General features: G+C 44.3%; 114 protein-coding genes and 10 pseudogenes (2 of these 124 only partly in view). 67 read left to right on the plus strand and 57 right to left on the minus strand.

The window, feature by feature from the left end; all coding sequences use genetic code 11:
• The 6 genes in view from AC51G0_RS28275 to AC51G0_RS28300 are tightly spaced (at most 48 nt apart) and all read left to right on the plus strand, a layout consistent with a single transcriptional unit that may run on beyond the window.
• Window positions 1-174: the final stretch of a type II secretion system F family protein gene (locus AC51G0_RS28275; RefSeq protein ID WP_496302869.1), read on the plus strand. 705 nt of this gene lie to the left of the window's left edge; 174 of the gene's 879 nt are visible here — the last part of the coding sequence; the start codon falls outside the window, past its left edge; it ends in the stop codon at window positions 172-174.
• Window positions 167-910, plus strand: a complete 744-nt coding sequence (locus AC51G0_RS28280; RefSeq protein WP_496302870.1) for a tetratricopeptide repeat protein — start codon at window positions 167-169, stop codon at window positions 908-910. Before AC51G0_RS28275 ends, AC51G0_RS28280 begins: the two co-directional genes overlap by 8 nt.
• Window positions 900-1,358: a TadE/TadG family type IV pilus assembly protein gene (locus AC51G0_RS28285; protein WP_496302871.1), complete on the plus strand. Its 459-nt coding sequence runs from the start codon at window positions 900-902 to the stop codon at window positions 1,356-1,358. Before AC51G0_RS28280 ends, AC51G0_RS28285 begins: the two co-directional genes overlap by 11 nt.
• Window positions 1,351-1,893: a tight adherence pilus pseudopilin TadF gene (gene tadF, locus AC51G0_RS28290; protein ID WP_496302872.1), complete on the plus strand. Its 543-nt coding sequence runs from the start codon at window positions 1,351-1,353 to the stop codon at window positions 1,891-1,893. The genes AC51G0_RS28285 and tadF overlap by 8 nt, the downstream gene beginning before the upstream one ends.
• A 17-nt stretch (window positions 1,894-1,910) precedes the next feature.
• Complete coding sequence (locus AC51G0_RS28295) at window positions 1,911-3,185, plus strand: TadE family protein (protein WP_496302873.1); 1,275 nt, start codon at window positions 1,911-1,913, stop codon at window positions 3,183-3,185.
• Between the two features lie 48 nt (window positions 3,186-3,233).
• The gene (locus AC51G0_RS28300; RefSeq protein WP_496302874.1) at window positions 3,234-3,878 is read left to right on the plus strand and encodes an OmpA family protein; all 645 of its coding nucleotides are present in this window, start codon (window positions 3,234-3,236) and stop codon (window positions 3,876-3,878) included.
• 15 nt (window positions 3,879-3,893) lie between these two features.
• Here the strand turns inward: AC51G0_RS28300 and AC51G0_RS28305 are convergent, their stop codons facing one another.
• A complete protein-coding gene (locus tag AC51G0_RS28305) occupies window positions 3,894-4,412 on the minus strand; it encodes a DUF4136 domain-containing protein (RefSeq protein ID WP_496302875.1) in 519 nt (172 codons plus the stop codon).
• A gap of 147 nt (window positions 4,413-4,559) precedes the next feature.
• On the opposite strand from AC51G0_RS28305, the gene AC51G0_RS28310 reads away from it, so the two are divergent.
• Together AC51G0_RS28310 and arsB are read left to right on the plus strand one after the other, a co-directional pair.
• The gene (locus AC51G0_RS28310) at window positions 4,560-4,868 is read left to right on the plus strand and encodes an ArsR/SmtB family transcription factor (RefSeq protein ID WP_496302876.1); all 309 of its coding nucleotides are present in this window, start codon (window positions 4,560-4,562) and stop codon (window positions 4,866-4,868) included.
• A 130-nt stretch (window positions 4,869-4,998) separates the two neighbouring features.
• Window positions 4,999-6,030 carry an ACR3 family arsenite efflux transporter gene (gene arsB, locus AC51G0_RS28315; protein WP_496302877.1) on the plus strand — a complete coding sequence of 344 codons (1,032 nt, stop codon included), beginning with the start codon at window positions 4,999-5,001 and terminating at the stop codon, window positions 6,028-6,030.
• Window positions 6,031-6,111: 81 nt separating this feature from the next.
• On the opposite strand, the gene AC51G0_RS28320 is transcribed toward arsB, so the two are convergent.
• Together AC51G0_RS28320 and AC51G0_RS28325 are read right to left on the minus strand one after the other, a co-directional pair.
• Window positions 6,112-6,297 (minus strand): hypothetical protein, encoded by a 186-nt coding sequence (locus AC51G0_RS28320; protein WP_496302878.1) that lies wholly within the window; start codon window positions 6,295-6,297, stop codon window positions 6,112-6,114.
• A 101-nt stretch (window positions 6,298-6,398) separates the two neighbouring features.
• Window positions 6,399-7,376, minus strand: coding sequence for a zinc-dependent alcohol dehydrogenase family protein (locus AC51G0_RS28325; protein WP_496302879.1), 978 nt, complete (start codon window positions 7,374-7,376; stop codon window positions 6,399-6,401).
• Window positions 7,377-7,523: 147 nt separating this feature from the next.
• On the opposite strand from AC51G0_RS28325, the gene AC51G0_RS28330 reads away from it, so the two are divergent.
• Window positions 7,524-8,402 (plus strand): LysR family transcriptional regulator, encoded by an 879-nt coding sequence (locus AC51G0_RS28330; RefSeq protein WP_496302880.1) that lies wholly within the window; start codon window positions 7,524-7,526, stop codon window positions 8,400-8,402.
• Window positions 8,403-8,511: 109 nt separating this feature from the next.
• On the plus strand, window positions 8,512-9,015 hold the full coding sequence (locus AC51G0_RS28335; RefSeq protein ID WP_496302881.1) for a hypothetical protein: 504 nt from the start codon (window positions 8,512-8,514) through the stop codon (window positions 9,013-9,015).
• A 3-nt stretch (window positions 9,016-9,018) separates the two neighbouring features.
• On the opposite strand, the gene AC51G0_RS28340 is transcribed toward AC51G0_RS28335, so the two are convergent.
• A complete protein-coding gene (locus tag AC51G0_RS28340) occupies window positions 9,019-10,434 on the minus strand; it encodes a hypothetical protein (RefSeq protein WP_496302882.1) in 1,416 nt (471 codons plus the stop codon).
• 238 nt (window positions 10,435-10,672) lie between these two features.
• Between AC51G0_RS28340 and AC51G0_RS28345 the strand changes: the two genes are divergently transcribed.
• The 3 genes from AC51G0_RS28345 (at window position 10,673) to AC51G0_RS28355 (ending at window position 12,590) form a co-directional block, all read left to right on the plus strand.
• Window positions 10,673-11,479: a crotonase/enoyl-CoA hydratase family protein gene (locus AC51G0_RS28345; RefSeq protein ID WP_496302883.1), complete on the plus strand. Its 807-nt coding sequence runs from the start codon at window positions 10,673-10,675 to the stop codon at window positions 11,477-11,479.
• 132 nt (window positions 11,480-11,611) lie between these two features.
• A complete protein-coding gene (locus AC51G0_RS28350) occupies window positions 11,612-12,181 on the plus strand; it encodes a rhomboid family intramembrane serine protease (RefSeq protein WP_496302884.1) in 570 nt (189 codons plus the stop codon).
• A gap of 70 nt (window positions 12,182-12,251) precedes the next feature.
• Complete coding sequence (locus tag AC51G0_RS28355) at window positions 12,252-12,590, plus strand: DUF1840 domain-containing protein (RefSeq protein ID WP_496302885.1); 339 nt, start codon at window positions 12,252-12,254, stop codon at window positions 12,588-12,590.
• Between the two features lie 28 nt (window positions 12,591-12,618).
• Here AC51G0_RS28355 and AC51G0_RS28360 read toward each other — a convergent pair whose 3' ends face one another.
• The 4 genes from AC51G0_RS28360 to AC51G0_RS28375 all read right to left on the minus strand — a co-directional run bounded on the left by AC51G0_RS28360 (window position 12,619) and on the right by AC51G0_RS28375 (window position 18,138).
• A complete protein-coding gene (locus AC51G0_RS28360; RefSeq protein WP_496302886.1) occupies window positions 12,619-13,260 on the minus strand; it encodes a DJ-1/PfpI family protein in 642 nt (213 codons plus the stop codon).
• A gap of 233 nt (window positions 13,261-13,493) precedes the next feature.
• On the minus strand, window positions 13,494-15,029 hold the full coding sequence (locus AC51G0_RS28365) for a YfcC family protein (protein WP_496302887.1): 1,536 nt from the start codon (window positions 15,027-15,029) through the stop codon (window positions 13,494-13,496).
• Between the two features lie 348 nt (window positions 15,030-15,377).
• A complete protein-coding gene (locus AC51G0_RS28370) occupies window positions 15,378-17,288 on the minus strand; it encodes a bifunctional metallophosphatase/5'-nucleotidase (RefSeq protein ID WP_496304241.1) in 1,911 nt (636 codons plus the stop codon).
• A gap of 304 nt (window positions 17,289-17,592) precedes the next feature.
• Window positions 17,593-18,138, minus strand: coding sequence for a hypothetical protein (locus tag AC51G0_RS28375; RefSeq protein ID WP_496302888.1), 546 nt, complete (start codon window positions 18,136-18,138; stop codon window positions 17,593-17,595).
• A gap of 293 nt (window positions 18,139-18,431) precedes the next feature.
• Here AC51G0_RS28375 and AC51G0_RS28380 point away from each other — a divergent pair, with 293 nt between their 5' ends.
• From AC51G0_RS28380 to AC51G0_RS28390, 3 genes are read left to right on the plus strand one after another with little or no spacing between them, the layout of a single operon-like run.
• The gene (locus tag AC51G0_RS28380; RefSeq protein ID WP_496302889.1) at window positions 18,432-19,790 is read left to right on the plus strand and encodes a TackOD1 domain-containing metal-binding protein; all 1,359 of its coding nucleotides are present in this window, start codon (window positions 18,432-18,434) and stop codon (window positions 19,788-19,790) included.
• Window positions 19,783-21,156, plus strand: a complete 1,374-nt coding sequence (locus AC51G0_RS28385) for a glycosyltransferase family 2 protein (protein WP_496302890.1) — start codon at window positions 19,783-19,785, stop codon at window positions 21,154-21,156. Before AC51G0_RS28380 ends, AC51G0_RS28385 begins: the two co-directional genes overlap by 8 nt.
• Window positions 21,153-22,202: an HlyD family secretion protein gene (locus AC51G0_RS28390; RefSeq protein ID WP_496302891.1), complete on the plus strand. Its 1,050-nt coding sequence runs from the start codon at window positions 21,153-21,155 to the stop codon at window positions 22,200-22,202. Before AC51G0_RS28385 ends, AC51G0_RS28390 begins: the two co-directional genes overlap by 4 nt.
• Window positions 22,203-22,220: 18 nt before the next feature.
• Here the strand turns inward: AC51G0_RS28390 and AC51G0_RS28395 are convergent, their stop codons facing one another.
• Both AC51G0_RS28395 and AC51G0_RS28400 read right to left on the minus strand, forming a co-directional pair.
• The gene (locus AC51G0_RS28395) at window positions 22,221-22,649 is read right to left on the minus strand and encodes a MarR family winged helix-turn-helix transcriptional regulator (protein WP_496302892.1); all 429 of its coding nucleotides are present in this window, start codon (window positions 22,647-22,649) and stop codon (window positions 22,221-22,223) included.
• 92 nt (window positions 22,650-22,741) lie between these two features.
• Window positions 22,742-23,356, minus strand: coding sequence for a cytochrome b/b6 domain-containing protein (locus AC51G0_RS28400; RefSeq protein WP_496302893.1), 615 nt, complete (start codon window positions 23,354-23,356; stop codon window positions 22,742-22,744).
• Window positions 23,357-23,492: 136 nt separating this feature from the next.
• Between AC51G0_RS28400 and AC51G0_RS28405 the strand changes: the two genes are divergently transcribed.
• A complete protein-coding gene (locus tag AC51G0_RS28405; RefSeq protein ID WP_496302894.1) occupies window positions 23,493-23,972 on the plus strand; it encodes a c-type cytochrome in 480 nt (159 codons plus the stop codon).
• A 44-nt stretch (window positions 23,973-24,016) separates the two neighbouring features.
• A complete protein-coding gene (locus AC51G0_RS28410; RefSeq protein WP_496302895.1) occupies window positions 24,017-24,484 on the plus strand; it encodes a hypothetical protein in 468 nt (155 codons plus the stop codon).
• On the opposite strand, the gene AC51G0_RS28415 is transcribed toward AC51G0_RS28410, so the two are convergent.
• The 4 genes and pseudogenes from AC51G0_RS28415 to AC51G0_RS28430 all read right to left on the minus strand — a co-directional run bounded on the left by AC51G0_RS28415 (window position 24,468) and on the right by AC51G0_RS28430 (window position 27,714).
• On the minus strand, window positions 24,468-25,520 hold the full coding sequence (locus tag AC51G0_RS28415; RefSeq protein WP_496302896.1) for an endonuclease/exonuclease/phosphatase family protein: 1,053 nt from the start codon (window positions 25,518-25,520) through the stop codon (window positions 24,468-24,470). The genes AC51G0_RS28410 and AC51G0_RS28415 overlap by 17 nt on opposite strands.
• A 48-nt stretch (window positions 25,521-25,568) precedes the next feature.
• Window positions 25,569-25,655: pseudogene (locus AC51G0_RS28420) on the minus strand (tautomerase family protein); the annotation flags it as partial.
• Window positions 25,656-25,750: 95 nt separating this feature from the next.
• The gene (locus tag AC51G0_RS28425) at window positions 25,751-27,019 is read right to left on the minus strand and encodes an O-acetylhomoserine aminocarboxypropyltransferase/cysteine synthase family protein (RefSeq protein ID WP_496302897.1); all 1,269 of its coding nucleotides are present in this window, start codon (window positions 27,017-27,019) and stop codon (window positions 25,751-25,753) included.
• Window positions 27,020-27,144: 125 nt separating this feature from the next.
• A complete protein-coding gene (locus tag AC51G0_RS28430) occupies window positions 27,145-27,714 on the minus strand; it encodes a cytochrome b (protein WP_496302898.1) in 570 nt (189 codons plus the stop codon).
• Window positions 27,715-27,949: 235 nt separating this feature from the next.
• On the opposite strand from AC51G0_RS28430, the gene AC51G0_RS28435 reads away from it, so the two are divergent.
• The 3 genes from AC51G0_RS28435 (at window position 27,950) to AC51G0_RS28445 (ending at window position 29,819) form a co-directional block, all read left to right on the plus strand.
• Window positions 27,950-28,462, plus strand: coding sequence for a GNAT family N-acetyltransferase (locus AC51G0_RS28435; protein WP_496302899.1), 513 nt, complete (start codon window positions 27,950-27,952; stop codon window positions 28,460-28,462).
• Window positions 28,463-28,541: 79 nt separating this feature from the next.
• Window positions 28,542-29,003: an outer membrane lipoprotein gene (locus AC51G0_RS28440; RefSeq protein WP_496302900.1), complete on the plus strand. Its 462-nt coding sequence runs from the start codon at window positions 28,542-28,544 to the stop codon at window positions 29,001-29,003.
• 153 nt (window positions 29,004-29,156) lie between these two features.
• Complete coding sequence (locus AC51G0_RS28445; protein ID WP_496302901.1) at window positions 29,157-29,819, plus strand: alpha/beta hydrolase; 663 nt, start codon at window positions 29,157-29,159, stop codon at window positions 29,817-29,819.
• Between the two features lie 84 nt (window positions 29,820-29,903).
• Here AC51G0_RS28445 and AC51G0_RS28450 read toward each other — a convergent pair whose 3' ends face one another.
• Window positions 29,904-30,284 carry a PH domain-containing protein gene (locus tag AC51G0_RS28450; RefSeq protein ID WP_496302902.1) on the minus strand — a complete coding sequence of 127 codons (381 nt, stop codon included), beginning with the start codon at window positions 30,282-30,284 and terminating at the stop codon, window positions 29,904-29,906.
• Between the two features lie 43 nt (window positions 30,285-30,327).
• Window positions 30,328-30,957, minus strand: a complete 630-nt coding sequence (locus tag AC51G0_RS28455) for a 3'-5' exonuclease (RefSeq protein WP_496302903.1) — start codon at window positions 30,955-30,957, stop codon at window positions 30,328-30,330.
• A gap of 236 nt (window positions 30,958-31,193) precedes the next feature.
• On the opposite strand from AC51G0_RS28455, the gene AC51G0_RS28460 reads away from it, so the two are divergent.
• Window positions 31,194-34,415, plus strand: coding sequence for an ImpA family metalloprotease (locus AC51G0_RS28460; protein ID WP_496302904.1), 3,222 nt, complete (start codon window positions 31,194-31,196; stop codon window positions 34,413-34,415).
• Window positions 34,416-34,603: 188 nt separating this feature from the next.
• Here the strand turns inward: AC51G0_RS28460 and AC51G0_RS28465 are convergent, their stop codons facing one another.
• From AC51G0_RS28465 to AC51G0_RS28480, 4 genes are all read right to left on the minus strand, one after another.
• On the minus strand, window positions 34,604-35,641 hold the full coding sequence (locus tag AC51G0_RS28465; RefSeq protein ID WP_496302905.1) for an alkene reductase: 1,038 nt from the start codon (window positions 35,639-35,641) through the stop codon (window positions 34,604-34,606).
• An 83-nt stretch (window positions 35,642-35,724) separates the two neighbouring features.
• Complete coding sequence (locus AC51G0_RS28470) at window positions 35,725-36,258, minus strand: peroxiredoxin-like family protein (protein ID WP_496302906.1); 534 nt, start codon at window positions 36,256-36,258, stop codon at window positions 35,725-35,727.
• 154 nt (window positions 36,259-36,412) lie between these two features.
• Complete coding sequence (locus tag AC51G0_RS28475; RefSeq protein ID WP_496302907.1) at window positions 36,413-36,949, minus strand: nuclear transport factor 2 family protein; 537 nt, start codon at window positions 36,947-36,949, stop codon at window positions 36,413-36,415.
• Between the two features lie 81 nt (window positions 36,950-37,030).
• Window positions 37,031-37,357, minus strand: a complete 327-nt coding sequence (locus AC51G0_RS28480) for a putative quinol monooxygenase (RefSeq protein WP_496302908.1) — start codon at window positions 37,355-37,357, stop codon at window positions 37,031-37,033.
• A 370-nt stretch (window positions 37,358-37,727) separates the two neighbouring features.
• Between AC51G0_RS28480 and AC51G0_RS28485 the strand changes: the two genes are divergently transcribed.
• Window positions 37,728-38,558, plus strand: coding sequence for a nuclear transport factor 2 family protein (locus tag AC51G0_RS28485; protein ID WP_496302909.1), 831 nt, complete (start codon window positions 37,728-37,730; stop codon window positions 38,556-38,558).
• A 366-nt stretch (window positions 38,559-38,924) separates the two neighbouring features.
• Here AC51G0_RS28485 and AC51G0_RS28490 read toward each other — a convergent pair whose 3' ends face one another.
• A complete protein-coding gene (locus tag AC51G0_RS28490) occupies window positions 38,925-39,419 on the minus strand; it encodes a YcxB family protein (protein ID WP_496302910.1) in 495 nt (164 codons plus the stop codon).
• Between the two features lie 919 nt (window positions 39,420-40,338).
• Between AC51G0_RS28490 and pflB the strand changes: the two are divergent.
• A pseudogene (gene pflB / locus AC51G0_RS28495) lies at window positions 40,339-42,613 on the plus strand (formate C-acetyltransferase).
• A gap of 278 nt (window positions 42,614-42,891) precedes the next feature.
• Here the strand turns inward: pflB and AC51G0_RS28500 are convergent.
• A complete protein-coding gene (locus tag AC51G0_RS28500; RefSeq protein WP_496302911.1) occupies window positions 42,892-44,346 on the minus strand; it encodes a glutathione synthase in 1,455 nt (484 codons plus the stop codon).
• A gap of 26 nt (window positions 44,347-44,372) precedes the next feature.
• Window positions 44,373-45,155 (minus strand): class II glutamine amidotransferase, encoded by a 783-nt coding sequence (locus AC51G0_RS28505; protein WP_496302912.1) that lies wholly within the window; start codon window positions 45,153-45,155, stop codon window positions 44,373-44,375.
• Window positions 45,156-45,292: 137 nt separating this feature from the next.
• Here AC51G0_RS28505 and AC51G0_RS28510 point away from each other — a divergent pair, with 137 nt between their 5' ends.
• The 3 genes from AC51G0_RS28510 to AC51G0_RS28520 all read left to right on the plus strand — a co-directional run bounded on the left by AC51G0_RS28510 (window position 45,293) and on the right by AC51G0_RS28520 (window position 47,005).
• Window positions 45,293-46,366: a permease gene (locus AC51G0_RS28510; protein ID WP_496302913.1), complete on the plus strand. Its 1,074-nt coding sequence runs from the start codon at window positions 45,293-45,295 to the stop codon at window positions 46,364-46,366.
• Window positions 46,367-46,395: 29 nt separating this feature from the next.
• Window positions 46,396-46,548, plus strand: coding sequence for a hypothetical protein (locus AC51G0_RS28515; RefSeq protein ID WP_496302914.1), 153 nt, complete (start codon window positions 46,396-46,398; stop codon window positions 46,546-46,548).
• 163 nt (window positions 46,549-46,711) lie between these two features.
• The gene (locus AC51G0_RS28520; RefSeq protein WP_496302915.1) at window positions 46,712-47,005 is read left to right on the plus strand and encodes an ArsR/SmtB family transcription factor; all 294 of its coding nucleotides are present in this window, start codon (window positions 46,712-46,714) and stop codon (window positions 47,003-47,005) included.
• 232 nt (window positions 47,006-47,237) lie between these two features.
• Here the strand turns inward: AC51G0_RS28520 and AC51G0_RS28525 are convergent.
• Window positions 47,238-47,523, minus strand: a pseudogene (locus AC51G0_RS28525) (transposase domain-containing protein); the annotation flags it as partial.
• Between the two features lie 278 nt (window positions 47,524-47,801).
• On the opposite strand from AC51G0_RS28525, the gene AC51G0_RS28530 reads away from it, so the two are divergent.
• From AC51G0_RS28530 to AC51G0_RS28540, 3 genes and pseudogenes are all read left to right on the plus strand, one after another.
• On the plus strand, window positions 47,802-48,125 hold the full coding sequence (locus AC51G0_RS28530) for an EAL domain-containing protein (protein ID WP_496302916.1): 324 nt from the start codon (window positions 47,802-47,804) through the stop codon (window positions 48,123-48,125).
• 495 nt (window positions 48,126-48,620) lie between these two features.
• Window positions 48,621-50,534, plus strand: coding sequence for a methyl-accepting chemotaxis protein (locus AC51G0_RS28535; RefSeq protein ID WP_496302917.1), 1,914 nt, complete (start codon window positions 48,621-48,623; stop codon window positions 50,532-50,534).
• Between the two features lie 248 nt (window positions 50,535-50,782).
• A pseudogene (locus tag AC51G0_RS28540) lies at window positions 50,783-50,887 on the plus strand (IS110 family transposase); the annotation flags it as partial.
• Between the two features lie 662 nt (window positions 50,888-51,549).
• Here the strand turns inward: AC51G0_RS28540 and AC51G0_RS28545 are convergent.
• The 3 genes from AC51G0_RS28545 to hmpA are packed head-to-tail and all read right to left on the minus strand — an operon-like array spanning window position 51,550 to window position 54,305.
• Complete coding sequence (locus AC51G0_RS28545) at window positions 51,550-52,410, minus strand: SDR family oxidoreductase (protein WP_496302918.1); 861 nt, start codon at window positions 52,408-52,410, stop codon at window positions 51,550-51,552.
• 28 nt (window positions 52,411-52,438) lie between these two features.
• Window positions 52,439-53,071, minus strand: a complete 633-nt coding sequence (locus AC51G0_RS28550; protein WP_496302919.1) for an alternative oxidase — start codon at window positions 53,069-53,071, stop codon at window positions 52,439-52,441.
• A gap of 49 nt (window positions 53,072-53,120) precedes the next feature.
• Window positions 53,121-54,305 carry an NO-inducible flavohemoprotein gene (gene hmpA, locus AC51G0_RS28555; RefSeq protein WP_496302920.1) on the minus strand — a complete coding sequence of 395 codons (1,185 nt, stop codon included), beginning with the start codon at window positions 54,303-54,305 and terminating at the stop codon, window positions 53,121-53,123.
• Window positions 54,306-54,527: 222 nt separating this feature from the next.
• Here hmpA and AC51G0_RS28560 point away from each other — a divergent pair.
• Window positions 54,528-55,078 (plus strand): annotated as a pseudogene (locus AC51G0_RS28560) (IS6 family transposase); the annotation flags it as partial.
• A gap of 448 nt (window positions 55,079-55,526) precedes the next feature.
• Here AC51G0_RS28560 and tnpA (AC51G0_RS28565) read toward each other — a convergent pair.
• Window positions 55,527-55,961, minus strand: coding sequence for an IS200/IS605 family transposase (tnpA, locus tag AC51G0_RS28565; protein WP_496302921.1), 435 nt, complete (start codon window positions 55,959-55,961; stop codon window positions 55,527-55,529).
• Between the two features lie 171 nt (window positions 55,962-56,132).
• On the opposite strand from tnpA (AC51G0_RS28565), the pseudogene AC51G0_RS28570 reads away from it, so the two are divergent.
• The 5 genes and pseudogenes from AC51G0_RS28570 to AC51G0_RS28590 all read left to right on the plus strand — a co-directional run.
• A pseudogene (locus AC51G0_RS28570) lies at window positions 56,133-56,912 on the plus strand (transposase); the annotation flags it as partial.
• Window positions 56,913-56,958: 46 nt separating this feature from the next.
• Window positions 56,959-57,255, plus strand: a complete 297-nt coding sequence (tnpA, locus tag AC51G0_RS28575) for an IS66 family insertion sequence element accessory protein TnpA (RefSeq protein WP_496301046.1) — start codon at window positions 56,959-56,961, stop codon at window positions 57,253-57,255.
• Window positions 57,252-57,599 (plus strand): IS66 family insertion sequence element accessory protein TnpB, encoded by a 348-nt coding sequence (gene tnpB / locus AC51G0_RS28580; protein WP_128786309.1) that lies wholly within the window; start codon window positions 57,252-57,254, stop codon window positions 57,597-57,599. Before tnpA (AC51G0_RS28575) ends, tnpB (AC51G0_RS28580) begins: the two co-directional genes overlap by 4 nt.
• An 84-nt stretch (window positions 57,600-57,683) precedes the next feature.
• Window positions 57,684-59,183, plus strand: coding sequence for an IS66 family transposase (gene tnpC / locus AC51G0_RS28585; RefSeq protein WP_496301045.1), 1,500 nt, complete (start codon window positions 57,684-57,686; stop codon window positions 59,181-59,183).
• 23 nt (window positions 59,184-59,206) lie between these two features.
• A pseudogene (locus AC51G0_RS28590) lies at window positions 59,207-59,707 on the plus strand (ISL3 family transposase); the annotation flags it as partial.
• A gap of 221 nt (window positions 59,708-59,928) precedes the next feature.
• On the opposite strand, the gene AC51G0_RS28595 reads toward AC51G0_RS28590, so the two are convergent.
• From AC51G0_RS28595 to AC51G0_RS28605, 3 genes are all read right to left on the minus strand, one after another.
• Complete coding sequence (locus AC51G0_RS28595) at window positions 59,929-60,990, minus strand: hypothetical protein (protein ID WP_496302922.1); 1,062 nt, start codon at window positions 60,988-60,990, stop codon at window positions 59,929-59,931.
• A 123-nt stretch (window positions 60,991-61,113) separates the two neighbouring features.
• Window positions 61,114-61,833 carry a hypothetical protein gene (locus AC51G0_RS28600; RefSeq protein WP_496302923.1) on the minus strand — a complete coding sequence of 240 codons (720 nt, stop codon included), beginning with the start codon at window positions 61,831-61,833 and terminating at the stop codon, window positions 61,114-61,116.
• A 97-nt stretch (window positions 61,834-61,930) separates the two neighbouring features.
• Window positions 61,931-63,469, minus strand: a complete 1,539-nt coding sequence (locus AC51G0_RS28605; protein WP_496302924.1) for a hypothetical protein — start codon at window positions 63,467-63,469, stop codon at window positions 61,931-61,933.
• Window positions 63,470-64,229: 760 nt separating this feature from the next.
• Here AC51G0_RS28605 and AC51G0_RS28610 point away from each other — a divergent pair.
• The 4 genes and pseudogenes from AC51G0_RS28610 to AC51G0_RS28625 all read left to right on the plus strand — a co-directional run bounded on the left by AC51G0_RS28610 (window position 64,230) and on the right by AC51G0_RS28625 (window position 70,080).
• Window positions 64,230-64,412: a hypothetical protein gene (locus tag AC51G0_RS28610; protein WP_496302925.1), complete on the plus strand. Its 183-nt coding sequence runs from the start codon at window positions 64,230-64,232 to the stop codon at window positions 64,410-64,412.
• 873 nt (window positions 64,413-65,285) lie between these two features.
• On the plus strand, window positions 65,286-66,758 hold the full coding sequence (gene ltrA / locus AC51G0_RS28615; RefSeq protein WP_496302926.1) for a group II intron reverse transcriptase/maturase: 1,473 nt from the start codon (window positions 65,286-65,288) through the stop codon (window positions 66,756-66,758).
• 503 nt (window positions 66,759-67,261) lie between these two features.
• Window positions 67,262-68,734, plus strand: a complete 1,473-nt coding sequence (gene ltrA / locus AC51G0_RS28620) for a group II intron reverse transcriptase/maturase (protein WP_496302927.1) — start codon at window positions 67,262-67,264, stop codon at window positions 68,732-68,734.
• A gap of 185 nt (window positions 68,735-68,919) precedes the next feature.
• Window positions 68,920-70,080: pseudogene (locus AC51G0_RS28625) on the plus strand (IS3 family transposase).
• 277 nt (window positions 70,081-70,357) lie between these two features.
• Here AC51G0_RS28625 and AC51G0_RS28630 read toward each other — a convergent pair.
• From AC51G0_RS28630 to AC51G0_RS28660, 7 genes are all read right to left on the minus strand, one after another.
• A complete protein-coding gene (locus AC51G0_RS28630) occupies window positions 70,358-70,636 on the minus strand; it encodes a cytochrome b (protein ID WP_496302928.1) in 279 nt (92 codons plus the stop codon).
• 54 nt (window positions 70,637-70,690) lie between these two features.
• The gene (locus AC51G0_RS28635) at window positions 70,691-70,888 is read right to left on the minus strand and encodes a cytochrome b (RefSeq protein WP_496302929.1); all 198 of its coding nucleotides are present in this window, start codon (window positions 70,886-70,888) and stop codon (window positions 70,691-70,693) included.
• 447 nt (window positions 70,889-71,335) lie between these two features.
• Window positions 71,336-72,604, minus strand: coding sequence for a carbohydrate porin (locus tag AC51G0_RS28640; protein WP_496302930.1), 1,269 nt, complete (start codon window positions 72,602-72,604; stop codon window positions 71,336-71,338).
• Complete coding sequence (locus AC51G0_RS28645) at window positions 72,594-73,646, minus strand: FUSC family protein (RefSeq protein WP_496302931.1); 1,053 nt, start codon at window positions 73,644-73,646, stop codon at window positions 72,594-72,596. The genes AC51G0_RS28640 and AC51G0_RS28645 overlap by 11 nt, the downstream gene beginning before the upstream one ends.
• A 15-nt stretch (window positions 73,647-73,661) precedes the next feature.
• The gene (locus AC51G0_RS28650; protein WP_496302932.1) at window positions 73,662-74,474 is read right to left on the minus strand and encodes an aspartate/glutamate racemase family protein; all 813 of its coding nucleotides are present in this window, start codon (window positions 74,472-74,474) and stop codon (window positions 73,662-73,664) included.
• A 319-nt stretch (window positions 74,475-74,793) separates the two neighbouring features.
• Window positions 74,794-76,194 carry a metal-dependent hydrolase family protein gene (locus AC51G0_RS28655; protein ID WP_496302933.1) on the minus strand — a complete coding sequence of 467 codons (1,401 nt, stop codon included), beginning with the start codon at window positions 76,192-76,194 and terminating at the stop codon, window positions 74,794-74,796.
• Between the two features lie 29 nt (window positions 76,195-76,223).
• Window positions 76,224-77,477 (minus strand): carbohydrate porin, encoded by a 1,254-nt coding sequence (locus AC51G0_RS28660; RefSeq protein WP_496302934.1) that lies wholly within the window; start codon window positions 77,475-77,477, stop codon window positions 76,224-76,226.
• A 444-nt stretch (window positions 77,478-77,921) separates the two neighbouring features.
• Between AC51G0_RS28660 and AC51G0_RS28665 the strand changes: the two are divergent.
• Window positions 77,922-78,035 (plus strand): annotated as a pseudogene (locus tag AC51G0_RS28665) (transposase); the annotation flags it as partial.
• A gap of 234 nt (window positions 78,036-78,269) precedes the next feature.
• Window positions 78,270-79,169, plus strand: a complete 900-nt coding sequence (locus tag AC51G0_RS28670; protein WP_496302935.1) for a LysR family transcriptional regulator — start codon at window positions 78,270-78,272, stop codon at window positions 79,167-79,169.
• 30 nt (window positions 79,170-79,199) lie between these two features.
• Here the strand turns inward: AC51G0_RS28670 and AC51G0_RS28675 are convergent, their stop codons facing one another.
• Together AC51G0_RS28675 and AC51G0_RS28680 are read right to left on the minus strand one after the other, a co-directional pair.
• Window positions 79,200-79,622, minus strand: a complete 423-nt coding sequence (locus AC51G0_RS28675) for a DUF3859 domain-containing protein (protein ID WP_496302936.1) — start codon at window positions 79,620-79,622, stop codon at window positions 79,200-79,202.
• A 183-nt stretch (window positions 79,623-79,805) separates the two neighbouring features.
• Window positions 79,806-80,228 carry an Hsp20/alpha crystallin family protein gene (locus tag AC51G0_RS28680; protein WP_496302937.1) on the minus strand — a complete coding sequence of 141 codons (423 nt, stop codon included), beginning with the start codon at window positions 80,226-80,228 and terminating at the stop codon, window positions 79,806-79,808.
• 208 nt (window positions 80,229-80,436) lie between these two features.
• On the opposite strand from AC51G0_RS28680, the gene AC51G0_RS28685 reads away from it, so the two are divergent.
• Window positions 80,437-81,501 carry an ethylbenzene dehydrogenase-related protein gene (locus tag AC51G0_RS28685; protein WP_496302938.1) on the plus strand — a complete coding sequence of 355 codons (1,065 nt, stop codon included), beginning with the start codon at window positions 80,437-80,439 and terminating at the stop codon, window positions 81,499-81,501.
• A 67-nt stretch (window positions 81,502-81,568) separates the two neighbouring features.
• Here the strand turns inward: AC51G0_RS28685 and AC51G0_RS28690 are convergent, their stop codons facing one another.
• A complete protein-coding gene (locus AC51G0_RS28690) occupies window positions 81,569-82,012 on the minus strand; it encodes a YHS domain-containing (seleno)protein (protein WP_496304242.1) in 444 nt (147 codons plus the stop codon).
• Between the two features lie 144 nt (window positions 82,013-82,156).
• Between AC51G0_RS28690 and AC51G0_RS28695 the strand changes: the two genes are divergently transcribed.
• Complete coding sequence (locus tag AC51G0_RS28695; RefSeq protein ID WP_496302939.1) at window positions 82,157-82,996, plus strand: AraC family transcriptional regulator; 840 nt, start codon at window positions 82,157-82,159, stop codon at window positions 82,994-82,996.
• Window positions 82,997-83,061: 65 nt separating this feature from the next.
• On the opposite strand, the gene AC51G0_RS28700 is transcribed toward AC51G0_RS28695, so the two are convergent.
• Together AC51G0_RS28700 and AC51G0_RS28705 are read right to left on the minus strand one after the other, a co-directional pair.
• Window positions 83,062-83,217: a hypothetical protein gene (locus AC51G0_RS28700; RefSeq protein ID WP_496302940.1), complete on the minus strand. Its 156-nt coding sequence runs from the start codon at window positions 83,215-83,217 to the stop codon at window positions 83,062-83,064.
• Window positions 83,218-83,341: 124 nt separating this feature from the next.
• Complete coding sequence (locus AC51G0_RS28705; protein ID WP_496302941.1) at window positions 83,342-84,211, minus strand: LysR substrate-binding domain-containing protein; 870 nt, start codon at window positions 84,209-84,211, stop codon at window positions 83,342-83,344.
• A gap of 178 nt (window positions 84,212-84,389) precedes the next feature.
• Between AC51G0_RS28705 and hisC the strand changes: the two genes are divergently transcribed.
• Both hisC and AC51G0_RS28715 read left to right on the plus strand, forming a co-directional pair.
• A complete protein-coding gene (gene hisC, locus AC51G0_RS28710; protein WP_496302942.1) occupies window positions 84,390-85,493 on the plus strand; it encodes a histidinol-phosphate transaminase in 1,104 nt (367 codons plus the stop codon).
• A 250-nt stretch (window positions 85,494-85,743) separates the two neighbouring features.
• On the plus strand, window positions 85,744-86,520 hold the full coding sequence (locus AC51G0_RS28715) for an ABC transporter substrate-binding protein (protein WP_496302943.1): 777 nt from the start codon (window positions 85,744-85,746) through the stop codon (window positions 86,518-86,520).
• Window positions 86,521-86,574: 54 nt separating this feature from the next.
• Here AC51G0_RS28715 and yidZ read toward each other — a convergent pair whose 3' ends face one another.
• Window positions 86,575-87,534 (minus strand): HTH-type transcriptional regulator YidZ, encoded by a 960-nt coding sequence (gene yidZ / locus AC51G0_RS28720; RefSeq protein ID WP_496302944.1) that lies wholly within the window; start codon window positions 87,532-87,534, stop codon window positions 86,575-86,577.
• A 17-nt stretch (window positions 87,535-87,551) separates the two neighbouring features.
• On the minus strand, window positions 87,552-88,727 hold the full coding sequence (locus AC51G0_RS28725) for an MdtL family multidrug efflux MFS transporter (protein WP_496302945.1): 1,176 nt from the start codon (window positions 88,725-88,727) through the stop codon (window positions 87,552-87,554).
• 283 nt (window positions 88,728-89,010) lie between these two features.
• On the opposite strand from AC51G0_RS28725, the gene AC51G0_RS28730 reads away from it, so the two are divergent.
• The 3 genes from AC51G0_RS28730 (at window position 89,011) to AC51G0_RS28740 (ending at window position 91,091) form a co-directional block, all read left to right on the plus strand.
• Window positions 89,011-89,358 (plus strand): hypothetical protein, encoded by a 348-nt coding sequence (locus AC51G0_RS28730; RefSeq protein WP_496302946.1) that lies wholly within the window; start codon window positions 89,011-89,013, stop codon window positions 89,356-89,358.
• A gap of 143 nt (window positions 89,359-89,501) precedes the next feature.
• Window positions 89,502-90,272, plus strand: a complete 771-nt coding sequence (locus tag AC51G0_RS28735) for a Mut7-C RNAse domain-containing protein (RefSeq protein ID WP_496302947.1) — start codon at window positions 89,502-89,504, stop codon at window positions 90,270-90,272.
• Between the two features lie 117 nt (window positions 90,273-90,389).
• The gene (locus AC51G0_RS28740) at window positions 90,390-91,091 is read left to right on the plus strand and encodes a class I SAM-dependent DNA methyltransferase (protein WP_496302948.1); all 702 of its coding nucleotides are present in this window, start codon (window positions 90,390-90,392) and stop codon (window positions 91,089-91,091) included.
• A gap of 46 nt (window positions 91,092-91,137) precedes the next feature.
• On the opposite strand, the gene AC51G0_RS28745 is transcribed toward AC51G0_RS28740, so the two are convergent.
• Window positions 91,138-92,244 carry a M20/M25/M40 family metallo-hydrolase gene (locus tag AC51G0_RS28745; RefSeq protein WP_496302949.1) on the minus strand — a complete coding sequence of 369 codons (1,107 nt, stop codon included), beginning with the start codon at window positions 92,242-92,244 and terminating at the stop codon, window positions 91,138-91,140.
• A 306-nt stretch (window positions 92,245-92,550) separates the two neighbouring features.
• Here AC51G0_RS28745 and AC51G0_RS28750 point away from each other — a divergent pair, with 306 nt between their 5' ends.
• Window positions 92,551-93,315 (plus strand): VIT1/CCC1 transporter family protein, encoded by a 765-nt coding sequence (locus AC51G0_RS28750; RefSeq protein ID WP_496302950.1) that lies wholly within the window; start codon window positions 92,551-92,553, stop codon window positions 93,313-93,315.
• A 160-nt stretch (window positions 93,316-93,475) separates the two neighbouring features.
• A complete protein-coding gene (locus tag AC51G0_RS28755) occupies window positions 93,476-94,138 on the plus strand; it encodes a DNA-methyltransferase (RefSeq protein WP_496302951.1) in 663 nt (220 codons plus the stop codon).
• Between the two features lie 108 nt (window positions 94,139-94,246).
• Here AC51G0_RS28755 and AC51G0_RS28760 read toward each other — a convergent pair whose 3' ends face one another.
• Together AC51G0_RS28760 and AC51G0_RS28765 are read right to left on the minus strand one after the other, a co-directional pair.
• Window positions 94,247-94,531, minus strand: a complete 285-nt coding sequence (locus AC51G0_RS28760; RefSeq protein WP_496302952.1) for a hypothetical protein — start codon at window positions 94,529-94,531, stop codon at window positions 94,247-94,249.
• A 62-nt stretch (window positions 94,532-94,593) separates the two neighbouring features.
• Window positions 94,594-94,761, minus strand: coding sequence for a DUF1737 domain-containing protein (locus AC51G0_RS28765; protein WP_496302953.1), 168 nt, complete (start codon window positions 94,759-94,761; stop codon window positions 94,594-94,596).
• A 223-nt stretch (window positions 94,762-94,984) separates the two neighbouring features.
• Here AC51G0_RS28765 and AC51G0_RS28770 point away from each other — a divergent pair, with 223 nt between their 5' ends.
• Entirely contained in the window at window positions 94,985-95,233 is a 249-nt protein-coding gene (locus AC51G0_RS28770; RefSeq protein WP_496302954.1) for a GNAT family N-acetyltransferase, read from the plus strand.
• A gap of 16 nt (window positions 95,234-95,249) precedes the next feature.
• On the opposite strand, the gene AC51G0_RS28775 is transcribed toward AC51G0_RS28770, so the two are convergent.
• A complete protein-coding gene (locus AC51G0_RS28775; RefSeq protein WP_496302955.1) occupies window positions 95,250-95,486 on the minus strand; it encodes an RNA recognition motif domain-containing protein in 237 nt (78 codons plus the stop codon).
• Window positions 95,487-95,684: 198 nt separating this feature from the next.
• Between AC51G0_RS28775 and AC51G0_RS28780 the strand changes: the two genes are divergently transcribed.
• The 3 genes from AC51G0_RS28780 to AC51G0_RS28790 are packed head-to-tail and all read left to right on the plus strand — an operon-like array spanning window position 95,685 to window position 96,871.
• The gene (locus AC51G0_RS28780) at window positions 95,685-96,071 is read left to right on the plus strand and encodes a RidA family protein (protein ID WP_496302956.1); all 387 of its coding nucleotides are present in this window, start codon (window positions 95,685-95,687) and stop codon (window positions 96,069-96,071) included.
• A gap of 47 nt (window positions 96,072-96,118) precedes the next feature.
• Window positions 96,119-96,634: a GNAT family N-acetyltransferase gene (locus tag AC51G0_RS28785; RefSeq protein ID WP_496302957.1), complete on the plus strand. Its 516-nt coding sequence runs from the start codon at window positions 96,119-96,121 to the stop codon at window positions 96,632-96,634.
• A 21-nt stretch (window positions 96,635-96,655) separates the two neighbouring features.
• Entirely contained in the window at window positions 96,656-96,871 is a 216-nt protein-coding gene (locus tag AC51G0_RS28790) for a DUF7661 family protein (RefSeq protein ID WP_496302958.1), read from the plus strand.
• 49 nt (window positions 96,872-96,920) lie between these two features.
• Here AC51G0_RS28790 and AC51G0_RS28795 read toward each other — a convergent pair whose 3' ends face one another.
• Window positions 96,921-97,271: a hypothetical protein gene (locus AC51G0_RS28795; protein WP_496302959.1), complete on the minus strand. Its 351-nt coding sequence runs from the start codon at window positions 97,269-97,271 to the stop codon at window positions 96,921-96,923.
• Between the two features lie 257 nt (window positions 97,272-97,528).
• Here AC51G0_RS28795 and AC51G0_RS28800 point away from each other — a divergent pair, with 257 nt between their 5' ends.
• Window positions 97,529-98,155, plus strand: coding sequence for a LysE family translocator (locus AC51G0_RS28800; protein ID WP_496302960.1), 627 nt, complete (start codon window positions 97,529-97,531; stop codon window positions 98,153-98,155).
• A gap of 113 nt (window positions 98,156-98,268) precedes the next feature.
• Here AC51G0_RS28800 and AC51G0_RS28805 read toward each other — a convergent pair whose 3' ends face one another.
• Window positions 98,269-98,430 carry a CCGSCS motif protein gene (locus AC51G0_RS28805; protein ID WP_496302961.1) on the minus strand — a complete coding sequence of 54 codons (162 nt, stop codon included), beginning with the start codon at window positions 98,428-98,430 and terminating at the stop codon, window positions 98,269-98,271.
• A gap of 218 nt (window positions 98,431-98,648) precedes the next feature.
• Here AC51G0_RS28805 and AC51G0_RS28810 point away from each other — a divergent pair, with 218 nt between their 5' ends.
• The 6 genes from AC51G0_RS28810 to cutA all read left to right on the plus strand — a co-directional run bounded on the left by AC51G0_RS28810 (window position 98,649) and on the right by cutA (window position 103,692).
• Complete coding sequence (locus AC51G0_RS28810; protein ID WP_496302962.1) at window positions 98,649-99,044, plus strand: GFA family protein; 396 nt, start codon at window positions 98,649-98,651, stop codon at window positions 99,042-99,044.
• Window positions 99,045-99,068: 24 nt separating this feature from the next.
• Window positions 99,069-99,467 carry an ACT domain-containing protein gene (locus tag AC51G0_RS28815; protein ID WP_496302963.1) on the plus strand — a complete coding sequence of 133 codons (399 nt, stop codon included), beginning with the start codon at window positions 99,069-99,071 and terminating at the stop codon, window positions 99,465-99,467.
• Window positions 99,468-99,501: 34 nt separating this feature from the next.
• The gene (locus AC51G0_RS28820) at window positions 99,502-100,137 is read left to right on the plus strand and encodes a LysE family translocator (protein ID WP_496302964.1); all 636 of its coding nucleotides are present in this window, start codon (window positions 99,502-99,504) and stop codon (window positions 100,135-100,137) included.
• Between the two features lie 32 nt (window positions 100,138-100,169).
• Complete coding sequence (locus AC51G0_RS28825; protein WP_496302965.1) at window positions 100,170-100,862, plus strand: aspartate/glutamate racemase family protein; 693 nt, start codon at window positions 100,170-100,172, stop codon at window positions 100,860-100,862.
• Window positions 100,863-101,224: 362 nt separating this feature from the next.
• Window positions 101,225-103,279, plus strand: coding sequence for an alpha-amylase family glycosyl hydrolase (locus tag AC51G0_RS28830; RefSeq protein WP_496302966.1), 2,055 nt, complete (start codon window positions 101,225-101,227; stop codon window positions 103,277-103,279).
• A gap of 89 nt (window positions 103,280-103,368) precedes the next feature.
• Window positions 103,369-103,692 carry a divalent-cation tolerance protein CutA gene (cutA, locus tag AC51G0_RS28835; protein ID WP_496302967.1) on the plus strand — a complete coding sequence of 108 codons (324 nt, stop codon included), beginning with the start codon at window positions 103,369-103,371 and terminating at the stop codon, window positions 103,690-103,692.
• 53 nt (window positions 103,693-103,745) lie between these two features.
• Here the strand turns inward: cutA and AC51G0_RS28840 are convergent, their stop codons facing one another.
• Entirely contained in the window at window positions 103,746-105,392 is a 1,647-nt protein-coding gene (locus tag AC51G0_RS28840) for an electron transfer flavoprotein-ubiquinone oxidoreductase (protein ID WP_496302968.1), read from the minus strand.
• 191 nt (window positions 105,393-105,583) lie between these two features.
• Between AC51G0_RS28840 and AC51G0_RS28845 the strand changes: the two genes are divergently transcribed.
• Both AC51G0_RS28845 and AC51G0_RS28850 read left to right on the plus strand, forming a co-directional pair.
• On the plus strand, window positions 105,584-106,333 hold the full coding sequence (locus AC51G0_RS28845; protein WP_496302969.1) for an electron transfer flavoprotein subunit beta/FixA family protein: 750 nt from the start codon (window positions 105,584-105,586) through the stop codon (window positions 106,331-106,333).
• Window positions 106,333-107,262, plus strand: a complete 930-nt coding sequence (locus AC51G0_RS28850; RefSeq protein WP_496302970.1) for an electron transfer flavoprotein subunit alpha/FixB family protein — start codon at window positions 106,333-106,335, stop codon at window positions 107,260-107,262. The genes AC51G0_RS28845 and AC51G0_RS28850 overlap by 1 nt, the downstream gene beginning before the upstream one ends.
• 13 nt (window positions 107,263-107,275) lie before the next feature.
• Here the strand turns inward: AC51G0_RS28850 and AC51G0_RS28855 are convergent, their stop codons facing one another.
• Window positions 107,276-108,238 (minus strand): LysR substrate-binding domain-containing protein, encoded by a 963-nt coding sequence (locus AC51G0_RS28855; RefSeq protein ID WP_496302971.1) that lies wholly within the window; start codon window positions 108,236-108,238, stop codon window positions 107,276-107,278.
• A 108-nt stretch (window positions 108,239-108,346) separates the two neighbouring features.
• Here AC51G0_RS28855 and AC51G0_RS28860 point away from each other — a divergent pair, with 108 nt between their 5' ends.
• Window positions 108,347-109,732, plus strand: a complete 1,386-nt coding sequence (locus tag AC51G0_RS28860) for an MATE family efflux transporter (protein ID WP_496302972.1) — start codon at window positions 108,347-108,349, stop codon at window positions 109,730-109,732.
• A 104-nt stretch (window positions 109,733-109,836) separates the two neighbouring features.
• On the opposite strand, the gene AC51G0_RS28865 is transcribed toward AC51G0_RS28860, so the two are convergent.
• Entirely contained in the window at window positions 109,837-110,241 is a 405-nt protein-coding gene (locus AC51G0_RS28865; RefSeq protein WP_496302973.1) for an SPOR domain-containing protein, read from the minus strand.
• A gap of 265 nt (window positions 110,242-110,506) precedes the next feature.
• On the opposite strand from AC51G0_RS28865, the gene AC51G0_RS28870 reads away from it, so the two are divergent.
• On the plus strand, window positions 110,507-110,653 hold the full coding sequence (locus tag AC51G0_RS28870) for a LexA family protein (protein WP_496302974.1): 147 nt from the start codon (window positions 110,507-110,509) through the stop codon (window positions 110,651-110,653).
• A 63-nt stretch (window positions 110,654-110,716) separates the two neighbouring features.
• On the opposite strand, the pseudogene AC51G0_RS28875 reads toward AC51G0_RS28870, so the two are convergent.
• From AC51G0_RS28875 to tnpA (AC51G0_RS28885), 3 genes and pseudogenes are all read right to left on the minus strand, one after another.
• Window positions 110,717-111,271, minus strand: a pseudogene (locus tag AC51G0_RS28875) (transposase); the annotation flags it as partial.
• A 59-nt stretch (window positions 111,272-111,330) separates the two neighbouring features.
• Entirely contained in the window at window positions 111,331-111,684 is a 354-nt protein-coding gene (gene tnpB, locus AC51G0_RS28880; protein WP_496302975.1) for an IS66 family insertion sequence element accessory protein TnpB, read from the minus strand.
• Window positions 111,681-112,004, minus strand: coding sequence for an IS66 family insertion sequence element accessory protein TnpA (gene tnpA, locus AC51G0_RS28885; RefSeq protein WP_496302976.1), 324 nt, complete (start codon window positions 112,002-112,004; stop codon window positions 111,681-111,683). The genes tnpB (AC51G0_RS28880) and tnpA (AC51G0_RS28885) overlap by 4 nt, the downstream gene beginning before the upstream one ends.
• A 56-nt stretch (window positions 112,005-112,060) precedes the next feature.
• Between tnpA (AC51G0_RS28885) and AC51G0_RS28890 the strand changes: the two genes are divergently transcribed.
• Window positions 112,061-112,179, plus strand: the 5' portion of a protein-coding gene (locus AC51G0_RS28890; RefSeq protein WP_496302977.1) for a hypothetical protein. 145 nt of this gene lie beyond the right edge of the window; only the first 119 of its 264 coding nucleotides appear in the window; the start codon lies at window positions 112,061-112,063; its stop codon lies off the right edge, out of view.

The raw sequence follows: 112,179 nt of genomic DNA on the forward strand, positions 1-112,179 counted from the left end.
GAAGTGTTAACAAACTTAGCAAAAGATATTCGCGAAGTGCATATGTTAGGGCTCGAAGAAAAAATAGGAAAGTTATCGGCGAAAATGTCAATTCCTCTCATCTTGTTTATCATGTTCCCTATTGTAGTTTTGATTTCCGCTCCTGGATTAATGAGGATGATGGCTAATGCTTAGATTATTCATGCTAATTTTAATAATTGGGTTGGTTTCTGGTTGCTCATCTCAGACTAAACGCGATCAGGGTAATTTAACAAGACAGGAAAGTGAAGATTTGCTCAATGTCGCTGAGAATTACTTAGGTCTAATTGAGTTATATAAGGCTGACTTACAGGAAAATGACAATTTTGATACTCGTTATAAGTTAGCCTCAAATTATTTAAAAATTCATGATCCTGAGATGGCACTATTTTACCTTAAGCCTGTTTTGAAAAGTGACAAACTAGAAGCTAAATATATAAACCTTCAAGCCACGGCGCATTATGACATTGGAAATGTAACGTTGGCAAAAAAGATATTAGAAGATCTTGTTGCTGAATATCCAAATTATGCTAAGGCCTATAATTTTATCGGCATTATTGATGCGGAACAAGGACATTTAGTTGAAGCGAAGAACGCATTTAGAAAAGCCAGAGACCTGATGTTCGATGACGTGATGGTAAAAAATAATCTTGCCGTCATTGATTTAATTGAACAAAACTATGATTTGGCAATTAGCCGCTTATTGCCTCTGTATATAAATGGTAATACCGATGAGCGAGTAAAAGCCAATTTGCTTATCGCAATTGTCAAAGCAGGAAAGTTTGAGAAATTTAAAACGTTATTGAATACCAGCGATGAAGAGGAGGCCATCCAACTATTTCGTGTATTGTACGCAATGAAGCCTACAGGGAATAGTTCCCATGTTTACTAAACAGAAAGGTATGGTCTCGATAGAATTTGCATTAGGTTTCCTTGCTTTTTTTTCGATGATAGCATTTTGGGTTGAGGTTAGTTATATGGGTTATGTGTCTGCGGTGGTTGATTATACAAGTGCAGAGGCAAGCCGAAAATCAAGAAGTAGAAGCGAAGATGATTACAAGGCAATGTTTCAGGAAGTGCTCAGCGAGAGTGGTTCTCTGTGGTCTTCGTTTATAGATGTAAATAAACTAGACGTTGAAACTCGTTACTATGATAGCGTAACTAACTTAGTTGGCCAATTAGAGGCGGGCTCGGCTGACAACTCGGCTCTGGCTGTTTATTCCCTGGAATATAGATACACACCAATGTATACATTTTTCTTCACACAAGGTGAAACGGTGAATATATCTCGTGAAGTGATCACAATACAAGAGCACGAGAGGAGTAAATTCAATGAATAGTCAACACGGTACTTTTACTGTTGAATTTGCATTGGTTTCGGTTGGCTTTGTTTTACTCCTAGCATTTACCACTGATATTGTTGTAAATCAGTCAATGAAAGGCCGCTTGGATAGGCTTGCTTATTCTATTGTTAATATTATTAAAGAGCGGACTCAGTTATATAATGAAGAGGATATTCTTGATTCAGCCCAGATTGATGAGTTGTATTTGCTTATTGGCGAGTCATTAGAGAGAACCATGGGCGGCTATGATGCCAATAAGTTAGGTGCGTACTTTGAACAGCAAAAGTTTAATAATGATAAAACGACAATAAATCCAACTAATAATGTCCATCTGTTTTCCCGTGGCCAGTTGGCATGCACCCCAGAAAGTACCTTGCTGTCAGAAGAAAAACTATCGCCGACAACATCATGGGGACGCAGGGCGGTTCTATATAAAGTCACTATCTGCTATCAGGGTGATAACTGGTTTGGTGAATTGGTAGGTGATGATTTTTCATTTATTCGAACGAGTTCTATTATGTTAGGCCGTTAGCCTGAGGAGTATCTGCGATGAAAAGCTTAAATATCAGAAAACAGCAGGGTCTTGCAAGCGTATTGTTTGTTTTATTAATTCCTGCTTTGTTTGGATTTTTCGCTTTTAGCGTTGAAGGTATTCGTTATATTCATACCAAAGCTCGTTTGGCCGATGTTACTGAAATCGCTAGCTTAGCCCTTACCGCACGTGACAGTGAAGACGATGTTGGAAATATAGCATTGGTTAAAGATTATGTTGACTCACTGATGACAGATGCCAAAGACGATATAGTAATTAGCTTTACGCGCCTAACTTGTGATGAAATTCCAGGCTGTGGTACACCGGGTGTTTATGATGAGAGTGGCTTTAATTTTAGTGAGGTTCAGCTTTCTATTACCACCAAGCACGATACTTGGTTTAAAGCAAACTCTATTGATGATATCAGATTTGATGATGAACAGGTTTTCGAAGGGAAAGCGGTGGCCAGGAAATACCAGCCACAGCCGGTTGATGTGGTTTTTGTTACTGATTTTGGTTCCTCAATGAATCAAAATTTTATCGTTGATAGTAAATTTAATGAACTCACTGGGGTGTTAAGTGAAGTTGCTGAAGAAGTAGAGAGCTATACGGAAAATAGCGTAACAGGGAAAAATACTGTGGGTATGGCCCCATTTAATAGTTCAACGATAAAAAAAATTGGGGGTAGCAGGTGTATTATCACTCACTTGTGTCCTACCGGTCAGTCCGCCTGCGATGGTAGTAATATACCAAATAATGAAAGTGGAGTTGATTACAGCAAAACGTTAAATAAAATATTTGTAGAGAAAAATACATGTTTGACAGGCTCTAAGAAATTCAATTCTTTATCACTAACTACTGATGTAACCGGATTTATGAATGAAATCATTAATGATATGAGCCCCTCAGGTTTTTCACAAGCTAGCTATGACGGTTTAATAGAAGGGGCTCAAATTGTAGAAAAAGGCGATAACCCTCGGCGGTTACTTGTTTTTCTTTCTGATGGTACAGATAATCAAAATGGTTCAAAGGCTATTATGACGAAGTTAATTAATGACGGGCTTTGTAATGAAATCAGAAATACACTTGATCAGAAAACAACCTCAGAAGGTAAGAGTGTAATATCCAAAATTGCGGTTATTGGTATTGATTACGATTTTGAAAGCGATCCTACTCTTGCTAATTGTGCTGGCAGTGAAAATGTATTTACAGCCGCAAATATGACTGCAGTTAAAAATATATTGCTCAAATTGATTAGTGAAGAAATTGGCCGTTTATATTCCTACAATTAACTCAGCGAATACGCTGTTAATTTAGGGATTAGGGATTAGGGATTAGGGATGAAAATGAATAAAATTACCGTGATGATGTTTGCTACACTCTTACTAACAACTACTTCGGTGCACGCACAATTGAGTACTGATATTCTGTTCTATTGTGAAATTAACCAGGCACATAGCTATCGCCAGACGATGAAAATGGGAGAAGTTCGAGAAGTCACACTCAATGCGGGTGGCGTGGTTCAAGTGGAGCACAAGAAAACCTCTGAAGATTTTTCGCATTACTTATTACAACGTCTTATTGTGGGGGGGATTAGTAATAAGTGTGCCAAGATTTTAACAGAGAGCAGTTACGCACGGCTTGAAGAGCAATTCGATGGTTCTTTGGTTGCTCGATTGTATTTCGATTTCAATGAGTCTGAATTAAAGCCGCATGCCAAAGCGGTGTTGAGTATGATATTTGATCGCCTGCAAAAGGTTGATGAGACAATTTCAGTGGAAGGTCATGCCGATAGTATTGGATCTCGCCAGTACAACTTGAAGCTTGGGGTTAGACGCTCAGATGCTGTTGTTCAACAACTGCTGGCTATGGGAGCATCAAAATCTGACTTTAAGCGAATTTCATTTGGTGAATCGAAACCTATAGCCAGTAATAAGACAACACAGGGCCGAGAGTTGAACCGTCGGGTTGATGTAAAGCTCTAATATATTTGCCTTAACCTACAGAGGAGGATAGTTCTTAAACATCTCATAGACTTGCTCGTCAATAAACTCACCCCTTGATGATGGTGTCATGGTTTCGGTGAGCTTGCGCTGTGATATCGATCGCCAAACAATCTTATTGTTATCATTATTTATTAGTTCGACAACAAGCTTACCATATTTATATTCGCGATATCGTGACGGAGTACTGTAGGCAACCCCAACATTGCGGTGGGCATAACCAAAGCCAAAGCTGGTCCCATAAGACTGAAAATCAGACTGTTGCTGTATGTAGTGCCTGACCGTGAGATCGGCCGTGCTGTCTTCAGGCTTTAACCCTTTGCTGCTTAGTTGAGTGGTAATCGCATTTTCCACGCGCGTGGAATCAAGGCTTATTATGTTGTTGCCTGGTGGTGAGGCAAATTGGTAGGTTTTGAACTGATAGTAGTTAACCTGAGCATCAAAGTCAGTAGCCACATCGGAGCTACAGCCTACGAGAGCGACGCTTATCACGATAGTACGAAATAAAAGGGGCATAAGACGCGTCCTTAGGAAATACTACAGCTCTAGTATAGCAAAGCGGATCTTTACAGCTGCGACGTGATCAACCGCATAATTCATGTTGACAGAAGCTAGGGTACTTACCTATCATCGTTATTCGACGATGAACGAAAGGTTGAGAAAATGGCTTGTGTAACCGTATTGGATGGTATTGAAATTGATGAAGCGAAAGAGCTGGCACTGGCAGGTGCAGCCAAAGCTTTGTCACATCCGGCCAGGGTACGAATTCTCCGCATTTTAACCAGACAGCAAGGTTGCCTTAACAGTGATCTCGTTGGTGAGCTGGGCTTGGCCCAATCAACCGTTTCCGAACACTTGCGTATTTTGAAAGCTGCCGGCCTTGTGATTGCCGAGCCGAAACCACCTAGAACATGCTTCACGGTGAATAAGGAAAAGCTGGATGAATTTCGGACGTTGTTGTCATATTTATAATCATTGAGTTGTGTATAAACGTGAGGTCATCATTGATGGCCTTTTTAAAGAAAAAATCAATCGTTAATCGACGATTGGCTATGTTGTTGATATCAATATCATAGCCAAACGTCATTCAAGTGGTGAAGGCATGGGTATTTTTGAGCGTTTTCTAAGTATATGGGTCGGACTGGGCATGATTGCCGGTCTCGCTGGTGGTTCGTTGTTTCCTGAAGCATTCGCATTTATGGGCGGTTTGCAGTATGCGCAGATCAATATGGTGATTGCCGTTCTGATTTGGTTAATGATTTACCCGATGATGATGCAGGTGGATTTCAAAGCCGTCCGCGACATCCATCGTAGGCCGAAGGGACTTATCATCACAATTGCGGTCAACTGGCTAATCAAACCTTTCACAATGGCGTTATTGGCAATGCTGTTCATGCGCTATGTTTTTGGAGATTGGATTTCACCAGCACTGGGCGAAGAGTATATTGCAGGTATGATTTTGCTAGGTGTAGCCCCTTGTACTGCGATGGTATTCGTGTGGAGCCAGCTAACAAAAGGGGATGCAAACTATACCGTTGCTCAGGTAGCGATTAATGATCTGATCATGGTTGTTGCTTTTGCCCCTATTGCCGCATTTTTGCTGGGTGTCACTGATGTGACCGTTCCTTGGGATACATTATTGCTGTCAGTTAGCTTGTTTGTTGTGATCCCTCTAATTGCTGGTGCGCTGACTCGCCAGTTGGTACGCAACAAAACGAAGCTAAATAAGTTATCGGCCACGATGAAGCCGCTTTCAATCATGGGTTTGGTGGGTACGGTTATTCTTCTATTTGGCTTTCAGGCACAGACTATCCTTGATAACCCGGTTGATATTGTGCTGATTGCGATTCCGTTGTTGATCCAAACGTATTTGATTTTTGCTGTTACATACATCTGGATGAAAAAGTGGAAGCAACCGCACTGTGTTGCCGCACCAGGCAGCATGATTGGTGCATCTAACTTCTTTGAGCTGGCCGTTGCTGTTGCTATTAGTTTGTTTGGCATCCACTCTGGTGCAGCATTGGCGACAGTGGTAGGGGTACTTGTAGAAGTGCCTGTGATGCTTTCGCTAGTGGCTTATGCCAATAGAACAAAAAATCAGTTCGAATCAGAATCGGAACTGCGCAGTGTGTAGTTAATTCGGGTGTTGTAAACCAGGCATGGTACGTGGTTTAAACATAAAGAAGGCCTCTTGCCCGCTTAGGGAGAGAGGTCTTTATTCATTCGGCAACCTGAAACCGTCGTTGAACTCAATGGATCTAACCTCTCGGAATCGAATACTGTCAGTGACTTTGTTGCAATACGGGAACTGGCAATAGATAGCAAACTCTTTGTGCAAACCATTATCGACAAACGCATCCAAAATATCTTTGGTATCAGCAATTAGTATTTTATCTTCCATGGAGTCAACTCGCGCGGCTAGTTTTGGCTAAGTGTAGGAAGAAAAATACAAGGTGGCTAGTTTTAGCCACCTTGAAGTAGTTTGGGTATAGTGCTTTGTTGCTATACCGTTAGTACGACTTTACCTATGGCTTGGCCTGATTCCAGGTGTTGGTGTGCCTGTGAAACATCCCATATAGAGAAATTAGTGTTATCGATTAACGGAGTGATTTTCCCATTATCAACAAGCGTGGCAATTTGAGTTAAAATCTCACCGTGGGTTTTACGGTTTAGCCCATGAACCAACGGTATTAGCATTAATACGCTATGGAAGCTCAGGCTTTTTAGGGCAACCTGTAGAACATCATTGACAGGCAATGTCGTTGCAACTGCACCATTAAAACGCGCTGCCTCAAAACTTCGCTGAATGTTCTCACCCGCGATAGTGTCAAAAATGGCATCAAAACCAGTGCCGTTAGTGTACTGGTCGACATAGCTCTGAACATCTTGAACAGCAGCGTTGACAATGTTGTCGGCACCCAGTGTTGATGCTATCTCTAAGTTGTGAGGGAGTGAGGTTGCCGTGACATTGGCTCCAAGATGCTTGGCAAGCTGGATTGCAATATGGCCAACACCGCCTGTTGCGCCATGGATTAGCACGTTATCACTGGCCTTCACTTTTAACTTATCAACTAAAGCTTCCCAAGCTGTAATTGAGACTAGAGGAAGAGCAGCGGCTTCACGCATGCTGAGTGATTTTGGTTTCAATGCCATTAAATCTGCATCGACAAGCATGAATTCAGCTAGGGCTCCATCAGTTCCTGCTATCCCGCCGGCGCAGCCATAAACTTCGTCACCAATGTTAAAGCCTGTTATGTCGTCACCGATTTCAGTGATCACGCCGGCTACGTCACCATGGAGTACTTCTGGCAAGTTTTCCGACCAAGGGGTTTCTGCCGAACGAAGCATGGTATCAAGTGGGTTCACACTGGTTGCTTTAACCGCAATAATCATATGCCCGGTTTTGACTTGTGGTTTCTCTCTTTCAACATGTTGAAATACTTCGCTGTTTCCGAGTGACTTGATGATCATCGCTTTCATAATATTAACCTCAGTGGCGTTTTGTTTGGATGGCGCCATCATAATTATTGCGGACGTGGCTAACAATGCGGCTATCAACAAGATACTTTTGCTTTTTAAGCAATGGAGGTTTAATGTTGTCGAAAAGCCCAACGTTCAAGGTTAGCCATGATCACACGATTACAATATTTTAACTGCGTTGTGGAGACAGGCAGTATATCTGAGGCTAGTCGGCTCTTTGATGTGCAGCCGTCATCAATATCGCGGCAGATTGCAGCACTCGAAAAAGATCTTGGTGTAAGGCTGCTAAACCGGACAACCCGTAATTTAGGTCTCACCGAAGCTGGCCAGCGATATTATGCCTATTCGCAACGGATAGTGGCGGAGCTTGATGAGGCCAAACGTGCAGTTAATGATTTACAGCAAAGTCCAAGAGGAAAACTCAGGGTTAGTATGACTGTGGGCTTTGGTGAATCAGTGGTATTACCATTGATTCCTGGCTTTTTACATCAATACCCGGATATCGATGTTGATTTAGAACTCACTGAGCGAGTTGTAGATTTAGTTGAAGAAAATATTGATGTGGCGATACGTAGTGGTCGGTTGCCTGATTCAACCATGATTGCGAAAAAGCTGTTACCAAATAATTTCCTACTGTGTGCAAGCCCTGAATACCTGTCCAGCAGGGGTACCCCAGATTCACCCCATGCATTAAATAATCATCTGTGTATTCGTTATGGTTATACGGGGTGGCGGGAATGGTTTCTGATGGGCGAGACGGTGGAGCGTCTCGATGTTCAAAGCGATATAACAGTCAATACCGTTAATGGGCAGAAGCAATTGCTGCTCAGTCACGCCGGGTTAGCGTTAATGCCATTGTGGGCTGTCAAAAAAGAGCTCAAGCAAGGCGAGTTGGTTCATGTCTTGCCGCAGCATACTTTTAGCCCGTATGAGGTGATGAGCTCAACCTATGCGATATACCTCAAACGTGAACTCGTTTCTCCAAAGATACGGGTGTTTATTGATTATCTGAGCCGACATATGTGATGTGATTCGCAAAAATAGATGCTTTAAATCTATGCTTACTACCATGCCAGAAGGTAAACCAGAGTGTTCAATCGCTTTCATCGGTTAACAGGTAGGGGTATCGCACAGTATGAAACGACCCAAGCTTTTATTTGTAATCGCATGTGTACTAACAGCTTCTTGTATCAGTGACTTATATTCAAAACCTGCGCCAACCAGCTCAGAGGATATCTCGACGATTTCGGAGAAGTATGTCAAGGCGACACGAGGAGGTGTACTGGATTTAACTGCTGTGGTTCCGGGTAAAGTTTATCACCCACGTGACGGCTATATCAGTTATGAGCGTTTGTGGTGCCTCGACGAACAAAGGGGCTCCCTTGAAGAATACCTCAAGCTAATGGCGAGTGTTTGCGATCTCAAAGATGGGGTGATTAGGGGGGAGTGGTGTGTCTCTTTGAATCATAACCTGCCGTTATTTAGCGCCACCATTGAACAGAACGGCACAACTTGCACGGGGGGAGATTTAACTACCATCATTCACACCATTGAACCGATTTCTTCTGCGACTGCCAGTGAATGGCAAATAACCGCAGAAGCGTTTGGTTATCAGCGAGATACAAATAATAACAAGTAATAGTTAACCAAGGTTTAGTGTCCAACTTTGCAGTAGCCTTGAACTAAGTTCATCAACTAATGACTGAGTACTTGGTGATATATAGGTACTGTTTGCTCTGATGATATGAGGTAGCTGGCTACGCTTTGTTATATCGTAGGTATAATATCGGTTGTTATCAGCGAGACTGAATATCACTCTTTTTGCATCATCTTGATTTGGAATAGAGAAAAGGCCCGAGGGTGATACCGTGAAGAAGAGTTCATTCGGATACTGATATAGCATCTTTTCTGCATATGCTTGAGAAAAACTCTCTTTGATCTCAGCGTTATTATAGACGTCAGCGTATGGTTGAACGGGTGATGCAACTTGATTTAGCTGGCTGATAAACGCATCTGAACGGGTATCAATTCGGAAATACTGGTTGAGTAAACCCATATCGATAGTGTTATTGCGTTGTTGCAGTACATCAGTTAGCTCTTGTTGATAACGAGAGAGCAGCACTGCTGACTCATCCTCACTAATATACCTCTTTTCCCGTAATGCCTGACGAGACTGTGCCAATTGATATTTAAGGTTATCCGGGAAATACTGCTTGTTGTCTGAAGTATCAAAATAGCCGCTGAGTTGCGTCATTGATTGCCATATTTCTGGTGCGTAGTTATCAATAATCCGTGAGGCTTGCTTCTTCATATCCGCTGGAAAAGCAGAAAGCAACTGGTCTCGGTTAATATAGACGCAGTTCTTACGAATTGTTGTCAGCAATTCTGACATGCCTTTATATTGGCGACATATATCATGAGGCTGATCATCATAACTGAACTTCAGATCATTAATGATTTTGATATTAGGATCATGCCTGTCGATAACTTGCTGCAAAGACTGGCGAAGAGTGTCGTTGAGCTGATTGTATTGACTGGATGTGTACTTGATTTTTTCTGTCAGTACTTGAATTTTATCGTGGTAAATGGCTTCAGGGGTTTCAAGAAAATGAATCTTTTTGTTTAACTTATCAATTGAAGATCTGTAACAGTCCAGATCTTTGTCGATCTCACGCTGCATTCCCTTGGCAATTAAGTCGACATTATTTAAATAACTTAAGTAGCGATTCTGTGCAGCCTCTAAGGTTGCAATCAAAAGTGTCGCTTCAGGCAACGCTGTTTCCCTGAACAACTCTTTTAACTCAGAAAGCTCGCCAAGAAAGTTAGGGTGTTGTAGCCAATGGTGCTCGATAAGCCGTTTTGATAGAACATGGATATGGACGAACTCATCAGGAGGTGAAAGTAAATTGTTCTGCTCTGTAATGACAAACCCAGAAATGGCTACATTCTGATTGTCAGGATGTATATCAAATGATGTCAGATCGAGTTGGCTTTCTGCTTTACATGCCACCAGACCACATATGGTTGATAACAAACACAACTTACCAATAACATTCATATCTACTGTCACCTAACCAGGTTTCACATTTATTTGCTGGAGTTTACCGAGAATAATGCACTATGCAATTAGTTTATGTTGTTGTTTTGAATGGTTGCATAATAAAAGACCATTTGGGAATAACTAGGGAGCCATTTGGAAATCACCTAGGCTTGAAACCAATAGTTTTGATTGAAAATTAGCCTTTTGTTGGTTATGTGTTAAATTTAACTGGACAGACCAGATAAGGATGATCACCATGACATGGAACAAACTGGAAGTGACAGAAGAACAGGGTATCGTGACTGTTGCTCTGAATAGGCCCGATAAACACAACGCTCTGGATATGGAAATGTTCCGTGAGTTAGATTTAGTGAGTAAGCAACTAAGAAAACGTAAAGATATTCGTGCCGTGATCTTAACCGGAAACGGAGGCACATTCAGTAGCGGGTTGGATATCAAAAGTGTGGCGACATCGAAAAGTAAAGCGCTGCGCCTATTGGCCAAAGTACTGCCTGGCAATGCAAATATGGCCCAGCGGGTGTCTAGGAACTGGCGGTTGATTCCTGTTCCTGTCATAGCCGTGATTGAAGGGCGCTGTTATGGTGGTGGCCTGCAGGTTGTAATGGGGGCTGATTTCAGGTTTGTGACGCCAGATAGTGAGCTATCCATCATGGAAGTGCGCTGGGGGCTTGTACCGGATATGGCTGGCTTGCTGTCGTTAAGGGAAGTTGTAGCAAAAGATGTGGCGATGAAGCTAACGATGACAGGTGAGATCGTCTCTGGCGAAGATGCCCGTAAAATTTCTTTGGTTACCGATGTCAGTGAGAACCCGATGGCAGCGGCCAAGGCGTTTTGCCGCAAGATTTCACAGGCATCACCTGATGCTTTAGCCGCGATAAAACATACCACGAATCATTGCTGGACAGGCAGTGAACGAAATCTGCTGGCGCGAGAAACCTTTAGTCAGATAAGGCTGCTACTTGGTCGTAACTTTTTTATTGCCGGTAAGCGTCAGCGTTCAAAAACAGATATTGACTACCAGCATCGCCAGTCATTTTGGTAACCCGAGTCGATAATAGTTGGAGGTGCTAGATGCACCTCCAATTATTGATTGCTTTTGTGTTCGATGATTCACTGAATCGGAGGGTAAATCGCCTTATACTTAACAGTAAATATATTCTCTGAGGGCGAGCAATTGCGACAAAGTGATAAAGACACACTGAAAGTGATTGGCTTCATTTGCTTGTTTACCCTCGCGATACATATTGCCAATGTATTCTTCCGTGGGCAGTTAAACGATTATGGCTTGCTGCCCCGTCACTTTAGCCATTTTACCGGTATTGTTGCCTACCCGTTTTTGCACGGCTCTTGGGCCCACCTTCTTAGCAATTTAATCTCGTTCTCCGTATTAGGTTATTTAGTCTCCAATTCTGGCCTGGCACGCTTCATGGCTGTTTTTTTGATTAGCTGGGTAGGGAGTGGTATCGGGGTTTGGCTATTTGGTCGAATGCACTTTCATGTAGGGTTAAGTGGCATTATTTACGGCCTGTGGGCATATTTATTGGTGTATGCCATTATGTATCGCAGTATTAAATCAATCGCTATTGCCGTCATCGTTATGTTTCTTTACGGTTCGATGGTGTGGGGATTTATTCCTGCACATAGTTGGATCAGTTACGAAAGCCATTTCTTTGGTGCGTTGGCTGGCGTATTGGCTGGCTATATATTTGCCAGGCGTGATAAACAGCGAGAGCCAGCAACGTAAGATAGGTTGGTTAGCCCGTTATGAGCACGCTTTTTAATAGAATATGGGTTATCAGAATATAGGAGCTGTAATGTTAATTACCTTTAGTTGTAAAGCGAGTGGCAATATTGTCATGTTCGGTGATGTGGCCAAGCAAATGCTGAAAATGATGGGGTATTGTGAAAGTGTACCAGGTGCCATTTATCCAGAGGATATTCCAATGGCGCTTGCCCATTTGCAACAGGCAATCAACAGATTTCACCAACAAGAAGTTGATGCTCAGAAAAGCGGAGATCTACCAGAAGGGGACATCGATGATCTTGATGAACAGGATGTTGAGCCTGTGATTGGCCTCAATACCCGCGCATTGCCTTTAATTGAGATGTTAAAAGCGGCAGAGAAAGAGCAGTGTCACATTATGTGGGAATAACCGTTGGCACAGGGCAGCATGAGATAATTTATTGGACAATATGCAAAGGAGCAAAGGGATCATCACTGGGATCATTGATCCAGATATACTCTGCTTCGATTGCCGTTTTTCGGGCTGTTTCCTCGTCAAGAAGGTGGGCGATCACTGCCAGTGATAAATCAATGCCTGCCGAAACCCCTGATGAGGTAAAAACCTTTCCGTCTTTGACCCAGCGGGCGACGGGGTACCAGTTAATCTCTGAGCCGAAACCCGTCACCCAGCGGTAGCGCTTTTTGTTGGTCGTTGCGGATTTATTCTTGAGTGCCCCTGCCTGTGCCAGTAGTGCGGCTCCCGTTCCGATAGAGCAGATATAATTGGCGTTGTTGCTTTGCTGCTGCAACCAATCAATTAATAGTGTGTTTGAAACAGCCTGAATCGCTCCGGCGCCACCAGGTACTAGCAAGATATCACTTTGATGGGAGTTATATATACTGAAATCGGCTACCAGTTTAGGACCCTGCATACTGGTTACCGGCCTACCGAGCTGGGATACAAACTGGATGTTAAAGTGCTCGGGAAGTAACCCAAACATTTCCAGAGGACCTGAGACTTCCAGTAAATCAAACTGCTCAAAGAGCAATGCGGTTACTGTAAATTGCTGTATTGACCGTTCAGATTGGCTTTCTGGCATAGTTATCCAATGTTAATTGATATCTCGGTAGTTAAAGCATAGCGTTAGGCGGTAGCATTCGATGCCGCAGGTTGGTGAATAACACTCGAATTATTACGTCAGAGACAAGCCGCCATCAACAAGTAATAACGATAGTCTAAATCTGAAGACGTGGGGACAGGAGAGATGAAATATGGGTTTCCCCTCAACCCAATAGGCTTGGGTTGAGGGTGATAGGTTATTGCCAGTTCAGGTTAAATATAAACATTAATCAGCAATGTTGCGGCCGCCAGTGCGACAAGAATACCCAGAAGTGGCATCACGAATCTGAGCCATTTATCGAAGGTTACGTTAACCATAGCGAGAGAGGCTAATACCAGGCCGGTTGGTGTAATAAATGCCATCAGCCCCATGCCGAACTGATAAGAGCTGACAATGTTATCGCGTGGAATACCGATGACATCAGCGAGTGGTGCCATAATGGGCATTGACAGAACAGCCAAACCTGATGATGACGGCACAAAGAACGACACGCCGGCAAATAGGAACATCATCACGACAATAAAGAGCCCTTTATCCATTCCTTCTACCATGGATGCGCTAGCGTGAAGAATTGAGTCGCTGATCATCCCGCCATCCATTAACACTGTTACCCCGCGCGCAATGGCAATAATAAGTGCAACGCCAAGCAGGTCATTTGCGCCTTGGATAAATTCACGGACAAACTCTTTTTCCGGGATCCGATCAACTAATGCAATGATGATAGCAGACACGAAAAACAGGGTAGTCATCTCCTCGAACCACCAACCGAGGCTTGAAACCCCATATACCATGACAAAGAAGGTACAGGCGAACAGGCTGAGAATAATCGAATGTCTTTTCTCAAGTTTTGTGCCTGATGCATTGGTATCGATATTTTTTAAGAAGCGATCTTCAATCTCTTTTTTCTGGCTATAGATCAGTGATTGGGTAGGATCATTTTTCACGCGCTGAGCATAACGAATAATATACAGTATGCACACAATTGTACCGACAACCAACAATGCCATACGAGAGCCTAGGCCTAACGTCCAGTTTATACCTGCTGCATTCGAGGCAATGATCGTACTGAATGGGTTAACCGTAGAGCACATAGTCCCGATTGATGAACCAAGATAAATAGCCGCGAGTGCAACAATGGCGTCATAGCCGGCGGCAATAAAAATGGGCACTAAAATAGGGTAGAAAGCGATGGTCTCTTCGGCCATACCAAAGCTTGTACCGCCAAGGGCAATTAAGGCTGTTACAATAACAATTAGCCATTTTTCCCGCCCGGCCATCACTTGTGATAAACGATTGATGCCTGAACCGAACGCTCCTGAGTGATTGACGATGCCGATGAATCCGCCTATCACCAAGACAAAAAATACCACATCAATTGACTGGTACATGCCTTGAATAGGCGCTTGAAAAAGATCCATTATTCCCTGGGGATTAGGATCGACTGTGGTATATGAATTGGGGATCCCAACAGGCTTATAAATATCGCCGTTAACGAATTTTTCCAAATCAGCCTTAATGCCGACTTTATCTAATGTTGCTTGTGTTGCGGGGAGAGTTTCACTGCTGCCATCGGCGAAAGTGATCATAAAGCTGTCGCCTTGATAGGACAGTTTATTGTACACCCCGGCATCAACGAACCAGGTTAACAGTGCCACAAGAGCGGCAACACAAAATAAAACGGTATAGGCGGAAGGAAAGCTGAGTTTCTTTTTTGTTGGTGTGTCGACTGTAGTTCCATCGGTACTCATAACAACCCCTTTGTTAATCAGTCCAAGCTGGTTTCAACTTAGATTCTCATGTGGATTTATTTATAAATAATGGGTAAATAAACTGCTTTATTGTTTATTTGATAGGATTTTATTGTAAGTTTTTGTTAAAAAATGGCCAAATATCACAATTGAGTCGTTTGGATTTATAAAGAGCTGTGAATTTGAGATCGCGAGCAAGTTTTAAACAGCTAGGATAAGAAGGAAATAAGCTTTGTTTCCAGTCATAGTGAATAGTGGTCACGACTTAATGGAGCTAAATGCATTCTAGGGATAACTTTCGGATATAAGATAAAGAAACCTCCGGCATTGCCGGAGGTTTAGAGGTATTTAAGCCTTATTCAATGCCTTGGCAATAATCATATCACGCTCAATTTGTTGTTTGTCGGCATCTTCAGTTGTGCTATTAAGTTTTTGCTCCATTGTTGTAATGTAGTGTTTGAAATCTGCCTTATTGGCAAAAATCTTATCTTTTACATTAATAGATGCAATATTGGTGTAGCGGCCGTTTTTGCTGACTGGAACTGTAATTTTCCCTTCATTAATTAGCGTCTTAATCATTTCACGCTCTTTCTCGTAACCGTCAAGGCCACTCAATGCCCAACGCTGCATAGGCTTACCCTGATACTTACCGTTTTTAACGTCTGTTAGATAACGGATAGTTAGGTTACGGATTGTACCTTCATCTTCACCGTACTCCGCTTCGGTATCGAATAGAACAGGGAAGTCCCGACCTTCAAGAACGCCACCAGCTTTCGTCAGGTGGCCCATTCGGTAGCTATTCATTCCGAGACGGATCGGTGTGGTATCGGTGATCATTTTGCCATCGGCAAATTGCAGCGACTTGATTCGTTGGCCTGCTGGCTCTGTCAGGTCAATGGTATAGGTAACACCAGCAAAGAAATCATTGGTTGAGTATTTCGATGAACGGCGCTCAGGGTTAAAGCTATAGGTAACATCACCGTCTTTAACACTATTAAAGTAGCCGGCAGACCATTCCATGTAGGTTTTCAGCTCTTTACCTGTCATTTCATAAACGGTAATTTCGCCACCGGCATACTGGTAGTTGTAGGCAATATCTTTCGCTTTGATCTGGCCAACATCGAGCTCGGCATAGTCATTGTCGATTTGCAGCGCAATCACATTCGCCATCGGCGCATAGTGCATGCTGGCTTCCTGGAATAGTGTGCTGATCCCGGTGTCTTGAATATGGACTTGAGGAATGCCTTTGATTTCGTTTTCAGGCACCAAGTCAACGCCAGTGAGCTCGGCAATTACTCGGTTTGCATTTTCGCGCAGGCGCTTATGGTAAGGTGCGTATAGCTCTTCCATTTTGGAATCAGATGCAACACCTTTAATTTTGTAGGTAAAGCTGTCTTTGTTAACAAGGGTAAACTGGCCGTTCTTTTCTTCAAATTGCAGATCGACGCGGGACAGGGCACGGCCATATTTGTCCGGCTCGGTGATGATCACACCATTAATGGTCGCTTTGTTAATTAAGGTATGCATGTGACCAGCAACAATCGCATCGAGCTCAGGGTTATCATTGGCGATATCACGCACACCTGTTGCTTCGATGTTATTCTCGTTGTCTATCCCCATATGGGCAACGAGCACGATAGCGTCTACTTTATCGTCGATTTTCTTGATGACTTTTTTTACTTCCAGCGACGGGTTGGTGAACGTCATTCCTTCAAGGCGGTTAGTACCCTCGGCAAAAACTTGGGTCATTGGCGTATCCATACCGATCACGCCGATTTTAATGCCTTGTTTTTCAATAATTTTATAAGCAGGCAGGAAAGGGTTACCATCAGCACGTTTGATGTTACCGCCAAGAGAGGTGCCGTTGAACTGGGTTAGTGAACGGTTTAGGACGTTGAGCCCGAAGTCGAATTCATGGTTTCCCAATACCCAGATGTCGTAGTCCATTTCGTTGAAACCTAGCATCATAGGATCAACGGGTTCTTCTTTGAATGTTTCGACAAAATTACCCTGAATAGTGTCGCCAGCGTCCACCAAAATGACATTTTGCTGATCTTCACGGATTGTTTTCACTTTGGTGGCAATCTGGCTCAGGCTACCGCGCATATTGAGTTTGTCGCTGGCATAGTCCCATGGCATAAAATGGCCATGAATATCTGAAGTGCCGAGGATGGTGACATCAACCATGTCGCCATCAGCGGCAATGGCCTGCCCGGCAAATGAAAGGCAAATCGCTGAGGCTAAAATATGTTTTTTCATCATTTAACTTATTATTTTTAAGAGAATAGAACGAGGACAATAAGGGATATTATGACCTGTTTTGTCGATCTAGATCTCTTTGACAATGTAATAAGCATCTTTGTATTACAAATTTGAGAGCGCTATCTCAATTAAGCAGGTTGAATAGCAACCAGTTAATTATTAGCCATTGAAATAGTGTTTTGGATGCATTATTGAAGGGAATAGGTGCCGGGTAAATCATTAATCAATAAAATGATTCACCCGTGCATCTGTGTTTTATTGTGGGAAGGTGGCTTAACCAGGTTTTATTCAATACTCAGCTTTAAAATGGGTAACGAACGGAAAAAGCGAGTTTCTGTTCATCAATACCTGTAATCCGCCATTCTGCCCCCATAGAAAAAGCATCACTGGTATGCAAGCGGGCATATACATGTAGCTTAGTTAAGTCTTTGTGAGCAGAAATAACGCCGATGGAACCGCCAGTTTCAAGCTGAGGCAGTATCCACGCTGATAGGCCAAAATTTAACTCAGAGGATATCCGTCCCAGGGCTTTGTCATTATCCTCATTTTTGATTGACAATATTTTGATTTGCCCAGTTACATCGGTGAATTGGTTGACTGGCGCATTGAACCCCACGCCCCCTCCAATTACCCAATCGTCTTCGAAGTGGCTTTCAGCTTCAACAATAGCATGCGCATTTTCGTGGATAAGCTGGCTACCGGCAAGACCTAATCCCCCAGGGCTTAATGGCACGCGAACCTCAAAATAATTGTATGGAAAGTTGGCGGCACTTGCTGCTGAGCTCAGGCCGGAAGCGGCGAGAAATGCTGCGCAGCACAGCAGTTTGGTTGGGGATTGGGCATTCATGAATCGTTGTCGTACTCATACTGTATTGAGATAAGCCGATTATGCCAAAGGTTGTCACCATTAAGCTATTGTAAATTTGTTGAATATGCGAAAACTCATACACTTGGCTAATTTTAGACCTCATAAAACAGAGCAATATCACGCTCTTCTCAGATCCAAACAGAAACAGTAGCGAGGATTCGGCCTAAACTGATAGCACAACACGTTGCTGTAGAAGGGGTTTAACACAGTCATACCATTTGGAAGCGACCGGTATATTGCACTGAGAGGTCGCTTGAATTTCCTGTGACGATATGGCGAGTAAGTCGATGGTTGAGTCGGTAGATAAGTATGCGAAGATCCAGGTTATTGGTGATCCAGTAGCGGAATTAGCTACCTGCGTTGACAGTATCGAACAATGGGTTGTGGAAACACATCCATCAGTATTAATCAATGTAGAACCAGCGCGTCAGGATGAGTTGCTATTCAAAATCCGCAGTGATGAATCACGTCGCTTACAGCCTGTTTTTTGTGTTGGCCAGAGTAAGATGTCAGATGTTCTGTCTGATGGATACCTCAATGAGATGCGGCAACGGATCCCACCGATCCTAGAGAAGCTAGCCTTGCTACATATAACCCCACACCCGGAACCCCTCGATTTATTGGCTTGGTATTGCTGGCCCCGCTCTTATTTTCACCTGACACCTGTTTGGTCAGCAATCTATCAAAAAGGCTATCGCTATCCGCTTCTGGATTGCTTGGTTGGTGTCGAGTCAAATTTGGCTTTGATGCGAGCTGTCGAACATCACTTGCTGGTGCCTGGTAAGCTTATTGATAGGATCCGGTTATGTCGCTCTTGCCAAGGGGGGCGGCTTAACTACGTTGATGTGTGTCCTGAATGCAATAGCATTGATATTCACTTAAAACCTGGCGTTCACTGCTTTGTGTGCGGTTATGTTGATGATCAAGATGTTTTTATTCAGTCCGGTGTCATGCAGTGCCCCAAGTGTTCGACCAAACTTCGCCATATCGGCGTCGATTACGACAGGCCGTTGGAGCGTTATAGCTGCTATTCCTGTTATATCCGCTTTATCGAAGCGCTGGTAAAAGTACGTTGCCATGATTGTGGTGAGGTACAGGAGCCCGATGATTTGACCGTGCTCCCAATTAATGAATTTCAGGTTGGTAAGCTGGCCCGCCAAATCGCCCTTGAGGGCTCGCATTTACTCCACCTGCCACTGGCCTGGGGCTCACCGATCACGGTGGACCATTTACCGTGGCTACTGCAGTGGGTTAGCTCTAACCAGAATCGCTATGGTGGTGATAGTACAATTATGATGATTTGGCTGTCGAACCTGTCGGAAGTGAAAATTGATTTAGGGTTGCTAAAGGTTCAGGAGAGAATCAAAGAGCTGGTTAAACGAATGCAGGGAATTTTCAGGGAAACTGATGTGGTGTGTCAGTATTCGGACGATGTTCTTATTCTATTGCTACCGCATACCAGTGAAGATGTCTGGGAGGCCCTTAGAGACAGAATTTCCAGCCTAAGTGAAATCGAAGGGCTCGATAGGCTAGAGCTGGTAGTACAAGTTCAGGCACTGCCTATTCCTGAGGAGAAAAAAGCGGAAGATTGGCTCAAGGAATGGTTATCGATGGTAGTTCATTATGAGTGAGTGGTGGTTCACCGTCAGGTATATCTTGGCTGATTTTGCAGGCAATATGGCCAACACGCCGTTGGTGATGGCAATGTTGCTGCCGATGTTGTTAGCGTTTGAGATCCCTTTGATGATATTAACGCTAAGCGGAATACTGAAGTGGTTTACAAGGCAATATAAAACAGAGTTGAAGCAGCGAAAGGGACAGCTCCCCAAAGTGTCATGCATTATCACCTGCTACGCAGAAGGGGAAGCGATTAGAATTACGGTTGATACACTGCGTGAACAACTTTATCCCGGTCAGATTGAAATTATTGCCGTTATCGATGGCGCGCAGCAAAACGCACATACCTATCAGGTTGCCCGTGCCTGCTTTCATGATTTTGCAGGGATCAGCAATCGAAAATTGGTGCTGCTACCCAAATGGCAGCGTGGCGGTCGTGTATCAACGTTGAATTCTGGGTTGGCAGTCGCAAGCGGGGAGATCATCATTAATGCCGATGGGGATACCTCGTTTGATAATAATATGGTTGATGAAATCATCCGTTGTTTTGATGATCCAGACGTGCCAGCCGTGGGGGGAGCACTTCGGGTTCGTAACCTATACGATAGTTTGGTAACCCGAATGCAGGGGATCGAGTACATGATTTCGATGCATGGGGGCAAAACAGGGTTGAGCGAATGGAACTTAATTAACAATATATCCGGTGCATTTGGTGCCTTTCGGCGAGATTTCTTACGTAACATCGGCGGTTGGGATACCCATACGGCGGAGGATCTTGATCTTACTGTCAGGATCAAGCATTACCTTCAGCGTCATCCAGGAATGAAAATTGCGTTCGCGCCAAAAGCCATTGGCCATACGGATGCGCCCAATACCACTAGAATCCTTTGCCAGCAGCGATTGCGCTGGGATGGGGATTTACTGTTTCTCTATCTGCGCAAACACATCTACTCATTAACCCCAAGGATCCTCGGTTGGAAGACGTTTATTTATACCTTGGTGTTTGGGATTGGTCAGAATATTGTTTTACCCTTGCTCGTCACTATTTATATGTGGTGGATAGTTTTTGCTTATCCCTCCCAGTTTGTTGCAGCCTTACTCATTGGCTTGTATCTGATCTACTTGCTCTTCTCTGTCATCAATTTGCTTGTATTTGTTATTGCTGTGTCTGAACAGCCACTCAAAGATTTAAAATTGATACCTTGGTTAGCTGTTTTTCCGATCTATACCTTTTTTATCAGAATGTGGGCGGCAGTCGCTTTGCTCAATGAGATCTTTCGCAGTGCCCATGAAGAGAGCGGTATGGCACCCTGGTGGGTACTGAAGCGAGGGCAGCGCTTTCGCTGGTGGCAGTTCAGCCGTGACAAGAGGCCTAAATGAAGGTCACCTTTAATTCACCCAAACAGCAGGATGCAACTAAAGAAGAAGGGATCAGAGTTCCCTATGCACCGGCCAGGCGGGCGGCATTTAATATTCGCTGGTATTTAATTCTGATATTGACCTTTAGCCCTGTCGTATTTTTGCTCTGGTATGTGGGCCGTGACTGGGTGATCACCACCGCTCCCGGTATTGTGACGACTGAACCTCAACTTGTTGTCGCCAGCGGCGAAGGGCAGGTTGACGAAGTGTTTGTAGTTATCGGTCAAGATATTGAGCAAGGAACACCTTTAATGAGGGTGAATTCGCCATTGTTACGTGCCGGAATTGCCGAACGTCGCTTCCAGCTTTCGCAACTGAGGTTTGACTGGAGAAATTATAATAAGGCAAAAATGGTGGCATTGGATGAAGAGATCCGCATTGCCAAAGAAGGTGCAGAAAACCAAGAGTCGGTGTTTCGAGAGTATGCAAAGTACAAGAAACAAAATTTAGTGTCGAGTGCAGACTTTGCTGCGGTATTGCAAATTCGTACCCAATCGCAGCTGATCTATCAACAAGCATTGCAGCGCAAAGTTGATGAGATGAGAAAGATACAGGAGTTGGTTTCATCCGGGGCGCAGTCAATGGCGATCAATGTGCTGAAACGAGAATTAGCGGAAATGGAAAGTAGAATGACACAGCTTCAACCTGTGGCATTCAGTGGCGGACGAGTTGTTGATGTACTTGTCAAACCCGGAGACTGGGTTTTTGAAGAGACGCCTTTATTGTTACTGGCGAGTGCTTACCAGTTCCAGGTTAATGCTTATGTGCTGCCTAAGTATATTGAAAAAGTGCAGCAGGGAGAAAAGGCGCTGATCCAGTTTTCTAGTGGTGAAGAAATCAAAGCAAGGGTAGGACGAGAAGTTGAGCTCGCAGATAAAATCCCCCCTCAGCTGGCCGGCCCGTTTGAAGGCCAGAAAAGCATGCTCAAGGTAAAGTTGATCCTTGAAGAAACCATTCCCGACAAACTGAAAGTGGAAGGTTTGCCGGTTATGGTGAAGTTCAACTAGTTTTAAAAACTATAATAGTCAGATTGTATCGACCATTTTTTTAAGCAACTTGATAATAGCTTTTTGCTCTTCGTCATCCAGTGAAGACAGCATCATCTGATTGACTGCAACAGGAACAGGCAGCAATTCGTCTTTGAGCTCCCTGCCTTTATCCGTAAGGTAAACCCGGAAAGAGCGGCGGCTATTTGGATCTTCCCGACGTTCTACGAGGCCTAATTTTTCCAGCTTATCCAGCGTACGTGTTGTCGTAGAGCTTTCTACCTTAGATTTTTGTGCGATATCGCGTTGAGTGATGCCTTCTTCTTCCCACAGGCACATTAATGTCGGCCATAGTGCGATAGATAGCCCGTGATTTTTTAACTCGTTATCAAAGGTTTTTGCGGCTTTATTGGCAACAACATTTATCAGCCAGCCAAAGCTTTCCTGTCGATCAAAGGTTGTACTCATGATGATCTTTCAATTAATTCAATCGTTTTGGGCACTATAAGGGAAGTGCATACGCATTTTCAATGCATATGTACTTCTCACTTTGTTAATCCTTACATTGGTATAAGGAAAAACATGATCCCGAAAGAGAAAGCCAGCACCACAACAGCCATGTACCCCGGGGCAAACTGGATACCATGATTGTGGGTTAACTGTTCCTGGTAACCGGTAAGCATGGCTTTGACTAGAGGCTTTCTGACTATCTTATAGCCAACAATCGCTAATAGATGGACACCGATCAATAAGACTAGAAGCCTGGCTGATACAGCATGGAATACACCTATGATCTGTGTGTCTGAAAACACACTGTTGGATGAAATGATGTCATCAAAAATACCAGCAAGCACCATTCCAGAGAGACACTGCAATGACAGCAGGGTGAGTAACGCCAGTACCATCCAGCCACCAGCAGGATTATGACCAACCTGATGGGAATGCCTAGCCCGAAAATAGCGCCACACCGTTTTCGGTGATTTTACGAAATGTGAAAAGCGACTGGTTTCACTGCCGATGAACCCCCAGCCTATGCGCCAGATAATCAGAATCATCAAACCTGAACCGAGTAATTCATGTGGGCCATTACCGGTAAAGCCAGAACTTAATAAAACAAAACACAATGCGGCTTGCAGCCAGTGGTAGAGGCGGGTGGGAAGATCCCAAACTTTCATGATTTTGCTCCAATCGTTTTTTGTTGCTGATAATTTACACTGCAATTGTTGCGTACGCAATAATTGCAGTGTAAATTAAGTGGGAACGATGAGGGAAAGTTACCCCATAGGCATAAACCAATAGGAGAAAGTCATAATGAAAAAACTAAAAACAATTTACTTAAACGGTGGACTAGCGTACCTGGCAACAAGCTCATTGGTTGCAATTTCCCTTATTGCTAGCACAGGTGCTGTCGCAAAAGAGTCGCAAAATGTCGTTGAACAGCGCCAGCAAGGCTTTGAATTGATCGACAAGAATATTGAGCTACTAGAGGATGAATTGGAGGAGGCGAATGTAGATTGGTTGCGTGTTAAACAACTAGCCAATGACAATCAGCAGATCTCTGAGCAAATGTTTGAGTTGTTTCCGCATGGAAGCAGTGATGATAGCAGGGCAAAAGAACGTATCTGGGATGACTGGAATAAATTTGAAGGGATGCTAGGCCAAATGAATCAGGGATTTACCCAGTTATACCAAGCGGCTGAGAAGGAACAGCTTGCAACGGCCCAGCAAGGGTTGGAACGGGCTGAAGATAGCTGTAGCTCATGCCACCGCAAATATCGTTCACTTTGGTAAGCATTAGCCAAGTCAATTCCGCACCAGAAACCAGGACAGCAGATATGAAAATTAACACTCTAAAAAACCTACACAAATATGCCGCAGTTTGTGCTTTTTTGCTAATTGTGACTTTTTTCACTAGCAGTGTTATTGCAGACCTTTGGGGGGACCTTGAAGTCATTACTCAGGTTAAACAAGGTATTTTTGCCTGTGTGTTTTTATTGATACTTGCGATGATGACAACAGGTATTACTGCGAAGAAGATCTATCGGGCCAAACCTGCAGGTGTATTTGCCGTAAAGGAAAAGCGGATGAAAATTGCAGCTGCAAATGGTGTCATTGTCTTGCTTCCTGCTGCGTATTTTCTTGCATTGTGGTCGGCTAGTGGCCAGTTCGATCAGGTTTACTGGGCGGTTCAAATAGTCGAGCTGATTGCAGGCTTTACTAATGCAGTGTTGATGGGATTGAATATCCGAGATGGTATTCGCTTAGGTAAAAAGCAAGCACAAGCAGCTAAGAGCGCAATGTAAGACTTATCATAATGATGGCGTGATCGGTACTTTGGCTATCCCGTTTGAAAATGGGATTAATCAGGTGCCGATCGTACGTATGATAGTCACTAACTTCTGCCAGACTTTCTTGGTATTCAGTATCAAACTCACAAGACAATAGAATGTAATCCAGAACAGAGCCTTTGCTTCCGAAGTAATGGCTATAAGGGCGTTGTTGAGGGGGAATATCGCTGTCTTCTTGGCATGTTTTAGCTGCTTGAAACAAAGCCCAGCTGTCTTTAAGCCGATAGGGTATTAGCAGATGGTCAATGGCTGCTTGAGAACGCCCTCGAACGGCTTTGGTTAGCAGGTGTTGCAATACACCATCTTGCAAATTGTCGTTGAAGTCTCCCATAAGTATTATCGGGTTTCCTGACTGCGACCTGCGCTCGATGATAGCGGTCAGTAGCAGTGCAGCTTCAGATCCGCGTTGTATCGAAGAGGCCCAGCTTCCAGAAATCTCAGCAGTGAGCGCTTTGATGACGCACTCTTCATTATCGTCTGTGTCATCAATGGTTGGGCGTTTTGATTTGAAATGTACAACATAACAATCACACAGGCCGAAATGGGGAATATCGACTATTGCTAACAGGGGCTGGCGGCTAAATTGGAACTCCTCGCGAAGCCCCATTGCTTTTGCTAACTCTGGATTGGCGTGAACTGGTGATGCTGATTTAATCGGGTAACGGGAAGCAATAGCGACTACCGGGCTTTGGTAGATATAGCCGTCTATCACTGTTGCCTCATCAATCACCGCAAAGTAGGGGTAGCCCTGTGATTTAACTAGCTGCTGGAGAGATTCAGGACTAAACACCTCCTGAAAACCGATCACGTCAGGTTGATGCTCTGCCAGGTAGTCACTGATCCAGCTCTGTTTTTTTTGCCATTGTTCTGCGCTGTAGATGTTTTCAAAATCATAAAACGCATAAGGTGGCTCAAGGTAGTTGCATAAGTTGAAGGTGGCAACTTTAACCGTGTCAGTGTGTTTGACTGTTGTACTGGTTTCTTGCGGCAAAATTCGACATCTCTGTTTGCTGTGAACAGGATGATTATAACAGGCTTGTTATACGTTTACGTTGTACTTGAGATCTGTCACTTCATCGCCTGTAATACCCCTGAAGCCCCAACAATGAGCGGGTTGTTTGTTGATTACGCATAATAATGTGATAGACGAAAATATGCGGCAGTTACTCAATGGTAACTGCCACAGTATGATTTACTTCTATAGCTAACCTGATTGGGGTATTAAGCGCTTAACGCTTGCTCAAGATCGGCCAAGATATCATCAATATGCTCGATACCTACTGACAGCCGGATCATTTCAGGGCTTACACCTGCTTGACGCTGCTCTTCTTCGCTTAACTGGCGGTGTGTCGTTGATGCCGGGTGGCAAGCTAATGACTTGGCATCACCAATATTCACCAAACGCTTGAATATTTGCAGGCTGTCATAGAAGCGGACACCGGCCTCATAACCGTCTTTTAAACCAAAGGATAAGATGGCTGATGGTTTACCTGCCATGTATTTTTCTGCCAGTGGATAATAAGGGGAGTCGGATAAACCTGCGTAGCTAACCCAGCTTACCTGGCTATGGTTTTTCAGAAATTCTGCAACTTTAAGCGCATTTTCAGTGTGTCGCTCCATCCGAAGAGGCAAGGTTTCGAGTCCTTGCATCAGCATGAATGCGTTCATTGGTGATAATGCCGCGCCAGTATTACGGAGGGGAACGGTACGTGCACGGCCGATAAAGGCTGCTTCACCAAATGCTTCGGTATACACCACACCATGGTAAGACGGCTCAGGCTGATTAAACACCGGGAAGCGATCTTTATACTGTGCCCACGGGAACTTACCTGAATCTACGATAACACCACCGAGTGTTGTTCCGTGCCCGCCAACATATTTGGTAAGGGAGTGGACAACAATATCGGCTCCGAACTCGATTGGCTTACATAACACAGGGGTTGCGACTGTGTTATCGACAATAACTGGAACTCCCTGGGCGTGCGCCAGATCTGCAATGCGTTCGATATCAACGATATTTCCCGCCGGGTTACCAATGCTTTCACAGTAAACCGCTTTGGTTTTGTCATCGATAAGCGCCGCAAGGCTTTCAGGGCTATCATCTTTGGCAAAGCGCACTTCGATGCCTTGCTTCGGTAGCATGTGGGCAAACAGGGTATAGGTACCACCATACAGCTGAGGCGTAGAAATGATGTTATCACCGGCTTCTGCCAGGGTCTGGATGGCATAGTTGATGGCAGCACTTCCCGCGCTGACAACAAGGCCTGCAATACCACCTTCCAATGCCGCCATGCGTTTTTCTAATACATCGTTGGTCGGATTCATAATACGGGTATAAATATTACCCGGAACTTCAAGGTTAAACAGATCCGCACCGTGCTGGGCGTTATCAAACTCATAGGCGACAGTCTGATAAATAGGTGTCGCGACAGATTTGGTTGTCGGATCTGTTTCATAGCCGTAGTGTATCGATAGCGTTTCGTCTTTCATTATTCTTCCTTGATAGAAACTAGCGGAAATACCCATTGGTATTGTTATCACTAGCCAGTATGTCAAAGGAAGAAATGAAAAACTAGCGGTGTTTCAGCATTTTACCTATCAATCAAATATGCTTCTTATATCATTTTTGATAGCGCATCATTTTCTGGTTGGTCAAAAAATCGGTGTTTTAATGCTCCTGCTATATGGGCGCAAAGCACGGCAATCATGCCATAGGCTAAATACTTATGAATGGTGATCAGAAACTTTGTCGTATTGTAGTCTTTTTCAATCGGGAACAGTGGCAGCTCAATACCAAAAAACCAAATAGAGTTAAGTGGTGGTACGCCAGGAAAGTCCGGTACGGCCGAAGAGGCAACGTAACCGACGACCGGAATACTGAGCATGAAACCGTAAAGAATGAACTGTGCAGCTTTCGCCGCCAGATGTTCATACCACGGTAGGGTTGATGGCATCTCTGGTATTTGATTGCGGGCCCTTACCCATAGACGGATAAGAACAAGTATAAAGGCTAGTACCCCAAAAGCCCGGTGCCAGTGGTAAAGTGCAAATTTATCAGGGGACTCTAATGGGATACTTGCCATGTAAAGCCCGAGTGCCATCAGTCCAATAATTAATAGGGCCATGCTCCAGTGCAACAGGCGCATGGAAAGTGAAAACTTTTTCACCGACGTAATTTGGTTCATTGCTTGATCCTTTGGTAAACATCGCTGTTTGAAAATGGTGTCGTTATGGCGCAGCGATGAATTGCTAACTTGACGTCTAAGTTACATTATTCTTGTCTGGTGATTAATTAGCTAAATATGGATAGATAATTTCCATATGAGATTTAATTGGGAGTGAGCATTGAACGAGATGAACGGAAGTTTATAGACTAATGACGACTAACTATGGCGTGCTCTGTTTTTGAGGGAGAGTGAATTGAAGGGAATACTGGCGGAGACTAAACGGACTAACTTGTGCCAATACATCGAGGCTTTTAGGGATTACTTTGTAAAACTGAATTGCGATCCGGTCGCTCGCAGTGAAATGAATGGTCCGCATAACCAGGGAAGTGCCAACACGTTGTTTAACACTATTCTGAACTTGTCATCTCACTCGCCCTGGCAATGCCTAGCTGTTATCGATAAGCAAACACAGTGTTTTATCGGTCATGTATTCCTGATAGAGGATGAAGATGGTCATGTTGCAGGGCTGAATTTAGAACTTGGTTTTATCTTTAATCCTGCTTATTGGGGAAAGGGAATCGCCTCTGAGGTGTTGGAGGAATTTCTACCATTGGCATTGAAAAACCTCGAACCTACGAACGTGATCGCGACTGTGAATGTTGGCCACTATGCCTCTCAGAAAATCTTAGAAAAATTGGGTTTTGTGTTTGTTAAAACAGAAGAAGATGATTATGGGCCTTATCGATACTACCGACTTAATTTGTGAGACAGAGGTGTAAGGAGTCAGCTTGCTATACTTAGGGCATCGAAATGTGAATTGACGTTTATGTCGTATAGGAGATGATGTGAAAATTTTCTATTCTGTTGTGCTGTTGCTTTCGATATTCGGATTTACGGGGTGTTCTAACAACCCTTATGGCGATTCATACGGTGTTGCCGATACGCGGACAGTTCAGCAGGTGCGCTATGGCACAATCATGAAGACCGAACCGGTGAGTATTGAAGGTGAAGGACAGGTTGTTGGTGCCCTTGCAGGTGCCGCTGTTGGTGGTATTCTTGGCTCAAAAATCGGTGGAGGATCTGGTTCTGATATCGCTGCAATCGGTGGTGGTGTACTTGGTGGTGTCGCCGGTAGTAAAGCGGCAGAAGGCGTCACAAGGCGAGATGGTGTGAATCTGACGATTAAAATGGACAGTGGAGAAACCATTGCTATCGTACAGGAAGTCAACCCAAGTATGATCTTTCGGGTTGGGCAAAGAGTTAGGGTAAATATAGACGGTAATACAGCAAGGGTCGTTCCTGAGTAGCTTGCAACATTTTTTTCCTAAATTGTTCGGTGTCTAAAAGCCATTGCTTGTTTAAGCCGTGGCTTTTTAGTGAGCTGCACCTTGAGATGAAGGTGGCCAACTTGTTTGTATTCAGTGTATGGTAATAGCCCCTAACTAGCAGAAATACCAAACATGACTTATTTATCCTGTGTTGAAGTAGAACCGAATGTTCAACCAACAGCTGCCGTGATTTGGCTGCATGGCTTAGGCTCTAATGGCCATGATTTTGAAGCTATTCTACCAGAGCTGAAATTGCCGCAGGATGCGCCGGTTCGATTTATTTTCCCGCACTCACCTTCACTTCCCGTTACGATCAATGGTGGCGTTGTGATGCCTGCCTGGTATGACATTCTAGAGATGGGAGCGGGTCGTCGGCTTAACACGGATCAGCTTCTTGATTCGGCTAAACAAGTCACAGATTTGATTGAACGAGAAATTGCACGTGGCATTACCAGTGAGCGAATTATTATTGCTGGTTTTTCACAGGGCGGCGCTGTGGCTTATCATGCCGCGCTCAGTTTCCCGAAAAAGCTAGCGGGGCTGCTTGCCCTTTCAACCTATTTCCCGACAGCAAATATTATCGATATCAGTGAAGCGAACCGTTCGATACCGTTAGAAGTGATGCATGGCAGTTACGATCCCGTGGTATTACCAACGATGGGGGAAGATGCTGTTAGTGATTTGGTTTCAGCGGGCTTGAATCCTAACTGGCGGACTTATCCGATGGAACATCAGGTTTGTATGCCGCAGATCCAGGATATATCGGTTTGGTTGAAACAAGTGCTAAAACTGTAAGCGTGCTTACAGTGGGGCCAGAAAATAGAAAGCCACGTTTGTGTACGTGGCTTTTTACAGGAAAGAGGTGGTGGCACTCGGTGATTATTTTCCAGCAATCTTTGCTGCCAGTAGCCCTTGCATGGTGTAGACATTGGTCTTGCCATTAAACTCCATGGCAAGGGGATCAGATTGGCCGGAGATCCACAGTTTAAGTTCGGCATCTAAATCAAAGTGACCCGTAGTTTCTACGGTGTACATAGTGATAGATTTGTAAGGTACGGAACGGTATTCCACTTTTTTGCCGGTAACGCCTTGCTTATCAATTAATATCAAGCGGCGATCTGTCAGAATAATCATGTCTCGAATGAGCTTGTAGGCTAGTTCTATTTGCTCGTCTGGTCCAAGTATTGTAGCGAGCTCTTCATTGGCTTCATCGGTGCTCATTTCACCGGCATTGCCTAATAATGCGTCGAACAGTCCCATCGTTATTCCTTATCTATTAAATGAACGTGAATTATAGGTGAAGCTATCGGCTGGCTTGCTTTCTCAAGTAAGCAGGAACCGAGGCTTTGGCGGTACGTGATAATTTTTGCATAACCGAGAAGTCTGGCATTGTGAGCTGATAATCCGATTTCAACTCTTCCAGCATCAATAGCCATAGCCTGGCGGTCATTTCGGAGTCAGCCAAGGCTCGGTGGAAGACACCGTCATTGTCGATATCTTTATATTCAACCAAGGTACCTAGTTTGTGATTAGGAGCGTGTTGGTATAGGCGACGGGCAATCAGCATTGAGCAGGCAAATTGTCCCTGGTAATCACGGCCGATATTTTCCAGTTCCGCATCGAGAAAACGCTGATCAAACGAAGCGTTGTGAGCGACAAGGTTATGCCCGGCAATAAAATCGGCAAATTGGTCCATAACTTCATCACAGCCCGGAGCCGTTTTCAGCATTTCATTGGTGATCCCGGTATATCCTGCGATAAAGCTACTCACTCGGAACCCCGGGTTCATTAGTTGCTGGAAGCGATCAACAACAATGCCGTTGTCAATTTTAACGGCACCGATCTCAATGGCGCGATCACCCATGTTCGGTGAAAGACCTGTTGTTTCGAAGTCGAGGACGATTACGGTATTGGCTGCCTGAGAGGTTGTCACGAAATTAAACCTGTTTAAAGGACGGTTAGGATGCCGTTATTGTAACTGTGTGCCAACAGTAAGCCAACTTATCCATTTTTGTCATATGGGTATATTCATCACTTATGAATAGCGTTGTTTTGATAACTACGATCCGGAAAGCATACAAACGCTTTGACACCCGCTACCATCTACGGTATTTAGCTGTGTTAATACATGTATTTGCATACAGAATATAACAATAACAAATGAGGTATATGATGAGGCCAGGTAAGTCTTGTCAGCAAATAGCGGCTTTAGGAAGTGTCTGCTTGCTGGTTGCGTGTGGTGGCGAAAATAATAGTGGTGATAAAATAGCGAAGCCAACTCAGGCAGCTATGCATAAAGTGATGTCCAAAGGCTCGGCTGGAGGAATGATCACCCCGCATAGACAGTCTGTGGTTAAAGGGCAAACTTATATATTTAACGTGCAGCCAGAAGACGGCTTTACGATTCAATCTGTCACCGGATGTAACGGTTCACTTGATGGCCAGTTATATACGACAGGGGCAATAACCAGTGATTGTGAAGTTAGCGTCTCTTTTATTACCCATGCGCAAGCGGCGGTGAAAAATGAGGACAGCACGCTGGCCTCGGCCCGTGAGTTGATTCAGTATAGCCAAGACGTCATTGGAGAGGCTGAGTCTCAGCGCAGTGCCTTGATTGATACTTTATATCAGGGAGTAGGCTCGACGATATCGTGGCACCCAAGTCATGACAGTATTACGTTTTCGTCCTTTATGCCTGAAAACACCTTTCTGGTATTGCGTTCGACACAGGATGATGACGGTTCACCTTCCTCAGAAGGCTTAGTCTATGCAGGCCAGCAAGGTCAACATCGCTATGCGGCAATGAGCGCCAATATGTTCTCGGTGGATACTTCAGCTCAAACAGATCAATTGCTGGAAAACTTGCTCAATTGGCTAAGCAACAATAATGAGCCGGATAACCAATTGTCGATTGTTACCTCGCATGTATCGAGCAACGCTGACAGCTGGTATTTCCCTCATAATGAGAACATCAGAAAGTGGTTAAACAGCCATTACCCAAACCAACATACCATCAACGCAGCAAATACTTGTGACTATGAAGCGTTATCGAGCTGTATCGATGAGCAACAACCGGATCTCATTGTATTAAGTGACATTGACCGTGATAGCCGAGGCTATGATGGGGTAAGTGCAGCCATCGAGAAAGCAAAGTCATTGCAGATCCCTTTGCTAGTTATGAATTATTGGCGAGAAGCCAGCCCGATTGCAGCGCCTGTGTATCGTTATATGGGGTTACAGGGTAATGGGAACTACTGGAATGAACATCATACAGACAACCTGGCTGTCGATGATTTGAAAGTCGCGGATCCAGCCCTGCAACAAGTCGGGCAGCTGCTCGCTCGCCTTGATGCGGGCCAGTTTGATATTACTTCGTTGGAACAGTGTAATAAGAACTTCATCTATTGCTCAGATGCTGCTTTTCAGTCGGCATATAAAAATGCAGCGGATTGGTATCGTAACGCGGCGATAGCGCTGGATAGTTATAATATCAAAGCATTCGAGACTGAATATTATCCGTTGATACGATCTGGCTTGTTACTGGCAGATAAATACCGTTTAGAAATTGATTATCCGATAGAGCAAAATGACGCCTCGGCCTGGCAGCAAGCCATGTTTGCGGATTGGGTTGTCAGCTACGCCCGTGAAAACAATCAGGCACAAGCTGATTTAGGAGAGTATGTTGTTGATAAATCGAATGTGGTGAAGGGGAGCAATGCCCACTATGCCTATCCAGAGACGGTAACAGAGAGCCAACGTATTCGCGTTCCCTATTCTGGCCAATGGACAACAACAGGCTGGTATGCGTTGCCTGGTGAAACTGTTACGGTAACTCGAACAGATAGCAGTGATGCTACGCTTGTGATAAAGCTCAACTATCATCGAAGCAATACCAATAGAGCCTATCAGACAAAGGTATATCGAGGCCCGCTTGAGCTAGCCCAGCAGCGTATCGAGGTGGCTGCGGGGGAAACGGTTACTTTCTCGACGCCATATGGCGGACCTATTTATGCGTACCTCAAGGGCAGCTCGACGCCGGTTGAGACTACACTGACTGTGGCTGGTGTTGCCAAACATCCTGCGATCATGGATTTTAGTGATCCCAATGAGGTCAGCCGATTTAACCATACAATTGAAAATACACAATTGCCCCATGTCGATTTACGTACCGATGGCGCTGAGCAGCACTTGCGCCGGGATCGTTTTCTCAATGCCATCGGTAGTGAAATACCCACTGTCAATGCTTTGCTTAAGTCGATTGAAGACGATCATATCAACAGTGTCTATACCTTGGCGGGCTATAAGGTTCAGGGCAAAACACTGGAAGAGTCTCTGCCTGATGATGTGAAAGCGGTTTGTAGCAATCTGTTTGGTAAAGCAGATTGTTTCAACGAAGCATTGCATACTCGAACCATTATTCAGCATGCAAACTACGATCAAAATGCTCAATGTGGCAGTGGTTGTAGCGGCAACCCGTGGGATGCCGCCTGGAATATTTCTCCAACAGGTTGGGGGGATAACCACGAGCTAGGGCATAACCTGCAAACGAATAGGCTGAATGTTCAGTATGTCGAAGCGGCCAATATCGATGACTGGGGCAAGTACAGCTCACGGGCGGGGGAGAATTCGAATAATCTCTTCCCGTATTATGTGAAATGGAAATCCCACTATCTGCGAGATGGCAATACCACCTCAATTACTGATGGGCATATGAACCAGAAAGACTTGTTCTATGTCTTCATGTCAGATGCCGCGCAAGTGAAAGATACTTCGGGTGATCGGGTTGTTGTAGGTAGCAATTGCAAAGTGCTGGATGAGGGGACGGATCGCTTTGTTGCACCTTGGAAGAGCAATGCCTACGCGGTTCACAATGGCTATCGCATGGCATTTTATATTCAGATGGCACTGCGAGCCGATCAACAAACGATGGCCAGCGGGGATAAGCTTGAGAATGGATTCAACCTCTTCACTTTACTGTATTTGCATAGCCGTACTTTTGGTCACTATGCGGCGAATGAAACCGATTGGCTGAACAATCGGGAGAGACTTGGGTTTAGTTTGTTCCCATACAGTGGCAATGCGACATATGGCGGCAGCAATATCCGCTCAATCCCTGGGAATGACTTCATGCTGGTATCGCTAAGTACAATCACCAACCAGGATTGGCGTCCATATTTCGATATGTTTGGGTTGCGCTATTCGAGTTTGGCGGCTAGCCAGGTGAGTGCCAATGCAAAAGGAGGGGCTGTTGCAACGGGTATGTATGTGTTGGAGACAGATTTACCACCTGCCACTATGAGCACGGGGCTGGATTTTCTTACGCTATCACTCAGTGACGGTACAACCTTGTGGCCGCGGGATAATTCATCCCCACAAGGTTGTTCGTTATAACACGCGTCTTTTCTACATAAAGCGGTTACCTAAAAGGTGCCGCTTTATTATTAATTAATCATGGGTAAACCCCCGGTTTACATAGACCGGTTCCCATTCAGGCTATCATGAGCCAGGTACTCGACGATTGCGGCACCTATGCCTTTACTTCCCTTGAGGTGAGGGGGGCATTATTTCTCATTGGCTCCCTATACAAGCTCATTCAGCATTTCAACGTTATACGAGGTGAGCGGCTGATTGGTACGCACCTTCTCTACGTAATCCGGGTTGGCGATCAGAGGACGGCCGATGGCGATCAGATCGGCGTCTCCGCGATGCAGTGCTTCACGGGCGCTTTCGGTACTATAACCGCCGCATGCGATCACCGTGCCTTTATAGAGACTGCGGATATATTGAGTCACTGTGCCACCAACATATTCGAAAGGTATGTCATTATGCGATCCGGTATGGATATAGGTCAGATCGTACTGGTTTAATTGTTGCAGTACGTAGTCTGATATTGCCTTATCATCTTCGTTGAGCTCCAGATGCTGGTGTCCCACCGGGGACAGGCGCACGGCGACATGGTCGATTTCTTGCTTAACCGCATCGATGACTTCGAACAAGAAGCGAGCCATTTTTTCTGGGCTTCCGCCCCATGCGTCAGTGCGTCGATTGGTTTCCAAGTGCAGGAACTGATCCAGTAGGTAGCCGTTGGCACCGTGAAGCTCCACCCCGTCAAAACCTGCCTTGCGAGCGTTTGCTGCCGCCTGGGCGAATTCCTGAATTACCTCGAAAATTTCAGTTTCGGTGATTTCACGCGGCATACCGTATTGCAGGCCATTGCCGCGGGGTACACGGCCATCCAGGGCAACCGCCGAAGGGGCCATAGGTTTTTCTCCCTCGAGATAGAAGGGATGAGAAACCCGGCCGCAGTGCCAGATCTGGGCAAAAATTTTACCGCCGTTCTGGTGAACTTTGTCGGTGACTTTCTTCCAGCCCTCTACCTGGGCCTGATTATACAGCCCCGGGGTATTGGGGTAGCCCTGTGCCATCGGTGAAATGATTGTCGCCTCGGCAATGATCAAGCCGATGTCGGCACGGCGGCTGTAATACTCTGCCATCGCATCGGTCGGTACCAATTCTTCGCTGGCCATCGAGCGGGTCATCGGAGCCATGACTATGCGGTTGCTGAGGTTAAGATCACCACTAAGGCCGATAGTGTTAAACAGAATGTCTTTGTTCATACCGTCTTCTCTTATATTTAGGTGGCCTGAGTTTTCAACTGTTACCTGTAAACTCAGGATAAATTCCATTAGCAGCAATTTGTTTAATCATAGGTTCCACGGATCGGATAGTTGTTTTCCGGGTTGCGGATAAATGTCAGCCCTGAGAGCAGGACGTTCAGTTCAGGACGGACAAAAGGCCCGTTGGATATATCGATAACCTGCACCTCGCCTTTGTCGTTAATGACGAACAGGCCGGGCTCGGCGAATGGGTGATCGGTTTCCTTGGCTGAGCGCGGGTGGGAGATATAAAGTCCCAACTGTTGCATCTGCTCGATGGTCATGCCATAGGCGATCGGGAAGCTGACTGACAGATCGGCCATATGGGCACTTGCCTGCGCTTTGTTGTCGGCTGAAACGGCGGCAATATCGACACCGATTTGTAGGTACTTGTCCTTGAGTGCTTCAAGTTCATTCAGGTAACGGGTACACAGCGGGCAGTGCTTGCCCCGATAGATCACCACTAACCGCCAGTCTGCGCCATTTTGTGGTGTGCCAAGATTGATTGTGTTGCCATCTAAGGTCGGCAGTTCGATTGCCGGGAAAAGATCGCCAGCCTTGAATTTATTGGTAGCCATTGTCGAGTCCTCTGTTGCTATCTCAGTCTGAGCGATAGCGAACTGTTTCAGTCGTTAATGTGGGCAGTAATCAAAATCATCAGGATTCAAATGGTGTTTTCACGTTATTGGCTACTGCCCAAACTAGCAGTGGTTAATGGGCGATTACGCTTGTTTAGTTTTTGATGTAATCGTAGCTGGCATCGGTTTTATCGCGCTGACCGAAGTATTTTTGTTCAAAGTCTGGAGACCAGACAGACGACGCATCCTGGTTTTGGTTCCAGTCGAAGGCTGTCAGGCGGTGGACCATTTTCCAGACACCGTTACGGCGTTCGAACTTGTAAAAATGACGACCACCTAAAATGCCTTCCTTGTCCACACCCTCTTCCTCATGCACATGGTAGGCCCAGACATAGCTCTCGGCAGTAGCCTCGTCGCCATCTACATTGATCAGGATGTTGCTGATACGGTGCTGGGTGACTTTTAGTGCCTTGAACCCTTCCATAGCCGGGCCGACAAACTTGTGGGCATTGTCGTTATAGAAGAACAGGTCCGGATAGATAGGATCTTGGTGCTCTTCAATGGCATCTTCCCAGTAGGTCGATTTCATCAACTCACCGTCCATGCGATCCAATGAGCGCGCGTGACGATAGATGACTTCGGTGATGTCTTGCTTATCAAGCAGTACTTGCAATTTTTGTTGCATATCCATGGTTATCTCCTGTGGCTGACGGCCCGGTAACGGGGCGGGCAACCAATATTTAATTCAAGTCGGTGGTGATTAAATCGAGGCTTATTTGTTTTCCCATTCGCCAATAGGCTCTAGCACACTGATTTTTCGCGGCGCTGCAGACCAGCCTGGCAGGCGTGCTTCGTAATCGTCGCGGTAGCGCTTGCCACGCAATTGGTTTTCCATAAAGGCTTCCATGCTTGGCTCTGACCAGCGCTCATAGATCAGGAACTTATTCGGATCTTCGGTATCCTGATGCAGGTAGGTGGAGACAAATGTCTCTTCCTTAGCCATCTCTTCAACAAGTTGGGTCAGGCTTGTCAGAAACGCTTCGCGTGATTCTGGTTGGATGTTGAACTCGACGGTAAATACAAGATCTTTTGACATCATCTTTCTCCAGGTTGGTGCTGTATGTCAGTTCGCCGTATGGCTTGAGATGAATCATAGATGCTAATAAAAGGGGTTAAAACTGGGCTGAGATGACTACCAAGTATGCGTATTTGGAATAATTGAATGGGGGTAGGTAACTAGTTACAGTGTGGGTATTTTCCAGACGGGGCAGAAAGTCACCTTTGTATACACAATCGTTTTGAATTTGTTCAAGTACGTTAAACACAAAAAATAAAGAAGTATTCTGGTTATCGTTTTGTCGATTATTCCAAATATGACTTGTTGGTATGCCTTTTTGCGCAGTATGTGGAGAGAGTTCATGTTGCTATCATTGCGTCGTTCGAAAAACAAACCTATAACGGATAACCCAATGAAAGTACAAAGGAAAAAATCAAGCCTGCACCACTTGTGCGGATTGATGCTGCTCGGTGTCAGTGCTATTTCAACTCAATACGCCTTTGCCGGAGAAACCGCAAATGGCTCCGGATTTGAACGGAACTTTAGTGATGAAAAAGTGGATAGTCTAAAATGGCGGAGAAGTACTGAAAATCGAATTCAGGATTTGCTGGATAAAGAAGCGATCAGGGATGTTATAAACCACCTGATGCGTTCGTTAGATCGTATGGATCGTGGCCTGATGCGATCTGTCTACTGGCCTGAGGCGATTGAAGAACATCAAGACCCAGAGTTTCCAGTATTTTTCTCCGATGCGAAGAAGAATCCAGCACCTGCGACTTATAATGAATTCCCGTGTCAGGCTATGGGTGGCTTTGCTACCTTACGAGCGACACAGCATCGCGTCAGCAATGTTATTATCGATTTAATCGATGAAAATTCAGCCAATGCAGAAAGCTACGTCTGGGCCTTTCACCTAGTTGGCGAAGGGGAGAAAGCACGCGAAGTTACCTTATACGGCAGAATGCTATTTAATTTTGAAAAACGCGGGGATGAGTGGCGCGTTTTACGTCGACATACAATATTTGACTGGTTTACTAATGTACCCGCTTCCGGCAAGTTTGCTGATGGTTATATGGATAAATTCAAAGGAACCCGTGATACAAACCAAGATGGTAAGTCGGGCGAGTGGCACGATGGTAGCGATACTGGACGTAATGACCCAAGCTATGAATTTTTGAGCTTGCCTTCTGAACCGGATCCAATGCCAGGAAAAGGTAGCTGTAATTTTCCATTGACGAAATAGTGTTCACTATACGGTAACACTATTTAATAGCAGCCCGGAAAGGCTTGCCCAATGGGCTGCTAATCTGTACTAGTGTAATTACCGGGGGAGACTGACGGACTAAGTACAAAAGCTTCATACGGAGTAATAAAGAATCATAACAAACTCGCGGTCAACAACTCTTGTGACTGCCTTTGTGACAACCAAATTACCTTGGTGTTAACACGGTTCTGGACAAAACCTTGTTCCGAACTTCATATTACAGAGTGAACTCGGATAACCTCAGCTACTGCACCCCTAGCTAGAAGCTCAACCATTCTAATCAAAAGCAAAATGAAAGACCTAACCGTATTCGTTTCATTACCTCTATATTTGCGCGCATTGACGTTAGTTCATTTTTGATACTGCGTGCTGCTCTACCATGAACGCGACCACTTCATCATTTAAGCAAGATTTACTGACATATTGGCGCTGTTTACCCATATGAAGGATAAAACCTAAATCGCTTTGTTGAAGTTGGTCGATTTCACTCCAGGCGATGTTACGGGTGTTTTTACCGCTTTTATAACTCACACCGTTAGAGTCAACATGAAATACCACTTTGCTACCAGAGCTCATGCTGAGTGTTTGTCGCCATAACCACCAGGTTCTCTTAAAATAAACACTAAGCGCCTCAATAATACTCAAAACAATAAAGAACCAACCAACGTAACCGCTGGGTAGTAGCTCAAATTTTACTAAAAGCACCCCAAAAAGAAGAAAAAGTATTCCTTTTAAATAGGCTTTTGGAAATTCAGCAGGACGACTAGTTTGATCATAACACTCTGCAAAAAAGGCCTTGTCGAGGGTGTATTCTGTGGTGAAATCAAAATCTTTAGACATATGTGGCTACTTTGAGGTTTTCTGTGAATGAGTATCCCATGCTGCGACCTCGCAACTCGAGTATTGTATAGCTTCTCGGTGCTTTTCTTTAGCTGTTTTGATCCTCTTTTGTAAATCAATAATACCGACAGGGTCTACTCTCACCATAGCCAGTTTGCTATCCAAATTGGTATTAAATGATGCATCAGCCAGCTAACAACCTAGGCGCTCTGTAATGCTATATAAAGCTGATAGCTGATAGCTGATAGCTGGTTGAGGGTAGCTGGTGCGCAAACATTAAAGGCTAAAGGCTGGCTCCCTCAACAAGAAGCTGAGTATACGTACGCATCTTAATTTGAATTGATTAGCTACTTTGCTAATACGTGGATTCCTATACTGAACACGACAGAATCGCTTGGTGATCACATATCTATGTCACTTCAATTCAACTCATTTTTGGACAATTTCGATTTAGAGTCAGAACCCTAAAATCGTACTTCGGATAACCTCTGGTATCTCAAACCGCCAAGTGCTACGCCGCGCCTATCGACATTTTAATTCACACTGTAGCGCTCGCAAACGGGAATAATCGAGCGTGGGGATTTTCTGGCTGGTCATGTGTGTTTTTACTGGAATGAATCGCTCCGGTTTTCTTAGACACTCTCTGTTGTTGAGCACTTTGTAATCTCAGGCCCATGGGACTCATCGTTTACATCAGCGCTATGCTGGCTGTAAGTATGATTCCTCGTATCTCAGCCTTTAAGCAGTATTTTTGATAGGTGGTATAATCAAGCTAGATTTACATCACCTCGGGTAGTATTTGAGTTCTTTTGTCGCACATAAAGAGAGGGGGAAAATTGATGGTTGCAAGCAATATCTTTATTTGCAATCACCAATATGACAATATCTTTTCTAATAGATACAAATAGGTAGGTATACAATGGCAGAGCTATTTGCTAAAGCATGGAAGGTTTCGACAATGGCGACTGGCAGAACGAGGTAAACGTTCGTGACTTTATCCAGAAGAACTACACCCCATATGAAGGCGACGAGTCTTTCCTGGAATCTGAGGCTACTCCAGCAACAGCCAAGTTGTGGCGCAGGTTATGGAAGGCATCAAGCAGGAAAACAGCACTCACGCCCCTGTTGATTTCGATACGTCTGTTATCTCTACCATTACCTCTCACGATGCTAGTTACATTAACAAAGATTTGGAGACTATCGTTGGCCTTCAAACTGACGCTCCTCTGAAACGTGCGATTATCCCCAACGGTGGTATCCGCATGGTTGAAAGTTCTTGCAAGGCCTACGATCGTGAACTGGATCCTCAAGTTACGAAAATCTACTCCGAGTACCGTAAAACTCATAACCAGGGTGTTTTCGATATCTACACCCCAGATATCATGAAATGCCGTAAATCTGGTGTCCTGACAGGCCTGCCAGATGCATACGGCCGTGGCCGTATCATCGGTGATTACCGCCGTGTTGCCCTGTACGGTATCGACTTCCTGATGAAGGATAAGTTTGCCCAGTTCACTTCTCTGCAAGAGAAGTTCGAGAATGGCGAAGACCTTCAAATGACTATGCAGCTTCGCGAAGAAATCGCTGAGCAGCACCGTGCTCTTGCTCAGATCAGAGAGATGGCGGCTAAATACGGCTTCGATATCTCTGGTCCTGCAACGACTGCACAAGAAGCAATCCAGTGGACTTACTTCGGTTACCTGGCTGCTGTTAAGTCTCAAAACGGTGCCGCTATGTCTCTGGGCCGTACATCTACGTTCCTGGATATCTACATCAAGCGTGATATCGCAGCCGGTAAGATCACAGAAGCACAAGCTCAGGAAATGATCGACCACTTCGTAATGAAGCTGCGTATGGTGCGTTTCCTGCGCACGCCTGAGTATGATGAGCTATTCTCTGGCGACCCCATTTGGGCAACAGAATCTATAGGTGGTATGGGTCTTGACGGCCGTACCCTGGTTACTCGTAGTAACTTCCGTTTCCTAAACAGTCTGTACACTATGGGACCTTCTCCAGAGCCAAACATCACTGTGCTTTGGTCTGAGCAGCTACCTAAAGGCTTCAAGATGTTCTGTGTGAAGGTATCTATTGATACATCTTCTCTCCAGTACGAAAACGACGATTTGATGCGTCTGGATTTCGACTCTGACGACTACGCGATCGCTTGCTGCGTATCGCCAATGGTTGTTGGTAAACACATGCAGTTCTTCGGTGCGCGTGCGAACCTCGCAAAAACTATGCTTTACGCAATCAATGGTGGTGTTGATGAGAAGCTAAAACTGCAGATTGGTCCTAAGTCTGAACCAATGATGGACGAAGTACTGGACTATGACAAAGTTATGGCTAGCCTAGACAGCCTTATGGGCTGGCTGGCTAAGCAGTATGTCACTGCACTGAACAGCATCCACTACATGCACGACAAGTACAGCTACGAAGTGTCTCTGATGGCTCTGCATGACCGTGATGTTCGTCGTACAATGGCATGTGGTATCGCAGGTCTGTCTGTTGCCGCTGACTCACTATCAGCAATCAAGTACGCAACGGTTAAACCTGTGCGTGACAAAGACGGTATCGCAATCGACTTCGAAACCGAAGGGGAATTTCCAAAGTTCGGTAACAACGACCCACGTGTTGATGACATCGCATGTGAACTGGTTAAGTCCTTCATGAGCAAGATCCGTAAGCAGAAAACTTACCGCAATGCGATCCCAACGCAGTCTATCCTGACTATCACGTCTAACGTGGTATACGGTAAGAAGACAGGAACCACGCCAGACGGTCGCCAGGCAGGCGCCCCATTCGCGCCAGGTGCTAACCCAATGCACGGTCGTGACGAGAAAGGTGCGATAGCCTCTCTAGCTTCTGTTAGTAAACTGCCGTTTGCTGATGCGAAAGATGGCGTCTCTTACACCTTCTCTATCGTGCCAAATGCATTGGGTAAAGATGTTGACACTCAGAAAGTTAACCTTGCCAGCCTGATGGATGGTTACTTCCACCACAAGGCTGATATTGAAGGCGGTCAGCATCTGAACGTTAACGTTCTTAACCGTGAAACGCTGGAAGACGCTGTTAAGCACCCAGAGAACTACCCACAGCTGACTATCCGCGTATCGGGCTATGCTGTGCGTTTCAACTCTCTGACTCCAGAGCAACAGCGTGACGTTATTTCTCGTACTTTCACTGAGTTTCTATAAGAGTCTGTTAAGGATTGGCGGCAATGATATGAAAGACTTCGTTTGGGTGACAATACCATTCACTTAAATTGAGTGGCATTGCGATTCACCAAATAGTATATCGTTGATATTCATCGCCCTAGGCTTTGATAGCCTGGGGCGTTTTCCTGTGAACATGCCCCAAATACACCCGCTAAGCTCATGCATCCGACTTGACGAACTCTCAGTGTCTTATTCCCGCCGGGATTGCAAATCCTATGTGTAACCCCCACCAAGTGCTACAGGCGCAGCCTTGTTACTTACATAGAGCAAACTCCAGTCTCAAAAACCAGTGAATCTAAGACGCCCATCCCACTATGAACACCACCTTCGGTGGTGATAGAAGACTTGCTCCGAATTAAATACCCAGCATAGCCTTCTTCTTCAACTGCTGGTTTCCCTTCTATATGTACAGTAAACATTCCTATTTCCTTGATCAGATCATCCACTATAGAAAGCTCTCCTTTTCTCACTAATAAGGCAGGGTTCACTCTTGGAGCAGGATGCAAACGGCGCATTAGCGACCATGCCTCATATTCTTCAGCCCTTATCTTCTGTAATGCCGGCAAAATATCTTCACCGAACACGCAATGCCCCCCTCCTTCGCCTTGGTTTTTTAGTACCCAGTCTGAAGATGAACGCTCACTCAGCCAGCCCGCAGAATCTTTGTTTACAGGCAACATTTCACCCAACAAGTTTTTAACAGATTGAGCCTCATCCAGTTTCAAACCAAACTGTAAAAGAGATGCTGCGCTCATGGAGGAAAGCAACATCTGTACTCGTTTACTCGTTGCAAGCTGTTGACTGACAGTCGCATTTACTGCCACACGATGCTTTTCTATCAAAACTCGGGCCTGCATTAGGGCTTCACAACATAAGCCACTGGTAATGTCGCTGGCTGCATAGTCATCATATTCATAGCCTGCACGTAAATACACACAGTCAATTGTGCCGATACCGTCTAATATCATTCGGTCACCCCGGCCGGTCGATAATTTACCGTATAACTCGCGAAACGTCCGTCTCACCGTTTTGATACCTTTTTTCTGCAATGCGAGCTCAAGCAGATGTTGATCAAAAACATTGTCCTCATTTGCTTGAACAAGCATTAAAAATACTGCTTGGCCTTCGTCACCAAATTCTTGTTTAATTTGAAACGTCGCATCTGCAATACTCTGCGACAGTCGCTCTATCGCAGGGTTGCTGATAAGCTCCCCCTCTTCTGTAGCGCTCGACCAAGTGGCATAAGTATCAGGCCACTGTTCTCGTAAATAACGATGCAGTTCGTGAATTCGTTGCCCAAATGGCCCCATACCTGCCGCAATACCATTAAACTCAATAAGTTTGGGGCCATTTTTAGCATCATCCATAAAATCGGTACGCATAATAAGAAGAGGTAGCCGAGGGGCTTTGTGTGCACCTTTATGGATCTGATGGTGCATACTTAACAATGCATTAAAAAACGCATCTCCAGAAGCAACCGGACTAATAGCTTCACGTAGAAATTGATGGCTTTCAGATACATAATGAATCAATTTACCAAGAAGAGGCACGGTTGTTTTTAAGTGCTCAAAACGCTCTCTATCAATTGAAGCTGGAGTAAAACAAAAAGCCACGTGACTTGCCGAGTGTGATTTTGTCTTTAAAGCAAGACCTTGCATTAATGCCCATTCAATGGCGTCCTGAGTAGCTCGCTTAGTTGTTAATTCAATCATGATGAATCCTTTTAAAATTACAAAACCTATCCGCCAAACATGCAACTAATACAACGACCATTTTTAAACAGTGCATAGTTGTTAACTTCAAGTTGATGCCAACTTTCATTCGTTAATGGTTGGGATGCGATTAATGTCGTTACATCTATCTCTTGATAGATTTCCGCTAAATTGTGCGTTCCTTTACCTTCAGTAAATTGCACTTCTCCAAAAGGAGAGCTTCGGGTGGTCCAGGCCAATTTGCTGCCGCAAAAAGCCATCAAAAACTCTCCATCGGTCAGTAGCATGTTGAAAATACCCAGCTTATTGAGGAAAGTAGCTTTAGCTGCAATAAAGCGAAATACGTTAAGCATTGAATCGGGCTGGACTGAGAATTGCTGTTTTATCTGGTTTAGCAGCCAACAGAAAGCCAGTTCGCTGTCAGTTTGGCCTAACGGAATGAAATCTCCCGTCTCTAATGACTCATAGTTGCTAAGCTGGCCATTATGAGCAAAGGTCCAGCAGCGCCCCCATAATTCACGGGTAAACGGATGTGTGTTCTCCATACGTACTATGCCGCGATTCGCCTGACGAATATGAGCTATTATCAGTTGACTAGATATAGGATGCCTCTGAATAAAAGTAGATACATCCGAACAACAGCAAGGGCTGGTATCCTTAAAGGTGCGACATCCTTTTGTACCATCGTAGAAAGTGATCCCCCAACCATCCCGGTGAGGCCCCGTGTTCCCTCCTCGTTCTGCTAGCGAAGAAAAACTCCTGACTATTGTTGTAGTTGTGTTGGCACTTAGTCCGAGTAACTCACACATAGTACCCCCTTGATTTCATGTGATCACAAGCAACGAAATTAAATACTTCCACCTTTCTAGAATTATAGGTTGACACGAGAACTGGTTCAACCATTATTTCGACATAACCAGAAATGACGAATCATTAAGGCGTTAATATGAGTCCTGAAATCATCACCATGGCCAAAGAGGCCCTAGATATGTTCGCTTTCTTAGCGACTGAGTTAATCATTCTTTTCTTAGAGATCAGCTACATAGTGGGAGTACTGCAAGATTTTATAACCCCAGAAAAAATCCAGTCGATCCTCAGCTCGCGTAATGGCAAGGGGTATGTTATTTCCGCACTACTGGGTTCGATTACACCATTTTGTTCTTGTTCAACCATTCCATTCCTAAAAGGGTTGTTAAGGGCCAGGGCCGGTTTTGGACCTATGATGGTGTTTTTATTCTCAAGCCCACTGCTTAACCCGGTGATCATTGGTCTGTTTGTCGTGACCTTCGGTATTAAAGTCGCTGTGTTCTACTTCCTTGTTGCCATGGTAGTAGCCGTAACTGCTGGTTATGCATTGGAGAAACTCAGGTTTGAAAAGTACGTTAAGCCAGAGGCGTACGAAGCAGCTGAAAGCTCAAGTTGTGGTACGTCATGTGGCACAGAAAAAGTTGAAGTAGCAACCTCTTGCTGTGACACCACACCTGAGCCAGTAGGTGCATCGTATTGTACAGCAACACCGAATATAGCAACGGCTTCAACCTCTTGTTGTGACAGCACTCCGCCTGCAACAGCTTGTTGCGATAGTGCTCCTGCAATCAATAAGGAAGACAATCGTTGGATGCGTATTTGGCGCTCTACTTGGAAAGACTTCAAGCAGGTATTCCCTTACTTGATGCTTGGGATCTCAATCGGGGCGTTTATCTATGGCTTTATTCCAACCGAGCTGATTGCTAAGTATGCTGGCGAGGGGACTTGGTATGCTATTCCAATCGCCGCTGTTATTGGAATTCCACTATACATCCGAGCGGCAGCCGTTATTCCTCTAAGTGCGGCTTTGGTAACCAAGGGGATGGCTCTGGGCTCAGTTATGGCACTGATTATCGGCAGCGCCGGAGCAAGCTTGACCGAAGTCATCTTGTTGAAATCCATATTTAAAAATCAAATGATTGCGGCATTTCTAACCGTGATCCTGGGCATGGCAATTGCTGCCGGTTACCTTTACTCCTTTATTTTTGGGTAATTTTCCCCCAGTAACACTAAGGCCGCCAAATGGCGGCCTTCTTTATTTTGTTCAGCAAAATAGCTGCTGTACCAGAAGCCCTTCAAGCAGTTGCGCCGCAATGGTATGTTGGCATTCGAGCAATTGGCACTCAGGTTATGCCAGCTCTGGTCACAAATGGGTTTAAATTTGTCTTAATTTGATCATTTTCATTACCTAATTACAGCTTCTAATATTGCTATATTCTAGCCAGTTCTTAATTCGAACCTGTGCGAACATCAATTGAGTCCCTTTCAACAACAAATCATTGGTGTGGTCAAAAGATTTCCAGTAATATCGAAATGTAATTCTCAAAGAGGTAAAGCTATGGACATTGATATTGTTGCTAAAGCATTTAAAGAGTTAGGGCACCCGACTCGATTAACGATTTATAAAAGCGTCGTTCGCGCAGGCTATCACGGTATCTCTGTGGGTGGGTTACAAGAAAAGTTGGGGATTCCTGGTTCAACACTCTCTCACCACATTTCAAGCTTGGTTTCAGCCGGGCTAATTTCGCAACGCCGCGAAGGTCGTACACTTTTCTGTGTTGCTGAGTTTGAAAGACTGCAATCAGTGATTGGTTTCTTACAAGATGAGTGCTGCATTGATGAAGTACGTTGAATCTAACATTCTTTTATACACAGTCCGATTTTTTCATAATTTCGCAATCTGATAGTGACATTCAATGCTTAATCTTCAAGATGTGTCATTCATATCACTATCTAAAACAATATAAGCAAGTATTATAAAAAAGTATGGTAGTTAAAGCCGTGAGAAATCCAAAGAGTGGATTACTTTTTGTAGGGTTAATCGAGCTGTAACGTGAACGCCCCACGATCCCACGGGCGCAGCCTCAGTGAGAGAAGTTCCAGGGAAGAAGTAATTCGATATCTGGCTCTGGCTTAGCCAGCTCTTTCATGCACTGAACCAGGTAGTCGTACAAGATCGGTCCATTGGCCTTTGCTGTTTCGATGATGCTATACAGCATAGTACTAGCATCCGCACCTTTTGGAGTGTCGGCGAACAGCCAATTTTTGCGAGGTCAGCCATTTATACAGCTCATCCAGTATTGGTTTCGCGAGTTTCTGGCGTTCTGCCATTCTTTCCTCAGCAGATTTTCCTTTCAGACGTGTTTCCAGCGCAGTATTTGTACTATGCAGGACTAGTGGAATATGATTTAATCAGAGCCAGACTGCATGAAAGCGCTTTCATGGCTGTGAGTAAAGAAAAGTCCCAGTTGGTAAGGTGGTTTGCTGTTTTTTAAATTTTTTGGCTTACGTGGCTTTTCTTCCTAATTCGTAGGAGCTGAAGAGGGGCTTTCCCCAGCGATGTTTGAACTGGAGGTTACGGAGTCGGTATTAATGACAGCTCCTGCTAAAGCAATGAACATACTTAAAGGCCTAGCGCAGAGCGGATTTTGCATATCTATCGACAATTTGGGACGGGCTTTTCGTCTCTGTCTTATATTAAGGAACTTAGTGCCAAGATTCTGAAAATTGACAAGTCTTTCATGGACAATGTGGTAACAAATACCCACGACCAAGTAACTGTCAAATCAGTCGTACACTTAGCGCAAAACTTTAGATTATCTGTTGTGGCAGAAAGTGTCGAAACCGAAGAGCAGAAACGTCATCTTGTTGAGGTTGGTTGTAATGCGACCCAAAGATTCTACTATTCAGAACCAGTATCAGCCGATGAGCTTATCAAAGTGGCTCTATTGGAAATAGGTGAAGGTGCGTAAGTGATGAGTAAAAACTGTGAAACCAGTTTAAAAGATTTCAATCGCTGGCTACCTGTCAGTCAGTTCCTATTATTGAAGGCTCTGATTTAAACCGTTTTCGGGATTGTCTGAAGCAACTTAATACCTTGTGTACGATTGATGTCAAAAGCAATACTAAGTCAGACGCCATTTCTAATGATGCGCTATATCTGAATCGCGAAGAGGTTATTAACTCATTTGAAATTCAAGGAAACCTTATCGTACCGATTAAGGTTTACATCCCTTCTGGTAAGTGGATAACGGCTGTTGACGAATGTGAGCGTTCTGGATGGCACCTAACTCATCATTCTCAATTTTGTAATACACATATGATTGGCGTATGTGCTTTAAGCATTCATACCTAAGCGCGCAGTATCGCTGCAATGTACAACACACCTTTATTTTAATATTGATACATTTATTTTGCAGGAATAAGCATAAAAAATTTAACTATTATTTACCATGGAGCCTTAGTATATGAAACAGTTGGGATTTAAACAGGTGTTGCTGGTATCGGTGTTACTGCTGGTCGGCGTTTCTGTTTCCGTTTCCACGTGTATCTCTTATCTTAGTGGAGAGAAACTCCTCACTCAACGCATCACTGAAGCCAGTCAGGCGTATGTAAAAGCCAAGGCAGAGACGATTGAAGCAAAACTTGGCGAAAAGGTTGAAGGCCTGGCCAAAATTGGTGAGTTGTACAAGGATAAAGAGTTTCCCGGTAATACACCGGAAGAGTATGTAGATTTCACCCATATCCTCGCGAGAGCATTTAATACCGGTAGTGCATTTATCGGGTTTGAATCAAATGGTGACGCGTATTGGAACCAGACTTCTTCTGAGTGGCCTAATCATAAGTTAGATGACGATGTACGAGAGAAGGGCTATTACAATACCGGGCGGCAGGCATACAAGCCAATCCCGACAGAGCCTTATCTGGGAGAAGATGGGGAAACTTATTGGATCAGTGTTATGCAGCGCACCAAGAGTGGAGTAGTCGCGACAGATATGAATCTGGCGTTTCTTGCCACCCTGGTACAGGATGATGATATCCCTTCAGGTGCCGTTGCTGTCATCATAAACCAGGATACCACTTTTCTTGCATCTAACTCACCGGCTATCAAGGCCAGCGAGAAAGGTAGTGACTTTGCCTGGTTCCGGCCAACCATCGAAGAGGCAGTGAGCAAAGAAAGCGCAGCCATTGAGTACGAGTTAAACGGCAAAGACAAGATCTTTTTCTCACACCGTATTAAGTTTGCTGATAAGCAGTGGTACTACGCTATAGGTCTGGATAAAGAAGTGGCTTTTGCTGAACTTGCTGATGCCCGTATGACAGCAACCTTCATCGCAGTAACGGCTACGTTGGTGAGTATTGTTATTGCATTTTTCATCATTCAGGCGCTCTATCAGCCGATCTTGTCGCTCAAGCAGATGGTGACCGGCCTATCGCGTGGTGATGGCGACCTGACGCAGCGTCTTGAGGTTAAAAGTGAAGATGACCTGGGGCAGATCGCCCTTGCTATCAATAAGTTTATCGAAAGTCTGCAGCACATGATGCTGGAGATTCAACAGGCCTCCGGTTCGTTGCAGCTCAACGTTGACCGACTGCGTGATCAGTCGGCGCGTAATAGCTCCATCTTACAGAATCACGTCTCGGAAACAGAGCAGATCGTTACCGCGATAGAAGAGATGAATGCAACCGCTGATTCGATGTCCACCGATGCAGCTAATACTGCCAATCTGACGCAGCAAGCAAATCAAACTAGTGATGAGTCCCGTCAGATAGTGACACAGTCACAGAATACGGTATCAGCACTTATTGCAGAGGTGGATGAGTCTGCTGAAAATGTGCAGAAGATGACTGATGAGACCCAGGGTATCAATACTATTCTAAGCGTGATTGGTGATATCGCGGAGCAGACTAATCTGCTGGCTTTGAATGCAGCGATTGAGGCGGCGCGTGCGGGTGAGCAGGGCAGAGGCTTTGCGGTGGTAGCGGATGAAGTGCGTAATCTGGCGAGCCGTACCAAAGACAGCACCGAAGAGATTGAAACCGCGTTGAATAATTTGGTAAAAGGTACCCAGGTGGTAGTGGACTCGATGGAAAACACCAAATCACGCTGTCAGGAAGCTGCGGACGGTTCTGGTGAGGTGGGCGTAAGTCTTGAGAGCATGACCAGCTATGTGGATGAGATCAATGACCTTAGTTCTCAAATAGCTACAGCAGCTGAAGAGCAGAGCAGTGTTACTCAGGAGCTGAGCCGTAATATGTCTTCCATCAACGAGATAGTCGGAGAGCTCGACACCAATGGTCGCCAGGCTCTGGATGATGCAAAGAACATTGCCTCTATCAACGAGCAACTGAACAGCATAGTAAATCGCTTTAAGCTGTAGGTTACGAAGTTGAAACTGATAAATAGCAGCCACCAATAGGTGGCTGTTTTAATAATAGGCTTTGCGACGGCTCATTGATAAAGCCTAGATACGGGTTAATCGGTAGTTCGGGCTTTGATGTGATGGACGCACCTCCCTTCTAGCGTCGTTGTACCAAACTAATGGTGCATCCAGGAAGAACAGGAGTAACGAGTATGTCTATTAAAGTTGTTGGCATCGATATAGCCAAAAAACTCTTCTAGGTATGTGTGTTGGGTACTAACGACCAAATTTTGTCTAACTGCATAGTTAAGCGAGATAAACTTCTTGACACTGTCCGCCAACTACCAGAGAAAACACCTCTTGCCATGGAGTCATTTGATTACTACTCAAGCCACTGCTATCTGATAGACAGGTTGGAAGTTACATTGAAATAAAATTTGTTGGATACTTTGAAGTAAAAGAACCAAAATGAGCGAGTCAGCACGTAATCTCCCATTGTCTATTAAAATCAGCATTTCAATCCCCAAATCACTATCTGCATTGTTATACATTACTGCTGTAAGACACTTATCGAGCTTGGAAAAAGATGTATCAGCAATTTGCTAATTTAATAAGTCGAGAATTAGTTCGATTATGAGTGAACGCCCCACTATCCCACGGGCGCAGCCTCAGTAAGAGAAGTTCCAGGGAAGAAGTGATTCGAGATCTGGCTCTGGCTTAGCCAGCTCTTTCATGCACTGAACCAGGTAGTCGTACAAGATCAGTCCATTGGGGTTTTGTCGCAAAACTACCTAATGCTTTGCGGCAAAACCTCTTTCCTATGGAACTTATATCGGCACAGCACAGGCTTGTGCCGATATATTCTATGCAGAGCTTTTTAACTTCAGATGAAGAACAGTAAGATTAAAATCAGGTGCTAAGTAATTAGACGGTATGCTCCATTTCTCCAATATGCTTGACTATGTCGTGTAGATAAAAAAGGAACCAACATGCAAAGCATACACGTTGCCGGAATCTATTTAGGCAATACATCTTACAATGACAAAGCTTTTGAAACGGCCAGCTCAAAATCCTCCTGACAAAGCTCCCTGCTTAATTTGTCAAAGTAAACAGAATCTTCTCCTGCTGGTACTCGCGCCTTCAGTTCCTGCCCCTCAACAATGGATAAGACGGATTTTGCGACAGAGGCTGGTGAAGGGCCGTTATTAATTTTATCTACCACCTGTGGTAACAGAGTATTTGCCTGACTGGCATATGGCGACTCCTGACTGGTTGTAACAGAATTAGCTTGGAGGCCATTTTTAACAAAGCCAGTTTTAAATAACCCTGGCGCTACAGTGTGAACCTTAATACCAAACGGAGCCAGTTCGTATCGAAGAGAATCAGTGATACCTTCAACCGCATATTTACTGGAGTTATAATGAGTGAGCAAGGGTAAGCCCATTTTACCCAGGAAGGAACTCACGTTCACAATGATCCCAGATTTTTGCTCGCGCATAAAAGGAATAACGGCTCTGCACGTTCTTAAAATGCCGAAAACATTTACATCAAACTGTTGCATAAACTCTTCGTCCGTACCTTCTTCGACACTTGCCACCAGACCATAACCCGCGTTGTTAACTAAAATGTCCAGTGTGCCTGCATGCTGGATAATAAAGTTTATTGCATCTTCTACGTCCTGAGTTTTAGTGACATCACACACAACCGGTGTAATCGGCAGATCATGTTGTTCAAACACTACTTTTAACTCGGCTGCTTTTTCTAAGCTGCGAACACTACCGTAAACCTGATAGTTATTTCTGGCGAACAGTATTGCTGTTTCAAGGCCCATTCCAGAGTTTGCCCCTGTAATGAATACTACTTTTTTTTCTTTAGGTTGAGCATCAAAAGTCATTTCTTTCTCCTTTTTTGACATGCTGTTTTTAGCTTTGGTGTTCAGGTAACTGATTGTTTTTGTATAAATCTGCTATGTCATGGTTTTTGTCACGGTGTTTGGCTTCGTCATCGCGAATACATACCAATACGTCCAAAAAACTTGCTGAGTCTGGTAAATCGTAATATTTAATCGCGATGGTCGGGGCTAGTGGGTTAGGTAACAAACCAGCTTGAATCTGAGAAATATACTCGGAATAGCTGTTGCAGGCCTCTTCTTCAAAATACCCGACAATTCGATGAGCTGTTTTTGATGAAAACAGATAAATCAGTCCGTAAACCAGAATAAAAATAAACTGCAAGGCCATGACTAATATGCGTTCAATGATCGAAGGTTTGGTGACTTTAAGGAAAATCATCAGATGCATTCTCTCGTTGTCAGCTTCGTCCAGTAATTCCTTGATCCATCCGCCGTCATCTTTCATTCGTCTTAAAGCTTTTAAATGATTAAAGATCCCGGCAACCATCCCTGGTACGGCAGCGACTGTTTCCAGAAGCATTGCTCGTTTAGCTAAATGTTTGCCATAAAAAAAGTTAAGTGTTTTTTTAAGTACCCGAGTAACAAAAAGTGCCAGTTTTTCCGAAAATGTTTCCGGTAGATAGTGAGAATGTTCAAACGTCATATGTGATCCTGCGTATCCTGCCTGCTGGGGGCTGATTTCTTGCTTTTGGCTAAACGACTTTGTGAGGTCCAAAGCATTCGTAGTGGAACTGCTCTCTGGGAACTCCGAGTTCTGCTAACTGCCTTGCGATGTGTTGCATAAATCCCACTGGGCCGCAGAAGTAAATTTGTACCATGTCTCTTTTAACGGCGTCTTCGAATTCATTCAGATCCACAAAACCTGAGAAGTGATAATCATCACCTATGCAATCTTCTTCAGTTGGTTTGTTGTACCAAACCAGAGAATTCATGTTGGCATTGGCGTCCACTATCTGGTTGACGTGTTGTTTGAATGCGTGTTGTTTACCATTTTCGGTCGCATGTACCCAGGTTACCGGGGCTTTATGATCTTTAAGAGTTTCCAGCATAGAAAAGGTGGGGGTTAGGCCGACGCCAGCAGAGACAAGAACAACCGGTGTGCTTTCTTCGACTTCCATAAAGAAGTCACCCGCTGGTGAGGTGAGTTTAACAGTATCACCAAGGTTCAGTTCATCGTGCAGATAGTTTGAAACCAGACCTCCAGATTCACGCTTTACAGAGATTCGGTAAGTACTGTCCTGTACAGATGATGACAGGCTGTACTGACGGATTTCTTGAAACTCAAGTTTGTCGCTCTGAATGTAAATGCCAAGATACTGACCAGGTTTGAAAGCAGAAACAGGTTCACCATCAACTGGCTTAAATACAAAACTACAAATATTTTCGCTTTCCGAGCGCTTTTCAATTAATTCAAATTCACGAAGGCCACGCCAGCCCCCTGCAAGATTTTCGTTCTCCTGATAGAGCTGTTCTTCCCGTTCGATAAAAATATTTGCTAACACACCGTATGCTTCTTTCCAGGCATCGATGACTTCCTGTCCAGGAGAAAAGAAGTCGTCGATAGAGGCCAAAAGATGTCGGCCAACAATTTGGTACTGGTCTTTGGTGATCTGAAAACTGGTGTGCTTGTGTGCGATTTTTTCTACTGCTTCGAGTAAGGCAGGCAAGTTATCTATATTTTTGGCATACGTGATGATGGCATTGAATAAAGCTTCGCGCTGATCACCGTTTCGCTGGTTACTCATGTTAAAAATATTCTTGAGCTCGGGGTTGTGGATGAACATGCGCTCGTAAAAATGTGCGGTGAGTTTTGGCCCGGTTTCCTCCAGCAGTGGAGCAGTAGTTTTGACGATTTCAATGGTTTTAGCTTTGAGCATGATGACTCCCCTTTAACATGTATTTATAATGTATGTTTAATGTTGTATCTCAAATGTATCTTTAGATCAAGAAAAGTTCTATACATTGATGTGAGAGAGGAAACCAGTATGCAGTTAACCAACTTTACCTATTACGCACTTAGAACATTGATTTATCTGGTTTTGTCGCGAAGCATACCTAATGCTTTATAGTTATGGTACATTTTCCTATGTTGCGACCGCATGACCATTAAATTCACAGACCGTCATTTTCCCTCGGAGATCATACTGCAGTCCGTTCGTTACTATCTTTCCTACAAGCTGAGCTACCGTGAAATTGAAGAGATATTGGCAGAGCGTGGCATCATTGTTGACCACTCAACATTGAACCACTGAGTGATAAAGTATGCACCATTGCTGGAACAGCGAGCTAGCAAAAAGAAGAAGCCAGTAGCTTTTTCGTAGCGGATGGACGAACGTATATCAACGTAAAAGGCCAATGGAAGTATTACTACCGAGCCGTTGATAAATATGGTGATGTGATCGATTTTCTACTGCGTGATACGCGAGATAAAAAGGCAGCGAGAGCTTTTTCCAAAAAAGCCATCGGCCAACACGGACTATTTGAAAAGGTGGTGATTGATGGAAGATATTCCAATGCGTTGGCTCTGCATCATATCAATGTTGAGCTTTGGTAGAATGGCCTGATGCTCAACCTCATTGAAGTCCTTCAAATGAAATACCTGAACAATATTGTCGAGCAAAGCCACCGCAGAGTGAAAGGAAAGATGAACCAGGTACTAGGCTGGAAACCTGACGAAGGCGCGGTGGCCACATTAGCCGGTGTAGAACTTTGGGTGATGATTAAAAATGGACAGCTCGACAACCCTGAAGGCTTATCTGCTTGGGAGCAGTTTTACGCACTGGCAGACTAATTGTATCTGAAAATCAGTGAGCTTGTACTTCAGCATAACTTTGCGACAAAACCATAAAAAGATACACCTTCGCATTCGTACTATTTTACTCACCCCAAATAAGCGCCTCAATACATATAAATAGGTTATGTGATTGTTGTGTGTATAAGGGATGGATTACGGATAGAATCTATCTAAAGATCTTACGCCAAGCTATTAGGTCTAGGGCTCTTCTCCGCTTGCATGAGTCGGCGTATATAGACCAACCATAATCATGATCCACCGGCAAAGCCGGGGGTATGATGAAAGCCCCCGGAGGGGGCTATATTTATAAGCCTGAGAGTTGCAGTTGTTCTTGGCGTTTATCTTCTGATTCCTGATTTCTTATATATTCACGAATCATCTGTTCATCTAAACCAACAGTACTTACACAATATCCTCGCGTCCAAAAGTGCCGTCCTGTAAAATTGCGCTTCACCTGCAAATGGTCTCGATAAATCCTTATAGCTGATTTTCCTTTCAGAAAGCCGACTGTGTTTGCATCACTGTATTTGGGCGGAATCATCAGAAGCATATGAATATGATCTTTCATCGCATAGCCCTCCACAATCTCCACACCTTGTTGCCTACACAACTCCCTTAAAATCTTGCCGATATCTCGACGAAGAGAGCCATAAATGGCTTTCTTTCGATATTTAGGCACAAATACGACGTGATATTTGCAATAATGCTTTACGTGAGCTTGGCTCTGCCAGTCTCTCATCTTGGCCTCCTTGTGAACTTGCCGGTTCTATAAAGGAGGCCATTTTCTCACTTCTGCACGCCTGAACGGCGGAGCCTTGTCGAGTCACACCGCCAGAGGCGGTGGTTTACCAAGATTTAATTAAGATATTGATTTACAATGCTTCTTTGTCTTGTAAGTCAGTAATGTACCTTGTCATCATTATCTTCCACCCTGTTTAGCTTCAAAGGCCAATGTGTACAGTCTTTTTCTATAGAAGAAAGCACCCAGTCTATTTTAGTTCGGTGCCGTCGAGACAGGCGGTTTAAAGTTAAGGAATCAAGAACTGGTGAATCGTGCACCGTCGATCATTACGTCCGAAGACGTCTGCATGATCTCCCTGTTAGTGGTCGTCGTTGTAGTGTGGAAGTTGAACTAGCTCAGACAAGAGACAAAGAAGGCAGAAGACTGATTGAAGCAACGGATTATGTTGCTAGAGGTGGTCGTTATACCGCTCGTTTTTGCAAATTCATAAGTGGGCTATGCCGATATATGAGCATTCATGCGGTCTCTCAACATTTAGGTATTCGCTGGGAGACCGTTAGAAATATTGATAGAGAATTCCTGCTTTCGACCTTACCAGCGCTAAAACCAAGCAAGCTTACCAACCTAATCCATATAGGTGTTGATGAAGTCGCTCGAGCTAAAAGGCATGACTATATGACGGTTGTTTATGACCTGGTTTCTGGCCATTTAATTTGGGTTGAGCACGGCAGAAGAGCGGAGGTTCTCATCTCATTTTTCGAGCAGTTATCAGCAGCCACAAGAGAAGGAATCAAGGCGGTTTCAATGGATATGGGGCTGCCTTATCAAGCGGCAGTAAGGAAAATGTTGCCCAATGCAGATATCGTTTTCGACCGTTTCCATGTAATGCAAAACTACTGTCTGTTAATCAAAAAAGAAGTAAGCGTCGAATTAAACCCACATTCCCACATCACTAGATCTCGTTCATAGTTTTCTCAACAACAAAGGAGGAACTATGAACCAACCTGAAAAACGACAATATTGGACGAGCGTCATTGAAAAACAAACAGCAAGCGGACTTTCTATTCCTGCTTTTTGCAAGGTGAACGACCTTAGCTATCCGACTTTTCATTACTGGCTGAAGAAGCTAACAGAACAAAACGACGAATCGCAACACGCGCACACCATTGTGATTAATGATGATATAGGCACTGATACTGTCGCTTTGCATTTCCCTAATGGTATTAAGGCGGAGCTGCCTGCGAACCTAACCCAGACACAAATCAAAACCTGGTTGCAGGTACTGCAATGATCCCCAGCGGCGCTATTTATCTCGTCTCGGGCGTTACAGATATGCGCAAGTCTATCGATGGCCTCTCAATCATTGTCGCTGATGTACTGGAAATGGATCCGCTCAGTGAAGCCTGGTTCATTTTCTGTAATCGTGGTCGTGACAAACTCAAAATCTTATTCTGGGATACCAACGGGTTCTGGCTCTACTATCGTCGCTTGGAAAAGGGGCGATTTAAATGGCCAAAACCGAATTACGCTGGCCATATTCAACTCTCCCGACAGCAACTTAACTGGTTGTTATCAGGCTTAACCATTGAAAACCCCAAGGCACACCAACCGATAATCGGCAAACAAGTGAGGTGATCGTCACTGATCGCCTCATTGCTGTTGAGTGATCTTTTAAAGCTGGCATTCTATCGTCATCAACTGAAATAAGTGTGACGAAAAATGACTGAACTTCCTGATGATGTAGAACAACTGAAAGCCATGTTGCTACAGCTTCAGCAAGAAAAACAAGCGCAGGCTGAAGAAATCATTGAGCTAAAAAGCACCGTTCAACTGCTCACGGAACAACTCAACCTTAGCAAATCCAAACGCTTTGCATCTCAAAGTGAGAAGTACCCCAAAGGCACCTTCAATGAGGCGGAGCAACAAAACAACCCAGCTCCCAAGCACCACAAAAAGGGCAGAAAACCCCTGCCGGATACACTAGAGCGAGAAACGCGCGTTCATACCCTGAATGCACCGCACTGTGACTGTTGCGGTGGTGCTATGCATGAAAGTGGTAGCGAGACTTCAGAAGAGCTGAAAATCATTCCACAGAAAGTCAGTGTGATCAGTCATCAGCGGACAAAATATGCCTGTCGAACATGTGAGAAAACAGCGTTACAAAGCCAGATAATCACCGCGCCTAAACCCGCCAGTATGATACCGAGAAGTATCGCTAGCCCGGAAACCCTGGCCGCAGTGGCAACCGCCAAATATGTGGATGCACTGCCACTCTATCGTCAGGTCGATATTCTTAAACGTGCCGATATCGATATTAGCCGAGGAACACTCGCTAACTGGTGCGTACAGCTCGGTGCCAAAGTGAATGTGTTGGTCGATGCGATGAAACAGCATCTCCTGGATGAATCACTTGTCTGCGCCGACGAAACCACCGTACAGGTACTTGATGAGCCAGATCGAGCAGCGACAAGCAAATCGTATATGTGGGTTTATCGCAGTGGCGAGTTCGCATCAAATCCAGTGGTTATCTATGACTACCAACCGAGTCGAGCTCAAACTTGTCCAAAAGGCTTTCTTGGTGATTACTCTGGCTACTTATTATGTGATGGCTATAAAGCTTACGAAGGGCTAAAGCAAGTCACCTTGGCAGGCTGTATGGCCCATGCCAGACGCAAGTTCACAGATGCCCAAAAGGCACAACCGAAAGGGAAATCAGGGCGTGCTGAAAAAGCCCTAGGGTACATCGGCAAACTGTACGGCGTGGAGAGTCAGAGCAAAACACAGGGCGCAGATAAGCGTCATCAACATAGACAAGAAAAGGCCAAACCGATATTGGCTGAGTTCCATACTTGGCTGAAAGAGAGCCAAGAAAAAGTGCTACCAAAAAGTCTGATAGGCAAAGCCATCAACTACACGCTTAACCAATGGGATAAGCTGACCACTTACCTTGAAGATGGCAATATTAGCATCGACAACAATGTGACAGAGCGAGATATCAGGCCGTTCACCACTGGCCGGAAAAACTGGTTGTTCTCAAAATCAGTTGCTGGCGCAGAGGCGAGTGCGAATTTATATAGCATCGTGATGACATGCAGAGCCAACGACATCAATCCTTACTACTACTTCTTGCAGCTGTTCCGAGTACTGCCAACGAGAGTACCTGGCGCAGACCTATCAGATCTACTGCCGTGGAATGTTGACTTTAGCGAGGCCGAATAAGGCCTCACTGGTTAACTGCGCGCTTACAAAAAGAAAGAGCCAAAGCCTTTAGAAATGGTTCTCACGAAGAAAAAAGAATGCTCAAGGGAACACTATTTCTCCTGCTCAAAAATGCCTATAAGTTGGATGGGAAACAGTCAGACAAGCTCGATGACTTGCTCGAAAGTAATAAGACTCTCTGCATTATTTATATGCTGAAAGAGCAGCTACAAGCGATATGGGATGAGCCATGCTACGAGACAATGGTTAACGCACTGGAAGCTTGGTGTCGTCTTGCCAAATCAACCCGAATTCTTTCCTTATGTAATTTCGCCGACGCGCTGCTAGACAGAAAAGTTGGTGTCTGTAACTACGCAAAATACAAGTTAACCAACGCTCGAGTTGAAGCAGGAAATGTCTCTATTGGTTTACTCAGACGAAGAGCTCGTGGAGTGAGAGATACGGAATACTTCAAACTGAAGATTAGGCAAACATCTGTTCCTGATACTCACTCTACTTTTTACCCAAATATCAAGCTCAACTAAGCGGAGAAGAACCATTTATGTATTGTAAAAATAGGTTGCCGATGTAGTTCAGTCATCGGAGCCAACACACAATGGGGCATAAACGTGTTAGTGCTTTTAATCTAACTTGTGTTAATCTAACTTGTATGTTTCGGATTAAAGAAAGTATGGGTAACGCCGTGCATAAGGTGCGCCACGATGAACATACCAAGAAAACCGTCCCACACCAGTTTGTATGTGAATTATTCCAATGAGTTAGGAATAAAATTACCTTCCAGATCCAATAGAAAACGATATCTACCTATTTTTACATTATGTTTATTAAAATTCCCATCAGGACTAGTAACTTTGCCAATATAATCTGACACTTTGCTGTAGAGAATTTCGCCAAACTCCTCATTTGTAAACTCATTCAACTCCATTGTATCTGGTAACTCAGTATGAATGCTTGTTTTTTGGTCGAAGCGATCGAATTTAGTGAAGAATCGAGGTCTATACTTAAGTTTATTATTAATTAACGTTAAGTGCGCTAATATTTCTCGCAATTGAAGAGGCGAGCAAGGTCCTGTTACTTTTTCAATATACGGCTTAATGAAATAAGAACTAGCACATGAGTCATCGAGAACAGATACTATAGCCACATCCCCAATGCGTAACATAATAGTGTTGGAAGCATAAGTATCACAAAAATCAAATTGAGAGTAATTGGGGCTAACTTTTGCAGGTAAGACAATTATCGAACCAAAACAACGTTCATCAAATTCTACACTAGTTTTTAACGTCCGAACCAAGCAATGAATATGATGCATAAAACTCCAATCATAATCACTTGCTATTGTTTCCGTACCTTTGCGTTCATCCAAATGCTTTCTTAAATAAGAATCTTTTAAATGGGTTTTAAAGAAGATTAACGCCATCCATAAGAATAGCTTCTTAGGTCCATTTTCAATAATATATTCATTTAATGATTCATGCCCATTTTCAAATGCAGATTTAATTTCAGATTCAACCGTTTCGCCAAGAAAAGAGTTACACGTTTTGCAGCAAGGTACAACATAGCGCTCATAGGGAATTTTAGCTTTGTTTGGTAAGGTTACTTTTTCTTTATAAATATCAAGCTTTCGAAGAACCCATTTAGGGATGATATGTTCGTCATTAAAAACCGTATCTTCTGGGGAGGCACCACATATAAAACAATGATTCCCAGTACAGATATCTGAAACGAAACGATCCATACCGAAGAATAAAACTGTACCTTCTATATCTTCAATTGTGCCATCATCAAACATAATTACGGCTTTCATATTATCTCCATTCATTAAGAGGTAAGCAACGCTATGCCAAACTCACTGCATAGCTCCGAAATCACTTTACTCAATACAAACTGAAAGTTCCACGTGTTGCGAATCCATCTTGAAGCGTTATACTTAAACGTCAAAGCTGGAAAATATACAAGCATCTAAAATACAAGGAGTGATGTTCAGTCTTTCTGATACTTGCTGAAGAATGTCTTGTACTAACAGATATACAGTCTCATCTCCCAAAGCTGTTGCGCTAGGGACGAAACTAACACCTAACTCTTTCATTACTTTTGTTACTCTGCTATCTAAAGGAATTTCGTACTTTGATAAACCGAGCCACTGAATATAATTTCTAGATTGCTTTAGGCCTAACCCTTTGAAATGTTGACGCAGATAGTCAGATGCTAGCTTTTCTGCTTCTTTATGATCTGTTTGAAACGCCAAGTCCAATACTTTTGTCAGTTGTTCCCATCTACCACTTTCTAAATCACTAAAAATGGCGGCTAAGTTTTCTGCGATAATATTAGTTCTTCTTAGACCTGCTGACGTTAGCTCTTCAAATAGCATTAACTCAAGATCATTTGATTTTAGACATTCCATATAATCTAAAGCAGGACTATTTGAATTTAAAAACTTAGATACCGCAGAGTTTGGACCAGACCTTTGAACAGAGGTTACTTGACACCCAACATGAATGAACCACAAATTTTCTCGAGAAATGTCGATACTCTCCCGATCTACATTTTGCTTTTGTCTATTTTTGACGAAATCATTGTCTATATTTTGATTGACGAACTCTCGCCATGGTTCTAAATCATCATCACTAAAGATCCACTGTAACTTCATCCCATTTCCTTAAGCATAACGCCGCGCTCTGCGGCAAATTTTGAGCGCAGCGGAAAATTTGTCCGACATAGCCGCCTTGTTACGTGTTTTTTGTTCGCTAACCCATAACCATCAACTTCTTAACTCTTTCTGCTGGGCTTAGTGAAAATAACTCTTCATCTCTTATCAGCTTAATTAAGCAATCTATACCGATTTTAATAACCTCTGTTCTCAATGCTTCAATATCTTCTCTTTCGATTAATTTGCTGTTTTTACCATGAACGATATCACTTCTAAGGCCGTACAACTTTTTCAGTCGTTGGAAAAATACTTCTCTATTTTCTGGCTCAGATAAATATTTAGAAATGCTTCCAGTTACTTTAAATGTGGTTTCAAATGCTTCGCTAAAGATTCCTTCCCAAGCAATGATTGCATCCTCAGCTTGATGCCTTTCAAAAATCGCATACTTAATTCTTTTCATTGGCACCTTGATTGGCATCATATTAAGTTCAGAAAGATCCTTAAACCAATCGCAAATAGTTTCCACTTTCCCCTGACTAATCTGAATATAGTTTCTTGCTTGTTCACTACCATGTGAATAATTGCCAGGCTGTACCAATGGGAATCCATTTTCTGAGAAAGATGTACTAACCCCACGGTCTTCTAAAGTAGAGAAAATAATTGAAAACTTTAGCGCATCAACGCATTTATCTTGTTGATCATAGACTTCTTTCGACATATTCCTATTGCAGGAAGATTCTAGTTTTGAGACTTTAGTCTTGTGCTTAACTTCTAGAATATTTCCACTTAGATAGCGACCATCTTCGCCTGTATGTGTAGTAACCAGCCTGTTTGTATGCATGCTCGGATTTGAGATATCATCAATTTGACTTAAGCAAGCATTACCAAAATCGATTGAGCTAAATCCATCTAAGCTAAGCCCTTTAATTCCCACAAAGCTCGAATATTCAACTTCATTTCCTTCTGCAAGATTTCTTAGGATATCTAAACTTGTTTCAATTTCAGAGATGAAGCCTTCAAGAGAATAATTAATTTTATTACAAGCGTTATGAAATGCACGACTTAGTATTAGGCTACATGCCCCGCACATTTGTGTGTAGAATTCCAAGCCATCTTCGGTAATAAATACAAATGCATATTCCAACTCATCTTTTTCATTTGTTATAGCATTTAGAGAATCATTTTTTATCAGTTCTATAAAATCATTATATTCCGCTAACCCTGAATTAATGCTGTACTGATGATTTGGAGATTGTGTTGATGATTTCACAAGAAAATTCGGATATTCTATTATGGCAATATCAACAAGAAATTTTAGTACTCGATCCTCGGTCTCAATGACGGGAAATTCACCACCGCAAATTTCTCTATAAATATTAAAAAGGCTTCGATTTCCATCTTTAAGTGATCTTAAATAAAAATCTACTCCGTCTCCATAACCTCCTTGCACGACAAATTGAATACGGCACTGCTGAATTTTGCTTGCTAAATCATCCAACACATTTGTTTGCTCAACAGAAAATTGAAATCTGTCAAAATCCAATTCCTGTGTAATCTCATCATTGGTATTCAGAATGTAGTTTAAAAGCTTAATGCCTACATATTGTTTAATGATCTGAAACTGTCTTTTATCCATAGAAACTCTTCAATCATATACTTTGCGATACACGTAACAGTGTATTAGGCAGCATGCTCCTTTTTACGCAGCTACCGCACAGGTTCTTTGCGTACACTATAGCCACAAAAAATACGTTTTTTCAATGGGTTAAATCACCAAATAGTACGGGTAAGCATTTAATGGATTCTGGCAAACTAAGTATTTTAATTTAACGCGACCTAGTATATGTCAAGAACCATGAATAACCCCTTTATTATCAATTGGATAGAGATAAGCATGCTAAACAAAAATGCAATCCTTGTCTCGATAATTCCGAGAAAGAAGAAAAATTCAATGGACTTCAATTATAACTGTATATACAAGCAGTTATAACGAGTACGCCACACATGGCAGCTTTTCATTTATGTGCCAAGTGCCAACCAAATTACCTACCTAGCAATCCAGCATTCTTATTGAGTAGCTTCTGACGCTTTTTAGCGAATACCATTCCTAACCTTGCATCAGAGTCATGAGAGAAAGTATGGAAAATCGGCTGGCGCGATCTGCTACTGAGTAAATACGTTAACACTGAAAGGGGCATTATTGAGTGTTCGAGTTAAATCTGATCACATACTTATTGTTCGATTTCTGGTATTGAGAGTAATAGCAAATGTTTAAGCGCAGAGGCGTTGAGAAGCCAGTTTTGATGCCTAATCTATGAGTTTACCGTAATGGGCATAATGAGCACTTCAAATCTCCCTAATGTTTTGAAAAGATTCCATATATCAAGGGGAAATCTATGGGTACGATATTAGGATTCATTATTTTAGCTATCATCGCTTATTTTATAAAAAAGCGCTATGGCTTAACTATGACTAAATTCTTCGAGAAAAAAATAGCTGAGCATAACCAAAAGAAAAAAAGAAAGAAGAAAAGAAAAATCGATATTAAACAATATTCCCATACAATGCTCCATGAATGAAAGCCTGTCACTAACGACCTTAGTGTTGTGTTCTAAACCGACAAGCACGATTAGAAATGTATCGTAAAATCACATGAACAGCATGTGAGTGAGCTTTGGCTCTAAATGGTTTTGGGGCGTGCGACGTGAAGTCGTATGAAGCGCTGTTCACCGCTTAACGAGTGAACCATCTGTATCACCAGATGAACCTAGGAGCCTGAATAAAGTAGCGGCTCTGACAATGTAACGAAGATAGGCCACAGGCCAATCGGGGTCTAAATCGTGAGACGACGACCCTCCTGATAACCACAAATCGGGTGTGCGACATGAAGTCGTATGAAGCGCTGTTCACCGCTCAACGAGTGAACCATCTGTATCACCAGATGAACCTAGGAGCCTGAATAAAGTAGCGGCTCTGACAATGTAACGAAGAACGGGGATCATACCGTTCGGGATCTAAATCGTGAGAGGTTGATTCTCCTGATAACCACATAAATCGGGTGAGTGCTAGGTAGTCAGTATGACGAACACAAGTGAATCTGTGCAAGGTGCGTTACTGTGGAAGCAGCGGAAGTGGTTAACACGCTGTGGCCAAAAGGCACGGGAGCAGGAAAGGAGTTACCCGATTACCCTTTCGTGATCGTTATGCTCCTCGCACTATAGCAGGCGTCTACCCTGACATTGCGTAACATACGGAACATGGTAAGCCTATATCGCTCCCTTTGGGAAAGCCTTCGCGGCCGATAGCGGTGTAGGTATAGGAGGTTGGAGAAAGCGAACGCTGCATTGTAACGATGCAGATACAGACAAATGTCTGGCACGAAAGTGAGCCCACTTCCAACTGGTCTCCCATTGCAAAAGAGTTTGAAGAACTTCATTCAAGGTGAAATGCAAATGATGATTTCAACTGAAATTAGTGCCTCTCCTGACAGTGCTCAATGGCAATCCATTAATTGGAGTGCCGTTGAAACAAGTGTATTGAAGCTTCAAATGCGTATTGCAAAGGCAACTAGAGAAGGTAAACGCGGTAAAGCGAAAGCATTACAGTGGATACTGACCCACTCTCGTTCAGCAAAACTTCTTGCTGTTAAACGAGTATCTCAAAATAAAGGCAGTAAAACGCCTGGAATAGATGGTGTCATCTGGAACACAGATGCACGCCGCATGAAAGCAGTTAATCAATTGAGTCGCAAGGCTTATCAAGCTAAACCACTCAAGCGTATCTATATTCCCAAGAAAAACGGCAAGCTCAGACCCCTTGGTATTCCCTGCATGATTGATAGAGCTCAACAAGCTCTTTACCTTCTAGCATTGGAACCGATATCTGAAACTCTCGCTGACCCAAATAGCTACGGCTTTCGCCCTAACAGAAGCACGGCAGATGCCATCGCCCAATGCTTCATATGTTTGAGCCACAAAAAGTCTAATCAATGGATCCTTGAGGGGGATATCAAAGCCTGTTTTGACAAAATAGGACATCAATGGCTTAAAGAGAATATTCCAGTAGATAAGCTAATGTTGGATCAATGGCTAAAATCTGGATTTATGGATAAAGGTTTGTTCTATAGAACTGATGAAGGTACACCCCAAGGCGGGATTATCTCTCCGACCCTGATGTTACTAACACTTGCAGGGCTTGAACAAATCATCAAATCCACTGCTCGCAAGAAGGGATGTAGAGTCAACTTTATTGGATACGCAGATGATTTTATAGTCACTGGCGCTTCGAAGGAAGTTCTGATGTATGAAATCAAACCGCTTATTGCTAGGTTTTTAGAAGAGAGGGGCTTAACACTATCTGAAGAGAAAACGCATGTCAGTCACATTAATAATGGGTTCGACTTTCTTGGTTTTAATCTAAGAAAGTACAACGGGAAACTACTCATCAAGCCGAGTAAATCCAATGTTCTATTATTTTTAAGTAACATGCGTGAACTCATTAAGAAGCATGAAACCATACCAGTTAATAACCTCATCAAAATGATGAATCCTAAACTGAGAGGTTGGGCGAACTATTATCGTCATTGTGTAGCCAAACAAACTTTCAACTATGTTCACAGCAGACTATTCCAGACGCTTTGGCGATGGGCTGTGAGACGCCACCCTACCAAAGGGAAGCGGTGGATCGCTCTCAAATATTTTATCAATCGCAAAGGTCAATGGCAGTTTCACGGTTGGCAGAAAATAGCGAACATTGATTGCCAGTTTAACCTTGTTCAAATTGCTCAAACGCCAATAAAAAGACATGTGAAGATCCGAAGTGCGGCTACGCCTTTCGACCCTCAATTCCAAGAGTATTTGGCTAAGAGGAAACCGAAGAAGCAAAGCCGCAACTCTTGGTACGATCCTGTTCTTACTGCTTTATAAGTTGCTGGGTATCCAACGATGCCTTTGTGGAGGCTTGAGCCGTATGCAGTGAAAGTTGCACGTACGGTTCTTAGGGAGACGGCACTTGGTAACAAGTGTCGTCCACCCGACGAGTGCTAGGTAGTCAGTATGATGAACATATGTGAACCTGCGTAAGGCGCGTTAATCTATGAACAGCGGAAGTGGTTAATACGCTGTAGCCAAAAGGCACGAGAGTCGGAAAGAGATTGCCCCATGCTCTTTCGTGATCATTGAACTCTCCGCACCATAGCGGGCATCTACCCTGACATTGCGCGACATACGGAACACGGTAAGCCGGTATCACTCCCTCTGGGAAAGCCTACATAGCCGATAGTAATGCAGGTATAGGAGGTCGGAGAAAGCAAAGGTTGCATTGTAACGATGCAGATACAGACTTCTGTCTGAACACGAAAGTGCGCCCACTTCCGACTGGTTTCCCGTTGCGAGAGAATTTGAAGAACTTCATTCAAGGAGAAACGCAAATGATGATTTCAAAAGAGATTAGTGCCTCTCCTGACAGCGCTCAATGGCAGTCAATCGACTGGAAATCCGTTGAGTCGCATGTATTAAAGCTTCAGATGCGTATCGCAAAGGCAACGAGAGAAGGTAAACACGGCAAGGCGAAAGCCTTGCAATGGTTACTAACGCACTCTCGTTCAGCAAAACTTCTTGCTGTTAAACGAGTGTCGCAAAACAAAGGCAGTAAAACGCCAGGAATAGACGGTGTCATCTGGAACACAGATGCACGCCGCATGAAAGCAGTCAATCAATTGAGCAGAAAGGCATACAGAGCCAAACCGCTCAAGCGTATTTACATCCCCAAAAAGAATGGCAAGCTTCGACCGCTGGGTATCCCGTGCCTGATTGACAGGGCGCAGCAAGCGCTCCACCTTCTTGCACTAGAGCCAGTGTCAGAAACACTTGCCGACCCTAACAGCTATGGGTTTAGATCAAACCGCAGCACTGCTGACGCAGTCGATCAGTGCTTCAAATGTTTGGCTCTAAAGAAATCAGCCCAATGGGTACTCGAGGGAGATATCAAAGCCTGTTTCGACAAGATCGGCCATCAATGGCTTCTTGATAATATCGCTGTAGACAAGCGAATGTTGGAACAATGGTTAAAGTCTGGTTTTATGGACAAAGGGCTGTTTTATCGCACCGACGAGGGAACACCACAAGGAGGGATCATATCTCCAACCTTGATGCTAATGACTCTCGCTGGGCTTGAACAACGCATAAAGTCTATTGCACTCAAAAAAGGTGCTAGAGCCAACTTTATTGGATACGCCGACGATTTCGTCGTCACTTGCGCTTCAAAGGAAGTGCTGGAGAACGATATCAAACCGTTGATCGCTGATTTCTTAGCGGAAAGAGGCCTAACACTATCCGAAGAGAAAACGCACATCACTCACATCAACGATGGCTTTGACTTTCTTGGTTTTAATCATAGGAAGTACAAAGGAAAACTGCTCATTAAGCCGAGCAAATCCAATACGTTGATGTTCTTAAGTAATCTGCGTGAACTCATCAAAAAGCACGTAACCCTTCCAGTAAATGATCTTATCAAACTGATAAATCCGAAACTCAGGGGATGGTCGAATTACTATCGACACTGCGTCGCGAAACAGGTATTCGGATATGTAGGCCACAAACTATTTCATGCGTTATGGCACTGGGCTAAAAGGCGTCATCCAACAAAATCTAAAACTTGGATCGCCCTTAAATACTTCATCAATCGAAAAGGCCAATGGCAATTTCACGGTTGGCAGAAGATCATGGATATGGATTGCCAGTTCAATCTCTTCCAAATCGCCAAAGTACCAATAGAAAGGCATGTGAAAATCCGAAGTGCGGCAACACCATTCGACCCTCAATACCTAGAATACTTGGCGAAGAGAAAGTCCAAAAGGCTAGCTCGCAACTCTTGGAACGATCCTGCTCTGACTGCTTTATAAGTTGCTGGGTATCAAACGATGCTTTAGTGGAGGCTTGAGCCTAGTGCAGTGAAAGTTGCACGCTGGGTTCTTAGGGAGACGGCACTTGGTAACAAGTGTCGTCCACCCGACAGAGGTGTAGTGGTTTAATGATCCCGGACACCATTTTAGGTGGTAAAGTTACCGCCTAGTTTTAGAGGTGTTCAATGACAAAACAACGTCGTACTTTTTCTGCTGAATTTAAACTTGAAGCTGCCAATCTGGTTCTGGACCAGGGCTATACCGTTTCTGAGGCTTCTCGCTCTCTGGATGTGAGTGAAAATGTCCTTCGTCGATGGGTTAATCAGTTAAAACAGGAGCGAGGTGGTCAAACGCCATCGAGTAAAGCGCTCACTCCAGAACAACAAAAAATTCAGGAGCTAGAAGCTCGTATTAACCGCCTTGAGCGGGAAAAGTCGATATTAAAAAAGGCTACAGCTCTTTTGATGGCGGACGAGATAGAACGTATTCGCTGATAGACCAGTTAAGAGAGCAAGAGCCAGTTGAATTGGTCTGCACCGTTTTCGGCATCTCACCCTCAAGCTATTATGAGTACCGACAACGCCACCGTGATATAGACGCTGAACGCGTTGAATTACACTGCGAGGTCAAACGACTTTTTACAGCGAGTCGAGGCTCCGCGGGAAGTCGCTCACTTATGATGTTGATGCGTGATAAAGGTTACAGTATCGGCCGATTTAAAGTTCGGCGGCTAATGAAAGAGGCCGGGCTTACCAGTAAACAACCCGGCGCACACAAATATAAACAGGCTGCTCATGAACGGCCAGATATCCCGAACCAACTGAACCGAGAGTTCGATGTTAGTGCGCCGAATCAGGTCTGGTGCGGAGACATCACCTACATCTGGGCGGGCTCAAAATGGTGTTATCTGGCTGTTGTTCTCGACCTATATACTCGATGTGTTGTGGGTTGGGCGTTATCTGAACATCCCGATGCAGCGCTGGTTGTGAGCGCATTGGACAGAGCTTATGAGCTACGAGGGAAACCCAAAGGTGTTCTCTTTCACTCAGATCAAGGTTCCCAATATGGCAGTCGGAGCTTTCGCCAACGGCTGTGGCGTTATCGAATAAGCCAAAGTATGAGCCGCAGGGGAAATTGCTGGGATACTGCCAATGGAACGCTTATTCCGAAGCCTGAAAACGGAATGGGTTCCGGCTATGGGGTATATGACAAAGGCCGAAGCATCGAGAGATATCAGCCATTACCTGATGGGCTATTACAACTGGGAACGGCCTCATAAATACAACGGAGGCATTCCACCGGCAAAAGCTGAGAATCAAACTAATTTACTGTCCGGAAATGGTTGACCACTATAAGGTGTGTTTGCTCGGAACAGGGGGAAGTGTGAACACCAGGGGACTTTGTCGTACTTAACTACCAAGGGACTTTGTCGCTATAACTAATTACCAAGGGAAATTGGCGGATCTACTTGATCAGTAATTCTCTGTGTACCTAACACGTATTCAGAAGTGACAAAGTCCCTCGGTAATCATACTAATACAGCTAATCAGTTTGGTATTAACCACAAGGCAGGACTCTTTTTGCTTTAACATTCCTATACACATCTCTTATTGGAAGTTCAGATTAGCGCTTGTCGAATGTCATCTTCTGCAGCGTCCGGTCTTTTTTGACGTAATGGTGATATAGTGCGGCCAGGGCATGACCGAAAATGAGTACCCAGACGACCCACGCCCCCAGGTTTTTATGTATAAAATCAATAGGCTTTTCAAATTCTTCAAATGTGATCCCGAGCCCTTCACGTATTAAAGCGGTGAACACTGAGGTATCTTCAAATTTTGCTATCTCAAACAAAAAGAAATATTCGGTATTTGCGCCTGTGCTAAGATACCCAGTGACAGGCATAATCACCATTATGGCATAGAGCGTATAATGACCGAGATGTGCCGCCAAATGAACTTAAGTGCCACAATCACTGCGATGGTAACGCCAATAGAAAGGTGTAATTGAAGTGCTGTCCAGTTTTCGGTTTTTTTCTTCTGTAAACCAATGGCGATAGTAAACAGTGCAATAAGAGCCAAGAAATAAAAGGGCTGTTAACCAGTGGAGCCACTTGGCAATTGAGCCGTAGTTTTGAGCTGTATTTTTGAGCGTCATTGTTACATTTTCTCCTGACGTTTGGCCGAAACTTTTCGAGAGAGAACATCTGCATAGAGTATAGGAGGGGCGGAAATTTAATACTGTTTATATAGGTAACAGAGTTACCGGGGAAATCTCCTGAGATTATGTCGATGTCAGCTTAACTGAAAGCTCGGTGAAGGTGCTGTAGCGTATTTCTTTAAAGTGTTAGTTCAAACGGTTTGTTTTAGAAGCTCCGTTTGAACTACAAAGAATAATTTCTTGGATGCGTAAAAAGGCTCAACTACTGTGTTGCTCGATTTTGGTGAATATGAATACACCTACAATCAAGCGCCTTGTTAATAATTATTACGGTATAGTCTTGGATGTCAACTGCGGGCACTTTGAGTCCATGTGCCTATGGCGAAATTTTTAACAGAGAGATGGTCAACAATGGTTAGCCTCGCTTCCTAGACAAGTCCAAGCTTATAAACTCAGACGAAATCGAAGTCCCCAGACAAAAATGCTTGAATTGTTCTGGTTTAAAGCGGGGTTGTGAATATACTGAACGTCAGGTGTAATGGCAAGATTCTGAGCAAGTTGCCATCGATAAAAAAGCTCAGTGGAATACTGAGTTTTAGATCCCACGCTAAACGGTTCACCTCGACTAATGCCGATACCAATCAGATCAGAGCGCTCTGTGAAATTCATAGCAAAACCGCCTGCGATCGACCTCTCCATCAGTGCTGCACCACCATCGGACCAGCCAATACGCACAAATGGCCCCCATCGATCATTACCAAAAAGCCACGAAGCAGTGAGTCCAATTCCCTTACTTTCTGGAACGTCCATTTTCGTTCGCTCGTCTGATCGCCACGCAGTCATATGTATATTGTCTATAAATGAGCTAGTTGCTCCCCGATTTGCCCAGCCAAATTCGATGGCCGTGAAAAATTCCCCCTCGTCTATTGAGTTCAATCCCGAGCTTGTCGTCGAGGAGTTGGCGTCCAGTACGGTGCCGAGTATATACAGTTTATCTGCAAGTCCTACCCATAACGCGGCACCTAAAGAACCATCAGCAGGGTAGGCTATTGTTGGCGTGTACATCAGGGAGAAATTCATGAAAGTTGCATAAGGGTCAGAGGTGAGCGTACCGTCGAGATAGGCGGTCGGGGCTAAGCGTCCTAGTCGTAATTCAACGGGTCGTTTGCCGAGAAACTGCTGTTTCCAATAGGTATCAGTGACACCTAACCCGAAATCTCCGTAACCGGTTCCGACAATGCCGACATATCCGAGTTCCCCCCCTAGTTGCTCTGGTGCAATACCTGAACCAATCCGATGCCTATGCTCTGCCTTAAAAACGATTGAGCCTGGGTGATCAGTCCCTTTTCCCAGGATGGTCCAATCTCCGAAGAACCGGAAGACACCACCTGCTGCCTGAGTTTCACCTAGGCTATCATCTGCCCACTGAGTAAGTAGCTGATAATCAGTACCAATCCGGAAGTCCCATTCGTCGGCCAGTTGCCTACGCCACTCAAGCCATGGTGTAATTACGTCGTCGAAATGGGGTAGTACAAATGCAGGTTCTTTGGCGCGGTCATTGTTCACTACGCTTTGCCTGATATCAGTTGGACCACCCAGTAAAACGTGTTTTTCATCAGCAATATTCGGAGCAAGTGTTGATGCCTGAACTACAGCAGACAAAGCCAATATCAGCGTACTCACACAGTATTTCGCCATTGTGTTAAATTCCACTCTGTTGACCCGTGACATACGCTGTAACGCGCCTTCCCTTGGCCCACCATATTAGGGTATTTACCGCAAATCCAGCGAGCACTACTCCCACTACTTCCGCCAAGATACGCTCATTAGCAATAAGATTGGCCTGTTCCAGCCCTTGTGATACCCAGCTATGAGACATGTAGGTCAGGAAGAAAAAGATGAAAGCAGCAGGATTCACATTCATGAGGGCCATACAAAGGAATGATAGTCCAACACCAAGCGCGAAGACTATGAGGTCATCGGTGACTAATTGAAATAGATAAAAGCCGAAGATGATGCCTAATATCGCACCGGTTGCCCTTTCAATACCTGCGGTCCATGTCTGCCGGGAACTCATGCCAATAACCATAAATGCTGCATTAGCAACCAAGGTGGGATCCGTTTCTAACCATAAACTGCCAATCCACAGGCCGATCACCATCGTGATCGCGAGTGTCAATGAATACCCGATAACAAAACCGGTATCAGGACCCTCTTTATCGGCAACAGATACTGCTGAGGGCTCTTTAGCTTGACGGCCAAACAGGCCTCCTAGTAGCGTAAGACTAATGACTACAGCTGTACCCACAACCAAGCTTATAACAGTTGCAGACGGGCCTGCTTCAAGGTCACTGAACAGCGGGACTAGTAGAAACCAATATATCGCACACCATCCCACCATAAAGCTTCGCGAGCCGTTAATCATTACCATAGTTCCTGCAAATGTTATCGTGAATATGATAATGAGGTGAACTACGAGGCTGCCATTGAAGAAATGATAAAAGAACGTAAGCAGTATGCCGAGGAGACCAAAGGCTAGCATACCGAGCACACGATCCTTACGAGAGCCCGGTACATCTGTGAGCCATACTAGAAGTGCACAGACACCGGCGGTGAACCAGGGAAAGTTCAGCCACCCACCTAGCACGTAAACAGCAATGACGCCAAGCACATATTTGATACCTGCAGGAGCATTAAAAGCGTCCCATTTGAAGTTAAAAAAGCGATTAGTGTCTTTGGAATGATTGCTATTCATCTTTACAAAACCACGCTACATCCATCCAGAAAATGGCTTACGGATTAATCCATTGTGAATCCAGTAGGCCATGGTGGTGAAGCCCCAAACCGGCCTTCTAACAGCATTTTGAATAGCATGGGCATGAGGTGGAAACTCAGAGCACTCCAGAACAATGGCACCGACATCAGGATTCTCAGCTACCATTTTTTTTGCAATATCGACAAGATCACGCTCTAGGTTAGCCAGATTTAGATGACCTGAAGTACTTAATATATTGACTGCCTCAGGCTCATTTTCGACCCCATAAATAACAACTCGATCAAGGTCAGTGACACCACAATATTCAAGAGCCGGAGCTTGTTTCAATTTTGAACCATCTGCAGTAAGTACACCTACTTTCTTATTTGGTCCCATACTCGCAAGTACACTCGGTATTTGCAGAAGGCTGGATCCGAAGAAAGGTACTTGGAGTTCAGCTGCAACTTGAGGTTGGTAATTACCAAAGAATCCGCAGTTGCCCATTACCGCTCTACAGCCGTAATGTTCGAGTTTTTTCGCCGCTTCGATACTACGCTTAATTATTTCAGGGTGTGGTTCAACGGAAACAACCCACATAGGATCGACTTCACCAAGTGACTCATAACGTACTGGGAAGTTAAATGTTGAAGCGTTATTGATATTTCCCGGCGCAAATCCGATATTCACTGTTAATTCAATGATACCCAAGCTGAAACCAGTGGCTCCACGATCTGGCCAAGACAATACATCTTTATCGGTATAGCCTGTCGAACAAGTGTAGAGGTCCGTATTCTGTCGGCTTTCCCACATATCTTTTGTATCACTCATACATCAATCTCCAGCTTGTTATGAAGACAAAGCAGCCATAAAATTATAGACAGGCCATAATCTCATGTAAGAAAACGAAGTAATTCGAGTCACAAACCTAAGACGCTAAGTATGCGCCCCATGATCCCACGGGCGCAATATTAATGTGAGAAGTTCCAGGGAAGAAGTGATTCAATATCTGGTTCAGGCTTGGCCATCTCTTTCATACACTGGACGAGGTAATCGTAAAGGATAAGATCATTGCCTTTACCTTGCAGCTTCTTGGCAAAAGTTAATAACTGGCACTAAGACCAGTTATTAACCATATCAAATATAACAATTACAGAGTGTTGCGATAAATAACACCATTTTTCATTACCACATTGATCGTGGTTATTTCTTTATATTCAGGGGCTGCGTCAAACCAAGCAGTATTACCACCAATAACTGATATATCTTCAAGTGGGTTACCATCTACTAATATAAGATCAGCTAATGCACCTTCTTCTACCACGCCCAACTTACCTTTGGCTGGATTACGAGGACCAGATAGTGCCAACATTTCTCCAGCAGTCGATGTTAATTGTTTAAGTACTTCAAAATTACTATCAAATACTTGTGTGCGCCACCAAATCTCATAGCGACGAGCACGCTCCGCATCAGAAAAACTGCCCACATAATCAGAGGCAAAAACAACTTTAACTTTGTTTTTAATTAATCGCTTACCAACATCTGCATATTGTTCGCCCAGAGCCTTCACCATCGGGATCTTGTCTGCAGGCATTAATGGGTTTTTGGCTAAGTCCGGCGAAATACCCCACATTTGCGGTACTACAAACCCGCCTTCGACGGCGATACGCTTCATGGTGTCATCACTAATAAAAAAAGCATGCTCAAAAGTTTTAACACCACAATCTATCAGTCGAGCGACCGAACGGTCATTAAACACATGAGCTGCCACATACGTGCCCCAGTCGGCAGCAGCTTCTACGATCACACACACTTCTTCTTTACTGAATTGAGTTGTGTCAATCGGGTCAAATCGGCTTGAACCTCCACCTCCGGCCATAATTTTAATTTGAGTGGCACCGTTTCGAAGATTCAAACGAGTAGCCGCCAACACTTCCGGAACACCGTTTGCAATGTTGCCAATACCGAAGCGTTCGAAGTTTGACAGATCGCCCGCATCATTTATTGAGAAGCCAGCATCTGCACGGTCTCGGAAGTCACCGTGTCCAGATGTTTGAGAGATAAAGCCTCCTGATGGATAGATACGAGGCCCCACTATCATGCCGTTGTCGATATTCCGCATCAAGCCAAATGCTGGGCCTCCCATGTCGCGTACAGAAGTGAAACCATCCATAAGAAAACGCTCGGCAACCACGGTTGCCCGATAACTGATATCAGTTAAATCCATGTTCTTTTCAACAGTATCGAAGTGGGCATTGATCATTATATGCGCATGGCCATCAATTAAGCCTGGCATTAATGTTTTACCTTGCCCTTTTACCACCAGCGTATCTTTGTCGATGCTCAGCGACTTGCCAATTTTATTGATTTTGTTTCCAATAACTAGCACGTCTTGTGCTTCGTACAATTTGTCCGTTTTACCATCAAATACTTTGACATCTTGGAACAATACTTTATTTACCTTTTTTTCTTCTGCACAGAGTGTTGTACTTATGAGTACACCGATTGTATACAGTGCGACAACACAGGTCTTTAAGTGTATCTTAAACATATACATACCTTTGATTTATATCGATTTACCTACAAGTTAAACTTGGCGCGGAGGCCAAAAACCCATGTAGAGCTTTCTGAACTCAGTGCTGGTTTTTTGATGTATTGAATATCCGGCGTAAGTGCAAAACTTGGACTGAGCTGATATTGATAGAACAGTTCGGCTGTGTATTGGTCGTTGAGTTCGGGAACAAGTGTCTCTTCATTAGGCTTGCCATAATTTACGGCCATACCCAATTGGTTGTTTTCACCCCACAAGCCAAACTTGCCCACACCTAGGCTTACCGATTGTTCCAGCAAGCTGCCTATTCCGTCTGTGTAACCTCCACGAACAAATGGCATCCAGCCATCGTTCAACATACGCGACAATGAGAAGGTGAAGCCCATACTGCTATCTGGGTTACCTTGAATTTCACTTGCGTCTGAATACCAAATCGTTACATGGTTGTTGTCGAGATAAATGCGGTCTTGGCTCGGTGTAAAACCTAGCTCAAATGTATAGAGGTATTGGTTATCATTGAAAAATGAATCAAGTCCTTCGAAAGGATCATCTGCTTGCGCATTGGTGTCTGCGAGACCTGCCACGGCATACCAATTGTCATTCAGCAAGACGCCATAAGCTATACCTAATGCAGCATCGCTCGGCAGGGGCATGGCTGCAGAACCTGTACTAAACGCTAAGTTCAAAAATCCATTCCAAGGGCTAGCTAGTGCATATGTATCGATATAATCGGTCACATCCAGAAACCCCATCATTAGACTAGATGAACCGTTTTCAAAGGCTTGCTTCCAGAATAAATTAGTAAGGCGGAGATCTTCATCATTATAGGCAGGGGCAATGAGACCAACGTAACCTAACTGACCTATTCCAAATGATTTTGGAGAGATGTCGCTATATTTATGACGATGTTCGAGTTTCCAAATTACGGAGCCAGCATTAGCTTGGTCTGGATTTAATAGTTGCCAATTACCGAAAAAACGAAAAACACCGCTGCTTGCAAAATCTTCTCCCTCTTCAGAAGCATCCGTTGCGTAAAGGCCAAGCGCATAGTAATCAATACCTAATGATAAATTACTTTCTTCCTGGAGTTCAGTTAACCACTGTTCAATACGTTCATAGTGATTTTCGTCGGCCAAGGAATTTTCTACGGAACTGGGCGCACCAAAACGGTATACTATCGCTTCATCAGCAATAGCATTAGCACTTAGCATTCCCAAAAACACAGCAGTAAAAATATATGGGAATCCACATCTTTTTGTTCTAACAACGTTTTTTCGCCCCATGACTAATTATACCTATACACATTGATTGAATAACAAATCAAGTATTTGAACTTGAAAGCTAACAACAGAAAATGCATATAAGAACTTTAGTCGCTTTTGGCTAATTTCAGAGTTTTTTATCTTAAGCCCGATTGAAGATAATAATTGCGATTCTCATGGTAAGGTGTAGAAGAGGAAGCCAACTGCAGGAAGTGGTACGCTCTTCTCTTGTATCATGCTCAAAAAAGACATTAGAAAATGGGCTTTTCTCCGCTTGCATGAGTTGGTATATACAAAAAAATCATGATTAACACTTTGATTTACAATGTCTCTTTACCTTGTAAGTCAGTAAGATACCTTGCCATCATTATCTTCCACGCTCTTTAGCTTTAGTGGCCAATGTGTAGAGTCTTGTTCAGTAGAGGAAGACTCTCAGTCTGTATTAGTTCGGTGCCGTCGAGATAGGCGGTTTCAATGGACATGGGGCAACCCTATCAACCGGTAGTCAGGAAAACATTGCCCAATGCAGACATTGTCTTCGACCGATTTCATGTGATGCAGAATTACTGTCTATTAATCTAAAAAGAGAGAGCTATAGCTTTTAATAACGGCTCTCCTAAAGTACTAAGTGTGCGATGTAGTCATTGCGTCCGTTTGGGACGGGAAGCTCATAGTTTCCTGCACCAAACAAGCCAGACGACTTGTTCATGGCTGTAGATAACGACGAAAGGAATGATAGATACTAATAAATAGGGCTAAAACTGTGCTAGCATGACCACCAATTATGCGTATTGGGAATAATTGAGGCAACTCATGGATCAGCTAAGTGCAATGCGAGCGTTTGTTCGGGTAGTGCAAACCGGTAGTTTTTCTGCAACAGGCCGGGAGATGAATACTACTCAGACCACGATCAGCAAGAAGGTAGCGGCGTTGGAGAAAAAGCTCGGCGTTAAGCTGTTAACCCGCAGCAGCCGGGACCATGCATTGACGCCTGTCGGCGCCGAGTACTATGAACAATGCGTGGCTATTTTAAGCGAGTTAGATGAAGCTGAGGCCAGGGCGCGTTCGGAGGTGGCTTCACCACAGGGCGTTATCCGGATTGCGGCCCCGGTTGCGTTCGGCCGTTTGGTGATAGCTCCGCTAATAGCTGAATTTTTTGCCCTCTATCCGGAAATCAAAGTGGACTTAGCCCTGAGTGACAGGCATGTGGATCTGATCAGTGAGGGGGTCGATGTGGCAATTCGGGCGAGGAAATTGGAAGATTCGTCCCTGATAGCTAGGCACCTGTTTGATAACCCTATGATGGTTCTGGCCTCACCTGATTACCTGGCCCAGCATGGTGAACCCAGGGAGCCTGCGGATCTGAAACGGCATAATTGCCTGGTGTTTTCGATGCTCAAATCGATTAACGTATGGCATTTTAGCCGGGAGGGAAAGGAGTTTTCGGTACCGGTCAACGGCAACTTTCAAAGCGATAACGGTGATGTGCTAATGGAAGTGGCGCTAGCCGGAATAGGACTCGTCCAGCTGCCAATTTGGATGGTTAGCGAACACCTAAAATCAGGCAGGCTAAAGCAGGTAATGGCTGACTTTTCGGGACAGACCTTACCATTTAATGCAATTTACCCGCAAAATCGCTATGTGCCGCTTAAGGTTCGTTGTTTCGTTGATTTTATGAAACAGAAATTGTCTGAAAGCGCATTATATAAGTAGGTATATGAATTTATAGCCTGTAACAGCCCTTTAAAAACCACGCCGCTTCCAGAACTCAGCCTCATCACGCGCATAGACATTGAAGGTTTTCTCAGCGATCACCTTCCCGCGCATCTCGATAGTCATCCGCCAGTCCCCAATTTTGTTTGAGATAGGCTCCCAAATTGTATCGCCGAGATAGAAATCCCAGTCATTGGTACGTACATGTAGCTCGCCGTCAAAAGGCTCCATGACTTCACCGCTGTCATCAGTAATGTTTGGGTGGTAGATGCAGTAGCGGATCTTTTCACCACGGGCTTTCTTGATATTGATAGTAAAGCCAAACTCTATATCAACCTCAGCAGGAACATCAGTAGTGAAGGTTTTGATTTTGGGAAGGTGTTTAGATTCAGCATCCCAAGTGGTGTGAATACCATAAGTTTCAATGCTGACAACAGGTTTTGCTTTAGCCATAGGATCGGTTTCAATGTGTTCGAGGTATGAGGCTATCATATCGTAACTGATACTGAAGTTTAAGCATGTAAGTAGCTTGGGTATTTAGTCTTAATAAGTACAACAAATATCAGTACAACAAAAAGGCTGATAATGAGATCAGCCTTTTAGGTGACGGGGTAACTATATTGAATCGAAAGTCGGCTATTTAACTTCTATTCTTGCGCTGGCAGGATGAGATGGCTCAATTTTAGGCACTTCCACTTTTAAAACGCCATCAGTGAATGAAGCACTGATGTCTTCTTGCTTTAGGTTATGCCCAAGATAGAAGCTTCGCATTAGCTTACCTTCGTATCTTTCTTTGCGAATCACCTTATCGCCTTCTTTCTGTTCTTCGTTTCTTGATGTTGTGGCTTCGATAGTAAGGTTGCCACTGTTAATTTGAACTGAAATATCTTCCTTTCGGACACCAGGAAGATCGGCGGTGATTTCGAAGCTTTCTTCTTTTTCGACGATATCAATTCTTGGTGAGAATGACTCCACATCAAACTTATGCCTTAGGGTAGGAAAGGCATGGTCAAACAGTTGAGTGATATCGAACCAGGGATCGCGTGGGACCAAGCTCATAATTGCCTCCTATAGGTCATATTTAGATGCAGTATTAGTGTAGTCGATTTTGATGAGCTTAAAGTTGAAAGTAGTATGTTGTTGATATGAATCAAATCGCCATTAGTATGAAATCCCTTAACTCAGTAAAACAGTTTGTTTTTCTACTTTATTGGCTTGTTGCACTACATTTATTGAGTAGTGGTGCATAAGCGGATGGAGAAGAAAAATGAGCACGCATCTCAGTTATACAGCTAAGCCTATATGGATCGCTCTGAGCTTGTTTACGTCTATGTCGGCTTTGGCTGCGGATACGTTGATTAGCTATAAAACAGGAGAGTCTATTGAATTAGATGGTGTTGCAGAGAGTGTCTGGCTGAAAGCTGCCCCATTGACATTAGTGTTGGATAATACGCCTTATAAGCCGAGTCAGTATGAAGGTATCCTCGAAACAAATTTTGCAATTCAATCACTTTACGATGATAACTTTGTCTACTTTTTTATGCAGTGGGATGATCCTACTAAGAGCCTGTCGCGTTTTCCTTGGGAAAAGCAACAAGATAACACATGGAAACGCCTGATGAACGCCGATCAGACTGGCCATGAAAATACCTATTATGAGGATAAAGCCAGTATTTATTGGAATATAAATACCAGAGGGTTTGATAAGAAAGGGTGTGATATTGCCTGCCATATGGCTGATGAAGGGGGTAAGGTCGCAGATGTCGAGCAGACTTCTGCGGGTAGGAAGTTTACCCCTCGACAGGGAGAGACTATCGATATGTGGCACTGGAAAGCGGTGCGAACAGGGCTGACAGGACAATTCGATGATCAGTTTGTTGATTCAACAATTGATCCTATGGTTAACAAAAACTGGGGTCGAAAGGGCGATCATAAAACGGGTGGCGGATACAAAGATAATATAACGGATGATAAGCTAGCACCTGCCATGGGAACCCGTATGTGGAATGATACCGACAGCTATGCTGTTGGCCCTGATGATCAGGTACTATTTTTTGATACCTTTAAGCCAGGCCATCGCATGGCATCTATCTTGGTTAACCCATTTACAGGATCACGTGGCGATATCAGTGCAAAAGCGGTATGGAAAGATGGCAAATGGATGTTGGAGCTTAAACGTAAGCGTGTAACAAAGGGTGAGAATGCCAACGTGGAAGATGTTCAATTTTCTGATTTGTCGAAAACATATCACTTTGGCGTGTCTGTGTTTGATAACTCCCAAATTAACCACCTATTCAGCTACCGTGTCCTTAAGATGAAGTTTGAACAGTAGCTGAAAAGTAACCAGCATGCTCCGGCAAGCTGCCGGAGCTTTACCTATAACTGATGGTACGCTGGCGTTATAGTTTGTCAGCTTCAACCGTTTTAATCGTAATCCAATTAGTGTTGGCAGTTTTGATATAGCCAGGGACATCTTCTAGCCAGCGTTTTTGTACGCTTTTATCCAGGTTCAAATACAGTTTGCCGTCAACAATCTTCCATGCCTCAGGATCGGTTTCAAACTTTTTCTCCATAGCCACACCAAAGGCACAATAGCCACCATACTGTGGTGCGTATTTCTCCGGCTCAGCTTTAAAAGCATCACGGTGATCTGCATTGCTGAAGTGATAAATCGCATTTTTGTAGGCTGCAGTGAATTCACTGTTACCCTTGACGGCTTGGTTATCGGTAAAATAGGCGACAGGATCATACCCTTTAATCGCTAAGTCATTATTGTCAGCGCTAACATCAATGTCGGCACTAAAAACGGTAGTTGAAAAAACAAATGCAGTAACCATCGCCATATGACGTAGGATTTGGATGAACGTGCTCATTGTGTATCTCCGTTTTCGAATTACCGGTTGGCAATGGTTTAAATGTATACGCAATATCCGGCCTTTTGAGATACTATCATTCAGTTTTTGATACCAATCGTACGGAGTTATTGCATGGATCCGTTATCAGAAATACTGAACAGATTTTCAGTATCAGCAGGTGTGTTTTATTCAGGTCAGTTATGTGGGGTGTCACAGTTTGACTCGAACCGTGGCGCTGTTGGCCACCTCCACCTACTAAAAACCGGGAAATTAACCGTTGTGAAGGCTGGGCGTGAGAAAATACAACTAACGGAGCCATGCTTGTTATTTTTCCCGCAACCTACTGCTCATCGCTTGCTAGCCGCTGAGGAAGACCGGGCGGAGGTTGTTTGTGCTGAAATAACCTATGGAGTAGGTACCAATAATCCGGTTGCCAATGCGTTACCCGAGATGGTGCTGTTACCGCTGTCACGGTGTCCTGGGTTGATGGGGGTGGTAAGTAGCCTGTTTGAAGAGGTCCATGATAACAGGCATGGTCGAACCTTGGTGATGGATAGGTTAACCGAAGTATTGATTGTTATGTTGATGCGTGAGCTAGTTACGCAAGGCGTTGTCAAGCAAGGAATGCTAGCAGGATTGAGCCATCCTAAACTTGCACCGGTGCTTTTAGCTATTCACCAAAACCCCAGGTTGTCAGACTCTCTAGCGGTATTGGCCCAGCAGGCGGCGATGTCCCGTACGACCTTTATTGAAACTTTTCGGGATGTTTTGGGAGTCCCGCCCGGAGATTATATCCTCGGCTGGAAAATGAGTATTGCACAAAGTTTACTTAAGAAAGGGGTGCCAATTAGCCTGGTTGCCGATGAGGTGGGCTATAGCAATACCTCTGGTTTTTCCCGCGCATTTCGAAAGAAAACAGGTGTATCACCAAAGCAGTGGCTGATGTCTTTGTCAAACAAAAAGAGGTCATGAGGAAGCTGGGCTGGTTAGGGCTCGTGCCTGCCCAGCCTCCATCATTGCCAAGTTACAATGTAACCTTATTGCTCATTGTCAGTATCAGAAGAGGAGCGCCGGGTTAGATCCTCCTGTTTAGTGCTATCACGTATTTCCTGTTCATCTGTCTGTTTTTCTACCAGATTGTCAGTTGCATCTTCTGGTTTGGGAGAAAAAATATTTTTGAGCCAATCGAACATAGTCCAACCTTAGTGTTATTTGTTACAGGGTTTAACACTCTATAAGCTTAGTCGCTGATAGCTTTCTTACCGTGTAATGTGCAACTTCAATGTTGTTATGTTGCTTTTGAGGGGCGTCGCTCCATCATTTAATTAACCATTCAAAAAGCAAATCCAGAGATGGGTTCTGAATGTTTCTCGGCCTGACCAAGTAATAGCCATTTCCTGAGGCTACCGTATTCGGGTTTGGCATTATCAAACGACCAGAATCCAGATCTTGCTTGGCTAATGTAATATCACCCACGGCAATCCCAAACCCCTGAATAGCAGCACTCACCGCTAAATCAAGGGTGGCAAAATGCTGGTCTTGCTCGCTTGTAACGAGCTTATTACCGCAATCTTCTAGCCACAGCTTCCAATCACTTTTCTGAGGAGTGGCATGAAGCCAGGTGAAATTCACCATGTCGTTGGCTTCGAGCGTACCAGTGTTGCTACCAAGCAGGTTGGGTGAGCACATTGGCGATAAATACTCATCAAATAACAGGTGGGTGCTGAGCTCTGTTTGCTGCGGATGATTACCGTAGCAGATAGCCGCATCAAAAAACTCGGTTGCAAAATTCACATTGTGTTTGATGGCAGAAGTCAGCTCGACGTCAATATCAGGGTATTCTTGCTGAAACGACATTAGCTTTGGAAGCAACCATGAGGTGATGCAACTTGGGGCTTTTAGCTTTATTTGTCGCTTGTCATTAGATACCTGATCGACAGCACGGTGGATCTGGTCCACTGCATGCTCAACAAGTGGAAGAAATTCATGGCCTTTACTTGTTAGCGTCAGACCGCGTGCATGTCTATTAAATAACCTGACTTTTAATCGCTCTTCAAGGCTAATAATTTGGCGGCTGACAGCGCCCTGGGTGAGGTTCAGGATCTGGGCTGCTGCCGTAAAGTTTAGCTGCTGAGCGGTTACCAAAAAAGACTGTAGCTCTTTCATTGTCGGAGTGCGATTGTTCATAGTTCCAGCCATGCAATTTTCTCATGGCTAGTATGCCGATATTTCGATTCTGATTTCAAGCTAGCTCTGCATATAATCAAGAAAAGAAAGCTGGTGGACTATAAATGTTAATACTCTGCATTTAAATGCGGTATTGGCGATTGAGTTTAAGGGGATATTCAATGGTTGGAGATTGCAGGTGAATTCATTAGCATCACGCTTAGCACCAGAGGCAGTACAAAAACTCATGCCTTATCAGTCAGCCCGCCGAATTGGCGGTAACGGGCATTTATGGTTGAACGCCAATGAGCTCGAAAGTAGTTGTCGTTATGATGCTAGGGACGGGGAGTATCACCGATATCCGGATTTTTTACCTCAGGATATTGCCAGTGCCTACCTGGAGTATTGCCGAGGTACGGGGGAGACTTTGGAGTGTGAGTCCGTGGCGGTTCGCGGCGCAGATGAAGCGATTGATTTGTTGATCAGAACGTTTTGCCAGCCTGGAGCCGATAAAGTAATAATTTGTCCGCCTACCTATGCAATGTATGAGTTTTGCGCGGACTCAATTGCTGTTGAGGCTGTAAAAGTACCACTGTTAAATGATTTTCAGCTAGACATGGCTGCAATTAAAGCGCGATTGATCGAGGCCAAAATCTTGTTCCTTTGCTCTCCGAACAATCCGACTGGCAATGTGATTGATCAGGCCGATATCATTTCATTGCTTGAGGCAAGTAAAGAGTCAACCTTGGTAGTGGTTGATGAGGCCTATATTGAATTTGCTCCGGAAACCAGTGTAATTAGGCTGATTGAGCAGTACCCAAACTTAGTGGTGATTCGAACGCTCTCTAAAGCTTTTGGTCTAGCTGCTATTCGCTGTGGTTTCTTACTGGCCGATAGCAGTGTCATGGAATATATCTCAAGGCTAATAGCGCCTTATCCGATAGCTGACCCAGTCGCGGAAATAGCACTTCGGGCGTTGGAAGATGATGGGATCAATAAGATGCGGACGCAGTCAGATGAACTCATCTCAACCCGGGAGTGGTTTGCTAACGAAGTACAGCACCTGTCTATTGTTAATCAGGTCTACGTTTCGGCAACAAACTTTGTTTTGATCCGGTTTACAGCCACAGACTGTATCTATACCTATTTGCTCAACAAGGGAATTGTGACGCGTAATCAGGCCCATGAGCCAGCATTAGCGAATTGTGTCCGAATTTCAATAGGTTCAAAAAGCAGTATGCTCGAAACCTTAAATGCGTTAAAGGTATACCCAAACTACCTCAAGATGCAGGATTCAGAGTGATATCAGCATGTCCAGTTCAAGGAAAATAGCGGCAGGAATGGTGGCCCCTTTCGGCGTTATTTGACATAGAAATGGGCTTGCTGAATCACTCCCAAAGGGCGAGTTGACTGGGCTGGTATGCTGTGTTGCTGCTTTTTAACGTAGAGCCACTATGTTTTCAAATCAACGCCTTGCTTACCAGCCCAGTCATTCTCGCTGAAACGAGCATCTTGAGGTAGTTTGGGTATATAACTAGAAAAGGGATTTTGTAATGAAGAAAATTATCAGTTTAGGAATTGTTCTGGCTACTGTTGGTTTCGGTAGTGCCCAGGCAGCGCAGCAGAAGCCTGTTCGACTTGCATCGGACTTTACATATCCTCCTTTTAATTACAAAGATGCTGCTGGTACACCGCAAGGTTTCGATATTGAAATAGCCGATGCACTTTGTGCAGAAGCGAAGCTAAAATGTGAATGGGTTACGCAAAGTTGGGATGGGCTGATCCCATCGCTTCTTGCCCGTAAATCCGATGTGATTATGGCTTCGATGCGGATCACTGAAGAGCGTAAAAAACGGGTGCTGTTTACTGATAAGTATTACCAGACTCCAGCACGATTTGTTGCTGCGAAATCCTCGGGAGTCACAATTGACAAAGCCGGCCTACGGGGTAAGAGTATTGGTGTGCAACTTGGCACAATCCACGACCGTTATGTTACTGATAAATTTGGTGACGTAGCGACTATTAAACGCTATACCGGCCAGGATGAAGTTTACCTGGATCTTGAAAGTGGTCGATTAGATACCGTATTTGGTAACTCTGATCAGTTGGCATTGGCATTTCTTGAGAAAGAACGTGGCGACGGGTTTGTATTTACTGGTGAAGCAGTGACAGATACCGCCTATATCGGCGAAGGTACAGCACTTGCACTTCGCCTCAATGATAAGAAGTTGGCTGATAAGTTTAATCAGGCGATTAAAACCATTCGTCAAAATGGTACCTATGACCAAATAGCGTCTAAATATTTCAACTTTGATATCTACGGCGAATAATACAGGTCGGGTTGTTTCTCTTTCAGAAAAAGCAGCGTTAAAACGCTGCTTTTTTTATCTATTCTTTGTAACCAGCTCTTTGATAGTAGAACGCAGCCATGCAATTTTGGGGTTGTAGGCATTGCGTTTGTGCCACATTAGGGTGAATGGTATTGCCAGTTCTTTATAATCCTGTTCGGAAATAGGAATAGGAAGCGCAACTAGGTTAGGAAAGCGCTGTGATGCATAGTTCTGGCAATAGGAGGGAGCCGTGGTAAACATTTCGTGCCCTGGCTGGGCGGCCATAAACAAGGATTGATCAAAGCTTGAGACCGACAGGGCTATTTTTCGCTCTTTTCCTTGTCCGGCCAACACTTCATCCAATGCCCAGCGCTCTCTGGCTTCCCAGATAATATTAATGTGTGAGTAGGCTAGAAAGGCTTCAAGATCCCACTCTTGTTGCAGTACAGGATGATCATCGCGAACAAAGACAATTGGCCGATCTTCAAACAGCACTTCGTAATCGATGTAGTAGGGTAGTAACGCAAGGGTCTCTTGTGAGCGGTGGTGACTTTCTCTACCACAAAAACCAATATCGGCTTCGCCATTGATGATGGCCTCCAGGGAGTCATAATCCCAGTCAAGGATACGTATTGTCGAGTCAGGATATTGCTCGGTGATTAGTTGAGGCAAGCTCCCTAAAACAAGCATGTGAAGAGGGGCTTCCATCATTAACTGGAAATTGACTCCGCGAGGTGTTGCCGTCCCTTTTTTCGTAGATAGCTGGGAAGCGAGCTGAAACCACTCTGCTAGCTCGTCTTCCATGCTCAGAGATAACGGTGTGGGTTGCAGCCCATGGGGCTCGCGTATGAATAGCGGATCATCAAACCACCCCCGCAGCTTACCAAGCGCTTTGCTAACGGCCGAAGGTGTAACGTTCAGTTTCTTCGCGGCTTTGGTAACGCTGCGCTCTTGTAACAGTACCTGCATGGTGATCAGGAGATTCAGATCGAGCCGATGAAGAGGTTTGCTCATCGATTACTATTCCTTATTTAAGCCGTGCTGCCGGCAGCGACCAAAGATGTTTTTGTTTGGTTGGTATAAAGTAGCGCTGCCAGACTACCGATGCCGGCCATAAATAGCAAAACTGTTAACATATTCAAGGCGGTGACACCCAACCAACCCATAACCCAGATATAAAATGCCGAGATGGTTATTTGGGTGATACCCAAAACGGAGCTGGCTAATCCTGCGTGGGTATCAAATGGTTTTAATGCCTGGCTGGTGGCGGTACCGAAACCCAATGAGAACCCGGCACAGATAAAGGCAAAGCCACTTAGATATAGCGGTGAGGAGGCCATGAAAGTATCGGCAATTAGTAGTTGCAAACCGGCTAGCAGGAATAATACCTGAGAGATAATCATCACGCGCTGTTGACCAAACAAGACAAGCAGTTTTGGGGTAACAAATGCTGCCGTCATGCTAACACCGGCCAATAATGCCATCGCTAAAGAGTACTGCCCGGTCGAAAAGCCCATTAGATCCATCATCAGTAACGGGGAAGTATTCACATAGGTCAGAATGGCCGACACGCTAACCGTAATGATAAATAGTCGACTCAGGAAGAATCGTGACATGAACTTATCCCAGGGTATGGCATGAGAGTCCTCTTGGTTGATGCTGCGTGTTTCTTTCAAGGTAAAGAGACACATTAGGCCAATAACAGCAGCAACAACGGCCATCATCATAAATAGTACCGGCCATGGTGATACAAGCAGAATAAGGTGGCCAATGACAGGGGCAAGAACCGGGACAATGCAGGTGATACCGTTAATCATGGAAAGCACTTTTGCTCGCTTCTCATCGTCAAGAACATCACGAAGAATGGCGAAGGTCACCACATAGGCAAAACCTGCTCCTATGCCTTGGCCAAAACGTCCAACAAAGAAGTATGATGGATTTACCGATTGCATTGTCCACCAGGAAGCTGCAGTAAAAATTGCTGCACCCAGCAGTGCAACTGGCCGACGTCCAAACTTATCAGCCAGCAGCCCACCAACTATCATAGTTGATGCCATTCCCACTAAATAAATTGAGAATGCGGCGTGAAGATCTGACTCGGTTGCATTCAAGCTTGTCGCTATTTGAGGTAAGCCAACCAGATATAGATCAATCCCTAATGGATACATTAGAACCAGTGAGAAACAGCAAAACAGTATTTTGTTCATAATTATTTAATAGTATTCAATTTCACAGTACCGGTATCGTAGATGGGTTAAGGTTGAATAGCGATTTTCCTGTGGGACAACAGTGTTTTCCTGGATGGAAAAGAGATTAGTTTGAATGCGGAATTTTAATGAAGGTGTAGTGATTAATGAGGTGCCACTATTAATTGGTGCTTATATTTAAAATAGATTGCGAAGCAAATTGAATAATTGCTACTTTCACGGTGAATGTATCCACAGAATGATATAGCGTTTCTTGTATGTCTGTTGTAGTGAATGAGTAACGATGAGAAATCTGATTAACTTTGTTGTTATCACAAATCTAATTTCGGCCTTAACTGTATGGCTATTAAGCTACTTTTTTGAATTTTTTTCAGCTATCCATCCAACGGATTATCTGTTCTATATCTGCATTATTTTATGGGGGATTGCTGGACTGACATGGGAGGGGGGAAGGTCCAGTAAACGCTATGATACAGATAGAGCTGCACGTAGAACGCAGTCGATGGTTTCAGGGCATGACTTTAAATCAGATAAGCATGAGCAGTATAGAGAAAACTATCATTTTGGGCTAAAGATGTTCATCGCTGGCCTTCCTTCTCTTATTGGTTGCTTTGTGGTTTATCTGTTTTAATCCGTCTTAGTTACTATTCAGTCATTTCACACATAAATGACTGCTTTTTATATTTTTGCTCAGAGCACCTTGTTGAACTACGATCAATACGTTATCAATGATTTTGTTTGATTATTCACTAGATATACTGATAAGCCTGTTTTATGAAGGACGACCAACACGCACCGATTACACGAACCGCATCTTTTCGGTTCTATGAAGAGCTAAATGACTTCCTTCCCAGGGTGCAGCGTAAGGTGCGTTTTTCCTATCAGTTTGCAGGAAAGCCATCGGTTAAAGATACCATTGAAGCCATTGGGGTACCTCATACTGAAATCGATCTGATTTTGGTTAACGGGGTCTCGGTCGATTTTGATTACAAAATGCAGGGCACTGAGCAGATATCTGTCTATCCGGTATTTGAATCGTTTGATATTCGCCCTCTGATCCACCTTCGGCCAAAGCCTTTACGGGATACTAAATTTGTCGTTGATGTTAACTTGGGAACGTTAGCATCGAAGCTGCGGCTACTAGGGTTTGATACTTTATATAATAATAAATTTGATGATAATGAAATTGTTGATATTTCCTTGCATGAAAAGCGTATCATTCTTACCCGTGATAAAGGTATTTTTAAATACAGTGCGGTCACTCATGGTTACTGGGTACGCAGCGACCACATAGATACACAGCTTCGAGAAGTGATCCGTCGATTACAACTCGAGAATAGTTTTAGGCCATTTACTCGCTGCTCACATTGTAATGGCGTATTATATCCAGCAGATAAGAAGCAGTTAAATGGACGTGTTCCAGCGAATACATTGCGATTGTTTTCTGATTTTTTTGAATGCCGAGAGTGCAAAAAAATTTATTGGAAAGGAACGCACTATGATCGTATTACAAAATGGATTCACAGGTTAAATGCAACGAGTTAGCTTGTATTTTGTCTGGGAATGATATTTCAATAAAAGTATTGGGTATATCAAAAGCCTGGCATCTAGGGGCATAGGCTTTTTTGATTGTGTATTTGATTAATATAGTAAGGCGTTACAATGAAAGGGTTGATGTATTCAGAGTTTGCTAAGGATTATGGTAGGGCAGTAGAAAATAATATTTATAACGCCCACCTTGAGCGGCCTTCATTGCAATCGATGCTTCCTGAGTTGAAGGGCAGGCGAGTTTTAGACTTAGGCTGCGGGTCTGGTGTTTATGCTGAGTATCTGCTGGCACATGGGGCAGAGGTAACCTCTGTCGATGCCTCCGCTGAAATGGTAGACATTGTGCAGAGTAAGCTAGGCGATCAAGTTCGCAGCTATGTGCAGGACTTGTCTGTTGGGCTGCCAAGCGAAGAGAGTGATAGTTATGATGTTGTCATCTGTCCTTTAGTGATCCATTACATCAAAGACTTATTTGTATTGTTTAGTGATATTCAGCGTGTTGTAAAACCCGGCGGCTGTTTTGTGTTTTCTACACATCACCCGATGGTTGATTTTAAATCATCTCCATCAGGAGATTACTTTCAGCGCGAGTTGCTTATTCAGCAATGGAATACGATAGGCAAACCCGTTGAAGTTAAATTCTATCGTCGTTCACTTACGGAGTTGTTTGGTGTCCTGGCTAAGGCTGGGTTATGCGTGACTGAGTTGACGGAAGGAAAACCGACTGAAGCGATGAAGGCCATTTCAGCCGAGCGCTATGAACATCTCTCACAAAAGCCGAACTTCATTTTTTTGAAGTGCCAGCCTGTGATTTGAAACCGAAGGCAATGCCTCCGGTTTCCTTACCGATATCGGCCGTAAATTACTGAGTCAGATAGGTATACATAAACTCAGTGATACCAACCATATCGGCAATCTTGATGTACTCTTCTGTGGTGTGGACTTTTGCCATACCAGTCGAAAGGTTAATGGTTTTGATGCCTTTTTCATTGAAAATATTGGCATCACTACCACCACCAGTGGACTGTGTTTGTGGCTCGACACCGTTAGAGGTAAACGCAGCTTTAACAGATTCAACAAACGGGTCGTTGTCGTCGATACGATAAGCGTTGTAGGCACGTGAAGACTCAATGCTGATCTTGGCACCGTGTTTCTCAGCCGATGCGTTAAACGTGCTGACCATATGTTCAACCTGATTGGCTAGCTTGTCGTCATCCAGTGAACGTGCTTCAGCTTCCAGATACAGTTCAGGCATCACAATATTGGTTGCTTGCCCACCATTAACTACACCGATGTTGGCTGTCGTTTCACTGTCGATACGAGACAGCTTCATTTGGCTGATTGCATCTGCGGCAACGGTAAGTGCATTGATACCTTCTTCTGGTGCCAAACCGGCATGTGCAGGTTTACCTGTAATGCTGACTTTAAGGTTCTGCTGACCTGGAGCAACGGTAATAATGGTGCCAATATCACCGCCTGAATCCAGAACAATTGCCTGCTCAGATTCGACATAAGACATATCGAAGTTTTTCGAGCCGTGAAGGCCGCCTTCTTCATAAACGGTAAAGGCCAGCTCGATAGTTTTGTGCGGCACGTTTTGAGCCTGAATACAGCGAACTGCTTCAATAATGGCTGCTATGCCTGACTTGTCATCACCACCAAGAATAGTGTCACCTTTGGAGCTGATCACGCCGTCGTTTATGACAGGTTCGATGTCATTGCCTGGGGCTACGGTATCCATATGGCAGCTCAGCAAAACACTGCCAGCAAGTTCACCTGGTAGTTTTGCGTAGATGTTGAAGCCGTTGGAAATATCAGCAGGTACAGGGAGCTTGTTGACCTGGAAACCTAGCTGACCTAGCTGTTCTGCAAGGTTCTCGGCAATGGCCTTTTCATTTCGTGATTCACTGTTGATCTTCACTAGGTCGATGAAGTGATGGATCAATCTATCTTGGTTGATTGTTGTCATTAGTGTCTTTCCTATCGGAACGAGGAAGTACTACTTTAAACAAAATGGGCGAGATTTTAGGTAAGTAGGTCAATAAAAGCGTCGATTTTTATTTCATATATTGAATTTTTGTCGGGTTGATATATTGGGTTATCGAGTTTTGCTCGATGTTTATACAGTTATTGGCTCTTGGAAGAAAGGTTATGGGGCAGGATGCTCATCAAGTTAACAGTAAGTGATAAACAAGGCTCAACAGCAAATTAACAACTACGATTAGCAACAAACGGTAAGTATGACGTTATCATTGCTAATTATGGAGTTCTTGTTATGAAGAAAGCCAGTTTTGAAGAACTTACCCGAGCGCATAACCCTGACGTTATTAGAGAGCGCTTGCAGCAGGCGCCAAAGTCTCAAAATATATCTGATGCAGTACTTGGTGGGATTGATGGGTGCGTAACGACGTTTGCTGTTGTTTCAGCGGCCGTTGGTGCTGGCTTTCCTGCTTCGGTGGCGGTGATATTGGGTTTTGCGAACCTTATTGCAGATGGTTTTAGTATGGCGATAAGCACTTATGAGTCAAATAAAGCCAAGCAGGAATATGCACAAAGCCTCCGGGAAATGGAGGAGGAGCATATCGATATTGTTCCTGAAGGAGAACGAGAAGAAATTCGCCAGATATTCAGCAATAAAGGCTTCAAGGATGAAATTCTTGAAAAAATTGTCAATATTATCTGCGAGGATCGCAAGCTCTGGGTAGATACCATGCTTATAGAAGAACACGGCATTCACCATCAGGCAAATCCAAACCCACTGGGATCTGCGTGGGCAACTTTTGTTGCGTTCATCATTATTGGCACTATGCCTTTACTCCCATTTCTCGCCACCTCGCTGGAAATGAACCAGCAGTTTGCCATTAGTACCGCCCTTGCTGCCCTGATGTTTTTTCTTATTGGGATGCTAAAAAGTTTGCTGTTTGATCAACCCTATCTTCTTTCTGGTATGCGTACATTATTGACAGGGGGAACCGCTGCAGGACTGGCTTTCTTAACCGGATACTTGCTACGTGAGGTTTTTGGTGTTGCTGGCATATAGTGTTTGTTTTTCTACCCATATCCCGCAAGATTTGGTACAACACCTGCTCGTATAACGCCAAACAATCCAGACGGTGTTCAGAGTTAGTCCTCTGCGTGCCGGGCTGATCAGTCGGCTTTGCTTGGCTCGTCCGTATTATGTGAGCAACTTTAGGTTTTTAATGCATTTATATCAACAAGATGCTGTGGAATGGTTATCTACATTACCGGATGGAAGTGTGGATTTATTGATCACCGATCCACCGTATGAGTCGCTTGAGAAACATCGAGCCGTGGGAACAACGACACGCTTGAAAGAGAGCAAAGGGTCAAGTAATCAATGGTTTTCTATCTTCCCAAATCAAAGGTTTGAAGCTCTTCTGGCGCAGGTATACCGGGTTTTAAAGAAAAATAGCCATTTCTATTTATTTTGCGATCAGGAAACCATGTTTTACATCAAGCCAGTTGCTGAGCAACTTGGCTTTAAATTTTGGAAACCCATTGTCTGGGATAAAGTCGCCATTGGTATGGGTTACCACTACAGGGCAAGATACGAGTTCATCTTGTTCTTTGAAAAGGGTAAGAGGAAGCTCAATAACCTTGGCATCCCAGATATCTTAGAAGAGAAACGAGTATACCGGGGTTACCCAACGGAAAAGCCAGTCGCTTTGATTGAAACATTGATTGAGCAGAGCAGTTCGGAGGGGGACATTGTGGTTGATCCCTTTTTTGGCTCTGGCTCGACGATGATTGCTGCAAGTAATTTAAACCGGGTGCCTTATGGTAGTGATATTTCAGATCATGCCCATGAGTATCTTAGGCAGCGCCAGGTTAAAATTGCCTGATAATGACCAGTGTGATCTTTGGGCTGGCTGAGAGTGTGATTAATTCACGGATATTTGGTTGGGGAGTGGGATGCATGGGCGCTTTGTTACGATAAGCTCGCCCATTACCTAGCTATTGAGCTGAGATTCGGTTTTGATCAGGTGCAGTATCGCTAGATCGTGTCCGACGACAAAGGTTAAGTTCCAGACATTGATTAACTTGTTCACAGGTGTTGGGGCTTGGTCTTCAAGGCCCAATAACACTTGCTCCGCATCAATGAGTGGGAAACCGTCGATAGAGCAGACATCAAGCTCTTCTGACCACCCGTTCAGGGCCGCTTTTTCATTATTCGCTTCGACTTGCGACATGTAAGTCGCACCATCGTATTCAAGAATTAGTGTAAAGACAGACATAGGAAACTCTTGGATGATGGACTGCAACACCTTCTATTATTCGGGTATTGCAGTCACATTTTTCAGTCATCTTTAATCATCGACTGGGTGTACCAGCATGTTAAGTCCTTATCAGAACTAACTAGGTTAACAACTATTTCGCCGTGGAGCCTCCAGCCTTGTTCAAGAAGAAGGTTTATTTTATTTTCGAATTCAAATTCATGCTTATCGCAGACAATTTTGTACTTCATACATATCCTCCGGCTGGCCTGACATACTAAATAATAGTTAGAAATAATAAGGCTGTGGCTTTCAATCCTTATGCCGTTGTGTTGCCAGGTTGTTTTGTATCGAAAAGTGGACAGCTTGAGATGACGTACAGAGTGTGTGCTTTCACATTGTTCTAAACAAGTACGCTCATTGTTTTATGTGGCCATGTAGTATCTAACTTGTTATTTTTAAACGATTAATCAAATGGATATTTCATCTGAATACCGAAACCGAGGGATAGGATTTATGCTTGTCACTGAGGCGATGAGGGTTGCAAAACAGCGCCAGTTGGCTTCGACAATTATCTTGGAAGTTGTTCGGTCAAATTTATCTGCAGTCAAAACCTATGAAAATGCGGGCTTTCAGATAAATCCATTATTAAGTACCAATGAGGAAAGTTGGGTGATGAGTCGTGTGGTAAGGCCAGATGTATCCCGATCTGACCTTAACTAAATGTCGGCAGTTATCGTTATTCAGCTTCTTTTACACGAACTTTGCTTTTGGCAATTTTAGTGCCGTTTAGCGCGGCAACTGCAGAGCTTGCTTCAGCAGCATCTGGCATTTCGATAAAAGCAAAACCTTTAGACTTGCCTGTTTCCTGATCTAACACTAAGTTGCAAGACTCAACTGCGCCGTGTTCTTCAAACATCGTTTTCAGTTCTGCTTCAGTTGTTGTGCGAGCAAGGTTTCGTACTAGTAGTTTCATGGAGGAGCCATTTAGGAGATTGATGAAACTTGATTATCACAGAATAAGCTTGGTAAACCAAGAAGAGGCTGTTTTGAGGTAATTTTATGCCTACAAAATACGCGCTTAGGTGGTAAATCGACACGCTGACGCCATATAATCTGTGAGTTAGCGATATATTGATGGCGACATTGATGATAACGAGAGATGGAGTTTTCCATGGTAAAACGAATAAACTATGAACAATTGCCGCCAATTTCAGGGCCTTATGTACATGCCACTAAACACGATAAAACCTTGTATGTCTCAGGTTTAACCGCACTGGGTACCCATGCCCAAGAGCTGGATCTCGAGAGACAGGCAAGTGCTATCCTAGAGCAAATTTCAAAGATCTTAAAAATAGAACAGCGTGATGTTTCCGACTTGGTCAAGTTAACTGTTTTTGTTAAAGATATTTCGATGTTATCGTCTATCCGCTCTTTGTTATTTGAATTTTACGGAAGCTATTTATCCGCATGTTCGTTGGTTGAAATATCAAACTTGATTCACCCGGATCTTTTGATTGAAATAGAAGCCGTTATTGCTTTGGATAAGTGCTCAAGTTAAGGCTAGCACTTTGTTTTAAAGATTTTGTTTTGTAAGAAAGGATTTTTATGAAATTTGAGATGCCCTCGGTAGAAATGGAAACGCAATTTATCCAATTTGTTAATGACTTTGAGCATCATGACCCAGAAAATGCTGACTTTTATCAAGGCGCGAAGATTAACTATCGCTCGTATGTGTGTTCCATTTTAGATGAAGAGCAAGGGATCAATCTTCAACCAGGGTATGTTCCATGCAGCCACCGCTGGCTTATTGATGCTAATCACAACGTAGTTGGAGCAATACGAATCCGCCATCATATTAATAACCCGTTTTTGGCCGAGGAAGCGGGGCATATTGGTTACGACGTAGCGCCAAGCCACCGACATCAAGGTGCTGGAACAACAATGCTCAAGTATGCGCTTGCCGAGGCAAAAGCCTTGGGGCTTGATAAAGTGCTCCTTGTCGCAGATGAAGATAATGTCGGCTCGAGAAAGGTGATCGAAAAAAACGGTGGGCGGCTAGAGTGCACCATGATGTCAAAACTTTACGGGGTGCCCATTGTGAGGTATTGGTTCTGTCTATAATTGAGAGGTTCAGGAGGGGGAATGATCAGGTTTAATGTATTCGGTAAGAAAATGTCGGTACAGAGAAAAAACGAAGAATGGTTACTCTTCTTAGAATCGGATACCTCACTCCGTGCCCGTATTTATGATGTCGTTATTCCCTCAGAACTCGATGAAAGTGAACTTGCGGGCTATCTTGCCGACATTTTTCATGAGAATGCGAGCAATCGTCATCCAGTTGTTAAAAGGCTTATATAAAAAAAGCCAGTTAATACACTGGCTTTCCTTACAACGATACTCGAGAGAATTATTTTCTCTTCGGCTGTTGGTAGGTACGTCCTGCTGCTTGGTACACGTCTTTCTGTTTGATATCGAACATATCAAAGAAGAACCAAGCAACAAATTTAATCACATCGTCGCCTTCGTTCATGATCCACTCTGCATATTCTTGCTCCTCGCCGTCATCATTTTCTTGCATCGAAACGTGATAGATACGTTTTTCACCTTCGATTTCAGCAAGCTTGAACTGGCCAGTTAGGGACGCGGCCGCTTCGGCAATTTCTTGTTCCTCGCTTGCTTTCAGGACTTCAAGTACCTGAGGCAGGTTGTCTTTTTCGCAAAGGTCTTTTACTAAGCTTTCAAATTGATCTTGTTGCATTTTTTTTCAACCAATAATTTTAACTGCGTTATTGTAACAGTGTGAGGTGTGTTAGATAAGATGGATTTTACATGTTTTTCCTTCTGCCAAGTTGACGGTGATTTCGTATCATTCCAAGTATTGAATAATTATTGAGCACGAGGTTGTTAATACTAAGGGATCTGGTACATGAAAGGAGCTGGTAGAGTATTAGGGGCTACAGAGAAGATATACCCAAACGGGTTAGTTATACGTACTTATACGTACAGGGAGGGTTAATGTTTCCATTAGAGATATGGTTTGCTTACACGGTTGCTTGCATGCTGTTGGTGATTTCACCTGGTCCAGATAACTTGCTGGCTGTAGGCAGAGGGCTCAGCCAAGGAAAACTTGCTGCGATAGTATCCGGAATGTCATCAGGCTGCGGTATTTTGTTCCATGTATTAGCGGCAACATTTGGGTTGACTCTATTGCTTCAAACATCAGCAATTGCATTTTATGTTGTGAAGTTTATTGGTGCGGCTTATTTGATATGGCTTGGGGTCAAAGTGCTGAGATCGCGAAATTTGTTTTCACTCGAGCCAGCGAAAAAGCAATCTCTGAGAACTATTTTCGTAACAGGCTTTTTATCTGCGGCATTGAACCCTAAGCCAGGAATGTTTGTTCTGGCATTCATCCCTCAGTTTGTAAATCCAAATCTAGGCTCAGTCTCAGCTCAAATGCTGGTATACGGAGCTTGGTTTGCGGTATTGACCGCTTTGGGGTTTAGCTTGATGGGAGTTTTTGCATCAAAACTATCAGCTTGGCTAAAGAGTAAACCAAAGTTGGTTTCTGGGTTAAATATAGGGGCGGGGGTGACATTTATATCGTCGGGGTTAGCTGTTGCTTTCATGAAGCAACGGTGACGAGTGTCCTGACAAGCTGCTTTTTGTTTCATTCGCGGGCTAAGGAACTACCGATACTGAAGTGTCGGTAGTTTCATCGATTCAGCTTAGCCATCAGTGCTATGGCTTATCCTTTATTGTGAGCACGAACCGCAGCAGAAACCTGGCTCGCCATGTTTACCTTTTTTCTCTTGGTCTTGGCTTTCCTGCGGAGCCTGCTCTGCGGTTTGCTCTTTGCCCACTTTGGTTTGTTCGTCGTCTGCTTTTTTAAAGAATTTTTTGAATGAAATGGTCATGCTACCGTCTCCAAGTCTTAAGTTGTATTTTTAATGCATGTTATTATTCCTGACTGTAATAGTCAACTCTCGAGATGGGGATTTTGATGTGGTTTGTCACAAACTGATAGGTCAATATGATGTTATCGATATTTCGGTGGTATATATTTTGACTCTGCTAAGGTGCTATCGGCCGTTGGCTGTATTCGCCTAGTCCATCTTTTTTAAAGGAATATAGAATGGAAACAAGGGAAGCTAGCTGTAGTTGTGGAAGAATCAAGGTAACCACACCCGAACAACCCATTCGGGTTTCAGTTTGCCATTGTTTAGCCTGCCAGCGCAGAACTGGGAGTGTGTTCGGGGCTCAGGCTCGCTTTGATGAAAAAAGTGTAGTTATTGATGGTGAAACTTGCTCCTATATTCGTAAGGCAGACAGTGGCAACAATATTCACAATCACTTTTGTTCAAACTGCGGATCAACGGTTTACCTTCTGATTGAAGCGCTTCCCGGTTATCTTATTGTCCCTGTCGGCGCATTTGCCGACCCTAACTTTCCAAAACCAGGAATGTCAATCTACGAAGAGAGAAAACATGAGTGGTATGAATTTACGTGCCAAGTGGAACATTTTGATTAACACTTGTGAGCGAGGAGCGTAGCTATGTCCGGAATTACAGATTTAGATGTTCTGTTGCAAAATATGGAGCCTCAAATACGTGAGGGAGAGTTTGTTTTTTGTACGGTAGAATCCAAAGACTATGGGGTCGTCGCTAAGTTGAAACCTATTGCTAGTTTTCTTGAAGACGAAGGCATGACGTTGGTGTTGGATAAATGTATTGCCGAGCAGCACGGGTACCGCTACGAGTCCACGTTTAAAGCGATTACGCTGACTGTCCATTCGAGTCTTGATGCTGTCGGCCTTACCGCGGCAGTGGCAAACAAACTGGCTAGCAAGGGGATTAGCGCGAACGTCATTGCGGCCTACTACCATGATCATGTATTTGTTCAGGCGGATAAAGCGGAGTTAGCCGTTGCTGCCCTGAAAGAATTCCACGCTTAATAGTGCTGATATTTTTAAAAAGGAAAACCAGTCAATGGATATGCACACTATCTTACTCTTTGCCATTGCGTCTTTAACACTTAACTTAATCCCAGGCCCTGATGTCATTTACATTGTTTCTAATACGATGAAAGGCAAGGCATCTGCCGGTACTCAAGCGGCGTTGGGATTAGGTGTTGGCTATATGTTCCACACCTTTGCTGCGGTATTTGGCTTATCGGCACTGATCTTAAGTTCTGCATATGCGTTTTTGGTGGTGAAATACCTGGGAGCCGCTTATTTGCTGTACCTAGGGATTGCTTCACTAAGAAACTTTATGAAAGGGGAGTCGAAACTGACACTGGCAGATCAAGATAAGGAGACTGCTAATGTCTTTAGGCAAGGGGTTATTGTCAGTGTACTGAACCCGAAAGTGGCGATGTTCTTTCTATCATTTCTGCCCCAGTTCATTGATACCTCGCTGGCTTCGTCGGCGACCCATCAGCTATTAGTACTAGGCCTGTTATTTTGCGGCTTGGCGACACTGTGCAATGCCTCTTATGCCATGCTGGGTACTTGGATTGTAAATAGCGCTAAGGCGTCACGTTTCAGCCGCATCATCGAAGGTGTTTCAGGACTATTGCTGATTGGATTAGCTGTCAAGATTGCCTTTAGTAACAATCGAACATAACTAAAAACATCAATGGTTAGGGATTAAGACAGATGAAAACTATCGGAATGCTAGGTGGCATGAGCTGGGAATCAACGGCTAATTACTATAAGCAAATTAACGAAGGAATAAAATCAGAGTTAGGTGGGTTCCATTCCGCCAAAATTTGTTTATACAGTGTCGATTTTGATGAAATTGAAAAGCTGCAGCGCCAAGGGTTATGGGATGAAACAGCCATTATTCTCTCTGAAGCGGCTTGTGCCGTTGAAAGAGGTGGTGCTGATTTTTTGCTTATCTGTACCAATACGATGCATAAGGTCGCTCCTCAAATAGAGGCCGCTATTTCGATTCCGATTTTACATATTGCGGATGCGACAGGTACTGAACTGGTGAAAAACAATATCAGCAAAGTTGGACTGCTGGGCACGCGCTTTACCATGGAGCAGGGGTTCTATAAAAATAGGATCACGGAAAAGTTTGGCATTGAAGTGGTTGTACCGAATGGCGAACAGCAGGAACGGGTACATGATGTCATCTATAACGAGTTATGTTTGGGGGTGATTAATGATCAATCTCGAGACGAGTATCTTCATATAGTCAATGACTTGTTTGCCAATGGAGCTGAAGCGATTATTTTGGGGTGTACTGAAATTGCTATGCTGATAAGCCAGAAAGATACTGATATTCCTCTCTATGATACAACAAGGATCCATGCTGAGAGTGCTGTCAAACTAGCACTTTCATAATGCTGGCTTAGTCCTGAAACAGATAAGTCTTCTTGAAGCCAACGGGTATATCCGGTTGGCTTTTTACTGTCGTTGATTTATTTATTGATAAACAGATTGATTAAAATGTGGAAGCTATCACGTAAAGGCATTTTGCTAATTTTGAGTTGATAGATATCTGATCTACATAACATATTGCTCATTTGTTAAATGGTAGGTGGCTTATAAAAGTATGCCTTATCTCTCATTTTGTTTGGTAATTAATACAAAAGTAAGGTGAGATTTAAGTGCTGTTTAGTTACTTTTCTCTACTCCCCCCATCTACGCCGTTAAAACGAAAATTTGGGATGGTCTCAGAAAGTTGCAATTAATGAATAATCGCGATGTACCTTATAAATATAATCAAGGAGACCATTGTGATAACAAGGAACATTAAATCCTGTCTTGCGCTAGCCATTGCTGCGTCGCTTTCTGCGTGTGGTAGTTCAAGTCAATCAGCGTTATCAGAAACACCCGTTTATACCTGTGATGCAACAACGATGACAAAGGCCGATGATTTGCGTATCTATCAGATCATGGTCGAAAGCTTTGTTAATGGTGATAACACCATTGGCCACGGTACAGGTTATGGTACCAGCCATCACAACGGTGATCTTCAAGGTATTATTGATTCGCTCGATTATATTGACTCGCTGGGTGTGAATGCTATCTGGTTGACTCCGATTTTTGAATCAGTGCCGGTAGAAGGCCAAGATCACTGGGCAGACCGCTTAGATGCGACAGGCTACTTCACGAGTAATTATTTTGCTGTTGATCCACGTTTTGGCACGATGGAAAAGGCACGAGAGCTGGTGGAAAAAGCGCATGCGAAAGGCTTGTATGTGTTCTTGGATGGTGTTTTTGGTCACCATAAAGGTAATGTGGTGCCATCACCGCAAGGTCGTTTGCCACAGGGTGAAAACAACCCGGTAAGCTATCCGGAAAGCCTGGCCTTTTATCAGGAAGTTGCTACTTATTGGATTAAAGAGCTGAAGATTGATGGCTGGCGTTTAGATCAGGCCTATCAGGTGCCGACTGAGGCTTGGAAAGAAATTCGTAAGAGCGTAGATGAAGCATCGAAGTCTGTTACCTATACCAATGCCACAGGTGAAACCGTCAACCCTATGGGTTACATGGTGGCAGAAATTTGGAACAACCAAAACTACATTAATGAAACTGGCTACGGCAAGCAGGGTGATCCGGCTCTGTGCTCTGCGTTTGATTTCCCGGTTCGTTACCGTGTTGTCGAAACCTTTGCGGTTAACGAAAATAGTGTTGGTGGTAAAGGCGGTGAGTGGTTGGCTGAAGGAATGGATCTGCACAAGCTCTATCCGGATCATGCCAAACCAAATTTGATGCTGGGTAATCATGATTTAGTCAGGTTGGGCGATTTATTGCAACGTGGTGATATTGCTTCTCCGGAAGATGCAGAATATTGGTCTCGCCACAAAGCCGCTTTGTCATTCCAGGCCGCTTATACTGGCCCTATTACAATGTATTACGGTGAAGAAATCGGTGATCAGCTAGAGGGTTATGCCGCAAAGAATACGGATGATAACTGTGCCATCCGCGGGCTTTGCGATGACCATGTCGCTCGTACCAGTGCGAAAATTGACGGGGTGACAGTGTCACTTGAAAAGCGTCAAGCAGAGCTGCGTGACTATGTGTCGGCGCTAATGGCTATTCGTGCTAACCATCCTGCTCTGTCCAGTGGCAAGCGTACTAATGTGATGGCAACCGATACAGTTTATGTCGACCATAAACAGGCAGAAAAAGAAGCATTGCTCTATATGGTAAGCACATCAGCCCGAGCTGATATTATACCTTTGGACGGTGTAGATATCGGCTCTGAAGGTGTTTTGGTTGATCTGATGTCAGGCGATCGTTTCAAGATGCAAGATGGCAAGTACTATATTCCTTTGACAGCATTTGAAGCACGTTTCTTATCTATCGAGCAGCCATCTGCTGCCGGTGTGAAAGTCAAGGCGGCGGCAGCGGTATCACTAGCCGGGGAGGGCTTCATGGCTAAGTGTGATAATCCTACCGTGGAAGAAGCCGGGCCGATAGGCGAAACCCTGTATGTGGTGGGTGATTTTTCCGATTCAGGATGGAAACATAAACCCAAGCGAGCATTCCAGTACAAGGGTAGTAATGTCTATCAGGTTGTTAAGGAAGAAAAAGCAGGGGCATTTCGTATGCAGTACGCAAGCAGGGACTGGTCACCACAGTTCACTGCCGACGGGCTGAGCCTGAAAGCTGGTGTGAAAGGACAGCTTAAGCGTGGTGGATATGGCAAAGATACTGCTGTAACCATTCCTGAGGCAGGGCGTTATGTATGGAGCCTTGAGTTCAGCTCCGAAGGTAAGCCACAGCAAATTATGGTCTCTAAGTGTCCGTAAGTTAGCGAATGATATTTTTACCGAGGGAGCCAGACGGCTCCCTTTTTTTGATATTATTAGTTAAATACATAAAGATAAAAGAGATAATAATGACGACAGAGCAGGAATATTGTGTGGTGATGACGACGTTTGCTGATGAAGCGGTTGGAAAAAAAATCATCCACTCATTAATTGAAAAGCGCCTGGCGGCATGTGTTCAGGTTCAAGCGATTGAGAGCTACTATCACTGGCAGGGAAAAGTGAATCAGGACCAAGAGAAGCTGGTCACAATCAAAACAACCGCCGCGCTTTATGATCAGGTCGAAGCTGATATATTGGCCAATCATGACTACGAGACCCCTGAAATTGTCCAGTTACCGATCACGGCCGGATTATCGGATTATTTAAGCTGGATTAGGTCTGAGTGCAAGTAGCACCGGTACATCTCGCATCTTAGCTTTCACATATTAGCTTTCACACCTTAGCGTTACATATTAGGGTAATTCGGCCCGCCGCCACCTTCGGGCGCAACCCAGGAAATATTCTGCGATGGATCTTTAATATCACAGGTTTTACAGTGAACGCAGTTAGCGGCATTGATTTGGAATTTAGGGTTACCGTCATTCGTGACGATTTCATAGACCCCGGCCGGACAATACCGTTGGCTTGGTTCGCCGTACAGTGATAGATGGGTTGTGATCGGAATCGTTGGATCATTTAACTTGAGGTGGCATGGTTGGTTTTCTTCATGCTGGGTTGCCGATAAATAGACGGAAGAGGGCTTGTCGAAACTGAGCATACCATCAGGTTTCGGATAATTGATCGGCTTGCATTGTGCAATCGGACGTAGACATTCATGATCGGCTTGCGGATCTTGAACAGTCCAGGAAAATCGATGTTTAAGCCAATTGTGTTCGATAGTGGCTATCGCACCACCAAGCAGGTTGCCATATTTATGGATTTGCGCGCCGAAATTACGTGACTCGTAAAGCTCTTGATATAACCACGACTCACCAAATAGGCGTTCATAGCCAGGTATGGTTTGATGAAAGCCTTGGCAAATTTCGGCAAATACGGCTTCAGCTGCCAGCATGCCGGACTTCATTGCGGTATGGCTACCTTTGATTTTGGCAAAATTAAGTGTACCGGCATCACATCCGACTAAGACTCCGCCGGCAAATTGTTGTCTAGGTAGAGAAGGCAGTCCCCCTTTGGTTATGGCACGGGCACCGTAAGCGATACGGTGGCCACCTGCAAGGTAACGACTGAACAACGGATGATGCTTCATGCGCTGAAATTCATCAAATGGGCTGAGATACGGATTGTGATAGTTCAGATCAACGATCAGCCCGACCGCGACCTGGTTATCTTCAAGGTGATAAAGGAAGCTACCCCCAGTGGTATCAGATTGGCTTAATGGCCAGCCGACACCATGTATAACCAGTCCAGGTTGATGAAGCTCGGGTGGCACTTCCCAGAGCTCCTTGATCCCCAATGCATAATGTTGGGGTTGTTTACCATAGTCCAGGTCATAATTTGCGATAAGCTGTTTGCCTAGGTGGCCACGGGCTCCTTCGGCAAAAATAGTATATTTGGCTTTTAGCTCAATGCCGGGCTCAAAGCTGCTTTTCTTCTCTCCGTTTTTATCTAGCCCCATATCCGAGGTGATGATACCTGCCACGGCTCCTTTGTTATCATAGAGAATGTCTGACGCGGCAAAACCTGGAAAGATTTCGACACCGGCATTTTCAGCCTGCTGTCCTAACCAGCGACAGAAGTTAGCCAAGCTGATCACAAAGTTACCGTCATTGAGCATCGGGCTGGGTGTGAGGTTCTCGGGAACATTTAAGTAGTTGCTCTGGTTTGTTAACAGGCAGAAGTGATCTTCAGATACCGCAGTATGGAGTGGGGCATTCAGCCGCTCCCAGTCAGGAAACAGTTCATCAAGGGCTTTGTGTTCGAAAAGGGCACCAGACAGTATATGCGCCCCAACTTCAGCCCCTTTTTCAACCACGCAGACAGATAATGTTTGTTCCTGCTCCTGAGCCAACTGCATGATCCGGCAGGCTGCAGATAGGCCTGCAGGGCCAGCACCAACGATGACGACATCGAACTCCATGCATTCTCTTTCCATGCGTACCTTCCTGAAACACCCGTCAATTGCATTCGTTACAGGTAAATATAGTCCAGTTGACGTAAACGTAAATTCAACTAGGCTCAAAGTGTGTTTAGCTAGGTGCATCAGACATAAATTATTCTTATTTCAAGTTTATTGAGACTGTTTACAGTAACTGGACAGAGTCTTCATTTGAAAAGGAAAGCATTGTGAAAGTACTGGTAGCAATAAAACGAGTGATTGATCCTTACGTTAAAGTCAGGGTGAGAAATGATGGCTCCGGCGTTGAAACCAATAACGTCAAGATGTCGATGAATCCATTTTGCGAGATCGCAGTGGAAGAGGCTGTCAGGATCAAGGAAGCAGGTAAAGCTGATGAGGTTGTTGTCGTGTCAGCCGGTGAAACAAGCTGTCAGGAGCAATTAAGAACGGCACTAGCCCTTGGAGCCGATCGCGCGATTCATATTGAAACGGAAACAGGTCTCGAACCATTAACCGTTGCCAAATTGCTTCAATCGGTGATGGAGAAAGAGCAACCAGGTCTGGTTTTGTTGGGGAAGCAGTCCATTGATTCAGATAATAACCAGGTTGCCCAGATGTTGGCAGCCCTAACGCAACGTCCACAGGGAACATTTGCCTCTGAAATCGCTATTGATGGTGACGTTGTCACCGTAACGCGCGAGATTGATGGTGGTTTGGAGACGCTGAAGCTGACGCTTCCTGCGATTATCAGTACCGATCTACGACTTAATGAGCCACGTTACGCTTCACTGCCTAATATCATGAAAGCCAAGAAAAAGCCGATGGAGTCACTGGTTCCTGCCGACCTTGGTGTTGATATTGTCCAGCATCAGGATGTGCTGGAAGTGCTCCCTCCACCAGAAAGGCAAGGCGGCGTTAAGGTAGCTTCGGTGTCGGAGTTGGTGGATAAGCTGAAAAATGAAGCGAAGGTGATCTGATGGCTACGTTAATAATTGCAGAGCATAACAATTTGGTTGTCTCATCGGACACCATGAAAGTGATTAATGCCGCAATGGCGTTATCGCCTTCTGTAACGGTATTGGTTGCAGGCGCTCAATGCCGGGCCGTTGCAGATAAGGTCAGCAAGGTGGCTGGGGTTGGAGAAGTCTTGTGGGCTGATGATGATACCTATACACATCAACTCGCCGAGAATTTGTCGGCTCTAGTTGCTGAAATTGCTCACCAATATACGCATATTCTGGCTCCGGCCACGACTTTTGGCAAAAATCTGATGCCTCGTGTGGCGGCGTTGCTGGATGTGGGGCAGCTATCTGATGTTATTCACATCGAGAGCGAAGATACGGTAATTCGCCCAATATATGCAGGTAATGCGTTGGCTAAAGTGAGATCGAATGATCCAATCAAGGTGATCACTATCCGCAGTTCTGCATTTGATCCTGCGCCGGAGCAAGAGGCGCAAGCGGGTATCACTGAATTGGATGTAGTGATCGCCACAGATGTGTCGCAGTTTGTTAGTAAGCAGGCTGTTGAGAGTGAGCGTCCGGAGTTGGCGGCGGCGCGGGTTGTGGTATCGGGTGGACGTGGCCTTGGAAACAGTGAAAGTTTTGCTCTGGTAGAAAAGTTAGCTGATAAGTTGGGGGGAGCAATAGGGGCATCACGTGCTGCGGTCGATGCCGGTTTTGTTTCCAATGATCTGCAAGTCGGCCAGACAGGTAAAATCGTTGCCCCCGAGCTGTATATTGCTGTGGGTATCTCCGGGGCGATACAACACCTTGCCGGAATGAAAGAGTCGAAAGTGATTGTGGCGATCAACAGCGATCCGGATGCTCCGATTTTTCAAATTGCCGATTATGGCCTGGTCGGGGATCTGTTTGAATTGCTCCCCGAGCTGATTGATTCGCTCTAATAGTGATTTGTGCTCATTCATTTTCTATGATCTGCCAGCCATGGTTTTTAGCCATGTCAAACAATTGCGCTTGCTCAATGGCCTGTTGATTTGTCAGCCAGGAAACAAAGTGAGTGACAGCGTCACTTTGAATCTGGCAATGGTAATAATATTGCCATGGGCTATCAATGATGGTTGCCGATAGGGGCAGCTGCAGGTAGCCCTGTTTGAGCTCATGTACCACCAGCATTAGGTCGGTAATCGTCACGCCTTGTCCGGCAAAGCAGGATGTCAGGGCCATATCTAACGTATCGAACGTTATACCTGAGTTATTCATTAAGTGGGACTTGTGGTTTCGCTTTAGCCATTCTCGCCAGTCTGTGCGATCCGCTGTTGGGTGAAGGCGTTGATAGGTCAGCAACGTATCTATGTCTATGGGTTGATCGGTCTTGGTTAGTAATTCTGAATAGACTGGTGCTAAATATTCCTTCCTGAGAAAGTTTTTCTGATATGGGCTCTTCCATTCCTTCTGCAAGTTATAAATGGCGACATCATAGTCATCATCATCTAACCTCAACTCTTCGCTGGTATGGCCCATGGTTGATGACAGCACAATATCTAGCGTTGGATGGTGTTCCTTAAAGGAATGTAAACGCGGAATTAACCAGCGCACGGCAAAACTCATTGCCACCTTGACACGCAGGGTCTTGCTTTCCTTTACTTTAAGCTGTCGGATTGTGCCGTTTAACTCGCTGTACTGCCGGGTAAGCAGTAGTGCAATTTCCTTACCCTCATCAGTAAGAGAAAGTGCGCGATGGCGGCGAATAAATAGTGAAAAACCAAAGTGTTCTTCTAACTGACGTATCTGGCGGCTGACGGCACTTTGAGTCACATTCAACTCTGAAGCTGCAAGGGTAAAGCTTAGATGCCTAGCTGCGGCTTCAAATACCCTCAATCCATTTAAAGATGGGGGAAGCAGTGTATGTCTTTTCTTCATAGGTCGCCAAATCTTTGCATAAGTTTTATGAATGCTAAAGTGCCATAAAAGTCGTTTGAAACTCAACAGTAATATTCATAAATTACTACTAATAGAAAAGGGGAATTTATGAAAAAACTGGTCAGCCTGGCTGTTCCGCTCATCATTTCACAGCTGGTTGCACAATTACTGTTATTTACCGATGTCTGGATGATGGCTCAGCTAAGCATTATGGCAATTGCCGGCGGTGGCTTGGGCGCTACTGTGTATTCGATTGTGTTTATTATTGCCGGTAGCACTGTGGGCTGTGTGGCGAACTTGATTGCTATTGCGTATGGCAAGCGATTAAGCCAGCCAGAAGCAGGAGATGCTGAAGTGCGCTCTTCACTCAAAGGCGGTGTTTTGCTGGCCCTGATCCTGACTGTTGCCCTTCAGCCTGTTTTCTTCATGATGCACGATCTTCTGGTGGTGGCTAAACAGGACCCTCAGGCGGTTGTTCTGGCAATGGATTATCTTGATGCCTTGAAATGGTCGATGTTGCCTACTTTGATTTTGCTGGTCTTGCGCAGCCTGGTCAGTGCTTTTGGTGATACCCGTTCGGTCATGATCATGTCACTGGCAACCGTTGTGTTAAACGTACCGCTAAGTTATTTGTTTGCTTTCCATTGGGAGATGGGACTAGCTGGTTTGGGGTATGGTACTTCGTTGGCTGCGTTTATTATTATGGTGGGTTATGGCTACTGGGTGTTTAGCCATTCGAAATATCGTCAGTATAACCCGCTGCACAAACTGCATGAATACCGGCTGGGTACTATGGTGCCGTTGCTGGGGATTGGCGTGCCGATCATGATAGCGACCTTGCTGGAGCATGCCTTGTTCTCTGGTGCTGTCTTGCTGGCTGGCACGTTAGGTGCAGTCTCGCTAGCTATTCATCAGATTGCAATGCAGTGTTTGAATCTATCATGGAATATTGCTTTTGGTTTCTCTCAGGCAGCTTCTATCTTGGTTAGCCAGCATGTTGGCAGCAAGGAGCCGGCATTGGTACGCCGTTATGCCATGCTTGGGTTGTTTATGGTAACAGCGACAAGCGCAGTGATTGGGGTATTTGTTAGTGTATGGCCGGAGTTTTTGACGGAGGTGTTCAGGATTGAAGGTGATGAGCTGACAACAGAGCTGGTATCGGCATTACCCGGTGTGATGATTATGGTTGCTTTGTGTTTTGTGGTTGATGCCTGGCAGCTGGCTGCCATCAGTATTCTACGGGGAATGAAAGTGGTGGTTGCCCCAACGATTTCAACGATGATTGGATACTGGTTTATTGGTTTACCTGCGGCCTGGTTATTAATGAAGTTGATGGGACTTGAAGGTGTTTGGGCTGGCTTAGGGATCGGGTTGGCAGCTACTGGGATCATGTTGGTGGGGTTATTGTTCCGGCACCTGGCCCAATTTGAGCGCTTGGTCGGAAAGACTGGCGATGAGCCTGCAGATCAGGAACATTCTGCGTTGCTGACATAACGCAATTCTCGGAACGATTTCAATACAAATAAGTTCCAACAAAAAGCCGGAAGTGATTCCGGCTTTTTGCTGTCTGAGTTTTCTTAGCACTTAACACCTGGCACTTAGCGCATACGAAATACATCAGTTTGCTTGTCGTTCTGTACTTCAGCAAAGCTGCGGACAAAAGGGCCTTGCTGGCGAATACGGGGCGGTAGATTGTCAATAACTCGCTTGGCTTCTTCCTTGCTGGCAAAGTCACCGTAAATTACGGCATACCAGCGATTGCCAAGGCTGTGTTTCCAATTTACCCAAATTGGATCCTGCCCTTTGATCTCCCGGATATAGTCCCGGATATCACGCTCTTCACTGAGTGCCAGTACCTGAATGGTAAAGCGATTAGGATCCAGGTGACCGTAGGCCTCTTGTGTGGTCATTGCCCCGACACACTGACTTTCGGTATGGGTGGTTTGTGTTGTCGAACAACCCGAAAGAAATAACAGCGCAACCAACGCAAAAATCTTATGCATTCAATGTCTCCTTATAAGCTTTCACATTCATCAGATATCATTCTTAGGCGGCAAGTCTATCAAGATGGTAAATAATTGATGCATAAAACTAAACACGGTGGTTTGTTTGCTGTTTTTTACGCCACTTTGGGTGAAAAACTTCATCATTTTCTGACACTTGCCTAAATACTGTGCATCCATACATAAAATACACACCCTAATAGTGACTATTCTATCTACTCTCGATTAAACTGTATACACATACAGTATTGTTGGTGGGTGATATATGACGGTCTTACCCGTTTTTTTAGAGTCGGTAAAATGCGGTTTTCCGTCTCCTGCAGATGGGCATCAGGAAGATCTGGATCTGGATGATTACTTGATCCGTAACCCGAATGCGACTTTTCTATTGCGTGCCTCAGGCGATTCATAATAGAGATAGAAATTACGTCATAATCAGTGGGTGGGTGATTGGAGAAGATAGCCGTGACTGAGCTATTTCATTGGCCAACAGGCTTTCAGTGGCGAAGCTCTTTGGAATTAGGCTGGCGGGGGCAGGTTTTTGGCTGATGCTGACTTTATCCGCTTCCTTCTCACACTGACGACAACTGTACTTAGGGCGCACATATTCCAGCACCTTCAGTACCGCAGGCGTGAATTCAAGCTTTTCACAGCTATCTTCACCGATTTTATGCAGCGGATGCTGGCAACATGAGCAGACTTTTTCTTCATCAGCCAAGTCGAGAACGATACGCTCACGTGGCAGATCTTTTGGAAGTGGCTTGCGTTTACCCCGCGCCTTTTTGGTCGTTATGGTAGTGACTACCTCTTCCTGCTCTGAGGCAACCGCCTCGCATTCCACCTCATTGAACAGGTCACCCTGTGCTTCGTCATACGGCTTGAGTGCTTCTGCACGTTTGGAGAACTGGCGGTCGATAGCCAGTTTAAACTGCTCAAGAAGGGATGCCTTTTCAGCCATCAGGGCTTTGACCATCGCTTGAAGCGCGGCAACATCTTGGCTGTCAGGGTTAATATCGGGCGTCTTTTTCATGGCATCCATTATACTGAAAATGGCTCCTAACTGCCCGACATATATGACTTTTATGGTAGCTAACTCATTGTAAAGCTATGTATTTCTATGGGTTTATGGCCGATAATCGTGAAGCCAGACAGCAGACGTTCGAACTCTTCACAGCTCAGGGTAAAGACCTGATGTTTCTCCCTGGATGGCCACTTGGACTTGTCTTTTTCCAGCCGCTTGTACCATAGGGCGAAGCCTGTTTTATCCCAGTAGAGCACCTTCATTTTGTCGCGCTGTTTGTTGGTAAACAAGAACAGCGCCCCTGAGTCTAAAGACAAATCGGTTTCGGGCTCGACCAGCGCCGCCAGGCCATTGATGGATTTGCGGAAGTCAACGAACTCACGGTACAGGTAAATGGTGGGAGGACTGATTAACCCTTTCATGACTGGAGAGCGCCAATAAGCTCTGCCAGATAAACCGCAGGTGTACCTTGCGGAATGCTCAGCTCAATATCGTTAAAACTGAGCGTCATATTCGCCGCTACAGGTTTAGCAATTTGGTAGTGGGTGCTTTGTTCAATCACTTCAGCTCGGATAAATCCGCTCTGATGGCTTTCACTGGAGAGTTGCAGCAGACGTCGTTTAGCGAAGAAGGTGGAGGTGCTAATTTTATTCTGTCGACAAAACTCCCTTTGGGTCAGAGAGCTGTTTTCGTACTGCTGGAATATTGCCAGCCATTCCTGGCCGCTTCGTCTATTAGCCATGATCTTTTCTCCTTATTTCGGAATTAAGATCTTAAAAGGCTCATCATTCTACTTGAATGCGGGGTTTATGGGGCGCTTACCATATTTCTGATGCGGCGAAGATCATAGACATCCTTGATAACTTAGCAGCAAAAGGCAATACCGTTATTGTCATTGAACACAATCTAGACGTCAT

This window comes from Photobacterium sp. HL06, assembly GCF_059552575.1.

What these genes read in the sequence shown, in the direction of transcription:
- AC51G0_RS28280 (WP_496302870.1), top strand. Translation starts at nt 167, where the DNA reads ATGCTTAGATTATTCATGCTAATTTTAATAATTGGGTTGGTTTCTGGT.
- AC51G0_RS28285 (WP_496302871.1), top strand. Translation starts at nt 900, where the DNA reads ATGTTTACTAAACAGAAAGGTATGGTCTCGATAGAATTTGCATTAGGT.
- tadF (WP_496302872.1), top strand. Translation starts at nt 1,351, where the DNA reads ATGAATAGTCAACACGGTACTTTTACTGTTGAATTTGCATTGGTTTCG.
- AC51G0_RS28295 (WP_496302873.1), top strand. Translation starts at nt 1,911, where the DNA reads ATGAAAAGCTTAAATATCAGAAAACAGCAGGGTCTTGCAAGCGTATTG.
- AC51G0_RS28300 (WP_496302874.1), top strand. Translation starts at nt 3,234, where the DNA reads ATGAAAATGAATAAAATTACCGTGATGATGTTTGCTACACTCTTACTA.
- AC51G0_RS28305 (WP_496302875.1), bottom strand. Translation starts at nt 4,412, where the DNA reads ATGCCCCTTTTATTTCGTACTATCGTGATAAGCGTCGCTCTCGTAGGC.
- AC51G0_RS28310 (WP_496302876.1), top strand. Translation starts at nt 4,560, where the DNA reads ATGGCTTGTGTAACCGTATTGGATGGTATTGAAATTGATGAAGCGAAA.
- arsB (WP_496302877.1), top strand. Translation starts at nt 4,999, where the DNA reads ATGGGTATTTTTGAGCGTTTTCTAAGTATATGGGTCGGACTGGGCATG.
- AC51G0_RS28320 (WP_496302878.1), bottom strand. Translation starts at nt 6,297, where the DNA reads ATGGAAGATAAAATACTAATTGCTGATACCAAAGATATTTTGGATGCG.
- AC51G0_RS28325 (WP_496302879.1), bottom strand. Translation starts at nt 7,376, where the DNA reads ATGAAAGCGATGATCATCAAGTCACTCGGAAACAGCGAAGTATTTCAA.
- AC51G0_RS28330 (WP_496302880.1), top strand. Translation starts at nt 7,524, where the DNA reads ATGATCACACGATTACAATATTTTAACTGCGTTGTGGAGACAGGCAGT.
- AC51G0_RS28335 (WP_496302881.1), top strand. Translation starts at nt 8,512, where the DNA reads ATGAAACGACCCAAGCTTTTATTTGTAATCGCATGTGTACTAACAGCT.
- AC51G0_RS28340 (WP_496302882.1), bottom strand. Translation starts at nt 10,434, where the DNA reads ATGAATGTTATTGGTAAGTTGTGTTTGTTATCAACCATATGTGGTCTG.
- AC51G0_RS28345 (WP_496302883.1), top strand. Translation starts at nt 10,673, where the DNA reads ATGACATGGAACAAACTGGAAGTGACAGAAGAACAGGGTATCGTGACT.
- AC51G0_RS28355 (WP_496302885.1), top strand. Translation starts at nt 12,252, where the DNA reads ATGTTAATTACCTTTAGTTGTAAAGCGAGTGGCAATATTGTCATGTTC.
- AC51G0_RS28360 (WP_496302886.1), bottom strand. Translation starts at nt 13,260, where the DNA reads ATGCCAGAAAGCCAATCTGAACGGTCAATACAGCAATTTACAGTAACC.
- AC51G0_RS28365 (WP_496302887.1), bottom strand. Translation starts at nt 15,029, where the DNA reads ATGAGTACCGATGGAACTACAGTCGACACACCAACAAAAAAGAAACTC.
- AC51G0_RS28370 (WP_496304241.1), bottom strand. Translation starts at nt 17,288, where the DNA reads ATGAAAAAACATATTTTAGCCTCAGCGATTTGCCTTTCATTTGCCGGG.
- AC51G0_RS28375 (WP_496302888.1), bottom strand. Translation starts at nt 18,138, where the DNA reads ATGAATGCCCAATCCCCAACCAAACTGCTGTGCTGCGCAGCATTTCTC.
- AC51G0_RS28380 (WP_496302889.1), top strand. Translation starts at nt 18,432, where the DNA reads ATGGCGAGTAAGTCGATGGTTGAGTCGGTAGATAAGTATGCGAAGATC.
- AC51G0_RS28385 (WP_496302890.1), top strand. Translation starts at nt 19,783, where the DNA reads ATGAGTGAGTGGTGGTTCACCGTCAGGTATATCTTGGCTGATTTTGCA.
- AC51G0_RS28390 (WP_496302891.1), top strand. Translation starts at nt 21,153, where the DNA reads ATGAAGGTCACCTTTAATTCACCCAAACAGCAGGATGCAACTAAAGAA.
- AC51G0_RS28395 (WP_496302892.1), bottom strand. Translation starts at nt 22,649, where the DNA reads ATGAGTACAACCTTTGATCGACAGGAAAGCTTTGGCTGGCTGATAAAT.
- AC51G0_RS28400 (WP_496302893.1), bottom strand. Translation starts at nt 23,356, where the DNA reads ATGAAAGTTTGGGATCTTCCCACCCGCCTCTACCACTGGCTGCAAGCC.
- AC51G0_RS28405 (WP_496302894.1), top strand. Translation starts at nt 23,493, where the DNA reads ATGAAAAAACTAAAAACAATTTACTTAAACGGTGGACTAGCGTACCTG.
- AC51G0_RS28410 (WP_496302895.1), top strand. Translation starts at nt 24,017, where the DNA reads ATGAAAATTAACACTCTAAAAAACCTACACAAATATGCCGCAGTTTGT.
- AC51G0_RS28425 (WP_496302897.1), bottom strand. Translation starts at nt 27,019, where the DNA reads ATGAAAGACGAAACGCTATCGATACACTACGGCTATGAAACAGATCCG.
- AC51G0_RS28430 (WP_496302898.1), bottom strand. Translation starts at nt 27,714, where the DNA reads ATGAACCAAATTACGTCGGTGAAAAAGTTTTCACTTTCCATGCGCCTG.
- AC51G0_RS28445 (WP_496302901.1), top strand. Translation starts at nt 29,157, where the DNA reads ATGACTTATTTATCCTGTGTTGAAGTAGAACCGAATGTTCAACCAACA.
- AC51G0_RS28450 (WP_496302902.1), bottom strand. Translation starts at nt 30,284, where the DNA reads ATGGGACTGTTCGACGCATTATTAGGCAATGCCGGTGAAATGAGCACC.
- AC51G0_RS28460 (WP_496302904.1), top strand. Translation starts at nt 31,194, where the DNA reads ATGATGAGGCCAGGTAAGTCTTGTCAGCAAATAGCGGCTTTAGGAAGT.
- AC51G0_RS28465 (WP_496302905.1), bottom strand. Translation starts at nt 35,641, where the DNA reads ATGAACAAAGACATTCTGTTTAACACTATCGGCCTTAGTGGTGATCTT.
- AC51G0_RS28470 (WP_496302906.1), bottom strand. Translation starts at nt 36,258, where the DNA reads ATGGCTACCAATAAATTCAAGGCTGGCGATCTTTTCCCGGCAATCGAA.
- AC51G0_RS28475 (WP_496302907.1), bottom strand. Translation starts at nt 36,949, where the DNA reads ATGGATATGCAACAAAAATTGCAAGTACTGCTTGATAAGCAAGACATC.
- AC51G0_RS28480 (WP_496302908.1), bottom strand. Translation starts at nt 37,357, where the DNA reads ATGATGTCAAAAGATCTTGTATTTACCGTCGAGTTCAACATCCAACCA.
- AC51G0_RS28485 (WP_496302909.1), top strand. Translation starts at nt 37,728, where the DNA reads ATGAAAGTACAAAGGAAAAAATCAAGCCTGCACCACTTGTGCGGATTG.
- AC51G0_RS28490 (WP_496302910.1), bottom strand. Translation starts at nt 39,419, where the DNA reads ATGTCTAAAGATTTTGATTTCACCACAGAATACACCCTCGACAAGGCC.
- AC51G0_RS28500 (WP_496302911.1), bottom strand. Translation starts at nt 44,346, where the DNA reads ATGATTGAATTAACAACTAAGCGAGCTACTCAGGACGCCATTGAATGG.
- AC51G0_RS28505 (WP_496302912.1), bottom strand. Translation starts at nt 45,155, where the DNA reads ATGTGTGAGTTACTCGGACTAAGTGCCAACACAACTACAACAATAGTC.
- AC51G0_RS28510 (WP_496302913.1), top strand. Translation starts at nt 45,293, where the DNA reads ATGAGTCCTGAAATCATCACCATGGCCAAAGAGGCCCTAGATATGTTC.
- AC51G0_RS28515 (WP_496302914.1), top strand. Translation starts at nt 46,396, where the DNA reads ATGGCGGCCTTCTTTATTTTGTTCAGCAAAATAGCTGCTGTACCAGAA.
- AC51G0_RS28520 (WP_496302915.1), top strand. Translation starts at nt 46,712, where the DNA reads ATGGACATTGATATTGTTGCTAAAGCATTTAAAGAGTTAGGGCACCCG.
- AC51G0_RS28535 (WP_496302917.1), top strand. Translation starts at nt 48,621, where the DNA reads ATGAAACAGTTGGGATTTAAACAGGTGTTGCTGGTATCGGTGTTACTG.
- AC51G0_RS28545 (WP_496302918.1), bottom strand. Translation starts at nt 52,410, where the DNA reads ATGACTTTTGATGCTCAACCTAAAGAAAAAAAAGTAGTATTCATTACA.
- AC51G0_RS28550 (WP_496302919.1), bottom strand. Translation starts at nt 53,071, where the DNA reads ATGACGTTTGAACATTCTCACTATCTACCGGAAACATTTTCGGAAAAA.
- hmpA (WP_496302920.1), bottom strand. Translation starts at nt 54,305, where the DNA reads ATGCTCAAAGCTAAAACCATTGAAATCGTCAAAACTACTGCTCCACTG.
- tnpA (WP_496302921.1), bottom strand. Translation starts at nt 55,961, where the DNA reads ATGAGAGACTGGCAGAGCCAAGCTCACGTAAAGCATTATTGCAAATAT.
- tnpA (WP_496301046.1), top strand. Translation starts at nt 56,959, where the DNA reads ATGAACCAACCTGAAAAACGACAATATTGGACGAGCGTCATTGAAAAA.
- tnpB (WP_128786309.1), top strand. Translation starts at nt 57,252, where the DNA reads ATGATCCCCAGCGGCGCTATTTATCTCGTCTCGGGCGTTACAGATATG.
- tnpC (WP_496301045.1), top strand. Translation starts at nt 57,684, where the DNA reads ATGACTGAACTTCCTGATGATGTAGAACAACTGAAAGCCATGTTGCTA.
- AC51G0_RS28595 (WP_496302922.1), bottom strand. Translation starts at nt 60,990, where the DNA reads ATGAAAGCCGTAATTATGTTTGATGATGGCACAATTGAAGATATAGAA.
- AC51G0_RS28600 (WP_496302923.1), bottom strand. Translation starts at nt 61,833, where the DNA reads ATGAAGTTACAGTGGATCTTTAGTGATGATGATTTAGAACCATGGCGA.
- AC51G0_RS28605 (WP_496302924.1), bottom strand. Translation starts at nt 63,469, where the DNA reads ATGGATAAAAGACAGTTTCAGATCATTAAACAATATGTAGGCATTAAG.
- AC51G0_RS28610 (WP_496302925.1), top strand. Translation starts at nt 64,230, where the DNA reads ATGGGTACGATATTAGGATTCATTATTTTAGCTATCATCGCTTATTTT.
- ltrA (WP_496302926.1), top strand. Translation starts at nt 65,286, where the DNA reads ATGATGATTTCAACTGAAATTAGTGCCTCTCCTGACAGTGCTCAATGG.
- ltrA (WP_496302927.1), top strand. Translation starts at nt 67,262, where the DNA reads ATGATGATTTCAAAAGAGATTAGTGCCTCTCCTGACAGCGCTCAATGG.
- AC51G0_RS28630 (WP_496302928.1), bottom strand. Translation starts at nt 70,636, where the DNA reads ATGCCTGTCACTGGGTATCTTAGCACAGGCGCAAATACCGAATATTTC.
- AC51G0_RS28635 (WP_496302929.1), bottom strand. Translation starts at nt 70,888, where the DNA reads ATGACGCTCAAAAATACAGCTCAAAACTACGGCTCAATTGCCAAGTGG.
- AC51G0_RS28645 (WP_496302931.1), bottom strand. Translation starts at nt 73,646, where the DNA reads ATGAATAGCAATCATTCCAAAGACACTAATCGCTTTTTTAACTTCAAA.
- AC51G0_RS28650 (WP_496302932.1), bottom strand. Translation starts at nt 74,474, where the DNA reads ATGAGTGATACAAAAGATATGTGGGAAAGCCGACAGAATACGGACCTC.
- AC51G0_RS28655 (WP_496302933.1), bottom strand. Translation starts at nt 76,194, where the DNA reads ATGTTTAAGATACACTTAAAGACCTGTGTTGTCGCACTGTATACAATC.
- AC51G0_RS28660 (WP_496302934.1), bottom strand. Translation starts at nt 77,477, where the DNA reads ATGGGGCGAAAAAACGTTGTTAGAACAAAAAGATGTGGATTCCCATAT.
- AC51G0_RS28670 (WP_496302935.1), top strand. Translation starts at nt 78,270, where the DNA reads ATGGATCAGCTAAGTGCAATGCGAGCGTTTGTTCGGGTAGTGCAAACC.
- AC51G0_RS28675 (WP_496302936.1), bottom strand. Translation starts at nt 79,622, where the DNA reads ATGGCTAAAGCAAAACCTGTTGTCAGCATTGAAACTTATGGTATTCAC.
- AC51G0_RS28680 (WP_496302937.1), bottom strand. Translation starts at nt 80,228, where the DNA reads ATGAGCTTGGTCCCACGCGATCCCTGGTTCGATATCACTCAACTGTTT.
- AC51G0_RS28685 (WP_496302938.1), top strand. Translation starts at nt 80,437, where the DNA reads ATGAGCACGCATCTCAGTTATACAGCTAAGCCTATATGGATCGCTCTG.
- AC51G0_RS28690 (WP_496304242.1), bottom strand. Translation starts at nt 82,012, where the DNA reads ATGGCGATGGTTACTGCATTTGTTTTTTCAACTACCGTTTTTAGTGCC.
- AC51G0_RS28695 (WP_496302939.1), top strand. Translation starts at nt 82,157, where the DNA reads ATGGATCCGTTATCAGAAATACTGAACAGATTTTCAGTATCAGCAGGT.
- AC51G0_RS28700 (WP_496302940.1), bottom strand. Translation starts at nt 83,217, where the DNA reads ATGTTCGATTGGCTCAAAAATATTTTTTCTCCCAAACCAGAAGATGCA.
- AC51G0_RS28705 (WP_496302941.1), bottom strand. Translation starts at nt 84,211, where the DNA reads ATGAACAATCGCACTCCGACAATGAAAGAGCTACAGTCTTTTTTGGTA.
- AC51G0_RS28715 (WP_496302943.1), top strand. Translation starts at nt 85,744, where the DNA reads ATGAAGAAAATTATCAGTTTAGGAATTGTTCTGGCTACTGTTGGTTTC.
- yidZ (WP_496302944.1), bottom strand. Translation starts at nt 87,534, where the DNA reads ATGAGCAAACCTCTTCATCGGCTCGATCTGAATCTCCTGATCACCATG.
- AC51G0_RS28725 (WP_496302945.1), bottom strand. Translation starts at nt 88,727, where the DNA reads ATGAACAAAATACTGTTTTGCTGTTTCTCACTGGTTCTAATGTATCCA.
- AC51G0_RS28730 (WP_496302946.1), top strand. Translation starts at nt 89,011, where the DNA reads ATGAGAAATCTGATTAACTTTGTTGTTATCACAAATCTAATTTCGGCC.
- AC51G0_RS28735 (WP_496302947.1), top strand. Translation starts at nt 89,502, where the DNA reads ATGAAGGACGACCAACACGCACCGATTACACGAACCGCATCTTTTCGG.
- AC51G0_RS28740 (WP_496302948.1), top strand. Translation starts at nt 90,390, where the DNA reads ATGAAAGGGTTGATGTATTCAGAGTTTGCTAAGGATTATGGTAGGGCA.
- AC51G0_RS28745 (WP_496302949.1), bottom strand. Translation starts at nt 92,244, where the DNA reads ATGACAACAATCAACCAAGATAGATTGATCCATCACTTCATCGACCTA.
- AC51G0_RS28750 (WP_496302950.1), top strand. Translation starts at nt 92,551, where the DNA reads ATGAAGAAAGCCAGTTTTGAAGAACTTACCCGAGCGCATAACCCTGAC.
- AC51G0_RS28755 (WP_496302951.1), top strand. Translation starts at nt 93,476, where the DNA reads ATGCATTTATATCAACAAGATGCTGTGGAATGGTTATCTACATTACCG.
- AC51G0_RS28760 (WP_496302952.1), bottom strand. Translation starts at nt 94,531, where the DNA reads ATGTCTGTCTTTACACTAATTCTTGAATACGATGGTGCGACTTACATG.
- AC51G0_RS28765 (WP_496302953.1), bottom strand. Translation starts at nt 94,761, where the DNA reads ATGAAGTACAAAATTGTCTGCGATAAGCATGAATTTGAATTCGAAAAT.
- AC51G0_RS28770 (WP_496302954.1), top strand. Translation starts at nt 94,985, where the DNA reads ATGGATATTTCATCTGAATACCGAAACCGAGGGATAGGATTTATGCTT.
- AC51G0_RS28775 (WP_496302955.1), bottom strand. Translation starts at nt 95,486, where the DNA reads ATGAAACTACTAGTACGAAACCTTGCTCGCACAACAACTGAAGCAGAA.
- AC51G0_RS28780 (WP_496302956.1), top strand. Translation starts at nt 95,685, where the DNA reads ATGGTAAAACGAATAAACTATGAACAATTGCCGCCAATTTCAGGGCCT.
- AC51G0_RS28785 (WP_496302957.1), top strand. Translation starts at nt 96,119, where the DNA reads ATGAAATTTGAGATGCCCTCGGTAGAAATGGAAACGCAATTTATCCAA.
- AC51G0_RS28790 (WP_496302958.1), top strand. Translation starts at nt 96,656, where the DNA reads ATGATCAGGTTTAATGTATTCGGTAAGAAAATGTCGGTACAGAGAAAA.
- AC51G0_RS28795 (WP_496302959.1), bottom strand. Translation starts at nt 97,271, where the DNA reads ATGCAACAAGATCAATTTGAAAGCTTAGTAAAAGACCTTTGCGAAAAA.
- AC51G0_RS28800 (WP_496302960.1), top strand. Translation starts at nt 97,529, where the DNA reads ATGTTTCCATTAGAGATATGGTTTGCTTACACGGTTGCTTGCATGCTG.
- AC51G0_RS28805 (WP_496302961.1), bottom strand. Translation starts at nt 98,430, where the DNA reads ATGACCATTTCATTCAAAAAATTCTTTAAAAAAGCAGACGACGAACAA.
- AC51G0_RS28810 (WP_496302962.1), top strand. Translation starts at nt 98,649, where the DNA reads ATGGAAACAAGGGAAGCTAGCTGTAGTTGTGGAAGAATCAAGGTAACC.
- AC51G0_RS28815 (WP_496302963.1), top strand. Translation starts at nt 99,069, where the DNA reads ATGTCCGGAATTACAGATTTAGATGTTCTGTTGCAAAATATGGAGCCT.
- AC51G0_RS28820 (WP_496302964.1), top strand. Translation starts at nt 99,502, where the DNA reads ATGGATATGCACACTATCTTACTCTTTGCCATTGCGTCTTTAACACTT.
- AC51G0_RS28825 (WP_496302965.1), top strand. Translation starts at nt 100,170, where the DNA reads ATGAAAACTATCGGAATGCTAGGTGGCATGAGCTGGGAATCAACGGCT.
- AC51G0_RS28830 (WP_496302966.1), top strand. Translation starts at nt 101,225, where the DNA reads ATGTACCTTATAAATATAATCAAGGAGACCATTGTGATAACAAGGAAC.
- cutA (WP_496302967.1), top strand. Translation starts at nt 103,369, where the DNA reads ATGACGACAGAGCAGGAATATTGTGTGGTGATGACGACGTTTGCTGAT.
- AC51G0_RS28840 (WP_496302968.1), bottom strand. Translation starts at nt 105,392, where the DNA reads ATGGAAAGAGAATGCATGGAGTTCGATGTCGTCATCGTTGGTGCTGGC.
- AC51G0_RS28850 (WP_496302970.1), top strand. Translation starts at nt 106,333, where the DNA reads ATGGCTACGTTAATAATTGCAGAGCATAACAATTTGGTTGTCTCATCG.
- AC51G0_RS28855 (WP_496302971.1), bottom strand. Translation starts at nt 108,238, where the DNA reads ATGAAGAAAAGACATACACTGCTTCCCCCATCTTTAAATGGATTGAGG.
- AC51G0_RS28860 (WP_496302972.1), top strand. Translation starts at nt 108,347, where the DNA reads ATGAAAAAACTGGTCAGCCTGGCTGTTCCGCTCATCATTTCACAGCTG.
- AC51G0_RS28865 (WP_496302973.1), bottom strand. Translation starts at nt 110,241, where the DNA reads ATGCATAAGATTTTTGCGTTGGTTGCGCTGTTATTTCTTTCGGGTTGT.
- AC51G0_RS28870 (WP_496302974.1), top strand. Translation starts at nt 110,507, where the DNA reads ATGACGGTCTTACCCGTTTTTTTAGAGTCGGTAAAATGCGGTTTTCCG.
- tnpB (WP_496302975.1), bottom strand. Translation starts at nt 111,684, where the DNA reads ATGAAAGGGTTAATCAGTCCTCCCACCATTTACCTGTACCGTGAGTTC.
- tnpA (WP_496302976.1), bottom strand. Translation starts at nt 112,004, where the DNA reads ATGGCTAATAGACGAAGCGGCCAGGAATGGCTGGCAATATTCCAGCAG.